Source organism: Aeromonas sp. QDB17, assembly GCF_027705305.1.
Classification (GTDB): domain Bacteria; phylum Pseudomonadota; class Gammaproteobacteria; order Enterobacterales; family Aeromonadaceae; genus Aeromonas; species Aeromonas caviae.
Genome location: NZ_JAPDBP010000008.1, coordinates 1 through 112,203 on the forward strand (window position 1 = coordinate 1; position 112,203 = coordinate 112,203).

Annotated in this window: 105 protein-coding genes, 1 pseudogene and 1 riboswitch (1 of these 107 only partly in view); of the genes and pseudogenes, 61 read left to right on the top strand and 45 right to left on the bottom strand. The window is 62.8% G+C overall.

The genetic code is table 11. The annotated features are described in order from the left end of the window. A partial coding sequence (locus OKC41_RS08510; RefSeq protein WP_257711657.1) for a hypothetical protein occupies positions 1-193 on the bottom strand: 193 nt, incomplete at its 3' end. Positions 194-203: 10 nt separating this feature from the next. Between OKC41_RS08510 and OKC41_RS08515 the strand changes: the two genes are divergently transcribed. Then, positions 204-716 carry a VC2046/SO_2500 family protein gene (locus OKC41_RS08515; protein ID WP_270671893.1) on the top strand — a complete coding sequence of 171 codons (513 nt, stop codon included), beginning with the start codon at positions 204-206 and terminating at the stop codon, positions 714-716. Positions 717-779: 63 nt separating this feature from the next. On the opposite strand, the gene raiA is transcribed toward OKC41_RS08515, so the two are convergent. Then, the gene (raiA, locus tag OKC41_RS08520; protein ID WP_010674126.1) at positions 780-1,112 is read right to left on the bottom strand and encodes a ribosome-associated translation inhibitor RaiA; all 333 of its coding nucleotides are present in this window, start codon (positions 1,110-1,112) and stop codon (positions 780-782) included. Positions 1,113-1,504: 392 nt separating this feature from the next. On the opposite strand from raiA, the gene OKC41_RS08525 reads away from it, so the two are divergent. The 5 genes from OKC41_RS08525 to yciA all read left to right on the top strand — a co-directional run bounded on the left by OKC41_RS08525 (position 1,505) and on the right by yciA (position 8,798). Then, positions 1,505-4,024, top strand: a complete 2,520-nt coding sequence (locus OKC41_RS08525) for a bifunctional diguanylate cyclase/phosphodiesterase (RefSeq protein WP_201894883.1) — start codon at positions 1,505-1,507, stop codon at positions 4,022-4,024. An 83-nt stretch (positions 4,025-4,107) separates the two neighbouring features. After that, positions 4,108-6,024, top strand: a complete 1,917-nt coding sequence (locus OKC41_RS08530; protein ID WP_201894924.1) for a transglycosylase SLT domain-containing protein — start codon at positions 4,108-4,110, stop codon at positions 6,022-6,024. A gap of 177 nt (positions 6,025-6,201) precedes the next feature. Further along, complete coding sequence (locus tag OKC41_RS08535) at positions 6,202-7,200, top strand: LacI family DNA-binding transcriptional regulator (protein WP_029314259.1); 999 nt, start codon at positions 6,202-6,204, stop codon at positions 7,198-7,200. Positions 7,201-7,447: 247 nt separating this feature from the next. Next, the gene (locus OKC41_RS08540) at positions 7,448-8,260 is read left to right on the top strand and encodes an NAD-dependent epimerase/dehydratase family protein (RefSeq protein WP_201894882.1); all 813 of its coding nucleotides are present in this window, start codon (positions 7,448-7,450) and stop codon (positions 8,258-8,260) included. A gap of 139 nt (positions 8,261-8,399) precedes the next feature. Continuing rightward, a complete protein-coding gene (yciA, locus tag OKC41_RS08545) occupies positions 8,400-8,798 on the top strand; it encodes an acyl-CoA thioester hydrolase YciA (protein ID WP_029314261.1) in 399 nt (132 codons plus the stop codon). A gap of 6 nt (positions 8,799-8,804) precedes the next feature. On the opposite strand, the gene OKC41_RS08550 is transcribed toward yciA, so the two are convergent. Further along, on the bottom strand, positions 8,805-9,029 hold the full coding sequence (locus tag OKC41_RS08550) for a hypothetical protein (protein WP_010674132.1): 225 nt from the start codon (positions 9,027-9,029) through the stop codon (positions 8,805-8,807). Positions 9,030-9,140: 111 nt separating this feature from the next. On the opposite strand from OKC41_RS08550, the gene OKC41_RS08555 reads away from it, so the two are divergent. Next, positions 9,141-9,986 (top strand): endonuclease/exonuclease/phosphatase family protein, encoded by an 846-nt coding sequence (locus OKC41_RS08555; protein WP_029314263.1) that lies wholly within the window; start codon positions 9,141-9,143, stop codon positions 9,984-9,986. Positions 9,987-10,081: 95 nt separating this feature from the next. Here the strand turns inward: OKC41_RS08555 and OKC41_RS08560 are convergent, their stop codons facing one another. Next, entirely contained in the window at positions 10,082-11,332 is a 1,251-nt protein-coding gene (locus OKC41_RS08560) for a LysM peptidoglycan-binding domain-containing protein (RefSeq protein ID WP_234922303.1), read from the bottom strand. Between OKC41_RS08560 and OKC41_RS08565 the strand changes: the two genes are divergently transcribed. Beyond that, entirely contained in the window at positions 11,333-11,605 is a 273-nt protein-coding gene (locus OKC41_RS08565; protein ID WP_010674135.1) for a hypothetical protein, read from the top strand. Between the two features lie 87 nt (positions 11,606-11,692). On the opposite strand, the gene gloB is transcribed toward OKC41_RS08565, so the two are convergent. Next, positions 11,693-12,457, bottom strand: a complete 765-nt coding sequence (gene gloB, locus OKC41_RS08570; RefSeq protein ID WP_201894880.1) for a hydroxyacylglutathione hydrolase — start codon at positions 12,455-12,457, stop codon at positions 11,693-11,695. A gap of 79 nt (positions 12,458-12,536) precedes the next feature. Between gloB and OKC41_RS08575 the strand changes: the two genes are divergently transcribed. Next, positions 12,537-13,259, top strand: a complete 723-nt coding sequence (locus OKC41_RS08575) for a class I SAM-dependent methyltransferase (RefSeq protein WP_010674137.1) — start codon at positions 12,537-12,539, stop codon at positions 13,257-13,259. Positions 13,260-13,265: 6 nt separating this feature from the next. On the opposite strand, the gene rnhA is transcribed toward OKC41_RS08575, so the two are convergent. Then, positions 13,266-13,730, bottom strand: coding sequence for a ribonuclease HI (gene rnhA / locus OKC41_RS08580; protein WP_010674138.1), 465 nt, complete (start codon positions 13,728-13,730; stop codon positions 13,266-13,268). A gap of 75 nt (positions 13,731-13,805) precedes the next feature. Between rnhA and dnaQ the strand changes: the two genes are divergently transcribed. Both dnaQ and OKC41_RS08590 read left to right on the top strand, forming a co-directional pair. Continuing rightward, positions 13,806-14,540, top strand: a complete 735-nt coding sequence (gene dnaQ, locus OKC41_RS08585) for a DNA polymerase III subunit epsilon (protein ID WP_041212726.1) — start codon at positions 13,806-13,808, stop codon at positions 14,538-14,540. Continuing rightward, the gene (locus OKC41_RS08590) at positions 14,537-15,787 is read left to right on the top strand and encodes a TIGR03503 family protein (RefSeq protein WP_042865207.1); all 1,251 of its coding nucleotides are present in this window, start codon (positions 14,537-14,539) and stop codon (positions 15,785-15,787) included. Before dnaQ ends, OKC41_RS08590 begins: the two co-directional genes overlap by 4 nt. A gap of 75 nt (positions 15,788-15,862) precedes the next feature. On the opposite strand, the gene OKC41_RS08595 is transcribed toward OKC41_RS08590, so the two are convergent. Both OKC41_RS08595 and fadE read right to left on the bottom strand, forming a co-directional pair. Continuing rightward, entirely contained in the window at positions 15,863-17,380 is a 1,518-nt protein-coding gene (locus OKC41_RS08595) for an HD domain-containing phosphohydrolase (RefSeq protein WP_039038835.1), read from the bottom strand. Between the two features lie 174 nt (positions 17,381-17,554). Continuing rightward, positions 17,555-20,011: an acyl-CoA dehydrogenase FadE gene (fadE, locus tag OKC41_RS08600; protein ID WP_270671894.1), complete on the bottom strand. Its 2,457-nt coding sequence runs from the start codon at positions 20,009-20,011 to the stop codon at positions 17,555-17,557. Positions 20,012-20,263: 252 nt separating this feature from the next. Between fadE and lpcA the strand changes: the two genes are divergently transcribed. From lpcA to OKC41_RS08615, 3 genes are all read left to right on the top strand, one after another. After that, positions 20,264-20,842, top strand: coding sequence for a D-sedoheptulose 7-phosphate isomerase (lpcA, locus tag OKC41_RS08605; protein WP_039038837.1), 579 nt, complete (start codon positions 20,264-20,266; stop codon positions 20,840-20,842). A 111-nt stretch (positions 20,843-20,953) separates the two neighbouring features. Continuing rightward, the gene (locus tag OKC41_RS08610; protein WP_010674143.1) at positions 20,954-21,751 is read left to right on the top strand and encodes a class II glutamine amidotransferase; all 798 of its coding nucleotides are present in this window, start codon (positions 20,954-20,956) and stop codon (positions 21,749-21,751) included. Between the two features lie 300 nt (positions 21,752-22,051). Then, on the top strand, positions 22,052-22,387 hold the full coding sequence (locus OKC41_RS08615; RefSeq protein WP_039038838.1) for an Hpt domain-containing protein: 336 nt from the start codon (positions 22,052-22,054) through the stop codon (positions 22,385-22,387). 12 nt (positions 22,388-22,399) lie between these two features. Here the strand turns inward: OKC41_RS08615 and yvcK are convergent, their stop codons facing one another. Continuing rightward, entirely contained in the window at positions 22,400-23,323 is a 924-nt protein-coding gene (gene yvcK / locus OKC41_RS08620) for a uridine diphosphate-N-acetylglucosamine-binding protein YvcK (RefSeq protein WP_029314269.1), read from the bottom strand. A 113-nt stretch (positions 23,324-23,436) separates the two neighbouring features. On the opposite strand from yvcK, the gene OKC41_RS08625 reads away from it, so the two are divergent. Next, positions 23,437-24,618, top strand: a complete 1,182-nt coding sequence (locus OKC41_RS08625) for an FIST signal transduction protein (RefSeq protein ID WP_201894879.1) — start codon at positions 23,437-23,439, stop codon at positions 24,616-24,618. An 18-nt stretch (positions 24,619-24,636) separates the two neighbouring features. After that, complete coding sequence (locus OKC41_RS08630; protein ID WP_270671895.1) at positions 24,637-26,712, top strand: ATP-binding protein; 2,076 nt, start codon at positions 24,637-24,639, stop codon at positions 26,710-26,712. A gap of 272 nt (positions 26,713-26,984) precedes the next feature. Here OKC41_RS08630 and OKC41_RS08635 read toward each other — a convergent pair whose 3' ends face one another. The 4 genes from OKC41_RS08635 to narQ form a co-directional block, all read right to left on the bottom strand. Beyond that, complete coding sequence (locus OKC41_RS08635) at positions 26,985-27,560, bottom strand: LON peptidase substrate-binding domain-containing protein (protein ID WP_043154220.1); 576 nt, start codon at positions 27,558-27,560, stop codon at positions 26,985-26,987. A gap of 302 nt (positions 27,561-27,862) precedes the next feature. Further along, a complete protein-coding gene (locus tag OKC41_RS08640; protein WP_039038868.1) occupies positions 27,863-28,288 on the bottom strand; it encodes a globin domain-containing protein in 426 nt (141 codons plus the stop codon). A gap of 146 nt (positions 28,289-28,434) precedes the next feature. Further along, the gene (gene narL / locus OKC41_RS08645) at positions 28,435-29,073 is read right to left on the bottom strand and encodes a two-component system response regulator NarL (protein ID WP_039038841.1); all 639 of its coding nucleotides are present in this window, start codon (positions 29,071-29,073) and stop codon (positions 28,435-28,437) included. Next, complete coding sequence (narQ, locus tag OKC41_RS08650) at positions 29,073-30,785, bottom strand: nitrate/nitrite two-component system sensor histidine kinase NarQ (protein ID WP_201894877.1); 1,713 nt, start codon at positions 30,783-30,785, stop codon at positions 29,073-29,075. Before narQ ends, narL begins: the two co-directional genes overlap by 1 nt. 78 nt (positions 30,786-30,863) lie before the next feature. Next, positions 30,864-31,003: riboswitch (molybdenum cofactor riboswitch) on the top strand. On the opposite strand from narQ, the gene moaA reads away from it, so the two are divergent. From moaA to OKC41_RS08740, 18 genes are all read left to right on the top strand, one after another. Beyond that, the gene (gene moaA / locus OKC41_RS08655) at positions 30,991-31,986 is read left to right on the top strand and encodes a GTP 3',8-cyclase MoaA (RefSeq protein ID WP_010674152.1); all 996 of its coding nucleotides are present in this window, start codon (positions 30,991-30,993) and stop codon (positions 31,984-31,986) included. (Overlaps the previous riboswitch by 13 nt.) A 251-nt stretch (positions 31,987-32,237) precedes the next feature. Beyond that, positions 32,238-32,747, top strand: coding sequence for a ferredoxin-type protein NapF (gene napF / locus OKC41_RS08660; RefSeq protein ID WP_041215513.1), 510 nt, complete (start codon positions 32,238-32,240; stop codon positions 32,745-32,747). Then, positions 32,744-33,046: a chaperone NapD gene (locus OKC41_RS08665; RefSeq protein WP_048207324.1), complete on the top strand. Its 303-nt coding sequence runs from the start codon at positions 32,744-32,746 to the stop codon at positions 33,044-33,046. The genes napF and OKC41_RS08665 overlap by 4 nt, the downstream gene beginning before the upstream one ends. A 189-nt stretch (positions 33,047-33,235) precedes the next feature. Next, on the top strand, positions 33,236-35,725 hold the full coding sequence (napA, locus tag OKC41_RS08670; protein ID WP_010674155.1) for a nitrate reductase catalytic subunit NapA: 2,490 nt from the start codon (positions 33,236-33,238) through the stop codon (positions 35,723-35,725). Positions 35,726-35,741: 16 nt separating this feature from the next. After that, positions 35,742-36,476 carry a ferredoxin-type protein NapG gene (gene napG / locus OKC41_RS08675; protein WP_139739615.1) on the top strand — a complete coding sequence of 245 codons (735 nt, stop codon included), beginning with the start codon at positions 35,742-35,744 and terminating at the stop codon, positions 36,474-36,476. Then, positions 36,473-37,348: a quinol dehydrogenase ferredoxin subunit NapH gene (napH, locus tag OKC41_RS08680; protein ID WP_201894876.1), complete on the top strand. Its 876-nt coding sequence runs from the start codon at positions 36,473-36,475 to the stop codon at positions 37,346-37,348. The genes napG and napH overlap by 4 nt, the downstream gene beginning before the upstream one ends. Continuing rightward, positions 37,348-37,803, top strand: coding sequence for a nitrate reductase cytochrome c-type subunit (locus OKC41_RS08685; RefSeq protein ID WP_029314277.1), 456 nt, complete (start codon positions 37,348-37,350; stop codon positions 37,801-37,803). Before napH ends, OKC41_RS08685 begins: the two co-directional genes overlap by 1 nt. 11 nt (positions 37,804-37,814) lie before the next feature. Continuing rightward, positions 37,815-38,405, top strand: coding sequence for a cytochrome c3 family protein (locus tag OKC41_RS08690; protein ID WP_039038845.1), 591 nt, complete (start codon positions 37,815-37,817; stop codon positions 38,403-38,405). 193 nt (positions 38,406-38,598) lie between these two features. Next, on the top strand, positions 38,599-39,105 hold the full coding sequence (gene moaB / locus OKC41_RS08695; protein ID WP_039038846.1) for a molybdenum cofactor biosynthesis protein B: 507 nt from the start codon (positions 38,599-38,601) through the stop codon (positions 39,103-39,105). 50 nt (positions 39,106-39,155) lie between these two features. Beyond that, positions 39,156-39,650, top strand: a complete 495-nt coding sequence (gene moaC / locus OKC41_RS08700; RefSeq protein WP_043154228.1) for a cyclic pyranopterin monophosphate synthase MoaC — start codon at positions 39,156-39,158, stop codon at positions 39,648-39,650. Then, complete coding sequence (gene moaD, locus OKC41_RS08705) at positions 39,647-39,892, top strand: molybdopterin synthase sulfur carrier subunit (protein ID WP_010674162.1); 246 nt, start codon at positions 39,647-39,649, stop codon at positions 39,890-39,892. Before moaC ends, moaD begins: the two co-directional genes overlap by 4 nt. A gap of 2 nt (positions 39,893-39,894) precedes the next feature. Further along, positions 39,895-40,374: a molybdopterin synthase catalytic subunit MoaE gene (moaE, locus tag OKC41_RS08710; protein ID WP_270671896.1), complete on the top strand. Its 480-nt coding sequence runs from the start codon at positions 39,895-39,897 to the stop codon at positions 40,372-40,374. Between the two features lie 54 nt (positions 40,375-40,428). Beyond that, positions 40,429-41,151: a molybdate ABC transporter substrate-binding protein gene (modA, locus tag OKC41_RS08715; RefSeq protein ID WP_194860099.1), complete on the top strand. Its 723-nt coding sequence runs from the start codon at positions 40,429-40,431 to the stop codon at positions 41,149-41,151. 124 nt (positions 41,152-41,275) lie between these two features. Beyond that, a complete protein-coding gene (modB, locus tag OKC41_RS08720) occupies positions 41,276-41,956 on the top strand; it encodes a molybdate ABC transporter permease subunit (protein WP_010674165.1) in 681 nt (226 codons plus the stop codon). Continuing rightward, a complete protein-coding gene (modC, locus tag OKC41_RS08725; RefSeq protein ID WP_270671897.1) occupies positions 41,953-43,008 on the top strand; it encodes a molybdenum ABC transporter ATP-binding protein in 1,056 nt (351 codons plus the stop codon). Before modB ends, modC begins: the two co-directional genes overlap by 4 nt. 67 nt (positions 43,009-43,075) lie before the next feature. Further along, positions 43,076-43,852: an alpha/beta fold hydrolase gene (locus OKC41_RS08730; protein WP_042017457.1), complete on the top strand. Its 777-nt coding sequence runs from the start codon at positions 43,076-43,078 to the stop codon at positions 43,850-43,852. Positions 43,853-43,965: 113 nt separating this feature from the next. Then, a complete protein-coding gene (gene parM, locus OKC41_RS08735; protein ID WP_223302530.1) occupies positions 43,966-45,009 on the top strand; it encodes a plasmid segregation protein ParM domain-containing protein in 1,044 nt (347 codons plus the stop codon). Further along, entirely contained in the window at positions 45,002-45,814 is an 813-nt protein-coding gene (locus tag OKC41_RS08740; protein ID WP_227656148.1) for a hypothetical protein, read from the top strand. Before parM ends, OKC41_RS08740 begins: the two co-directional genes overlap by 8 nt. A gap of 78 nt (positions 45,815-45,892) precedes the next feature. On the opposite strand, the gene moeB is transcribed toward OKC41_RS08740, so the two are convergent. Both moeB and moeA read right to left on the bottom strand, forming a co-directional pair. Next, positions 45,893-46,648: a molybdopterin-synthase adenylyltransferase MoeB gene (moeB, locus tag OKC41_RS08745; protein ID WP_270671898.1), complete on the bottom strand. Its 756-nt coding sequence runs from the start codon at positions 46,646-46,648 to the stop codon at positions 45,893-45,895. Beyond that, positions 46,645-47,871: a molybdopterin molybdotransferase MoeA gene (moeA, locus tag OKC41_RS08750; protein ID WP_270671918.1), complete on the bottom strand. Its 1,227-nt coding sequence runs from the start codon at positions 47,869-47,871 to the stop codon at positions 46,645-46,647. Before moeA ends, moeB begins: the two co-directional genes overlap by 4 nt. 362 nt (positions 47,872-48,233) lie before the next feature. Here moeA and folE point away from each other — a divergent pair, with 362 nt between their 5' ends. The 3 genes from folE (at position 48,234) to OKC41_RS08765 (ending at position 53,127) form a co-directional block, all read left to right on the top strand. Next, positions 48,234-48,890 (top strand): GTP cyclohydrolase I FolE, encoded by a 657-nt coding sequence (gene folE, locus OKC41_RS08755; RefSeq protein ID WP_201894871.1) that lies wholly within the window; start codon positions 48,234-48,236, stop codon positions 48,888-48,890. Positions 48,891-49,140: 250 nt separating this feature from the next. Beyond that, on the top strand, positions 49,141-50,790 hold the full coding sequence (locus tag OKC41_RS08760) for a methyl-accepting chemotaxis protein (protein ID WP_201894870.1): 1,650 nt from the start codon (positions 49,141-49,143) through the stop codon (positions 50,788-50,790). Between the two features lie 249 nt (positions 50,791-51,039). After that, on the top strand, positions 51,040-53,127 hold the full coding sequence (locus OKC41_RS08765) for a methyl-accepting chemotaxis protein (RefSeq protein WP_041215501.1): 2,088 nt from the start codon (positions 51,040-51,042) through the stop codon (positions 53,125-53,127). 267 nt (positions 53,128-53,394) lie between these two features. Here OKC41_RS08765 and OKC41_RS08770 read toward each other — a convergent pair whose 3' ends face one another. Further along, complete coding sequence (locus OKC41_RS08770; protein WP_201894869.1) at positions 53,395-55,128, bottom strand: formate--tetrahydrofolate ligase; 1,734 nt, start codon at positions 55,126-55,128, stop codon at positions 53,395-53,397. 66 nt (positions 55,129-55,194) lie between these two features. Here OKC41_RS08770 and OKC41_RS08775 point away from each other — a divergent pair, with 66 nt between their 5' ends. Further along, positions 55,195-55,596, top strand: coding sequence for a hypothetical protein (locus tag OKC41_RS08775; RefSeq protein ID WP_010674174.1), 402 nt, complete (start codon positions 55,195-55,197; stop codon positions 55,594-55,596). Positions 55,597-55,604: 8 nt separating this feature from the next. Here OKC41_RS08775 and OKC41_RS08780 read toward each other — a convergent pair whose 3' ends face one another. Further along, positions 55,605-56,507, bottom strand: coding sequence for a LysR family transcriptional regulator (locus OKC41_RS08780; protein WP_039038856.1), 903 nt, complete (start codon positions 56,505-56,507; stop codon positions 55,605-55,607). Positions 56,508-56,616: 109 nt separating this feature from the next. Here OKC41_RS08780 and OKC41_RS08785 point away from each other — a divergent pair, with 109 nt between their 5' ends. The 4 genes from OKC41_RS08785 to OKC41_RS08800 all read left to right on the top strand — a co-directional run bounded on the left by OKC41_RS08785 (position 56,617) and on the right by OKC41_RS08800 (position 59,526). Further along, a complete protein-coding gene (locus OKC41_RS08785) occupies positions 56,617-57,177 on the top strand; it encodes a YceI family protein (protein ID WP_010674176.1) in 561 nt (186 codons plus the stop codon). Next, positions 57,177-57,911, top strand: a complete 735-nt coding sequence (locus tag OKC41_RS08790) for a hypothetical protein (RefSeq protein WP_270671899.1) — start codon at positions 57,177-57,179, stop codon at positions 57,909-57,911. The genes OKC41_RS08785 and OKC41_RS08790 overlap by 1 nt, the downstream gene beginning before the upstream one ends. Positions 57,912-58,096: 185 nt before the next feature. Then, entirely contained in the window at positions 58,097-59,218 is a 1,122-nt protein-coding gene (locus OKC41_RS08795) for an adenosylhomocysteinase (protein WP_270671900.1), read from the top strand. Beyond that, the gene (locus OKC41_RS08800) at positions 59,215-59,526 is read left to right on the top strand and encodes a SelT/SelW/SelH family protein (protein ID WP_010674179.1); all 312 of its coding nucleotides are present in this window, start codon (positions 59,215-59,217) and stop codon (positions 59,524-59,526) included. The genes OKC41_RS08795 and OKC41_RS08800 overlap by 4 nt, the downstream gene beginning before the upstream one ends. A gap of 62 nt (positions 59,527-59,588) precedes the next feature. On the opposite strand, the gene OKC41_RS08805 is transcribed toward OKC41_RS08800, so the two are convergent. Beyond that, positions 59,589-61,313, bottom strand: coding sequence for a lysophospholipid acyltransferase family protein (locus OKC41_RS08805; RefSeq protein WP_270671901.1), 1,725 nt, complete (start codon positions 61,311-61,313; stop codon positions 59,589-59,591). A 105-nt stretch (positions 61,314-61,418) separates the two neighbouring features. Beyond that, the gene (gene pepT, locus OKC41_RS08810; RefSeq protein WP_270671902.1) at positions 61,419-62,645 is read right to left on the bottom strand and encodes a peptidase T; all 1,227 of its coding nucleotides are present in this window, start codon (positions 62,643-62,645) and stop codon (positions 61,419-61,421) included. A 1,025-nt stretch (positions 62,646-63,670) separates the two neighbouring features. Between pepT and speA the strand changes: the two genes are divergently transcribed. Then, the gene (speA, locus tag OKC41_RS08815; RefSeq protein WP_042882536.1) at positions 63,671-65,572 is read left to right on the top strand and encodes a biosynthetic arginine decarboxylase; all 1,902 of its coding nucleotides are present in this window, start codon (positions 63,671-63,673) and stop codon (positions 65,570-65,572) included. A gap of 256 nt (positions 65,573-65,828) precedes the next feature. Beyond that, positions 65,829-66,017, top strand: coding sequence for a hypothetical protein (locus OKC41_RS08820; RefSeq protein ID WP_010674183.1), 189 nt, complete (start codon positions 65,829-65,831; stop codon positions 66,015-66,017). A 45-nt stretch (positions 66,018-66,062) separates the two neighbouring features. On the opposite strand, the gene OKC41_RS08825 is transcribed toward OKC41_RS08820, so the two are convergent. Next, on the bottom strand, positions 66,063-66,350 hold the full coding sequence (locus tag OKC41_RS08825; protein ID WP_041212754.1) for a hypothetical protein: 288 nt from the start codon (positions 66,348-66,350) through the stop codon (positions 66,063-66,065). Positions 66,351-66,513: 163 nt separating this feature from the next. After that, positions 66,514-68,622, bottom strand: coding sequence for a bifunctional diguanylate cyclase/phosphodiesterase (locus tag OKC41_RS08830; protein ID WP_270671903.1), 2,109 nt, complete (start codon positions 68,620-68,622; stop codon positions 66,514-66,516). Between the two features lie 448 nt (positions 68,623-69,070). On the opposite strand from OKC41_RS08830, the gene OKC41_RS08835 reads away from it, so the two are divergent. After that, positions 69,071-69,658, top strand: a complete 588-nt coding sequence (locus OKC41_RS08835) for a phosphoglycerate mutase family protein (RefSeq protein ID WP_270671904.1) — start codon at positions 69,071-69,073, stop codon at positions 69,656-69,658. A gap of 48 nt (positions 69,659-69,706) precedes the next feature. Here the strand turns inward: OKC41_RS08835 and OKC41_RS08840 are convergent, their stop codons facing one another. Then, a complete protein-coding gene (locus OKC41_RS08840; RefSeq protein WP_270671905.1) occupies positions 69,707-72,850 on the bottom strand; it encodes a DUF3427 domain-containing protein in 3,144 nt (1,047 codons plus the stop codon). Between the two features lie 153 nt (positions 72,851-73,003). Here OKC41_RS08840 and OKC41_RS08845 point away from each other — a divergent pair, with 153 nt between their 5' ends. Together OKC41_RS08845 and OKC41_RS08850 are read left to right on the top strand one after the other, a co-directional pair. Further along, complete coding sequence (locus tag OKC41_RS08845; RefSeq protein ID WP_268451949.1) at positions 73,004-73,471, top strand: hypothetical protein; 468 nt, start codon at positions 73,004-73,006, stop codon at positions 73,469-73,471. A 110-nt stretch (positions 73,472-73,581) separates the two neighbouring features. Further along, positions 73,582-73,950, top strand: coding sequence for a VOC family protein (locus OKC41_RS08850; protein WP_213319519.1), 369 nt, complete (start codon positions 73,582-73,584; stop codon positions 73,948-73,950). A 12-nt stretch (positions 73,951-73,962) separates the two neighbouring features. On the opposite strand, the gene OKC41_RS08855 is transcribed toward OKC41_RS08850, so the two are convergent. Continuing rightward, positions 73,963-74,178, bottom strand: a complete 216-nt coding sequence (locus OKC41_RS08855) for a DUF3955 domain-containing protein (protein ID WP_041215489.1) — start codon at positions 74,176-74,178, stop codon at positions 73,963-73,965. Between the two features lie 184 nt (positions 74,179-74,362). Then, the gene (gdhA, locus tag OKC41_RS08860) at positions 74,363-75,706 is read right to left on the bottom strand and encodes an NADP-specific glutamate dehydrogenase (RefSeq protein WP_048207349.1); all 1,344 of its coding nucleotides are present in this window, start codon (positions 75,704-75,706) and stop codon (positions 74,363-74,365) included. A 570-nt stretch (positions 75,707-76,276) separates the two neighbouring features. Here gdhA and rluF point away from each other — a divergent pair. Then, positions 76,277-77,290: a 23S rRNA pseudouridine(2604) synthase RluF gene (gene rluF, locus OKC41_RS08865; protein WP_201894865.1), complete on the top strand. Its 1,014-nt coding sequence runs from the start codon at positions 76,277-76,279 to the stop codon at positions 77,288-77,290. A gap of 86 nt (positions 77,291-77,376) precedes the next feature. On the opposite strand, the gene OKC41_RS08870 is transcribed toward rluF, so the two are convergent. Together OKC41_RS08870 and OKC41_RS08875 are read right to left on the bottom strand one after the other, a co-directional pair. Further along, entirely contained in the window at positions 77,377-78,609 is a 1,233-nt protein-coding gene (locus OKC41_RS08870; RefSeq protein WP_270671906.1) for an MFS transporter, read from the bottom strand. Continuing rightward, on the bottom strand, positions 78,602-79,111 hold the full coding sequence (locus OKC41_RS08875; RefSeq protein ID WP_039038602.1) for a nucleoside deaminase: 510 nt from the start codon (positions 79,109-79,111) through the stop codon (positions 78,602-78,604). Before OKC41_RS08875 ends, OKC41_RS08870 begins: the two co-directional genes overlap by 8 nt. A gap of 116 nt (positions 79,112-79,227) precedes the next feature. Between OKC41_RS08875 and OKC41_RS08880 the strand changes: the two genes are divergently transcribed. After that, entirely contained in the window at positions 79,228-80,070 is an 843-nt protein-coding gene (locus OKC41_RS08880; protein WP_029314296.1) for a LysR family transcriptional regulator, read from the top strand. Between the two features lie 25 nt (positions 80,071-80,095). On the opposite strand, the gene OKC41_RS08885 is transcribed toward OKC41_RS08880, so the two are convergent. From OKC41_RS08885 to OKC41_RS08895, 3 genes are all read right to left on the bottom strand, one after another. Continuing rightward, positions 80,096-80,563, bottom strand: coding sequence for a GyrI-like domain-containing protein (locus OKC41_RS08885; RefSeq protein WP_270671907.1), 468 nt, complete (start codon positions 80,561-80,563; stop codon positions 80,096-80,098). Positions 80,564-80,583: 20 nt separating this feature from the next. After that, positions 80,584-80,739, bottom strand: coding sequence for a pleiotropic regulatory protein RsmS (rsmS, locus tag OKC41_RS08890; protein WP_010674200.1), 156 nt, complete (start codon positions 80,737-80,739; stop codon positions 80,584-80,586). Between the two features lie 79 nt (positions 80,740-80,818). Next, complete coding sequence (locus tag OKC41_RS08895; RefSeq protein WP_010674201.1) at positions 80,819-81,286, bottom strand: acyl-CoA thioesterase; 468 nt, start codon at positions 81,284-81,286, stop codon at positions 80,819-80,821. 173 nt (positions 81,287-81,459) lie between these two features. Between OKC41_RS08895 and OKC41_RS08900 the strand changes: the two genes are divergently transcribed. Both OKC41_RS08900 and OKC41_RS08905 read left to right on the top strand, forming a co-directional pair. Next, positions 81,460-82,110: a tellurite resistance TerB family protein gene (locus OKC41_RS08900; RefSeq protein WP_270671908.1), complete on the top strand. Its 651-nt coding sequence runs from the start codon at positions 81,460-81,462 to the stop codon at positions 82,108-82,110. Positions 82,111-82,269: 159 nt separating this feature from the next. After that, positions 82,270-82,728 (top strand): GNAT family N-acetyltransferase, encoded by a 459-nt coding sequence (locus OKC41_RS08905; protein WP_010674203.1) that lies wholly within the window; start codon positions 82,270-82,272, stop codon positions 82,726-82,728. 26 nt (positions 82,729-82,754) lie between these two features. On the opposite strand, the gene OKC41_RS08910 is transcribed toward OKC41_RS08905, so the two are convergent. Next, positions 82,755-84,203 (bottom strand): PLP-dependent aminotransferase family protein, encoded by a 1,449-nt coding sequence (locus OKC41_RS08910; RefSeq protein ID WP_270671909.1) that lies wholly within the window; start codon positions 84,201-84,203, stop codon positions 82,755-82,757. A gap of 120 nt (positions 84,204-84,323) precedes the next feature. Between OKC41_RS08910 and OKC41_RS08915 the strand changes: the two genes are divergently transcribed. Genes OKC41_RS08915 through OKC41_RS08925 form a run of 3 tightly spaced genes read left to right on the top strand, consistent with a single transcriptional unit; the run spans position 84,324 to position 87,164 of the window. Next, a complete protein-coding gene (locus tag OKC41_RS08915) occupies positions 84,324-85,895 on the top strand; it encodes a cytochrome ubiquinol oxidase subunit I (RefSeq protein WP_042015904.1) in 1,572 nt (523 codons plus the stop codon). Then, a complete protein-coding gene (cydB, locus tag OKC41_RS08920) occupies positions 85,895-87,022 on the top strand; it encodes a cytochrome d ubiquinol oxidase subunit II (RefSeq protein ID WP_219596791.1) in 1,128 nt (375 codons plus the stop codon). The genes OKC41_RS08915 and cydB overlap by 1 nt, the downstream gene beginning before the upstream one ends. 28 nt (positions 87,023-87,050) lie before the next feature. After that, positions 87,051-87,164, top strand: a complete 114-nt coding sequence (locus OKC41_RS08925) for a CydX/CbdX family cytochrome bd oxidase small subunit (protein ID WP_010674207.1) — start codon at positions 87,051-87,053, stop codon at positions 87,162-87,164. A gap of 63 nt (positions 87,165-87,227) precedes the next feature. On the opposite strand, the gene OKC41_RS08930 is transcribed toward OKC41_RS08925, so the two are convergent. The 5 genes from OKC41_RS08930 to OKC41_RS08950 all read right to left on the bottom strand — a co-directional run bounded on the left by OKC41_RS08930 (position 87,228) and on the right by OKC41_RS08950 (position 90,927). Then, positions 87,228-88,397 carry an MFS transporter gene (locus OKC41_RS08930; RefSeq protein WP_010674208.1) on the bottom strand — a complete coding sequence of 390 codons (1,170 nt, stop codon included), beginning with the start codon at positions 88,395-88,397 and terminating at the stop codon, positions 87,228-87,230. A gap of 435 nt (positions 88,398-88,832) precedes the next feature. Beyond that, positions 88,833-89,636: a 2,5-didehydrogluconate reductase DkgB gene (gene dkgB / locus OKC41_RS08935; RefSeq protein ID WP_041212773.1), complete on the bottom strand. Its 804-nt coding sequence runs from the start codon at positions 89,634-89,636 to the stop codon at positions 88,833-88,835. 67 nt (positions 89,637-89,703) lie between these two features. After that, entirely contained in the window at positions 89,704-89,994 is a 291-nt protein-coding gene (locus tag OKC41_RS08940) for a putative quinol monooxygenase (protein ID WP_041212774.1), read from the bottom strand. A gap of 154 nt (positions 89,995-90,148) precedes the next feature. After that, complete coding sequence (locus OKC41_RS08945) at positions 90,149-90,514, bottom strand: VOC family protein (RefSeq protein ID WP_041212775.1); 366 nt, start codon at positions 90,512-90,514, stop codon at positions 90,149-90,151. Positions 90,515-90,540: 26 nt separating this feature from the next. Further along, positions 90,541-90,927 carry a DUF6404 family protein gene (locus OKC41_RS08950; protein ID WP_069784877.1) on the bottom strand — a complete coding sequence of 129 codons (387 nt, stop codon included), beginning with the start codon at positions 90,925-90,927 and terminating at the stop codon, positions 90,541-90,543. Between the two features lie 168 nt (positions 90,928-91,095). Here OKC41_RS08950 and OKC41_RS08955 point away from each other — a divergent pair, with 168 nt between their 5' ends. After that, the gene (locus OKC41_RS08955) at positions 91,096-91,998 is read left to right on the top strand and encodes a LysR family transcriptional regulator (RefSeq protein ID WP_041212776.1); all 903 of its coding nucleotides are present in this window, start codon (positions 91,096-91,098) and stop codon (positions 91,996-91,998) included. A 181-nt stretch (positions 91,999-92,179) separates the two neighbouring features. Here the strand turns inward: OKC41_RS08955 and glpK are convergent, their stop codons facing one another. Beyond that, positions 92,180-93,682 (bottom strand): glycerol kinase GlpK, encoded by a 1,503-nt coding sequence (gene glpK / locus OKC41_RS08960; RefSeq protein ID WP_010674229.1) that lies wholly within the window; start codon positions 93,680-93,682, stop codon positions 92,180-92,182. A 54-nt stretch (positions 93,683-93,736) separates the two neighbouring features. Further along, the gene (locus OKC41_RS08965; protein ID WP_039038615.1) at positions 93,737-94,585 is read right to left on the bottom strand and encodes an MIP/aquaporin family protein; all 849 of its coding nucleotides are present in this window, start codon (positions 94,583-94,585) and stop codon (positions 93,737-93,739) included. Positions 94,586-95,075: 490 nt separating this feature from the next. Here OKC41_RS08965 and glpT point away from each other — a divergent pair, with 490 nt between their 5' ends. The 6 genes from glpT (at position 95,076) to tyrA (ending at position 103,133) form a co-directional block, all read left to right on the top strand. Beyond that, positions 95,076-96,431, top strand: a complete 1,356-nt coding sequence (gene glpT, locus OKC41_RS08970) for a glycerol-3-phosphate transporter (protein WP_010674232.1) — start codon at positions 95,076-95,078, stop codon at positions 96,429-96,431. A gap of 101 nt (positions 96,432-96,532) precedes the next feature. Then, positions 96,533-97,291 (top strand): DeoR/GlpR family transcriptional regulator, encoded by a 759-nt coding sequence (locus OKC41_RS08975; protein WP_219596793.1) that lies wholly within the window; start codon positions 96,533-96,535, stop codon positions 97,289-97,291. Between the two features lie 482 nt (positions 97,292-97,773). Further along, the gene (gene glpD, locus OKC41_RS08980; protein WP_270671910.1) at positions 97,774-99,261 is read left to right on the top strand and encodes a glycerol-3-phosphate dehydrogenase; all 1,488 of its coding nucleotides are present in this window, start codon (positions 97,774-97,776) and stop codon (positions 99,259-99,261) included. Between the two features lie 101 nt (positions 99,262-99,362). Next, positions 99,363-100,442 carry a glycerophosphodiester phosphodiesterase gene (gene glpQ, locus OKC41_RS08985; RefSeq protein ID WP_270671911.1) on the top strand — a complete coding sequence of 360 codons (1,080 nt, stop codon included), beginning with the start codon at positions 99,363-99,365 and terminating at the stop codon, positions 100,440-100,442. 359 nt (positions 100,443-100,801) lie between these two features. Further along, positions 100,802-101,875 carry a 3-deoxy-7-phosphoheptulonate synthase gene (locus OKC41_RS08990; RefSeq protein ID WP_010674236.1) on the top strand — a complete coding sequence of 358 codons (1,074 nt, stop codon included), beginning with the start codon at positions 100,802-100,804 and terminating at the stop codon, positions 101,873-101,875. A 118-nt stretch (positions 101,876-101,993) separates the two neighbouring features. Further along, positions 101,994-103,133 carry a bifunctional chorismate mutase/prephenate dehydrogenase gene (gene tyrA / locus OKC41_RS08995; RefSeq protein WP_201894853.1) on the top strand — a complete coding sequence of 380 codons (1,140 nt, stop codon included), beginning with the start codon at positions 101,994-101,996 and terminating at the stop codon, positions 103,131-103,133. Between the two features lie 114 nt (positions 103,134-103,247). Here tyrA and hdfR read toward each other — a convergent pair whose 3' ends face one another. The 8 genes and pseudogenes from hdfR to OKC41_RS09035 all read right to left on the bottom strand — a co-directional run. After that, positions 103,248-104,123, bottom strand: coding sequence for an HTH-type transcriptional regulator HdfR (gene hdfR, locus OKC41_RS09000; RefSeq protein ID WP_039038620.1), 876 nt, complete (start codon positions 104,121-104,123; stop codon positions 103,248-103,250). After that, on the bottom strand, positions 104,123-104,479 hold the full coding sequence (locus OKC41_RS09005) for a DUF413 domain-containing protein (protein ID WP_010674239.1): 357 nt from the start codon (positions 104,477-104,479) through the stop codon (positions 104,123-104,125). Before OKC41_RS09005 ends, hdfR begins: the two co-directional genes overlap by 1 nt. Positions 104,480-104,770: 291 nt before the next feature. Beyond that, positions 104,771-105,253, bottom strand: a complete 483-nt coding sequence (gene eco, locus OKC41_RS09010; protein ID WP_010674240.1) for a serine protease inhibitor ecotin — start codon at positions 105,251-105,253, stop codon at positions 104,771-104,773. Positions 105,254-105,447: 194 nt separating this feature from the next. Next, the gene (locus tag OKC41_RS09015) at positions 105,448-106,005 is read right to left on the bottom strand and encodes a DUF1566 domain-containing protein (RefSeq protein WP_201894852.1); all 558 of its coding nucleotides are present in this window, start codon (positions 106,003-106,005) and stop codon (positions 105,448-105,450) included. Continuing rightward, positions 106,002-107,360 carry a DUF1566 domain-containing protein gene (locus OKC41_RS09020; protein WP_201894851.1) on the bottom strand — a complete coding sequence of 453 codons (1,359 nt, stop codon included), beginning with the start codon at positions 107,358-107,360 and terminating at the stop codon, positions 106,002-106,004. The genes OKC41_RS09015 and OKC41_RS09020 overlap by 4 nt, the downstream gene beginning before the upstream one ends. Before the next feature lie 50 nt (positions 107,361-107,410). Next, positions 107,411-109,822 (bottom strand): proprotein convertase P-domain-containing protein, encoded by a 2,412-nt coding sequence (locus tag OKC41_RS09025; RefSeq protein ID WP_201894850.1) that lies wholly within the window; start codon positions 109,820-109,822, stop codon positions 107,411-107,413. A gap of 29 nt (positions 109,823-109,851) precedes the next feature. Then, a pseudogene (locus tag OKC41_RS09030) lies at positions 109,852-111,893 on the bottom strand (prolyl oligopeptidase family serine peptidase). Further along, positions 111,893-112,203, bottom strand: partial view of a TonB-dependent hemoglobin/transferrin/lactoferrin family receptor gene (locus tag OKC41_RS09035; RefSeq protein WP_270671912.1) — the final stretch only. The gene runs 1,858 nt beyond the window's last position; 311 of the gene's 2,169 nt are visible here — the last part of the coding sequence; the start codon falls outside the window, past its right edge; it ends in the stop codon at positions 111,893-111,895. Before OKC41_RS09035 ends, OKC41_RS09030 begins: the two are co-directional and overlap by 1 nt.

Sequence of the window (112,203 nt, forward strand, 5' to 3'; positions counted from 1 at the left end):
GGAGAAGGATTCGAACCTTCGAAGGCAGAGCCGTCAGATTTACAGTCTGATCCCTTTGGCCGCTCGGGAACCCCTCCCCAAGTGCGAGGCGCATACTAACAGATCTGTCGCGCTTGTGAACCCCTCTGCCGGGATTTTTAATGCTTAAAGGATCGGGTTGATGGCCGATAAGCAATGAAACCTTCATTTCCAAGATTTATCTCATGCTGCCCAGTGCGATTCGTGACCGCTTGCTCGTGGATGAGGCCCAGTTGGGCCAACGGCTCAACCAGGATCTCCGTGCGGGGGACCGTGCCGACTTCAGGCTGCACCTGGCGCTGCTGACCGATGCGGTGGAAGAGCAGCCCTGGTTTGATGCCCCGCCCAAGCCTGCGTCGGGTGAGCTGGATTGGCGCTCCCGTTTCGGTCTGATGCCCCGGGCGTCCCTGCAAGGCGGGGTGGAAGAGAGCGATGCCACCAGCCTCAACGAGCGTCTGCAACAGGGCGGGTGCATGACGGATGTGAGACTCTGGCTTGCGCTGCGCTCCCCGCCACTGGTGAGCCGAACGCCCGCGCTGGATCCCGCGGTGTACGACAACCTCTCGGCACTGGGTCGCGAGCGCTGGCAGGCCCGACCTATGGGCGCTGACTCCAGGGAGGAGGCTCCGCTGATGATGCTGCCGCTGCTCGATGAGCTTGCGCATGGGGTGGATGCCAGGCTGCGCTGGCTGGGGTGACGGCACGGTAGAATGCAAAAAGGCGGGATAACCCGCCTTTTGCTTTATGAGTGGTGAACCTTGTCAGGCGTCTGCTTCGTCCGGTTGGGGCACTTCCTTGCCGGCGGCACGACGGGCGATGGGTTTTTCCGTGTGACGGTTGAGCTGGCGTTCCAGCTTCTGGCCCAGGTCCGTGATGGCGGCATAGAGATCCTCGTGCTCTGCCTGCGCAAACAGTTTGCCGTTGGGAATGCCGATAGTGGCTTCGACGATATACATCAAACGCTCTTTGGAGATGATCACATGGGGTGTGATAAGAGGCACCTGAAGACGCTCGAGCTTTTCAAAACGGGATTCAATGCGCTCGCGGATGGCTGGGGTGATGTCGATGATTTTACTGGTCATTTCGATTTTCATAATGGCCCCCTTCGGGTCGTCTTGCTTGTGTCTTCACCTCCAGATTACCCATGTCGCCAAATCAAAATGTGATCTGTGTCACGAAAAACCCCCTTGGGAATCCCGCTGTCCATAAATTGTGAGCTTTTCCCGTTTCATGCCAAAAACCGCTTGAGCTCAGTGAAACAGGCAGGCAGTATCAGCAAATAGGATCGTTTCTGTCCCCCCTCGGCAGCGCCTTGTGTCGACCCGATGTTTGGTTTTTGCCGCATAGTCTCGAATTTTCTCCACCCACATCGCCTCATCGCATCGCAACATCATTGCCATGCGCCGGTGGAGATATGCGCGCAAACGGATATGCTTTTCTGCAGGAGTCGGGGTGGATAACGTGGTTGTAGTGGTTGGAGTCGTAGATGAAGCAGCAAGCCACCCAGATGATGTGGTTTTATGATCGGCAGCATGGGCAATGGAGCCTGTCTGATCATGTCTCTTGTGAACCCTGGGCAGGGGAGGGAACCCACCCCTGGGCCACCCAACTTGAGCGGGAAGATGAAGCGGGTTTCGCCGATTTTCTTGCAAGACTCCACGATTCCGGCCAGCCTGGCCAGTTCATCGGTCACCTGCGCGATGAGGACGGCAAGGTACACCACGCGCTCTGGTACGGTCAGTATGTGCCTGCACAGGGGCTCTGTTGTGGCTGGCTTGCCCCCCTCGAAATGATGCATCGCGAGATGGATCGCGCCGACTCCCCCGCAGGCGTGACACCGCCGCTTCCCATGTTGCAGGCCCCCTTGCTGGCCAAGCTGGCGCAGGCGCTCTCCGCCAAGACGGGGCTCGATTTTTGCCAGACCCTGGTCAACGAGCTGGCCCATATCCTGGGAGCCACTGCCGTCTGGCTGACGGAGCGGGTCGGTCTCGACAGGCTCAGGGTGCTGGCGAGCCACGGCATCGACGTCAAGGAGTATGCCCTCTGTGACATGCCCTGCCAGCAGCTCTATCGCCAGGGGGCCTCCAGCGCGGTCCCCGTGAGTGAACCCCTGACCGGGTATCCCGACCTGCCACCGGGCCAGCACTATTACGCCCAGCCGCTGCTCGATCGCAACGGTCAGATCCTGGGTCATCTCGCCCTGCTGTTCCCGAGCCAGACCCGGACCACGGATCTGGACTCCGTCCTGACCATCTTCTCGGTGCGCATGGTGGCCGAGCTGGAGCGCCTGCAGAGCGATGCCTTGATGCGGCTGTCTGCGGTGGCCTTTGAAACTCACGAAGGGATCATCATCACGGATCCCGAGTTCAAGATCCTGCGGGTCAATTACGCCTTCAGCCAGATCACCGGCTTTGACAACCAGGGGGTGATTGGTCTGCATCTTGGCAACGATCTCTGGTCGGGGCTGGGAGGGCTGGGTTACGAGCTCAACGCCCTGGATCGCTGGCAGGGGGAAACCCTGCGCCTGCACGCCGACGGTCACGCCTATCCCCAGTGGGAGATCGTCACGCCGGTGCAGGATGAGAAGGGGGGGATCAGCCACTATGTCATCTTCTTCGAGGATATTTCCGAGCGCAAGGCGGCGGAGCGCCGCATCCAGGATCTCGCCTTCTATGACGAGCTGACCGGCCTGCCCAATCGCCGTCAGCTGCACGAAACTCTGACCCAGGCGTTCACCGATGCAAATCGCAGTCACCTTATCGGGGCCCTGCTGTTCATCGATCTCGACCACTTCAAGACCATCAATGATTCCCTGGGTCACGCTACCGGCGACTGGCTGCTCAAGGAGGTGGCCAGCCGTCTCAAGCGGCTGGTGCGCCAGGGGGATTGTCTGGCCCGTCTCGGCGGCGACGAGTTCGTGTTGTTGCTGCCAGCGCTCTCCATCAGCCCGCCCCAGGCGGAGATGCAGGCCGACCTCATCGCGGAGCGGCTGATCGGGGAGATCGCCGCCCCCTATGATTTCAGAGGTCAGGTGCTGCACATCGGCGCCAGTGTCGGCATCACCCTCTTCCCCGGTCGGGAGCAGGAGGCGGGGGATCTGCTCAAGCAGGCTGACACCGCCATGTATCAGGCGAAATCGGCGGGCCGCAAGACCCGGCGCTTCTTCGATGCCTCCATGCAGTTGCAGGCCGACCGGCGTCTGCACATTCACAACGAGCTGCGCAGTGCCCTCGACAATGGGGAGCTGACTCTCCACTACCAGCCCCAGCATATGGTGGCGGGGGGGGAGATCATCGGTGTCGAGGCACTGATCCGCTGGCAACCCCCCGGGCGTACCCTGGTGTCGCCTGCCGAGTTCATCCCCATTGCCGAGGAGACGGATCTCATCGTCGACATCGGCAACTGGGTATTGCACGAAGCCTGTACCCAGTACGTCTCCTGGGAGGAGAACGGGATCCACGTCCCCCAGCTGTCGGTCAACGTGAGCGCCAAACAGTTCCATGCTCCCGACTTCGTCGATCGCATTCACGACGTGCTGGCTGCCACCGGCATGGATCCCGCCTGCCTCAACCTGGAGATCACCGAGTCGGTGGTGCTGGGTCATGCGGAAGACACCATCAGCAAGATGGCGGAACTCAAGACCCTGGGCATCAGCTTTGCCATCGACGACTTCGGGGCGGGGTACTCTTCCCTGAGCTACCTCAAGCGGCTGCCGGCTGACGAGCTCAAGATCGACCGCTCTTTCATCCAGGACATTCCCAAGGATGGTGACAACATGGCCATCGTCGAGGCCGTGATCGCCATGGCCCGCCACATGGGGTTCAACGTGACGGCGGAGGGGGTGGAGTCCCGCCAGCAACTGGAGTTTCTGCAGGCACAGGGCTGCCATTTCTTCCAGGGATACCTCGCCTCCAAGCCGCTTCCTGTTCCCTACCTTGAACGCTATGTCAGCCGCCAGGTACGCGGTGATCGCCCCGTCTGCACCGATAAAAATAGTGTGGCGTAGCCCCCGTGCTTAGCGGGTAGAATGAAGGTATGTCACCACCGCACTTTGGCGGTGGTTATGTCTTCAAGGGGAGAATGCCATTCGTGAAAGTCGTGCAGGGAATCATCTTGTCTGCGCTCTGGATGCCGGGGCTGTTGGCTCCTGCCTTCGCGCAGACCATGGAGCAGTCTCTCTATCGCCAGGCCCATGAGGCCGTGCGTGCCAATGATCAGGTCAAATTCAGCCAGCTTCGGGCACGCCTGATCCACTATCCGCTGTTGCCCTATCTGGATTACTACCAGCTTGCGTTCCGTCCCGGGGCGGCAGACTACAACGATGTGACCCGCTTCATCCGCCAGCACGGGGACACCCCCCAGTCCAACCGGCTCGAGCGCAGCTATCTCACCTATCTTGCCCAGAGCCAGCAGTGGTCCCAGTTCCTGCGCTTCTATCCGGCCAAGCCAAGCTCCACCGATCTGCTCTGTCAGCACTATCAGGCCCGCTACTACACGGGGCACCAGAGTGAAGCCCTGCAGGAGGCAGGCAAGCTTTGGTTGAGCGGCCAATCCAGGCCCGATGCCTGCGATCCCCTGTTCCAGCTCTGGCAGCAGGCAGGTCTGCGCACCCAGGAGAAGATCTGGGAGCGCATGAACCTGGCTTTCGAGGCCCAGAACCCCAACCTCATTCGCCACCTCGGGGCCCAGCTCGGCAGCGGCATGAAGGGGTATGGCGATCAGATGATCGCCCTGTATGACCAACCCGTGCGGGCGATGAATCCTGCCAACTTCACGGCGGCGCCCCCGTCGCGCCATCTGCTCTCCCTGGGGCTGGCCCGCTACGCCAACCAGGAGCCCGACGCGGTTCTGCGCCAACTGGGGGAGATGACCCGTCGCTTCGGCCTGAACCATGCCGAGGTGAGTCGGGTGGAGAAGGCGGCCGCCCGCCGCCTGTTGCTGGACCGCTCTTCTGACCAGCGCGCCTGGCTGGATACGGCCCTGGTGCGGCTCAAGGAGCCGGAGCTGGTGGAGCTGCGGGCCCGTCTTGCCATCTGGGAGCAGGATTGGCGCGGCCTCGAAGGCTGGGTCAAGCGGATGCCCATGGGGCTGCAAAAAGAGGATCGCTGGCGATACTGGATGGCGCGCTCGCTGGAGAAACAGGGGCGGCAGAAACCGGCGCGGGACCTCTATCTCGAGACTGCGAGCCTGCGCGGCTTCTACGGCTTCATGGCGGCCCAGCGCACCGGTGTGCCCTATCGCATGAAGAACCAGAGCGTGGCGCACAAGGTGCCGGACTGGCAAAGTGCCAGCCGCCGCTGGCCCTTCCTGCTGCGGGTGCGTGAGCTGCTGGCGATGAACGAGATCACGGCGGCCCGCTCTGAGTGGATCCACAACATGGATCGCAACAGCGTGGCCCAGCGCCTGGAGTTTGGCCACATCGCCCTCAACCAGGGCTGGCACGAGCTGGCGATCCTCTCCAGCATCCGTGCCGAGGCCTGGGATGCGCTGGACCTGCGCTTCCCGCTGCCCCTCAAGCGCACCTTCTCCCAGATGGCACAAGAGCGCACCATGAACACCAGTCTGCTCTACGCCATCTCCCGTCAGGAGAGCGCACTCTATCCCCTGGCCCAGTCACCGGTCGGGGCGAGGGGGTTGATGCAGCTGATGCCTGCCACCGCGAAAGAGACGGCCGGCAAGCTTGGGGTGCCCTATCGCAACGAGCAGCAACTGTTCGACCCGGCCATGAACATTCGTCTTGGCAGCGCCTACCTCAAGCGCCTGCTGGATGTGTATGACGGCAACCGGATCCTGGCGGCGGCGGCTTACAATGCGGGTCCTGGCCGGGTCAAGCGCTGGCGCGAGCAGAGCGACAACAAACCGATGGATGTCTGGGTGGAGAGCATCCCCTATCGGGAGACGCGCAACTATGTCCAGAACGTGCTCTCTTTCGATCTCATCTATCAACACAAGCTGCAGCAGCCCTTGCGTTTCATGTCGGAACGCGAGCTGAATCACGCCTATTGAGTTCGGGGGCAGTCGTTGTCGCGGCTGCCTCCCATTCTTGCCCCAGAATGGTTATCATCCCTTAAGCTTTGTTACAAAAGGAAACCTGCCAGGTGATCGGGCGCCGCGTCTTGGTCTGTCAGGTTCGATACAATGCCCGATCATCACTGACAGGCTTTTCCAACAAAGGAATCGAGAGTGGCAACGATCAAAGATGTGTCTCAGCTGGCGAATGTCTCCATTTCGACAGTGTCTCGAGTGATCAACAACACGGCGCAGGTGGCGCCCGAGAAGCGCGAGGCTGTCCTCGCGGCCATGAAGGAGCTCAGCTTTCGTCCAAACAGCTTCGCCCAGGCCCTGGTGAGCAAACGCTCCAACTGTATCGGTGTGCTGGTGGGGGATCTGTGTGGCGGCCCCTTCTTCGCTCAGATGATGCGCGGCATCGAAAGCATGGTCGACAAGGCGAACAAGTTCACCATCGTGGTGTCCGGCAACCACGACGCGGCCCGTGAGCGGCACGCCATCCAGGCGCTGCTGCAGCGCCAGTGCGATGCCCTGATCCTGCACAGCAAGGCGCTGCCTGACGAAGAGCTCAGCGAGCTGGCGTCGGGCACGACCCCCATCGTCTTCATCAACCGTCAGGTGCCAGGCTGCGAGGATCGCTGCGTCTGGCTGGACAACCAGGCCGGCATCACCACGGCTTGCCAGCATCTGCTGGACGCGGGACATCGCAAGATTGCCTTCGTCACCTCCGATGACGAGGAGTTTGTGGATGGTCAGCAGCGGATGGCCGGCTATCGCTTCGCCCTGCAACGGGCAGGTATCGAGCTGGATCCTGCCCTCATCGGCCGTGCCTATGCCGATGAAAAAGGTGGCTATGTGGCCATGAGCGAGCTGCTGGCGCGCGGCGTCGAGTTCAGCGCTGTGCTTGGTTTCAACGATGCCATGGTGGCGGGGGCGATCTCCTGTCTGCTGGAGCGGGGTTACAAAATACCCCAGCAGGTCTCTGTGGTCGGTTTTGATGACATCCCCTATGCCCGATACATCTATCCCAAGCTCACCACGGTACGTTACCCCATCGAGGAGATGGGAGAGCGGGCTGCTGAGCTGGCCCTGAGGCTGCTGGATCACAAGCCGGTAGAGGGATTGGCGCTCAAATTTGAAGCCGAACTGGTACGGCGGGAATCTGTGGCCTGAGTCATGAAGTTGGCCCCGTGCGGGTCGACTTTTTTGCAAAACATTGAAAGCGCTTTCAGAAATCCTTTTCAACTGTGATCCGCTTCAAAGCTTTTTGACCGCGCTGCCACTAGGATAGGCCCACGAATTAGGAGCGTGCGCTCCCGATTTTCCCGCTGTGGGAGGTAACCGGTTAATCCGGCTATTTCCTTCGTTACTTTCGACGGTCATCATTGGATGGCCGTTTTTTTTTTGTCAGGATCCGGGTATGACGAACGAATTTGAGTATCAGACGGGTATCGTGGGCGCCGGCTGGCTGGGGTTGCCCCTGGCCAGGGCATTGCAAGAGCAGGGGCAATCTGTCGCGGTGACGGTCAGTACGGCCGAAAAGGCTGAACGGCTGCGGGGGGAGGGTATTGCCGCCTGGCCGCTGTTGCTTACCCCTGACATGGGATCACTGCCTTTTCGCTGTCATGACCTGGTGATCTGCGTGCCCCCCAGCAAGACCGGGGATTACCCGGCATCCGTGGCCAGCCTGTGCCGACAGGCGAGGGAGGCGGGTGTTCAGAGGGTTCTGTTTATCAGCGCGACTTCGGTCTGGGGGGCCGGGCAGGGGGAGGAGGATACGCCCGCTCCAGCTCATGACAGAGGGACGCGGATGCGGGCGGCCGAGCTTGCCGTACTGGAAGGGCATGTTGACTGCGCCATGATCTTGCGCCCGGCCGGACTCTATGGTCCTGACCGTCACCCCGGCCGTTTTCTGGCGGGCAAGACGCTGGCCGGGGGAGGCCAGGCTGTGAACCTGGTGCATCTGGACGACGTGGTGGCCGCCTGTGAGCTGATGCTGGCCCGGGGGCAGGATAGGGATGCCTACAATCTGAGTGCCCCCGTCCACCCGCGCCGGGAGCAGCTCTACCCCTTCGCGAGCCGCCTGCTCGGGCTGGTGCCGCCGCAGTTCGTTGAGCCGGCGGGGGAGTTTGCTCCCATCGAAGGTCAGCGCATCTGCCAGCAGCTTGGTTTCGTCTATCGCTGGCCGGATCCGGCCCACTGGTTTGCGGACGGGGCGGCCTTGAAGGGTTGAACGGGTCGTCGCCATCCGGGCCCCGGAGTCGGTCATCTGGCGTGCAAACCAGATACGGCGCGCGCTCCGGGACAATTGAGGTTTGCCAAGGGGGGGATCGCCCCCTATCATGCCGCCATCCATGATAAAGAGAGCGGTAATGATGGAAGAGACCAAGCGCCACCCCGATGGGGAGCTGTTGCTGAGAACCCTGGCAATGCCAGCCGATACCAACCCCAATGGCGATATCTTCGGTGGGTGGATCATGTCCCAGATGGATATAGGTGGGGGCATCATGGCCAAGGAGCTGGCAAAAGGGCGCATCTGTACCGTCTCGGTGGAGGGGATGACCTTCCACAGCCCGGTCAAGGTGGGTGACGTGGTGTGCTGTTACGGTCGCTGCCTCAAGATTGGTCGCAGCTCCATGCGACTCAAGCTGGAGGTCTGGGTCAAGCCGGTATTGCGGGAGAACGAAGCCCAGCGGTACTGCGTGACCGAGGGCGTCTTCACCTATGTGGCCATCGACGATCAGGGCAAATCCCGCCCCGTCCCGGTCTGAGTCTGCTCAGATGAGCCGGGCATTGATGATGGATATTTCCTGCTCAAGCCCGGTTTTTTGCCGTATCATGCGCTCCAGCATCTCTTCCGACCCCACGCACTGCCGGGTGTCGAACAGACAGAGATCACATTGGGGATCCCGCCTGATTTGATAGACGGTGGAAAGCTCCACTTGATGACAGGTTCCCTGTTGATCGTAAAATGTCACGCGGTACTGGTGCTGTCTCGCCATCGTTGAATTCCTTCTGGATGAGTCGGGCCGGACACGAATAATGAGACTAGTCGGCGACCGTGGCCTGTGTGAGGGCCATGTCGTCTTGCAGAGGCAGGTGATTGTTAGCCAATGAAAAATAGTTATCGGATTCTGGGAACGTCCCTGCTGACGTTGGGGCTGGTCGGTTGCTTCGAGGTACCGGATCAAGATCATCTGGTGACTGCGGCAGGTATCATACCTGGCGCAAGCTGTGACAGACCACCTCTGGTGGCGCTCGCCTCCACGGCCTTGCCGAGGGAGTTTGGCATCACCGTCTGGAACCTCTACAAGGGACAACGCAAGAACTGGCGGGAAGGGCTGGATGAGTATGCCAAGTCCCAGGATCTGGTGCTGCTGCAAGAGTCGGCGACCCGGCCCGAGATGCTGGACTGGCTGAAGAGAGGCGATTTCCAGTGGCAGCAGTTGCAGGCCTTCACCCAGGGAGGTGTCTCCTTTGGCGTGATGACGGTGGCGAAAACGCCGCAGGCGTTTGTCTGTGGCGTCCGTTCCCCCGAACCCCTGCTGCGCATCCCCAAGTCAGGTCTGGTCAGTCTCTATCCCTTGCAAGGGGATCCTGACGGCGTGCTGGTGGTGAATCTCCATGCGGTCAATTTCGAGCTGGGCATGGCGACGTTCCGCGAGCAGCTCAACGATCTGACTGCGTTGATCCATCGCCACCAGGGGCCGGTCATCCTGGGTGGCGATTTCAACACCTGGAGCGACAAGCGCGCGTTCTGGTTGAACAAGCTGGTGGGTGAGCTTGGCCTGCAGGAGGCCATACCTGTACCTGATCTGCGTCGCACCGCCTTTGGCCGCCCGCTGGATCACCTCTACTATCGCAATCTGGATCTGGTGGAGGTGAGTTCACCGGCTACCGATGCCTCTGATCACAACCCCATTCTGGCGCGCTTTGCGGCCCAGGCCATCACTCCCTGAGTCATCCCTCAGGGGAGAGCGGCGTCGCCGCTGGTTCATGCAGACAAAAAAATACCCCGCATCAAGCGGGGTATTTTTTGGATTGCGACGAGCGATCAGCTGTTGTTCTTCACGAACAGAGTCAACTCCTGACCCGGCTTGAGATAGTCACTCTTGCCGAGCTGGTTCCAGCGCATCACATCGTTGACGGCGACCTGGAAGCGGGCTGCGATGGAGGAGAGGGAATCACCGCGGCGCACCTGATAGACCATGGACTTGTTGCTGCTCTTGCCCTGCTTGGGCCAGACCACCAGCTTCATGCCAGGCTTGAGGGCTGACTTTGCGTTCAGGCCGTTCCACTTGGCCAGGTCGGCGTGGGTGACCCCGTGTGCCTGGCTGATGCTCCACAGGTTGTCACCGGAGCGCACCTGATAGTTCACCTTGCCACCACTGCGGCTGGCGAGCTGCTGCGGCTTGCTCGGGGCAACCTGGGTTGCGCGCCCGCCATTGGGGATGATCAGGCTCTGGCCACGGCGCAGGTTGTTGCCACGCATGTTGTTGGCCAGCTTGAGCTGTTGCACGGTCACCCCGTGATTCTGGGCGATCCGTGACAGCGTATCACCACTGGTGACCTGATAGGAGCGCACGCCACGGGTACGTTCACGCTGGGGCAGATCGGCCAGGGCCAGCTCCAGGGTGTCGGCGTACTCGACGGGGACCAGCAGGTTGTAAGGGCCCTGCGGCGAGGTCATGCCACGCTTGAGCGCAGGATTGAGCGCCTTGAGCTGGGAGGCGGAAACGCCAGCCAGCTGGGCGGCCACGTTCAAATCAATCTGGCCACCGGTATTGATGGTTCTCAATTGCGGCTTGTTGGCCAGCACCGGCAGGGTGACATTGTATTTGTCCGCATTGCGGATCATGTCGGCCATGGCCAGGATCTTGGGCACATACATCCGGGTTTCGCGGGGCAGGTCCAGCGACCAGTAGTCGGTCGGACGACCAGCCCGTTCGTTGCGGGTGATGGCGTTGCGCACCCGACCTTCACCGGCATTGTAAGCGGCCAGGGTCTGCAGCCAGTCACCGTCGAAGAACCGGTTCAGGTACTCCAGGTAATCCAGTGCGGCATTGGTGGATGCCAGGACATCGCGTCGACCGTCGTACCAGTTGTCGTGGCGCAGGCCGAAATTCTTGCCGGTTGCAGGAACGAACTGCCAAAGACCGACCGCATTGCTGCGGGAGCGGGCATTGGGATCGAACATGCTCTCGATCATGGGGATGGTAATAAGCTCCATTGGCAGCTCACGCCGTTCGATTTCCTCTACCATCAGATACAGGTAGGGCTCAGCCCGGCTGGCAATGGTCGCCATATGCTTATCATTGCGCAACAACCAATCACGCTGTTGGCGAACCCGGGCATTATCGTGCGAGTCCAGCTGCATATCATCGCTGATACGCACCCACAGGTTATCAGTGTCATCCAGCTCTTCTATCTGTTCGTCGCCGAACAGCATCCGCGAAGAGTGTTTTTTGTACGTTTTCTTGCTGACTTGGGGGGATTTGATCGGCTCGATTGCCGTTACCGCCCGGTCATCCTGATGGCTCAGGTTTTGACAGCCGCTGAGAAACAGCGCTGCCAATAAGGCCGTTCGTAGCTTCATCTCGCTCAGGTCATCTGTGGAAAAACAGCTCGCATCATAAGGGGCAATGCCCCCCTGATCAAGGTTTGTTCAAAAAACGTCCTTCCAGGCCCGCAGAACAGCGAAGGTATCCTCTGGATTTTCCAAGCATTTAAGGGCGTATTTCTCAGCAGAAAATTTTACCGAGTCCTGCTCGCAGCGCAGAAAAACATTGAAATTCCGCTCATCTCCCAGCCGGGAGGGGAGACTCGGGAGGCCCTGCTGACGCAGTTTGCTGATCACGCCGATCTGCCGCTGGATCGCCAGGTTGTCGGGCTCGACCGCATGGGCGAAACGCAGGTTGGAGAGCGTGTATTCATGGGCACAATAAAGGAGGGTCTCATCAGGCAGTGTCGCGAGCCGTTGCAGGGAAGTGTGCATCTGTGCCGGGGTACCTTCGAACAGACGGCCGCAACCGGCGCTGAAGAGGGTATCGCCACAAAACAGCATGCCCTGGCCGTAATAGGCGATGTGCCCCAGGGTATGACCGGGCACATGGAGGACATCCAGACTCAGGCCATGCCAGTTGATCTGATCCCCGTCGTCGAGCCACTGGCCGTGATGGTCCGGCATGGGGTCATGCTTGGGACCATAGAGGCGAGCGTGGGGGAAGTGTTGCAGCAGCTCGGATACGCCCCCGACGTGATCGCGGTGGTGATGGGTCAGGAGGATGGCATCCAGCACCAGATCCAGCGCAGCTAGCCGTTCCAGCACGGGAGCGGCCTCGCCCGGATCGACGACTAGACAGTGATTTTCATGACGGATCAACCAGATGTAGTTGTCGCTGAAGGCGGGAACTGTGATGACGGTATACATGGGTCGAGGTCTCTTGTGTTCTCTTTAAGGAAGGGATCTTATATAACTGGATGGCATTCGCCCCCGAGTTGGTCCCATTATGCAACTGGCACGTACCGAACAACAGATCGCGCTTCCGACCAGTTGGTCCGCACTGCCCATGGGGGACTGGGTGGCCGCCGAGCTTCAGGAGCGCCTCGACAACTGGTGCCCCCACCTCTTTGGCTATCACTTGCTCAAGATAGGTGCCCTGAGCGCCGAACTCTCCTGCGGCTGCTCCACCATTCGCCATCAAATAGGTGTCGCTCCCGGCGGACGGCTGCTGGACATCCAGGGGGATCCGCTCGCCTTGCCGGTGCGATCGGGGAGCGTGGATGCCTGCCTGCTGGCTCACTGCCTCGATTTCTCGCCGGATCCTCATCAGGTGCTGCGGGAGGCAGAACGGGTGCTGACCGACGATGGCTGGCTCATTGTCAGCGGTTACAACCCGCTCAGCCTGGTGGGGCTGGGTCACTATCTGCCCTTCATGCGGCGGCATCTGCCCTGGTCTGCCCGCATGTTCACGCCCGCACGGGTGACCGACTGGCTGCAATTGCTCGGCTGCGAGGTGATGTTCGACGAGCGGTTCGGTTTCTCCTTCATGGGCAGGCAGAGCAAGATCGGCTGGTGGCGGGAGAGTCTGGGGCGGGACTATTGCCGCTCCCTGGCGTCTGTTTACGTGATTGCCGCCCGCAAGCGGCGTTTCCCCGTGACACCGGTACGTCGCCGCTGGCGGCTGCCGGAGTCGATGGCCGCGCCAGGAATGGCGCGCCAGGGCGGCTAGCGGGCATCAGGGCTGGTAACCGCTGTCTTCGGCAAGCTGCTTGCCGCTGGCGGCCTCACGGGCCAGCTCGTCACAGCGTTCGTTTTCCGGGTGGCCCGAGTGTCCCTTCACCCAGAGCCATTCGATCTGGTGACGGGCCACTTCCGCATCCAGGGCCTGCCAGAGATCGACGTTCTTGACCGGCTGACGGTTGGCGGTCATCCAGCCCTTCTTTTTCCAGCCGATGATCCATTGGGTGATCCCCTGGCGCACATACTGGCTGTCGGTGGTGAGCCGCACCTGGCAGGGTTCGTTCAGGGTCCGCAGCCCCATGATGGCAGCCATCAGCTCCATCCGGTTATTGGTGGTCAATCGAAAACCGGCGGAGATCTCCTTGCGATGCTTGCCATAGACCATGACGGCACCATAGCCGCCGGGGCCCGGGTTGCCTAAGCAGGAGCCATCCGTGAATAAATCAATCTGTTTCAACATGAGCAATCAATCTGTTTTAGCGAGAGGCTTGGGGTAAACTAGCGAGTAAAACCGAAGTTTGACATGGATTTGATCATGAGCACACCCCAACTGAATCGCCAGATCATTCTGGATACCGAAACCACCGGCATGAACACCGCGGGCGGCCCTGTCTATCTTGGGCACCGCATCATCGAGATCGGCTGTGTGGAGGTGATCAACCGCAAACTCACCGGCAACCATTTCCACGTCTACATCAAGCCGGATCGGCTGGTGGATCCCGAGGCTATCGCCGTGCACGGCATCACGGATGCCTTCCTGGCGGACAAGCCCTCTTTTAGCCAGATAGCGGACGATTTCATCGAGTTCATTCGCGGCGCCGAGCTCATCGCCCACAACGCCCCCTTTGACGTGAGCTTCATGGACTATGAGTTCAGCAAGCTCGGTCTGAACTTCAAAACGGCGGATATCTGCGGCATCACGGATACCCTGGCGATGGCGCGGGATCTCTTCCCGGGCAAGCGCAACAACCTGGACGTGTTGTGCGATCGCTACGGCATCGACAACTCTCACCGTACCCTGCACGGCGCCTTGCTCGATGCGGAGATCCTGGCGGACGTCTACCTCCTGATGACGGGTGGCCAGACCAAACTCAATCTGGCGAGTGAAACCAGCGAGAGCGAGACCAGCCAGGATACCGGCATTCGTCGTCTGGAGAGCAATCGCCCGCCGCTCAGGGTGGTGCGCGCGAGCGACGAGGTGGCGGCTGTCCATGAAGCGAGGCTGGATCTAGTACAGAAAAAAGGAGGTGCCTGCCTGTGGCGGCAATGAGATCGCTTTGGGGGCTGCTGCTGCTGGCCTCCCTCCCGGCCGCGGCCAACGAGGTGTTTGCGCCTTCCGACATTCCTCTGCTCGACAACCGCTTTCGCATCGATTACGGCGTGAAGGAGATCACCTTCATCATCAAGCGCAAGCCGGGGACGCCCTCGGTGATCCTGGTGCGACCCGATGGCAGCAAGCTCTATGTGGGCAAGGTCAAGCCGCCCGACGTGGGCTGGTTGCCCCTCAAGGATCAGGATCTCATCACCATCCGCGACCCCATGCCCGGCCCCTGGCAGGCGATCGGGGAGGTGGACCCCGACAATCGGGTGCGCCTGCTCACCGACATCCAGGTCGAGAGCGAGCCGCTGCCGGCCCGCCTCTATCAGGGTGAGCGGGTCAAACTGCAATCCCGTCTGCTGATCGATGGCGCGGCGCCTGGGGCGGGTTACTACCTCACCGATCTGGGCATGACCGTCAAGCTGCAGCAGTTCAACGATGCCAGCCAGAGCGGCGATCCCGTGTTCGAGGAGACCCTGGGACGCTACATGGATGATGGCAAGGGGGTGGACGAAGTGCCGGGGGACGGTATCTTGACCGCCGAGGCGGTACTGGACGTCCCTGCGGGAAAATACCGAGCCCTCTTCAGCACCGGCAATGAGGTCTTCTCACGAGCCCAGTCACAGCAGGTGCTGCTCTACCCCTGGCCGGTCAGCTATTCCCTGAATCCCCCCTCCGGGGAGGGGGGAGCCAAGCTCTCCCTGGTCATCGATGTGGATGAACTGGATCCCGCCTCCGTGGTCATCCAGGGCAAGGCCATTGACGGCGGGGGCAGTAGCATGACGTTCAACGAGGTGGCGACAGCGCCGCGTTTTGGCGTGGATCTCTCCGCCCTCAAGGCGGCAGGGCAGTACAAGGTGGAGGCCACCCTCTTTGGAACAACCCGGCTCGGTCGCGAGGTGCAACTGCAATTGCCGGCCAAGTCGTTCACCATAGCACCGCCTCCCCCCCCTCCCGCACCCTCTGCGGCCATGCCCGCATCCGCCGCCACCCCCGACCGGTTCGAGGAGCGGGAGAGTCCGGTCTGGCTGCCCTGGGCGCTGGGGGGAGGTGGCGTGTTGCTGCTCTTGCTGGGGGCCGGTGGTTTCATTCTGCTGCAAAAGCGCCGCACTCTGCACAAGGCGATGGCGGCGCAGAAGGCGCAACTTGAAGAGACGCCAGCAACCCCGAAACTGGATCTCAATCTGCCGGAGCAATAATTCCGCGCACATTGCAAAGAAGCCGCCCAATGGGCGGCTTCTTCATGGTGGCAAGTGGATGGGGTGAATCCGATATCAGTGAGCGCCGATATAGATGTCTTTGTACTGCTCGCGAATATCGAGGAACTTCTCCAGATTGGCCAGCATCAGATCCACCAGGAGGGGGTCGAAGTGCTCTCCTTTCTCCTCCTTGATCAGCGCCAGCACCTGATCCAGCGGCCAGGCCTGCTTGTAGCAACGATCCGAGCCCAGGGCATCGAACACATCCGCCAGGGCGACGATGCGTCCTTCCAGCGGAATGTCCTCTCCCTTCAATCCGCGGGGATAGCCGCTGCCATTCCACTTCTCGTGATGGTTGCCCGCGATGGTGGCGCCTATCTGGAACAAGGCCAGATCACTGCCGGAGAGCATGTCCTGCCCAAGCTGGGCGTGGGTTTTCATGATCTCCCACTCCTCGGGAGTGAGTTTGCCCGGTTTGTGCAAGATGGCGTCCGGGATCCCCACCTTGCCGATGTCGTGCAGGGGAGAGGCACGCTTGATGAGCTCGCACCTGTCCTCATTCATGCCGAGCAGCTTGCAGAACAATTCGGTGTAGAGGGCCACCCGCTTGACGTGCAAGCCGGACTCCTTCGAGCGGCTCTCCACCAGCTCGCCGATGCGATAGATGATCTCTCGCTGGTTGTCACCGATCACCTCGTTGAGCCGGATATTCTCCAGCGCCACTATGATGTTTTCGGTGAACAGGCTGAGCAGCCCGGTATCCATCTGGCTGAGCGGGCGAGTGGTCTCGATGTGGAACAGCAGGTGATGGCGGGCATTCTGGCAATAGAGCACCATCTGGTTGCCATCGTAGACATTGGCTCCCTTGGCCATGGCACAGCGCAGGATTTCCGGCGCATCGACGAGGCGCAGCATGGGACCATCGCTGAGCAGAGGCTCGAGCACCTGATCCCGCACCTCATACGCCAGGTGCTTCACATCGTAAATCTGGGACTCTTCCAGATTGAGCAGGGCGCTGAGCTGGGTCTGGGCTCCTTCGACGAACTGGCGCAGGGCACGCTGCTCGAAGATCCCCTTGGACGCCTCGATGACCTTCTCCAGCCCCTGTCGATTGCTCTCAAGGGTTCGGATGTCCCGGTAAGAGCGCAGGCTCGCGCGCAGCAGGGTGCGCAGTTTCTGGGAGGTGAGCTCGGTCTTGTCCTTGTAGTCGTTGATATCGTAGTTGGTCACCACGTCATCTTCCGGGGCCTGGCCGGGCTGACCGGTTCGCAGCACGATGCGCACCATCTTGTTTTGCAGTTCGTCGCGCACGAACTTGACCACCTCGAGACCGGCATGATCGACCTCCATGACGACGTCGAGCAGCAGCAGAGCGACATCCGGGGTGAGGGCGAGCAAGGCTTTGGCTTCAGCCGCAGAGTAGGCGTGCAGAAAATCGATCGGCTTGCCGTCGAATTCAAACTTGTTCAGGGTGATTTTGGTGATGCGATGCACTTCGGGTTCATCGTCCACTATCATCACCTTCCAGCCGGCGGGACGCGGTGCTGATTGGGGAAGATCTTCATCATCAATAATCAGGATTTGATCATCCATTATGCAATCCTGTGTGTGATCCTGTGCTTACCTTAACCGCTTCATTCAATATAGGAAACGGATTGATATCCAAAATATGATCCAGTCGGTTTCTCTTTCTTCGTATCGGATGCCATCCACCAGCCCTTTCATGAAAAACGCCTCCACAAGGGAGGCGTTCTGGCATCAGAGGCATCAAGCTGCCCTGTGATAGGCGGAGGCTTCAAACAGTGCCTTGTTGGCCACCAGGTCGACGGGATCGAAGTCATCGACGTTGATGGTGCGAAGGCGACTCTCCTCGGCGCGCCGCAGCAGGTCCGCTTCGGCCTGGTTGATGACACCGAGGCTCAGGCCCGCCTCTGCCACCTTGTCGAGCTGGGTGAAGGGGCGTTTGCTCCCTTCGGCTTTGCACACCTTGTCAAACAGCGGTTCTGCGGTCAGCACATCGTCCAGCGCCTGTTCCAGCAGCCCGAAGGGGTTGCCCTCCTCGCGCGTCAGATATTGACCCTCGGCCAGACGGCTGCGAGTGGCACTTGGCACCTGGAGCAGGCGGGCCACCTGGCTGTCGAGCTTGTCGGAGGGACGCTTTAGGTCGCGACCAAGGGGTAGCACGATGGCGCGCAGGGCCAGACCAATCCAGCGATTCGGGAAGTTGCGCAGCAACTCGTCGATCGCTTCCTGCGCCTTGAACAGAGCGTCTTGCAGTGCCCAGTGCAGCAGCGGCAGGTCGGCCTGCTGGCGGCCTTCATCCTGATAGCGCTTGAGGGCGCAGGAGGCCAGATAGAGCTGGCTCAGCACGTCGCCGAGGCGGGCAGAGACCCGCTCTTTGCGCTTGAGCTCGCCACCCAGGGTGCCCATCGCCATGTCTGACAGGAAGGCAAGGTTGGCGGAGAGGCGAGAGAGCTGCTGATAGTAGCCCTTGGTCTGATCCTTGTAGGGCGCGGCGGCGAAGCGGGCACCGGTCAGCCCCAGCCAGAAGCTGCGCACCAGGTTGCTGATGGCGAAGCCCACGTGGCTGAACATCGCCTTGTCGAAATCTTTCAGCGCCTGCTCTTTGTCGGGGTGACTGGCTGCCAGCATCTCCGGCAACACGTAGGGGTGGCAACGGATGGCTCCCTGACCGTAAATGATCATGCTGCGGGTCAGGATATTGGCTCCTTCGACGGTCACGGCGATGGGCGCCCCCTGATAGCCACGGGCCAGATAGTTGTTCGGCCCCATGCAGATGGCCTTGCCGCCATGGATGTCCATGGCATCGATGATGCACTTCTGGGCGCGGTCGGTGAGGTGGTACTTGACGATGGCGGAGATGACCGAGGGTTTTTCACCGAGATCGATGCCGGTGACCGTCAGTTTGGCGGCGGCGCCCATGATGTAGGCGTTGCCACCCAGGCGTGCCAGCGGCTCTTCAATCCCTTCCATCTTGCCAATCGGCAGCTTGAACTGGCGACGGATGCGGCTGTAGGCACCGGTGGCCAGGGCCAGCATCTTGACGCCGCCCGTGCTGTTGGAGGGCAGGGTGATGCCGCGACCGACGGAGAGACACTCCACCAGCATGCGCCAGCCCTGACCGGCCATGGCCGGGCCGCCGATGATGAAGTCGAGCGGTACAAACACGTCCTTGCCGCGGGTCGGGCCGTTCTGGAACGGCACGTTGAGCGGGAAGTGGCGGCGACCGATGTCGACTCCCTTGATGTGGGTCGGAATGAGGGCGCAGGTGATGCCGAGCTCTTCTTCCTCACCCAGCAGGTGGTCAGGGTCACGCAGCTTGAAGGCGAGGCCGAGTACGGTGGCGATGGGAGCCAGGGTAATGTAGCGCTTGTTCCAGGTCAGGCGCATGCCGAGCACCTCTTCCCCTTCCCACTCGCCTTTGCAGACGATGCCGAAGTCGGGAATCGAGCCCGCATCAGAACCCGCTTCCGGGCTGGTCAGGGCGAAACAGGGGATCTCCTTGCCGACAGCCAGACGGGGCAGGTAGTAATCCTTCTGCTCGTCAGTACCGTAGTGTTGCAGCAACTCACCCGGCCCTAAGGAGTTGGGCACACCGACGGTGGAGGCGAGCACGGCGCTGGCGCCGCACAGCTTTTGCAGCACGCAGGACTGGGCGTAGGCGGAGAACTCCAGCCCGCCATATTTCTTCTTGATGATCATGGCGAAGAACTTGTTGTCCTTCAGGTATTGCCACACTTCGGGAGAGAGATCGGCACGCTCGTGGGTCACTTCCCAGTCGTTGACCATGCGGCACACTTCTTCAACCGGGCCGTCCATAAAGGCCTGCTCCTCGGCGCTGAGGGTGCTCACCGGAATGGCGTGCAGCTTCTTCCAGTCCGGGTTGCCGGCAAACAGATCCGCTTCCCACCAGGTCGTCCCCGCTTCGATGGCTTCCTTCTCGGTTCGGGACATCTCCGGCATGATGGACTTGTAGATCTTGAACAGCGGCTTGGTCAGCTGGTTGCGGCGAAACTCCACCAGATTGAGGGGCAGGGCTATCACCGCGAACAGCGCCCACACCAGCAGGGGCACATGGCCATAGAAGGTGCCGGCGACCAGGGCGGCGGCCGTGGCAAGCGTGGCGGTGAACAGGGACGCACGGCGATAGGCCATGGCGCCGATCACCAGGATCACCCCGAGCAGAGTGAGGGTCGTCGTCATTGTTTGCTCCTTGCATGAATTGCCGAGGTTGGGAAATTGGCGTTAACTGATCCAGAGGTCTGACCTGTTGGATATGGCCCCTGTTGTAATTCATACGCACAAACTTATCAAGCTGTTTACAAGCCTGTTACCTTGGCTCTGTGATCGGCATAACGCGCTGCCCGCCCCATCTTGGCGGGCGGGGGGCGACGATTGGACTGGCTTGTGCGACAATGCCGCCACCCTATGTTGGACGACGAGATTTCAAGAACCATGTACCAAGAACTGATCCGCAACGAGTTGACCGAAGCTGCCAGCGTGCTTCAGGCGTTCCTGGCAGATGAGCAAAATCTGAAAAACATCGAGGCGGCGGCCAAGCTGCTCGCCGACTCCTTCAAGCAGGAAGGCAAGGTACTCTCCTGCGGCAACGGCGGCTCCCACTGCGATGCCATGCACTTTGCCGAGGAGCTGACCGGTCGTTATCGCGAGAACCGCCCAGGCTATGCCGGCATCGCCATCTCTGATCCCAGCCACCTCTCCTGCGTCTCCAACGACTTTGGCTATGACTATGTCTTCTCTCGCTATGTGGAGGCCGTCGGCCGCCGTGGTGACGTGCTGCTCGGCATCTCCACCAGCGGCAACTCCGGCAACATCCTCAAAGCCATCGAGGCGGCCCGTGCCAAAGGGATGAAGGTGATTGCCCTGACCGGCAAGGACGGCGGCAAGATGGCTGGCCTGGCCGATGTGGAGATCCGTGTGCCGCACTTCGGTTATGCCGACCGCATCCAGGAAGTGCACATCAAGGTGATCCACATCCTGATCCAGCTGGTTGAAAAAGAGATGGCCAAGTAATCAACGATCCGGGATTGAGAGGGGGGATGGGTGACCATACCGGCCCTCTCGTCCAGCCGTGACGGTTGATTGACGAAACCAGAGTCAAGACATTCAGGGAGTGGATGGAATATGTGCGAACTGCTCGGCATGAGTGCCAATGTGCCGACCGACATCTGCTTCAGCTTTACCGGGCTGATGCTGCGGGGCGGCAAGACCGGTCCCCACAAGGATGGCTGGGGGATCACCTTCTATGAGGGGCGGGGTTTTCGCACCTTCAAGGATCCCGAACCCAGTGCCCAGTCTCCCATCGCCAAGCTAGTCCAGGCACTGCCCATCAAGAGCCGTGCCGTGGTCAGCCATATCCGGCAGGCGAACCGGGGGTGTGTCTCCCTGGAAAACACCCACCCCTTTACCCGCGAACTGTGGGGCCGTTACTGGACCTTTGCCCACAATGGCCAGTTGACCGGTTACAAGAGGCTGCCCACGGGACGCCATCGCCCGGTAGGCGACACCGACAGCGAGCACGCCTTCTGCTGGCTGCTCGACAGGCTGGAGCACAAGTATCCCAAACGGCCGGCAAATTTCCCCGCCATGTTCCGCTACCTCGCGACCCTGTGCGACGAGCTGCGCGGGCTCGGGGTGTTCAACATGCTGCTGTCGGACGGAGAGTTCGTGATGACCTATTGCAGCAACAATCTTTACTGGTTGACGCGCAGGGCTCCCTTTGGCGAAGCCCGTCTGCTGGATGAGGATGTGGCCATCGACTTTCAGAGTGAAACCACGCCGAACGATGTGGTGACCCTGATCGCCACCCGGCCGCTCACCGGCAACGAGAATTGGGTGAAGATGGTGCCCGGGGAGTTCTGCCTGTTCAGGCTGGGCGAGCTGGAATATGGCAATGCGGCCAACTTGTTGAACCAGAAATAAAAAATACCAGGGTAGATATCTACCCTGGTTCTTCGCAGCAGCCATACAGGCAAAAAGGGATGAGAGAGGTGTTGCTGAGCCGCATCATTCTCATGGGTTGCATTGTTACTTTGATGTTAATTTTGTGACAACCTTTATCTCTCTCCATTCTGGCTGACATACCGATAACTTGAAGCTGCTCACATTCTGGTGTCCCAAGAGCATCCGGAGCGATACGGGCATGCCCGAAGGGCGGGTGACAGCGGGGCTGTGGGTCCGCTATATTGTGGTCTGTTTGAATACCATCATAGGGAAGAGAAGATGGAGTGGCTGGATCAGAAAGTGCTGCGACAACTGGCAGATGACATCGGTCACGAGATGATGCCGGTCGTCATCTCGGTGTTTGTCGAAGAGGTAGGCGAGCAGTTGGCCCAATTAAGACCGCTTTTTGAGCAGCGGGACTGGTCAGCCTTGGCGCGTGTTGCCCACAGCATGAAATCGTCCTGTGGCAGCTATGGCGCCAAACCCAGCTATCAGCAGGTGATGGATCTGGAGTCCGCCTGTCGCCGGGAAGATGAGCAAGAGGCCGGCAGACTGCTGGCTGAGCTGGAGCACTCCCTGCCCCAGGTCTTCACCCATCTGGCCCAGTTTCACTGATCCAGAAGGGTATCAGCCCGCCATGTCGCGCTCGCCAAGCCTGCTCAGGATCACGGTGTCGAGTGCCAGCCGCAGCTTGAGGCGGTCGTGGCGGTGGGGGAGGGCCGCTTCACCCAGCTCGGCCCGAACGAGGCAGTGCTGCAGCTCGGGTACCTGGGGGCCCTCGGGAGCCAGAATGGCATCGATCCGGCCGCTGCCTATCCGCTCTTCCAGCCAACGATGTTGACTGGACAGTGACAACTGGCCTGCCGGACCCTCTTCGTCCACCAGATTGCTGATGAACACGACGATGGCGCGGCTGCTGCGGATCGCCTCCGCAATCTCGCGCAGCAGCAGAGGAGGCATGATGGAGGTGAGGAAGCTGCCCGGCCCCAGGATGATCATGTCGGCCTGGCTCAGCGCCTCGACCGCTTCGCGCGTGGCGGGCACGACCGGTTTCAGGCTCAGGGCCCGTGGCGGTGTGGTGAGCTGATCGATGGAGACCTCTCCCAGGATCTGATCGCCACAGACGGTGTGGGCGCACAGATCGGTGGGATGCTCGGACATGGGCAGCAGATTGGGTTCAATTTCCAGCATGTCGCTGATGAGCCGGATGGCATCCAGGGGGCGCACGCAGAGGTTGTCGAGGGCCAGCAGCATCAGGTTGCCGAGGTTGTGGCCCGCCAGCTCGCCGCGGCCGGTAAAGCGGTGCTCGAACAGCTGGCTACCGATGCTGGGGGTGGTCACCAACTGGTTGAGGCAGTTGCGCAGATCCCCCCAGGCGATGCACTCCTGGCTTTTGCGCAGGCGTCCGGTGGAGCCGCCATCATCCGTGGTGGTGACGATGCCCGTCAGCCGGGATCCCAAGAACGACAGGGAAGAGAGCACCCGGCCCATACCGTGCCCGCCGCCGATGGCGACAACCCGGTCGAAGTCATTGATATTTTTCTGCCACATGCAGTGATCCCGTGGGAGGCCAGTGAGCACCATTCTAGTCTCCATGGCCAGGTAATTGTTTGATAAGGGTATGATTTTTGCTTGATACAAGCATCCCGTACCCCTAGGAGACGATGTTGAACTTCCTGACGGCTCACTCGCTTGCCGAGACGACCCCACTGGCCGCCCAACAAGTTACAGAGCGGTTGCATGCCCAGTCATCCCATATTCCATCGCTGTTGCTGGTCTATTTTACCCAAGCACACGAGGCGGCGGAACTGCGCCGTGCGCTCAAGGCACGTTTTCCCGATACCCGGCTGATCGGTTGCAGCTCCTGCGGCGGTATCCTGACCCAGGATGGCCATCATGGTCGGCATGGCTGGAGCCTGTCGGTCGCCGCCCTTTATGATGACAAGGGGGCCTATGGCGTGGCTGGCCAGATGGGGGATCAACCGGATGTGCGGGCATTGCTGCGCCGCGCCATCGCCGATGGTGGCCGACCGGGAGAGCTGCCGCAGCTCGTGTTGCTGCACACCAGCCCGGGGCTGGAGGAGGCTGTGCTCGCTGGGATCGACGCCGAGTTTGGCGCGACCGTTCCCGTCGTCGGCGGGTCGGCGGCAGATGATGGCGTGGCCGGGCAGTGGCAGCTGTGCTGGGACGAAGGGGAGGGATCACAAGGGTGCGTGTTGGCGGTGCTTTACCCCGACTGCCAACTGGCGTTCCAGTTTCATTCAGGCTATGTACCCACCGAGTGTCGCGGCATCATTACCGGGATAGACGGGCGGGAGGTGCTGACCATCGATCACGAGCCAGCGGCCCGGGTCTATGGTCGCTGGACCGAGCGTGCGACGCCCTGGCCGGTGGGCCCCATTCTCAGGGAGACGACGCTCTCGCCACTGGCCCGTCAGGTCGGCATGCTCGATGACCTGCCCTACTACAAGCTCTCCCATCCCGAGGCGGTGACGGCGCGGGAGGGGCTGCGCCTCTTTACCGAAACCCGACTGGGAGAGCGGCTGCTGCTCATGTACAGCAGCCAGGAAGGGTTGTTGCAGCGCAGCCTGAATGCGGTGAATATCGAGCCTGAATATGGCATGGCGAGCAATATGCGCCCCTTTGGCGCCCTGGTGGTGTTTTGTGCCGGTTGTCGGCTGGCTCTGGGGGACAGGCTGGGGGACATCGTCAGTCAATTCAGTCAGAGGCTGGGTGAGATCCCCTTCATCACGCCCTTTACCTTCGGTGAACAGGGACGATTACCCCATGGTGAGCTGGCACACGGCAACCTCATGGTGTCGAGCGTAATCTTCCTCGAGAGCTGACACTGTGCTGGATTCAAGATGATAGGCAATAGCGAACTCGAAACCTTGGGCGACAAACTGCAAACCACGCTGGTGGAGCTGATGCGTTGCCGGGAGCGGGAGGCCAGATATCGGGAGGAGTCCCAAGCCCTGCTGTGCGGGGTGGCGACCCTGGCACAGGCCCAGAGTCTGGAGCAGGTACTGGAGAGTCTCATTCTTGCTCTCAAGCCCTTTATCGGATTTGAGCAGGCGGACGTGGTCGCCTGGGAGGCCGTGAGGGGCAGCACCCATCTGAGCACCCAGCCGGACGAGGTGGGCCGGACCTGGTCGCTGACACCGCTCTTCTCCAGGGCCATCGAGGGAGAGACCCTGGTCATCTATGATCCCGCCCAACTGCCTGAGCTGGCGCCGCTGGCGGGGGCGCCGGGCTGGGCCAGCGTCATGATGACAGGCTTGCAGGGACCGGGGTTTTCCGGTGTGCTCATCTGCCGGCACAGCGTGGCGGGCACCTTCGATCTCAAGAGCAAGGCGGCGATGCAGCGTTGTCGCCCGCTCATCTCCCAGGCCCTGGTCAATATCGCCTATCGGGCTCGCCTGCAAGAACAGGTTGACCTCAAGACCCTGGCCCTGCAGGCCAGCGAACAGCGTTTTCGCAGTTTTGCCGCCATGGCCTCCGACTGGTTCTGGGAGACCGATCCCCAGCACAGGCTCAGCTATGTCTCTGCACCTGGCTATCAGGGGGAAGTGCTGGCCCGCCAGACGGGGAGAAGCCTCTATGATTTTGCCCACGACAAGCAGGACCCGGCCTGGAGTCACTACCGGCACCTGATCGCCCACCATCTGCCGGTGCGGGGAATGCGGGCCCAGGTGATGCTGGCGGGCGGGCCTTGCTGGATGGAGATCAATGCGGAGCCTTGCCATGATGCCGGTGGCCGCTTCCTCGGCTATCGGGGCACGGCGCGGGAGATAGGCAGCCAGATCCGCCGGGAGCAGGAGCTGGCGCGGGCGCGGGACGATGCCGAGACGGCCAACCGTGCCAAATCCCAGTTCCTCGCCATGATGACCCACGAGATCCGCTCTCCCATGAACGCCGTGCTGGGGATGCTGGATCTGCTGCAGCACGGCCGGCTCGACACTCCGCAACAGACCCTCATCGGCCATGCCACCCACTCTGCGCATCTGTTGCAGACCATCATCGATGATGTGCTTGATTTCTCGAAAATAGAGTCACATACCCTGACGCTGCACTGCGAACCCTTTCAGCCTGCCGAGCTGTGCCGTGCCCTGGTGGAGCCCTTGCAGGCACAGGCCAGTGCCAAGGGCATCACACTGCACTGGCATCTGGATGAGACGCTCCCTGAACGCCTTCAAGGGGATGCCGTCCGCCTCTCCCAGGTGATAGGCAACCTGCTTGGCAATGCCGTGAAGTTCACCTCCGTTGGCAGCGTGCGTCTGGCGTTGACCTGGGAGGAGGAAAAGCTGGGGGTCATGGTCAGCGACACGGGGATCGGCATCTCCACCGAGGATCAGGCGTTGCTGTTCGAACCCTTCTATCAGGTCGACAGTTCGGCAACCCGCCGCTTCTCCGGCTCGGGGCTCGGACTGGCCATCTGCAGGCGGCTGGTGCAGCTGATGGGGGGAGACATTTGCGTGCAGAGCACGCCTGGGCTGGGAAGCTGCTTCTGGTTCGAGCTGCCCGGGATGGCCTCTCCCTGTGCTCCGGCCGCCGTCCCCGGCAGTGAAGAGTGCGCCAGACTGGAGCTGGATGTGCTGGTGGTGGAAGACAGTCCGGTCAATCAGCTGGTGGTATCCCTGATGCTGCAGAAGCTGTTGTGCAGGGTGAGGCTGGCAGGCAATGGTCTGGAGGCCCTGGCACAGGTGGCGAAGCAGCAGCCGGACCTTGTCCTGATGGATATGCGGATGCCGCAGATGGATGGACTGGAGGCGACCCGGCGCCTGCGGGACATGGGGTGCGAGGTGCCCATTGTCGCGTTGACGGCCAATGCCATGATGGAGGACAGGGCCCGCTGCCTTGCCCAGGGCATGAACGATTTTCTGGCCAAACCCATCAGTCTTGCCAGGCTGCGAAGCTGCCTGCTCCGCCATTGCAGGTGATGCCGGCCGATTTTGGGTAAAAAAAATGGTCAACCTGGTGGTTGACCAATTCTTCAGCAAATACTGAAGAGAGCACGGGATAAATCGGGTTGTACGGTTTTATATGAAAAAGTCGTGCCAACTTTTCAAAACCTGTTATTTGCGGCCTGTAGCTGAATTGTGTGTTATTTATCGCTACCGTGATTGCAAAATGCAATTCTCATTTTTTCATTATAAGAATGCAGTGCCGAGAATTCGCGTTTTGCAAACCAACCGTTGACTCACTCTTTGACTCACTGTGCGATCAGTCGGCGCAAGAACTGACGCGCCGCTTCACTGTTCTGTTTGGCAATCAACATCTGTTTTTCATAGATCGGCATGGGCAGGATCTCGAGCCAGCGTTGGCAGAGCCAGGCTGCATCGTCGAACTGCTTGTCCGGGTAGAGCTCATCCAGTTCCGGGTATTGTGCAAAGACCTCTCTCAATCGGCTGACCAGCTGGTTGTCGCTGATATCAGAGTCCGCACTCGGCCAGTTGGGCAACGGCTCGACCTGGGCGTGCCTGAGACCAGCGTCATCCGTTTCCATCTCGTGGATGCAGAAGCGTTCAAGGCCGAGCACGGTGACCCCGAGCAAACCGTCGTTGAGGGTATAAAAATCAGTCACCTTGACGCGGGTTCCGACCGGGAGAATCCGTCCGCAGGTGCCCGTGCTGGTGGTCTCTTCCATCACGATGCCAAAACCCCGATCCTCAAGGAAGGACTCCTTGAGCATCTGCAGGTGGCGCGGCTCGAACAGGCGAAGGGGGAGCTTGCCGCCGGGCAGAATGTGGGATGGCAAGGGGAACAGTGCCAGTTGTTGAAGTTTCATGTTCCATCCTCCTAATCAGTCATTGCTGAATGTGACAATGCAGTGACCGTGCCAGAGAGAGGTGGCGTGGCGAAGGGGTGAGCCATTTCCCGTGGTTATTTTTAATATCCATTTAAAATCAATCTATTGTGATTTTGTATCACGAATGCAGGCAAGGTAGTGCAAAAGGGATTCAGGTGAGGTGTTAGGGCGCCGAACATACCCCGTGTGCAGAATGAGTCTATTTTCGCATATTGCAAATTTGATTCATGCAAAATGCCTGTTACAGACCCATTCAGCGATTGGAGACAAAGGCCAGGGGATCAGGTGGTGAATTCGGTGTGCTGTGTCATGCCGTCCAGCATCAGGGCGGCTATTTCGTCATACATCTGCGACCAGGCCTGTGCCAGTGCCGGGGTAAAACCACTGCCGAGACGTCGTGCCAGTACCTGGGTCAGCGCCTGCTTGAGCAGCGCAAACTGGTGGGGTTGAACGTTGAATCGCTGGTGACGCCTGCCGAGATCGCGAATGATGAAACCCAGTGCATCCAGCTGGGAGAGGCTGGTGATGACGGTGTTCAAGGTGTCCGACACCTTGGCAACGGGCAGCTCCTGATGTGGGGGAAAGAGGGCCCTGAGTTCGGGGGACAATCTGAACAGCTCTTCATACACCTCCTGGACATAGCTGTTGTTCAGGGCACTCACCCTGCCCCAGGCTTTCTGGACCAGCTCTATCTGCTCAAAGGTCATGTCGATGTTTCCTTCCCGTGTGATGTCATGAAAATAATAATCCATCTACTCAATAGAGCACCGGGTTCCGCGCCATTTGGGGAAAAGGAGAGGGGGCCAGCAAGGAGGCACGGATGGTGACCCCTTGCTGGCAGGAGGTCGGGACCTCAGTTGCGCTGTTCCAGGTACATGACGGCTGCTTCGACGCGGCTTTGGGCCTCGAGCTTTTTCAGCAGGCTCTTGACGTGGACCTTGACGGTTCCCTCGGAGATATGGAGCACGGAGGCGACCTGCTTGTTGGACAACCCCTTGGCGATTTCACGCATGATCTGCATCTCGCGTCGGGTCAGGCTCTCCAGCTTCTGCTGCAGGTGGTCCAGTTCGTAGATGTTCTCGAGATAGGGACGTAGCGGCTCGCTCAGGATCTGCTTGCCGGTCATCACGTCAGCCAGCTGGGCCAGCAGCATGTCAGGCTCGGTGTCCTTGAGCAGATAGCCGTCCGCACCTGCCTTGAGCAGGGCAACCACATCCTGGCGGGCGTCAGAGACGGTCAGGATCACCACGCGGGAAGTCACCTCTTCGGCCCGCAGCGCCTTGAGGGTATCGAGACCTGACAACCCCTTCATGTTGAGGTCGAGCAGGATAAGGTCCGGTTCGGACTCCTTGGCCATGGCCACGGCGTCGGTGCCGTTGGAGGCCTCGCCAACCACGTCGATGTTATCTTCCAACTCCAGCAGTTGCACAATTCCCTTGCGCATCAGGGGGTGGTCATCCACGACCAGAACACTGTATTTCATCTCGTCCATCAGGCATCTCTTGTTAGGCTGGTGGGAAAGGTCAGGTGTATGCGGGTGCCCCCGGAGGGCGGTTCACTGATGGTCAACTGGCCGCGCAATTTGCTGGCGCGTTCATTCATGATGCTGAGACCGTAGTGATTCACCGCCGAGCTTGCGCCCCTTATTCCAACACCATCGTCTGCAATCTGAACCTGGATGTTACCATCAGCCAGGGTCTCACAGCTAACGTCAATGTGCCGCGCGCTGGCATGCTTGATGGCATTGAGCACTGCCTCACGGATCAGCTGCAGGATGTGGATGTGCTGCCCCGCTTCAAGGTCGGTGTCCGTCAGTCCGTACTGGAGCCTGATGTCGGCGTGCGTCTGGGGTTTGAGCTGCTCGAGCATGACCGCGATGGCTTCACCCAGGTTGGCATCGCCGATGCTGAGGCGGAAGGTGCCGAGCAGTTCGCGCAACTGGGTATAAGCATTGCTGAGTCCCTCGTCGATCTGCTCCATGGCTGCCTCGGTCTTGGCCCTGTCCCCCTTGGCGAAGGAGCGCTTGAGCAGAGTGGCCTGGATCTTCAGGTAAGAGAGGGCCTGGGCGAGGGAGTCGTGCAGTTCACGGGCGATGACGGCGCGCTCTTCCATCAGCAGCAGGCGCTGGTGCTGCAGCAGGGTCTGATCCTTGTGCAGCACCTGGGCCAGCAACATGGAGAAGTTCTTCATCAGCCGCTCGTCGATGGGGTGGTCGCTTATCATGTCGAGCCGGCCGTACTCCTCCTCATCCATCTGCAGGTAGAAGCTCACCACGGCGTCCAGATCCCCCGGCCACCCCTTGCGCCCGGTGATGTAGACCGGCATCGCATTGTGTTCGAAGCGGGTGAGGCGGATGTACTCGATGTGCTGGTGGGCGGCGGCCCGCTCCAGCAGCTTTTGCAGGGTGCGGCGGCTGAGGGGCGCCGCGTGCAGTTTCTGGGCGGTGGAATAGAGGAAGGAGAGGGTGTCGTTTGCCTGTTGCAGCTTGGCCGTTTTCTCCTCCACCTTGCTCTCCAGCTCCCGGTAGAGTTTGCCAAGCTCGTCGGCCATGGTCGCGAACGCCCCCGACAGCTCTCCCAGCTCGTTCTCACAGTGGGGGGGCAGGGTGAGATCGAACTCCTGACGCTGGATCTGGCGTGCGCAATAGACCAGCTGATTGAGGGGCGCCACCACCTGCTGGCGGGTGAAGCGCACCGTGCACCAGGCGATGGTGATGATGGCGAGCAGACCCAACCCCTCTGCCAAGGCCAGCATGCGCACCTTGAACTCCACGTGGTACTGCATCTGGTTGACGAAGTCATCGATGGCGGCGACGAACTGTTCCGTATTGTCGGTATAACGGCTGGGGGTGGCATTCTCGATGTGTTCGCGCATCACTTGCCATTGCAGCAGGACTTCACCATAGGTGCGGCGCAGTGAGGCGGGCGTGATCCAGCGCTGGGTCTCCTGCAGCTCGGGGGCATGAAGGGTCTGTTCAAACTGGGCGAGCCGACCGAGGACGACCTGATCCTTCTCGATTTCATAGGCCATGCGGTAGGCCTGCATGCGCAGAGATCCCGACAGATTGATGGCCTTGGCATCGGGAACCGAATAGAAGAGGGTGACCATGGCCACCACGGCGATCAGGCTGGCCATGAACAGGATCAGCACCATGGAGCGACCGATGGCGCTGCTGACCGACTGCACTCTGAACCATTTTCCCATGCCGACCGGCTCCCTTTTCACCCACAAAGACCCCACAAAGTAGCATGGGAGTGTACTCCAAGTTGTGCTAGCATCGAAAAACTAGATGAACTCCGAGCGATTTTGCCTAAGTCATTGAGATAGGGGGAGATCGCCGTCAGCCGATGTTCGAGCTGAAAGGGTCAGGAAAGAAATGCCCTGGCCTCCCGTATTTGGAAAGGTGTTTATGTTGCCACTTGAAGATGGTTTTTCCCGTCGTTTTTACTATTTGCGTCTGTCGGTCACCGACGTCTGCAATTTCCGCTGTACCTACTGTCTGCCGGACGGCTATCACCCGCCGAAAGGAGATGGTGAGGGGCGCCAATCCTTCCTCTCCCTGGAGGAGATCCGTCGCGTCGTCTCCGGGTTTGCGGCCATGGGGACGCGCAAGGTGCGTCTGACCGGAGGCGAGCCCTCCCTGCGTCGCGACTTCACGGCCATCATCGAGACGGTGGCCAATACTCCCGGCATCGAGAAGGTGGCCATGACCACCAACGGGTATCGCCTCAAGGAGCGTGCCCGCGAGTGGTTCGATGCGGGGCTGACGGCCCTGAACGTCAGCGTCGACAGCCTGGATCCCCGCCAGTTCCACCAGATCACCGGCGAGAACAAGCTGGCGGAGGTGATGGCGGGGATAGACGCCGCCCTGAGTGCAGGTTTCCGGTCGGTCAAGATCAACGCCGTGCTGCTCAAGGGACTCAATGATCATCAGCTCGAGACATTCCTCGCCTGGATCCGGGACAAACCCATCGAGCTTCGTTTCATCGAACTGATGCAGACCGGCGAGATGGACGCCCTGTTTCGCGATCACCATACCAGCGGTGAACTCATCAAGCAGCGCCTGCAAGAGAGCGGCTGGGTGCAGCAGCTGCGCGGCCTGGATGATGGCCCTGCCCAGGTGTTCACGCACCCGGACTCGAGGGGCGGGGTGGGGCTCATCATGCCCTACAGCAAGGATTTTTGCGCCGGTTGCAACCGGCTGCGGGTCTCCTCCAAGGGCAAGCTGCACCTGTGTCTCTTTGGCGACAACGGGGTGGAACTGCGGGATCTGCTCACCGATGACAGCCAGCAGGAGGCGCTGCAGTGGCGTATTCGCCAGGCGCTGACCGGCAAGGCCGCCACCCATCGCCTCCATGAAGGCAATGCAGGCATGACCCCCCACCTGGCCTCCATCGGCGGCTGACAGCCGCCGTGCACCTCAAATAACCTTCGATTAATTATCAATCCTCACATAGGGGTAATTTACCTTGCCCCTGCTGTGTCTAATTGCGCCAAGGGTTTGATCCAGCGCAAGAATCCCCCCTGTTTATCTCCCTGGTGGTATATCCCCTGACTTGTCAGGGCCGCAATATACACCCACGCTTATAATTGGTATTGAAAATGCCAGTCACGGGATCCGCGCGGGGGCATCCGTCCCCGAAAAGAGGAGTCGATATGACCGACGGGGTCAACTTGTCACGCAGAGGCCTGTTTCGGGGACACCTGAGCGCCCCCAAGGCCGGGATCCAGTTGCCCTGGTCCGTCTCCTGGGACGAGTTCGTGGCCGGCTGCACCCGCTGCGGCGACTGTCTGGCGGCCTGCCCGGAGCAGATCCTGATCAAGGGAGACGGGGGCTTCCCCACGGTGGATTTTCACCGCGGCGAGTGCACCTTCTGCACCGAGTGCGTCAGCGCCTGCCAGGCGCCTGTGTTCAGGCCGACAACCCAGACACCCTGGGAGTATGTGGCCCATATCGAGGCGGGCTGTCTGGCCACTGCCCAGGTGTTCTGCCAGCGCTGTCAGGACAGCTGCGAGCAGCAGGCCATCCGCTTTTCCCCCCGGCTAGGGCGCGTACCCACCCCCAGCATCCATGCCGAGTCGTGCAACGGCTGCGGGGCCTGCGTGGCGGATTGCCCGGTGGGCAGCATCAGCATCGGTCTGTCTCGTGGCGAAGCTTCGCGATGACCCAAGAAACGAACAAGTTGGAAAACGGTGATATGACGCGAGAAGAGTTCCATGTATCCAGCCTGGTGGTGCTGACCCAGCCCGATCTGCGCCACGCCCTGGCAGAGCGGATTGCGACCCTGGACGGGGCCGAGATCCACGCCGTCAGCGAGGAGGGCAAGCTGGTGGTGACCCTGGAGGGGCCGAGCCAGCGCCCCATCATGGCGGCCATCGACACCATTCAGGGGTTGCCCGGGGTGCTCTCTGCGGCCCTGATCTACCACCAATTCGATGAAGTGGACGCCGAAGATGGGGAATAAGGCGTCATGTGGCAGAAGCGCAAGAGTCGTTCGCTGACCGCCACGGGTAATACACGGGATGCCGGGTCTGTTGTCTGCGTTCGATGAACGAAAAGCCCAGAGCAAAGGAATAAAGCGCCATGGAGCTGAGCCAGCGCGGCTCGTCACAATGGCTGTCATTGATGTGATTAAGCAATGCGAGGATATGTCATGAAGCTGAGTCGACGCGACTTTATGAAGGCCAATGCGGTGGCGGCAGCCGCTGCCGTGGCCGGTGTCAGTGCCCCCACTCTGGCGGCGAATCTGATCACCAGTACCGACAAGACCGCCATCACCTGGGACAAGGCGCCGTGCCGCTTCTGCGGGACCGGCTGCTCCGTGCTGGTGGGCTCCCAGGCTGGCCGCGTCGTGGCGACCCAGGGGGATCCCGATGCACCGGTCAACCGTGGCCTGAACTGCATCAAGGGCTACTTCCTCTCCAAGATCATGTACGGGGAGGATCGCCTGACCCAGCCCATGCTGCGCATGACCAACGGCAAGTTCGACAAGAACGGCAACTTCGCCCCCATCAGTTGGGATCAGGCCTTCGACATCATGGCCGAGAAGTTCAAGGCGACCCTGAAAGAGAAGGGCCCGACCGCCGTCGGCATGTTCGGCTCCGGCCAGTGGACCGTCTGGGAAGGCTATGCCGCCGCCAAGCTGATGAAGGCAGGCCTGCGCTCCAACAACCTGGATCCCAATGCCCGTCACTGCATGGCCTCCGCGGTGGTGGGCTTCATGCGTACCTTCGGCATGGATGAACCCATGGGCTGCTACGACGACATCGAGCAGGCCGACGCCTTCGTGCTGTGGGGCTCCAACATGGCCGAGATGCACCCCATCCTCTGGTCGCGCATCTCCGATCGCCGTCTGTCCCACCAGGATGTGCAGGTGCACGTGCTCTCCACCTTCGAGCACCGCAGCTTCGAGCTGGCGGACAACGGACTGGTGTTCACCCCCCAGACCGATCTGGCGATCCTCAACTACATCGCCAACTACATCATCCAGAACGACAAGGTGAACTGGGAGTTCGTCAACAAGCACACCCAGTTCCGCAAAGGGGTGACCGACATCGGCTACGGCCTGCGTCCCACCAACCCGCTCCAGCAAAAGGCCAAGAACCCGGACAGCGGCGACTCCACCCCCATGAGCTTCGAGGACTTCGCCAAGTTCGTGGCGGATTACGATCTGGAGTCCGTCTCCAAGCTCTCCGGCGTGCCCAAGGACAAGCTCGAGAAGCTGGCCCAGATCTATGCGGATCCGGACAAGAAGGTGGTCTCCTACTGGACCATGGGCTTCAACCAGCACACCCGGGGCGTCTGGGCCAACAACCTCTGCTACAACATCCACCTGCTGACCGGCAAGATCTCCCAGCCGGGCTCCGGCCCCTTCTCCCTGACCGGCCAGCCCTCCGCCTGTGGTACCGCCCGTGAAGTGGGTACCTTCGCCCACCGTCTGCCGGCGGACATGGTGGTGACGGATCCCAAGCACCGCGCCATCGCCGAGAAGATCTGGAAGCTGCCGGAAGGCACCATTCCCGAGCAGGTGGGCTACCACGCCGTGCTGCAAAACCGCATGCTGAAAGACGGCAAGCTCAACGCCTACTGGGTGATGTGCAACAACAACATGCAGGCCGGCCCGAACATGAATGAAGAGGCGCTGCCCGGTTATCGCAACCCGGCCAACTTCATCGTGGTCTCCGACCCTTATCCGACCGTGACCGCCCAGGCGGCCGACCTCATCCTGCCCACCGCCATGTGGGTGGAGAAAGAGGGGGCCTACGGCAACGCCGAACGTCGCACCCAGTTCTGGCACCAGCAGGTGAAGGCACCGGAAGGGGCCAAGTCCGACCTGTGGCAGCTGATGGAATTCTCCAAACGCTTCACCGTGGAAGAGGTGTGGCCGGCTGAGTTGATTGCCAAGATGCCGGAAGTGAAGGGCAAGACCCTGTTCGACGTGCTCTATGCCAACGGCCAGGTGAACCAGTTCCCGAAAGAGCAGAGCAAGGGGGCCCTGAACGACGAGGCCGAGCACTTTGGTTTCTACGTCCAGAAGGGGCTGTTCGAGGAGTACGCCTCCTTCGGTCGCGGCCATGGCCACGACCTGGCGCCGTTCGATCAGTATCACGAAGCCCGTGGCCTGCGCTGGCCTGTGGTGGACGGCAAGGAGACCCTGTGGCGCTATCGCGAAGGGTTCGACCCTTACGTGAAAGCGGGCGAAGGGGTGCGCTTCTACGGCAAGCCCGATGGCAAGGCGGTGATCTTCGCGCTGCCCTATGAGCCGGCTGCCGAAGCTCCGGACAAAGAGTACGACATGTGGCTCTCTACCGGCCGCGTGCTGGAACACTGGCACACCGGTACCATGACCCGCCGTGTCCCCGAGCTCTATCGCGCCTTCCCGGATGCGGTGCTCTTCATGCACCCGGAAGATGCCAAGGCCCGTGGCGTGCGCCGTGGCGAAGAGGTAATCGTCTCCTCCCGCCGGGGCGAGGTGAAGACCCGGGTCGAGACCCGCGGCCGCAACCGTCCGCCCAAGGGATTGGTGTTCATGCCCTTCTTCGATGCGAGCCAGCTGGTCAACAAGCTGACCCTGGACGCCACCGATCCGCTCTCCAAGGAGACGGATTACAAGAAGTGCGCCGTCAAGGTCATGAAGGCCTGAGGCGGGGGAGCGCGAGATGAGTCGTAGTCGGCGCCAGTTTCTGGCCGACCTCGCCAAGGGGGCCTGCGGTGTGGGCCTGCTTGGTGTGGGGCTTGGCGGCGTGGCGCGCCAGCAGGTGCAGGCTTTGCCTGCCCAGGCGCTGCGCCCGCCGGCGGCCCTCGACGAGGCAGAGTTTCTCGGCGCCTGCGTGCGCTGCGGGCTCTGCGCCCTGGCCTGCCCCTACGACACCCTCAAGCTCGCCCGGCTGTTTGAACCCGTGACCACCGGCACCCCCTACTTCAAGGCGCGCGCCGTCCCGTGCGAGATGTGTGATGACATCCCCTGCGTGGTGGCCTGCCCGAGCGGGGCGCTGGATCAGACCATGACCGACATCGATCAGGCACGGATGGGGGTGGCGGTGCTCATCGATCACGAGACCTGCCTCAACTACCTGGGGCTGCGCTGCGACGTCTGCTACCGGGTCTGCCCCCTCATCGACAAGGCCATTACCCTGGAGCTGCAGCACAACCCGCGCACCGGCAAGCACGCCATGTTCCTGCCCACGGTGCACAGCGATCTCTGTACCGGCTGCGGCAAGTGCGAGCACGCCTGCGTGCTGGAGGAGGCGGCCATCAAGGTGGTGCCTCGCGGGCTTGCCAAGGGGGAGCTGGGTCACCACTACCGGCTCGGCTGGGAAGAGAAGGAGAAGGCGGGCAAGTCCCTCATCGGTGAGCGACTGACCCTGCCGACCCGCAAACCGGAGGGGCTATGAGTCGGTATCCGGGGGCCGAGGCTACGGTCAGGCTGGGCTGGTGGCGTGCCCACCGCTTCCTGCTGCTGCGCCGGCTCTGCCAGTTCGGGGTGCTGGGGCTGTTCCTGCTGGGGCCGCTCGCGGGCATCTGGATCCTCAAGGGCAACCTCTCCAGCTCGCTGTTGCTGGAGACGGTGCCCCTCACGGATCCCCTGACCCTGTTGCAGTCGGTGGCGGCGGGCCAGTGGCCCATTCCCACCCTGTGGCTCGGGGCCGGGCTGGTGCTCGCGGGTTACTGGCTGGTCGGGGGGCGGGTGTTCTGCTCCTGGGTCTGTCCGGTCAACCTGGTCACCGATGCCGCCGCCTGGCTCAGGGGGCGGCTCGGGCTCAAGGGCAATGGTCAGTTCAACCGCGCTACCCGCTACTGGCTGCTGGCCATGGTGCTGGTGGCACCGGCCATCACAGGCGTGGTGGTGTGGGAGCTGGTCAATCCGGTGCCCCTCACCCTGCGGGGCCTGCTGTTCGGCATGGGGGCGGGCTGGGGCCTGCTGGCGGTGCTGTTCCTGTTCGACCTGTTCGTGGTGGAGCGGGGCTGGTGCGGCCACCTCTGTCCGGTGGGGGCCTTCTATGCCCTGGTCAACCGGGTCGGGTTCATCAAGATTGCAGCCTCGGGGCGCGAGCGGTGCAGCAACTGCATGGATTGCTATGCGGTCTGCCCGGAGCGTCCCATCCTGCGCGGCCCCGTTCACGGTGCCAGGCGTGGTCACGGGCCCTTGATTGCGGCTCAGGAGTGTACCAACTGCGGCCGTTGCATCGATGTCTGCGCGGAGCAAGTTTTTGAAATCACTGTAGGTTTTGCCGTCAAGGCAGAGAAAACGTCGGAGAACACATAATGAAGAAGCTGATTGGAGCAATGCTGGCCTGCCTGATGGCGGGTTCCTTGATGGCGGCCGTCCCCGAGATCACCAACAGCACGGGGGGCATCAAGTCGGAGCGGGGAAGCACGGATCTGGTGACGGATGCCGACGCGGCCCCCATGAAGAACTTTCGCAAGGATGGCGACCTCTACGATCGCCAGTACATGCACCAGCCCCCGCTGATCCCCCACGACACCCGCAACTATGAAGTGGACAACAAGGTCAACAAGTGCCTGGCCTGTCACAGCTTCAAGAACGCCAGTGCCATGAAGGCCCCCAAGATAAGCCCCACCCACTTCGAGACCCGCGACGGCATGACCCTGGGCGAAGTCTCGCCGCGTCGCTACTTCTGTCTGCAGTGCCACGTGCCGCAAGCGGATGCCAAGCCGCTGGTGAACAATACCTTCAAACCGGTTGAAGCGCTGAACTGAGGAACCCATAGATGAAATTACCCGGCTTTGTGAAGCGTCTGTGGACCACCTTCAAGTCACCGTCGAAGGCGGCCCTCTGGGTCATCCTGCTGATGGGCTTCTTCGGTGGCGTCATCTTCTGGGGCGGGTTCAACACCGCCATGGAAGCGTCCAACACCGAGGCCTTCTGCACCAGCTGCCACGAGATGAAGGACAACGTGTTCGTGGAGTACCGCGACACCATCCACTACGCCAACCGCTCCGGCGTGCGGGCCAGCTGCCCGGATTGCCACGTACCCCACGAATGGACCTACAAGATCATCCGCAAGGTGCAGGCCTCCAAGGAGCTGTGGGGCATGATCACCGGCAAGGTGGATACCCGCGAGAAGTTTGAATCCCACCGGCGGGAGATGGCCGAGCGGGAGTGGCAGCGGATGAAGGAGACGGATTCGCGCGAGTGCCGCAACTGCCACAACTTCGAGTACATGGACTTCTCCCTGCAAGGGCGTCGGGCCGCCCAGATGCACTCCACCAACCTGGCAAGCGGGGCCAACACCTGCATCGACTGCCACAAGGGGATTGCGCACCAACTGCCTGACATGAAAGGGGTGCCAGGCTTCTGATGGGAAGGCCGCCGGATCCCCGGGATCCGGCGGCCTTCGAGATTAATGGGCAATGACGCCCCCCAGCCAGACATCTTTTGATAGAATCCCTTCCCGGCAACGCGGCGCCCACCGGCACCTTTCATGGCTGGCACCACGGTGCGGCGCGTTCACCTCATCCTCTCGTGGTCAATGATTGACAGGAATGGTCCCAATGGCACCCAAACACAGCGAATTCATCCCTCTCAAGATCGCCGTCCTGACGGTTTCCGACAGTCGCACCGCCGCCGATGACAGCTCGGGGGACTATCTGGTCGAGGCCCTGACCCAGACTGGCCACGTGCTGGCCGACCGGGCGCTCTGCCCAGACAACCTGTTTCGCATCCGCGCCCAGGTGAGCGACTGGATTGCCGACGAGGGAGTCCAGGTGGTGCTCATCAACGGCGGCACCGGCTTCAACGAGCAGAACCGGGTGCCCGAGGCGGTCGGCGTGCTGTTCGAGCGCACGGTGCAGGGCTTTGGCGAGATGTTCCGCCAGCTCTCGTTTGCCGAGATAAAAGGCTCCGCCATGCAGAGCCGTGCCCTGGCAGGGCTCGCCAACCGCACCCTGATCTGCTGCCTGCCCGGCTCCACCGGCGCCTGCCGTCTGGGTTGGGAACAGCTTATCCGGGATCAGCTCGACGCCCGTACCCGGCCGTGCAACTTCGTGACCCATCTGTGATCCCGGGAGTAAACCCGGATCATCCATCTTATTTTTCGATAGGGGCATAGATGAACCTGACCCATCTCAACCAGAGCGGCGAGGCCCACATGGTGGATGTCACCGACAAGCAGGTGACCGAACGCGAGGCCCGCGCCGAGGCTTTCGTGACCATGGCCCCAGAGACCCTGGCGTTGATCCTGAGCGGTCAGCACCACAAGGGGGACGTCTTCGCCACCGCCCGCATCGCCGGCATCATGGCGGCCAAGAAGACCTCGGATCTCATTCCCCTGTGCCATCCCCTGGCCCTGACCCGGGTGGAGGTCGAGATAGCCCCTCAGGCGGCGCACAATCGGGTCCATATCCGTACCCTGTGCAAGCTCTCGGGCAAGACCGGGGTGGAGATGGAGGCGCTCACCGCCGCCTCGGTGGCGGCCCTGACCATCTACGACATGTGCAAGGCGGTGCAAAAGGACATGGTGATCGAGCAGGTGCGTCTGGTGGAGAAAAAGGGCGGCAAGTCCGGTCATTTCCAACTGGGTGCGACCAAAGGAGAGCAGGCATGATCAAGGTTCTGTTTTTTGCGCAGGTGCGTGAGCTGGTCGGCTGCGACGAGCTCAGCCTGCCTTGCGACTACGCCAGTGCCGATGCCCTTCGCGCCGCCTTGAGCGAGCGGGGTGACAAGTGGGCGCTGGCGCTCGAATCCGGCAAGCTCCTGGTGGCGGTCAACCAGACCCTGGTGCCGCTGGATACCCCCCTCCATGACGGGGATGAGGTCGCCTTTTTCCCACCGGTGACTGGAGGTTAAGGATGAGCAACGCAACCATGACCGATCGCATTCTGGTGCAGCGGGATGACTTCTCGCTGGCGGACGAATATGCCCGCCTCGCCGCCCGGCAGGACACAGGCGCGATTGTCAGCTTTGTCGGCAAGGTGCGCGACTTCAATCAGGGGGAGCATGTGAAGGGGCTGGCCCTCGAACACTACCCCGGCATGACCGAGAAGGCGCTGGCGAACATAGTGGCCGAGGCCCGCGGGCGCTGGCCCCTGCAGGAGTGCACCCTCATTCACCGCATCGGCGAGCTGCTGCTCGGGGATCAGATCGTGCTGGTGGTGGTGAGCAGCGCCCACCGCGAGGCGGCTTTCGAGGCCTGCCACTTCATCATGGATTTCTTGAAGACCCGGGCGCCGTTCTGGAAAAAAGAGCTGACCGCCGACGGGGTGCAACGCTGGGTCGAGGCCAGGGCGAGCGATGACGCCGCCCTGGCCCGCTGGCAACAAGGGGAGTGAGCCTCGAGCTCGCGTCAATCGATCCGGCCGTGCCGGAACATAAGGAGCAAAGGAATGAAGAGATGGGTATCCGTGTTGGTGCTGGGCGCCGGCGCCATGTACAGCGGTGCTGTGCTGGCTGACGAGGTCAAGGTGGCGGTGGCGGCCAACTTCAAGGGCACCATAGAGCGCATCGGCAAGGAGTTCACCGCCAAGACCGGCCACAGCGTCGTCATCAGTTCGGCGGCCACCGGCGTGCTCTATACCCAGATCACCCACGGTGCGCCCTTCGATCTCTTCCTCTCGGCCGACGTGGCGACCCCTCAAAAGCTGGAGTCGGAAGGCAAGGGGAGCGAGCGCTTCACCTATGCCATCGGTCAGCTCGGCCTCTGGCAGAAGGGGGGGCCTGCTCCCGACGAGGCCACCTTGCGCCACTGGCAGGGGGAGCTGGCCATCGCCAACCCCAAGACAGCGCCCTATGGCGCTGCCGCCATGGCGACCCTGGCTCATCTCAAGATCGATCCCAAGCAGTATCGGGTGCTGACCGGCGCCAACATCAGCCAGACCTGGCAGTTCGTCGACACCGGCAATGCGAAGCTGGGCTTCGTCGCCTGGGCCAATCTGGTGGAGGCGGGCAAGACCGGCGAAGCCTGGGCGGTGCCGGCCAGCTTCTATCCCCCCATCGAGCAGCAGGCCCTGGTGCTGAAGAAAGGGGCGGCGGTGGATGCCCTGGTCGCCTGGCTCAAGGGGCCGGGACAGGCGCAGATCAAGGCGGCGGGTTACGCCCTGCCGCAGTAAGCGCCCGGCGTCTGCCGGGGGCCGGCCAGCCCCGTGCTGGCCAGATCCGGTGCCTGACGTGTCCCAAGGCGGCGCCCGTCATGATGGCGCCCTGTTTTTTTATCGACACCCGAGAGGGGACCCTATGAGTGAAGGGGATCTGCTGGCGGTCTGGCTGACCCTGAAACTGGCGGCCAGCACCACTGCCATCCTGCTGCTGCTGTCGCCGCCGCTCGCCTGGTGGCTGTCTCGCAGCCAGCACCGGCTGCGCCCCCTGGTGGAGGCCATGGTGGCCCTGCCGCTGGTGCTGCCGCCCACCGTGCTCGGTTTCTATCTGCTGCTGGCCTTCTCCCCGGAGTACGGCCTCGGTGGCTGGTGGCGGGAGACCTTCGGGGCCCCGCTCGCCTTCAGCTTTCTCGGCCTGCTCATCGCCTCCGTCATCTATTCGCTCCCCTTCGTGGTACAGCCCCTCACCTCCGCCTTCGTCAACATGGGCAACAAGGAGCTGGAGGCTGCCGCCACCCTGGGGATGGGCCCGTTTGAGCGCTTCTTTCGCATCATCCTGCCCATGACGCTGCCCAGCTTCGTGATGGCGGCAGCGCTGGGCTTTGCCCACACCCTGGGGGAGTTCGGGGTGGTGCTGATGATCGGCGGCAACATTCCCGGGGAGACCCAGGTGCTCTCCATCGCCCTGTTTGATCACGTGGAGGCGATGGATTACCAGAATGCCCATATTCTGGCAGGCGGCCTGATGGGCTTCTCCCTGGTGATGCTGGTGCTGGTCTACGGGGTGCTGCAACGCCGGCAACGGAGGCTGTTCGGATGAACCTCTACCTCAAGGCCAGACGTGATTTCGGACCCTTCACCCTGGCGTGCGATCTGGCGCTGCCCCCCAGCCGCATCCTCGGCCTGTTCGGTCCTTCGGGCTGTGGCAAGAGCACCCTGCTGCGCATCATCGCCGGGCTCGACAAGGCCCCGGGCGATGCCCTGCGCTGGCAGGGGCGCGAGCTTGCAGCCCTGCCCCCCGAGGTGCGGCGCATCGGGCTGGTGTTTCAGGATGCCCGTCTCTTCCCCCACCTGAGCGTGCTCGGCAACCTGCAACTGGCGGCTCGCAAGGGGAGGGGGCGCTGGCAGCCAGAGGATCTGGCTGCGCGCCTCGGTTTTGCCGAGCTGCTGGGGCAACCGGCCCACGGCCTCTCCGGCGGTCAGCGTCAGCGGGTGGCATTGGCCAGGGCCTTGCTGGCCGAGCCCGACTTGCTGCTGCTGGATGAACCCTTCTCGGCGCTGGACAGGCGCAGCCGCATCCATCAGGCCCACGTGCTCAAGGGCTTGCAGCAGGAGAGCGGCATCCCCATGATCTTCGTGAGCCACGCCATGGAGGAGGTGAGCCTGCTCTGCGATGGACTGGTGCTGCTGGCAGAGGGGCGGGTGGAGGCCCAGGGCACCCCCGAGGAGATCTTCGCCCGCACCGACCTGTCGCTGGCCAGTCGCGACGACGTCGGGGTCATGCTCTCGGCGACCCTGGCCCACTACGACGAGCACGAGCAGATGGCGACCCTGCGACTCGGGGAGCAGACCCTGATGGTGACCATGGAGCATGCCCCCGATGAAGCTGGCCCCTTGCAGATCAAGGTGGCGGCGCGGGATCTGGTGATCGCCACCGAGCCCATCGTGCACTCCAGCCTCTCCAACTGCCTCGAGACCCGGCTGCTGGAGGTGCGGGAGGTGCGACCGGGGCAGACCCTGTTGCAGTTGGCGCTGGGGCAGCAGATACTGCTGGCCCGGATCACCAGCCGCTCCGCGCAGCGGCTCGCCCTGACGCCGGCCATGCGCCTCTACGCCTACATCAAGGCGGTGAGCCTGGTAGGAGAGGGGTAGACGGGGGATCGGAGTACGGATTGGCTGGCCATGAGTGGCCGGCATGGCGTCGAGAAAGGGGGGACGGGTGCGTCGCAATCAGGTAATGAAATCCCATGGCTTGGCCCTGCGCAGTGCGGGGGAGGGGCCCTTGCTGCTCTTGCTGCACGGGCTGGGCTCTTCCAGCCTCGACTGGCAGGCGCAGATCGAGCGTTTTTCCGAGCGCTACCGGGTGGTGGCCATCGACTTGCGCGGCCACGGCCAGAGCATGCAGGAGGGGCCCTTTGACGTGCCCACCCTGGCGGCGGACGTGGCCCGCTGGCTCGACGAGCAGCCCGAGCCTGCCTGGGTAGTGGGGTTGTCGCTCGGTGCCATGGTGGCGCTGGAGCTGGCGCTGCAACTGCCCCACAAGGTGCAGGGGCTGGTGCTGGTCAACGGCTTCAGCGAATTTCTGCTGGAGACGCCAAAGGAGCAGGAGCGCTATGCCATGCGCCTCAAGTGGCTGCGCTGGTTCGGCATGCGGCCGCTGGCGTGGTGGCTCGGTCGCGAGCTCTTTCCCGGCCCCGATCTCGCCCAGGTGCGCCACACCTTCCGGGGGCGCTTCGTGCGCAACAAAAAGAAGACCTACAAGGCGCTGCTGGAGGCGCTGCCCGGCTGGTCGGTGCGGGCTCGTCTCGGCACCCTCTGGCAGCCGGTGGCCATCATCTCCACCAGTCACGACTATCTGCCCCTGGCGCGGCGGGTGGAGCAGTTCGCCTCCCTGCCCAATGCCACCATCCACACCCCGGATGGTCACCACGCCTGGCCGGCGGAAGATCCCGCCGGGTTCAATCATTTGCTTCACCGGATTTTAGAAACCCATTAGACTTGTCGCCTTTTGACCTTGATCCCCCGTGTATGTATTGGTCCGATCGCCTTGCCAGTGGCAGATGGCAAGGCAATCGGACCCATCTTGCCCTATTGAACAGGTATTTCCTCATGTCTGAAGTAATGAAAATGGCCATCGACGATGGTTCAACCAACGTCAAGGTGAGCTGGATTGAGAACAAGGTGCTCAAGACCATCATCTCCCCCAACTCCTTTCGCAAGGATTGGAAGAGTGCCGCCTTGCGCAAGGACAAGAAGATCTACAACTACGAGATAGGTAACACCAAGTACACCTACGACGCCACCTCCGACAAGTCCCTGGCCACCACCCACGTGGAGTACCAGTACGACGATCTCAACCTGCTCTCCGTGCACCATGCCCTGTTGCAGACCGGCGTGACCCCCTGCGATGTGGCCATCACCGTGACCCTGCCCATCACCGAGTTCTACAACCCGGATGACTGCCAGCGCAATGAAGAGAAGATCGAGAAGAAGCGCCGCAACCTGATGCGGGCCATCAGCCTCAACAAGGGTGAGCTGTTCAACATCGTCAGCGTGGAGGTGATGCCGGAAAGCCTGCCGGCGGCGCTCTCCCGCCTGATTGGCTCGGGCTGCAACGAGTTCACCAAGACCCTGGTGATCGACTGCGGTGGCACCACCCTGGACATGGGGATCATCGTCGGCGAGTTTGACGACGTTTCCGATGTGTATGGCAACAACGAGATCGGCGTCTCCATGGTAACCGACGCGACCCGCAAGGCGCTGGCGGCGGCAGACAGCGATTCGAGCTATCTGGTGGCCAACGAGTTCATCAAACGCCGCCACGACATGAGCTTCGTGCGGGACGTAGTCAACGACGAGAGCCAGATCCCCAAGATCCTCGAGAAGATGCAGAACAAGATCGACGAGCTGGGATCCCAGGTGGCTCACGAGGCCAAGAAGTTCGCCAAGAACCCGAACCGTATCTATCTGGTCGGTGGCGGCGCGTCCCTGATCGTCGATGCCATCAAGGCTGCCTATCCGACCCTGGGGGAGCGGGTGGAGCTGCTGGACGATGCCCAGTCCGCCCTGGCGCGGGAGATCTGCCTCTACACCACGGAAGAGGAAGAGGTGTACCGTGAGGCGCCCGTGATGGCCGAGGTCGGCGATGAGTAGTCAACTCAAGCGCATGACCTTCTCCATCTTCATGGATCCGGGTGCGCTGGAGTCTGATCGCTATGCGGCCGGGATCTTGCAAAGCTGGTATCAGCGGGCGCGCAAGATCCAGGACGATGTGGAGGAGTTCGACTTCTCCAAGAGCCGTTTTCACAAGGACATCTACCTGAGCGGCATGTTCCTGTATGTGCTGGCACCGAGCCTGTGCAAGGGGATGGCCAATGCCTTCGGCCCGGAGCAGGTGAACCTCTCGACCCTGCGCCATGTCTTCGCCAGTTGCGGCTTCGAGCTGGGGGAAGGGAGTGCGCCCGTGGCGACCGATACCCTGATCGATGAAATCGTGGCCAGGCTGGCTCCCCAGCTGGGGCAGGGAGACAACCGGGGGCTGGCGGATGAAATCGTTCAGCGTCTGGGTCAGCAGGCGGCGGCGCCACTTCCGGACAGCCTGGTGGACGAGATTGTAAGCCGCATCGGCGAGCAGCAGCCCACCGGGCTCTGGGACGAGCTGAAGCAGGGGTTGCCGGCCCCGCTCGATCACGATTTGCTGGCAGAGGCCATCGCGGGCAAGCTGCCGACAGCGGGGGGAGAGGCGGATCTGGCCCCCCTTGCGGGCAGCATCCAGCTGCTCTCCCGCCAGCTGGAGGAGCAGTCCCGGCTCATTCGCGAGCAGCACCGCCTGATCCAGCGCCTGGCCAGCCAGCCCGCCCGGGCGGCTGGCTCGTCCGAGCTGGCCGAGCCCCTCATCGAGGATCTCTCGAACCAGGTGGCGAGCATGAAGAAGGTCAAGGCGAAGGGGATCTTCTAGGCCCTTTGTGACGACCCGCAGCCCAATGAAAAAAGCCGAACCCCGGGGTTCGGCTTTTTTGTGGGCGCGCTCTGCCGCTCAGGACCTTGAGCAGACCGGGCAGTCGGGGCGTTTGGGAAGCTTCAGCTCGCGAAAGCTGCCACCCAGACCGTCGATCACCAGCAGGCGGCCGCTGTAGCTTTTGCCCATGCCCGCCAGCAGCTTGATGGCTTCGAGCGCCTGCAGGCTGCCCACCAGTCCCACCACGGGGGCCAGTACCCCCGCCTCGACACAGGTGAGGGCCTGATCGCCAAAGAGGGCGCTGAGACAGGCGTAGCAGGGTTCATCGTCCTGCCAGGTGAAGCTGCAGAGCTGCCCTTCCAGCCGGATGGCGGCGCCGCTGACCAGGGGCACTTTGTGCTGGCGGGCACGCTGGTTCAGGAGGTTGCGGATGGCGACGTTGTCGGTGCAGTCGAGCACCAGCTGATGGCATGGCAGCAGGGCATCGAGCAGCGCCTCATCGGCGAGGGCTGCGTGGGTCTCCACCTCGAGCCAGGGGGTGAGGGCGCGCAGGGACGTCGCCGCCGACTCCACCTTGAGTTGGCCGATGCGCTCGTCGCTGTGCAGCACCTGGCGCTGCAAATTGGAGAGCTCCACCCGATCGAAATCCACCAGGGTGAGGTGGCCGACCCCGGCCACCGCCAGATACTGGCTGGCGGCGCAGCCGAGGCCCCCGGCGCCGATGACCAGCACGCGGGATTGCTTGAGCGCCTCCTGCCCCTCGAAGTCGAAGGATTTGAGCACGATCTGGCGGTTGTAGCGAAGGAGTTCTGCGTCGCTCAGGATCTCGCTCACAGCAGCAGCCCCGAGAAGGGCTCGACGGTGACCGTCTCACCGGCGGCCACCTTGCCGCGCTCCTGCTCGAGCACGATGTAGCAGTTGGCCCGGGACAGGGAGCTGAACACCCCGGAGTCCTGGGAGCCGGTGCTGCGTACCTCGAGACCATTGGGGCCCACGCTCAGGATGCCGCGCTGGAAGTCCTGGCGCCCCGGGCTCTTCTTGAGCGGCGCTGTCGCCAGGGCCTGGAGGGGGTGCGGGCGTGCAAACTGCTGACCGGCGAGTCTGGCCAGGGCCGGTTGCACCAGCTGATCGAAGGTGACCATGGCGGAGACCGGGTTGCCCGGCAGACCGAAGAACCAGGCGTTTGGCAATCGGCCAAAGGCGAAGGGTTTGCCCGGCTTGATGGCGAGCTTCCAGAAGCCAATTTCCCCGAGCTCTTCGAGCAGTTGCTTGGTGAAGTCCGCTTCTCCCACCGAGACCCCCCCGGTGGTGATCAGGGCATCGGCCTCGCGGTCGGCCTGCAAGAAGGCGGCGCGCAGGGCCGCCGGATCGTCGGGGATGATGCCAAGGTCCAGGCACTCACAGCCCATGCGGCTCAGCATCGCCTTGACCCCGTAGCGGTTGGAGTCGTAGATGTCCCCGTGCTGGAGCGGGGTGCCCAGAGGCTTGAGCTCGTCCCCTGTGCTGAAGATGGCGACCTTGAGGGGACGGCGCACCGTGACGTTCGCGATGCCAAGGGAGGCGAGCAGCGGCAGCTCCCTGGGGCTCAGGCGAAGGCCGCTTTCGAGCACCTGGGCACCCTGCGCCAGGTCCTCGCCGCGGCGACGGATGTTCTGGCCAGCAACGGGGCGGGTCAGGAAAGTGATCCCGTTGTCGCCGGCTTGCGTTTCTTCCTGCATCACCACTGCGTCAGCACCCGGGGGCACAGGGGCCCCGGTCATGATGCGGATGCAGTGGCCGGCGGGCCACTCCCCCTCATAGGGCTGGCCCGCAAAGGCCTTGCCCGCCACGGGGAGCGGCACCCCGGCGGCGAGATCCGCCAGGCGTACGGCATAGCCGTCCATGGCGGCGTTGTCGAAGGGGGGGACGAAGAGGGGGGAGCTTATCTCCTCGGCCAGGATCCGATCCAGCGCCTGGGGCAGGGGCAACCGCTCCGTCTCGCAGCAGCAGGTGAGTTGTTCCAGCATCCCTTGCAGGGCCTTGTCCAAGGGGAGGAGTGCACCGGTATCGAATCCCATCATCATGACCTCTCTGGTGTGTAGGGGGCGGATTATCCCAAAAATCCGCTCCGATGGGCAGGCCGAAGGTGCTGTAATGGGGGGCAGATGCCCCGGAGTGATCGGATTCTGGGGCGCTATCCCGTTGAATTACCTCCTGATGGGTAACCAATGCGTGGCTTGTGCGAGATGGTGCTGGGGAAGAGGCGGCACGGCCTTGCCCCCGAATGGGCAGGCCGGTGCGGACAAAACGGGGTGGTTTGGCATAAAGTCGGGCACCGGGCTTGAGTTAGACAGAATTATGACAATAATCGCCCTGTAAGATTGCGCCGCGGCACCATGCCGCAGGCCAGCACAGTCCCTGAGCGTGGGAGAGAAACACGATGACGAGCTTAAGCCAGGAAGCCCTGTTGGTCAGGGCGGCGCTCGAGGCCGAGGGCCTTGAGACACCTCTGGTGGCCAATGAATTGAGCGGCCAGCAGAAAAAGGAAAAAATCGAAGGTCATATGCGCGCCATCATGGAGACGCTGGGACTGGATCTGGCCGACGACAGTCTGGCCGAGACCCCGCACCGCATTGCCAAGATGTACGTGAACGAGATCTTCTCCGGCCTCGACTATGCCACCTTCCCCAAGGTGACGGTGATCGAGAACAAGATGAAGGTGGACGAGATGATCATGGTGCGGGACATCAGCCTCACCAGCACCTGCGAGCACCACTTCGTCACCATAGACGGCTTTGCCCACGTGGCCTACATTCCCCGCGGCAAGGTGATTGGCCTGTCGAAGATCAACCGCATCGTGCAGTTCTTCGCCCGCCGTCCCCAGGTACAGGAGCGGCTGACCCAGCAGATCCTGCTGGCGTTGCAGACCCTGCTTGGCACCAGGGACGTGGCCATCAGCATCAAGGCGACCCACTTCTGCGTGAAGGCCCGTGGCGTGATGGACTCCACCTCCTACACCACCACCACCTCTCTGGGCGGCGTCTTCAAGACCCAGCCCGACACCCGCACCGAGTTCCTCGGTGGTCTGAAAGGGTAGTGCTCCCGGGGCCTGTCGCCGACAGGCCCCGTCTCCTTTCCCTCACTTTTTTTGAAAAATACCTAAAGTTGTGACCGTGCCGGTCGCTATGGCTCTCCGTGTTGTCGGACGGTCTGGTTGACGCCGACACCCCGGGCCCGCCCTTGTGCGCGCCAACAGGGACGAGATGTGCTGCCAAGGAGGGTAGTGAAGGCGCAGGCCAGGCCTGCGCCCAGCAATGCCACTTGTTTTCCCCCATGCAGGACATGCCATGAACACCATGACGATAGGCAAAAAACTTACCGCCGGCTTTGCCGTACTCGGCCTGATGATGGCCTTTATCGGCGGCTTCTCGCTGTTTGAATTCAGCAAGATGAACCGCGCCGCCATCGGCTTTACCGACAGCATCCTGCCCGCCGTCGTGCGCACCAGCACCCTCGGCGAGACCATCAATGCCCTGCGCCGCTACGAACTGGATGTCTTCCTGGTGGCGGACGATGCCCAGCAGAGGGCCCGCTATCGCAACGAGAGCGAGAAGAGCCTGCAAGAGGCTGCGCGCCAGATAGTGGCCCACGATGGCACCATCTGGGCGGAGGATCGGGAGGAGCGCCGCGCCTTTGACATCGTCAAGGCGGACTGGGAGCGATATGTCGCCCTGCACCAGCGCATCCGGCAGATGCAGGACTCGGGACAGATGGCCGAAGCCCGGCACCTCTTCATGGGGGAGGGGGTCACCCTCTATACCAATCTGACCAAGTCGGTGGGTGAGCTTATCCGCATCAACCACGGCTACTCCGTGGGCTCCCGCGCCGAGGTGGTGGACGCCTTTGACAGCGCCAAGCTGAGCGTGACCCTGGCCCTGGTGATCGGCCTGGCCCTGGTTGTCGCCCTCTCGGTGGTGCTGACCCGCCAGATCCGCGACCCGCTCATCATGCTGGCCCGTCAGGCCCAGCGCATCGCGAGCGGCGATCTCGGCCGGGGCGAGCTGCAGGAGTGGGTCCGCGGCAACCGCTTCAACCGCGACGAGCTGGGTCAGCTGGGGTCGGCCATCGACCGGATGCAGGGGGCACTGGCAGAGCTGGTGAGCGAAATCTCCGGCTCGGTGAGCCAGCTCAGCAGCGCGGTAGAGGAGGTGAGCGCCATCTCCGAGCAGTCCGCCAAAGGCATGGCAAGCCAGCAGGGAGAGGTCTCTCAGGTCGCCACCGCCATGAACGAGATGCAGTCCACCGTCAATGAGGTGGCTCGCAACACCACGGACGCCATGGGGGCGGCCAAGCAGGCTTCCCGCACCTCCACCCAGGGCAACCAGGTGGTGCGCAGCGCCATCGGCAGCATAGAGCAGGTCTCCCGCCAGATAGAGCAGGCCGGGAGCGTGGTGCAGCAACTGGAGACCGACAGCGCCAGCATCAGCATGGTGCTGGACGTGATTCGCGGCATCGCCGAGCAGACCAACCTGCTGGCACTGAATGCGGCCATCGAAGCGGCCCGTGCCGGCGAGCAGGGCCGTGGCTTTGCGGTGGTGGCGGACGAGGTGCGCAGTCTGGCCCAGCGCACCCAGGCGTCCACCGCCGAGATCAGCAAGATGATCGAGGTGCTTCAGGAGCGCACCGCCGAGGCGGGCAGCGCCATGCAGCTGAGCCGTCAGCAGATGCAGGAGAGCGTGGAGCTGGCGCGGGAGGCGGGGAGCAGCATCGACAGCATCAACGGTGCCGTCACCCAGATCACCGACATGAACACCCTGATCGCCACCGCCACCGAGCAGCAGAACGCGGTCACCGAGGAGCTCAATCGCAGCATCGTCAAGATCCACACCGCCGCCGACGAGAATGCCCAGGGGGCGCAGCAGACCGCCCAGGCCTGTGTCGAGCTGAGCAAGCTGGCCAATACCCTGCACCATATGACCCAGCGTTTCACCCTCTGAGTCTTGCTGCCACCCGGCACAGCGCAGAAGGCCCCGCCAATCGGCGGGGCCTTGTTGTTTGTCATCGCCCCCCCTGTGCCCGTTTCAACCGGCCCGTCTGCCCCGTCACCTACCGGATGGGGGGATGACAGGCTGGATGTTCGAATTCGCTCACAAATCGGCGATTAATTTCATGCAGGGCCGTTTGCGACCTGTTTGCGAGCCCGTATGATGCCCCCCCTTTTTGGCTCAAGAGACCCACCATCCGTCATGTTCCGTTCCATCAAGTATCAAGTCATGTTCTTTGCGGGTTGCATCCTGCTGACCACCGTCCTCAGCGTGGTGGGTTACAGCTATGTTTCCCTGGCCAGCATGCAGGAGAAGATCCAGCAGGAGAGCCACGATGCGGCCCGCCAGCAGGCCAGGCAGTGGCTGCTGACCCTGGCGGATGGTCAGGCGAGCGAGGTGGCACGCTCCTTCGAACTGGCGCTGGATGCGGCCGAAACCCTGGCGGCACTGCTGGCGGGCAATGTCCATCAGTCCGAGCCTCTCGATCGGGACGAGGTCACGGCCCTGCTCAAGGACATCGGGGATCGCAACCCGGATTTCCTCAGCATCTACAGTGGCTGGGAGGCGGATCGTTTCGACGGTCAGGATGCGCTCCATACCGGTGATGGCCGGCATAGCCAGGCATCGGGCAACTTCGCCCCCTACTGGAGCCGCGGCCCGGCCGGTTTTGACCTCAAACCCCTGGGGGATTTCTACAGCAAGACGCCGAGCGCGACCGGGATCCGGGCCTCCGAGTGGTATCTCTGCCCGCAGGAGAGCAAGGCAAGCTGCGCCGTCGACCCCTCCGTCTACCAGGTCAACGGTCAGCCCACCCTGCTCACCTCCTTCGTGGTGCCTGTGCTGAACGGGGATCAATACCTCGGCATGGTGGGCATCGACTACTCCCTCAACTACCTGCAACGGCTGGCCGCTGACATCAGCCGACGGGTATTCGACGGGCAGGGCAGGGTGCGCATCATCAGCCCCATGGGCATCATCGCCGCCGACTCCCGCGATGGCGACGGGGTAGGGCAGCGCTTGCAGGATCCATCCTTGCTGGCCCAGTTGCAACGTGGCGAGAGGGGCAGCGACGAGCACGCCGATGGCTTGAGGGTCTTCGCACCCATCAGCCTCAACAAGGTCACACAGGCCTGGGGGATCGCCATCGAGGTGCCGGGCAGCGCCCTCTATGCCGAGTACGAGCGGATGGCGCAGGCCCGTGCCGAGGCCTTTGGCAAGGGGGTCTGGACCCAGTTGATGGTGGGCATCCTGGTGGCGGGTATCGGTCTGGTCGGGCTCGCTTTCGCGGCAGGGTCCATCTCCCGGCCGGTGCAGGAGACGGCTCGCATGGTGGCGCGTCTCTCCAGCGCCGGAGGGGATCTGACCCAGCGGCTGACCCAGCACCGGCGCGATGAAACCGGGGTGCTGGCGGAGGGGATCAACCAGTTCGTCGCGACCGTGCAGGGCATAGTGACCGACACCGCCACCAGCGTGCACGAGTTGCAGCAGGCGGCGGTGAACTCGGCCAGGCAGGCCCAGCAGGGGCTGGCGAACAGCCATCACCAGCTGGAGCAGGTCGAGCTGGTGGCCACGGCCATCCATGAAATGTCATCGACCGCAGACTCCGTCTCCAGCAGCGCCCAGATCACGGCCCAGGCGGTGGATGAGACCCGTCATGCGGTGCACAAGGGTCAGCAGGTGGTGAGCGCCTCTGCCAACGGCATCCGCCAGTTGAGTGCCCAGGTCAGCGAGGTGTCGGACAGGATCACCGCCTTGCAGCAGCAGGGGGTGCAGATTGGCAGCATCCTGGATGTGATCCGGACCATCTCTGAGCAGACCAACCTGCTGGCGCTGAATGCAGCCATCGAGGCGGCACGGGCCGGTGAACATGGTCGCGGTTTCGCCGTGGTGGCCGACGAGGTGCGTACCCTGGCCTCCAAGACACGGGCCTCGACCCAGGAGATCCAACAGATGATAGACAGGCTGCGGGACACCACGCGCGCCGCGGTCGACACCATGACAGAGGGGCGCCAGTTGAGCAGCCTGGCGCTGCGTGATGCCGAGCAGGCGGTAAGCGAGTTGGCGACCATAGTGCAGGCCGCCGACCGTATCCAGGACATGGCGACCCAGATTGCGAGCGCCGCCGAGCAGCAATCCAAGGTGAGCGAGGAGATTAACCAGAACGTCAGCAACATCCACGAGCTGGCGAGCGCCTCCACCCGGGTGGCGCGGGAGCAGGATGCCCAGAGCCGGCAGATGCACGGGTTGACCGAGACGGTCATGAGCAAGCTGGGACGCTTCCACTACTGATGGCGTTCTGATACGCACAACAAGGCCCCGCCAATCGGCGGGGCCTTGTTGTTTATGGCGGGTCTGTTGATGTCAGGGTCGATTAGCGCCGCGTAACCGGTCGGCGCCAGACTGCTTGCCCGATCATGTGGCGCAATCGGGCTATCTCGCCGTCAGGCGCTCAGGGAGGGCAGGCTGCCAGCCTGCACGTCAGCTCAGGCCGACAATCTCCCCGTCATCGTCGATGTCGATATGGTGTTCAGGGACGGTAGACTGCCAGCCTGCGCGTCAGCTCAGGCCGACAATCTCCCCGTCATCGTTGATGTCGATATGGCGATAGGCCGGCAGGCTACCCAGGCCCGGCATGGTCATGATGGGGCCCGCCAGGGCATAGACGAAGCCTGCCCCCGCGCAGAGTTTCACCTCCTCGATGGGGACCTCGAAGTCCGTCGGCACGCCCTTCCTGGCCGGGTCATGGCTGATGGAGAGCGGCGTCTTGGCCATGCAGACGGGCAGGTGATCCTGGCCCTCTGCCGAGAGTCTGGCCAGTTGCTGGCGCGCCTTGTCCGAGAGGGTGACGCCCCGGCCACCATAGCCGCACTCCACCAGGGTGGCGAGCTTGGCGGCAAGGCTCATCTCATCGGGGTAGAGCAGCCTGACCTCACTGGGCTGCTTGCAGGCCGCCACCACGGCGTGAGCCAGATCCGCCGCGCCCGCGCCACCGTCAGTGAAGGCCTGGGAGAGGGCGACCCCACAGGCACCGGCCTGGCGCGCCGCCTCCGCCAGCAGGGCCAGCTCGGCGTCGCTGTCGGTGGGGAAGCGGTTGATGGCGACCACCACGGGCACCCCGTAACGGCGGGCGTTGTGAATATGCCAGGCGAGGTTGGCGCACCCCGCTGTCAGGGTGGGGAGATCTTCCCCTTGCAGGCTGGCCGGCAGCGGCTGGCCCGGCCGGATGTCAAGCAGGCCGCTGTTGGCCTTGAGGCCGCGCACCGTGGCCACCAGCACCACGCAGGCGGGGGCGAGGCCGGATTGGCGATACTTGATGTTGAAGAACTTCTCCAGCCCCATGTCGGAGCCAAAACCCGCCTCGGTCACCACGTAGTCGGCAAGACCCAGCGCCATGCGATCGGCGATGACGGAAGAGTTGCCGTGGGCGATGTTGGCAAAGGGGCCGGCGTGGACCAGCACAGGGGTCTGCTCCGTGGTCTGCATCAGGGTGGGCTTGAGGGCGTCTTTGAGCAGCACCGTCATGGCCCCCGCCACTTCCAGCTGCTCGGCGGTGATGGGCTTGCCGCGCAGGTCGAGGGCGAGCTGGATGCGGCCGATACGCGCGCGCAAGTCCTTGAGATCCCTGGCCAGCGCCAGAATGGCCATCAGCTCGGAGGCGGCGGTGATGACGAAGCGATCGGGGCGCTCGACACCATCGGCAGCGCCGCCCTGGCCGAGGGTGAGGTGGCGAAGCGCCCGGTCGTTCATGTCCAGGGTGCGGGGCCAGAGGATGTTGGCCGGGTCGATATCGAGCCGCGCCAGACCGGTTCTGGCGCTGAACTGGTCACCGAGTTTGCGTTCATGAAACAGGCGGGCATCGAGGGCGGCAGAGGCCAGGTTGTGGGCGGCGGTGAGGGCGTGAAAATCCCCGGTGAGGTGCAGGTTCATCTCCTCCATCGGCACCACCTGGGCCATGCCGCCCCCGGCGGCGCCCCCCTTGACCCCGAAGACGGGGCCGAGGCTCGGCTGGCGAATGGTGGCGATGCTGGGCTGGCCGATGTGGTTGAGCCCCATGGAGAGGCCGATCGTGGTGACCGTCTTGCCCTCCCCAAGGGGGGTCGGCGTGATGGCGCTCACCAGCACCAGCTTGCCGGGCTCGCGGGTGGGGGCGTGATGGAGCAGCGCGAGGTCGAGTTTGCCCTTGTAATGGCCGTGGGGGTGGAGATGGGCGGCCGCTATGCCGAGCTGTGCTGCCACCTCGGCGATGGGCAGGCGGGGGGACTGGCGGGAGATCTCGATATCGCTTAGCATCAGCACCTCGTTGGCATGTCAGGTCAAATATGCGGCGAAGTCTAGAGGAATCAACAGGGTAATCCAATGAGCAATACTATTTTATCCGGCAGTCGTGAGCCCCATCAAAGCCCCATCCTGCTGGATCTCAATGCCCTCTATCACCCGCCCAAACGGCCCCTCACCGCCCTTGGCATCGTCAGCGCCTTCATCCCGCTCTTTGGCTATGGCTGGCAGGCGATGACCCAGGATCCCGAGACCCACTTTCGCCACGAGCTCGGCAAGCGCATCAACAAGCACAAGAGCGACGAGGCAAACCTCGCCCTGATGATGCAGTTGGCGGCCATGCTGGATTGCCACTGCCTGCACGTCACCCTGCCCTATGCGCTGGGGGAGGCCGAGCTCGCCGCCTTGCGCCAGCGCCTGCCACGCTGGCAGATGAGCCAGCAGGATCACCTGCTGGTGGCCGAGCTGATGCCCACCCCCTGAGCCCGGGCTCAGGTCTCCCTGTCCCAGTAGTGGGGCGCCAGATAGCGCTCCTGCACGAATTCGATGAAGCAGCGCACCTTGGCCGACACGAAACGGCGGTGCGGATAGAGGGCATAGAGCCCCACCTGCCCCTTCTCCCACTCCAGCAACAAGGGGACCAGCGCCCCCGAGCGCAGCGCATCCCCCACGATGAAGGTGGGCTGCAAGATGATGCCCTGGTGGTCGCAGGCGGCCCGGGTCAGGGCCACCCCGTTGTTGGCGCGAAGGGGTCCCTGGGGGCGGATGCTGTGCTCCTCCCCATCCCGTTTGAAGACCCAGTCCGGCTGGGTCAGGGTGTAGATGAGGCAGTCGTGCTGCTTGAGATCCTCCGGGGTCTTCGGCCTGCCCCGGCGGGCCAGGTAGTCGGGGCTGGCGCACACCACCATCTTCATCATGGCGAGCGGCTTGGCCACCAGGGAGGAGTCCGGCAGGTTGCCGATGCGCAGCGCCAGATCGAACCCCTCCTCCACCAGGGCCACCCGCCGGTCGCTGTACTCAATCTCGAGCTTCAAGTCCGGGTAGCGCTCGCGAAACAGGGGCAGGGCGGGGGAGAGGTGCAGGTAGCCGAAATCCATGGGCACCGAGAGCTTGAGGGTGCCCTGGGGCTGCTGGTTGTTGTGGGTGAGCTGGCTGTGGGTCTCTTCCAGCTCCGCCAGCAGGGCCAGGGAGCGCTGGTAGTAGAACTGGCCCGCCTCGGTGGGGTTGACCTGGCGGGTGGTGCGCGACAGCAGCCGGGTGGAGAGGGACTCCTCGAGCTGCTGCATCAGCTTGGAGGTCATGGCGACCGAGATCCCGAGCTGATGGGCGGCCTTGGTGAAGCTCTGGCACTCCACCACCTTGATGAAGGTGCGCATGGCGGCTATCTGATCCATATTCCACTCTCGGTTGATAATTATTTTAATAAATCGATGATTATCTATTCTCGATAGGAGGTTAGCATTTTGGACACCGTTGTGAACCCCCAATGAAGGAACGATCGGAATGAAAATGACCAAGGCCCTGCTGGCCTCCTGCCTGTTTATGGCGGCTCCCCTGATGGCTGCCGATTACGATGTCGATGCAGCGCACACCACAGTCCAGTTCAAGGTGGGCCACCTCGGCTTCTCCGAACTGGTCGGCCGGTTCAACACCTTCAGTGGCACCTTCAGCATGGACGACGCCAACCCGGCGGCGGCCAAGGCGAGCTTCGAAATCGATGCCGCCAGCGTGGATTCCAACCACGAGGCCCGCGACAAGCACCTGCGCAGCCCCGACTTCCTGGACGTGAAGCAGTACCCCAAGATGACCTTCGTCAGCACCGGCTATGAAGGCACCAAGGACAAAGGCGTGCTCAAGGGCACCCTGACCCTGCACGGCGTCTCCAAGGACGTGGCCTTCGACCTGGTCCACATCGGCGAAGGCAAGGATCCCTGGGGCGGCTACCGCAGCGGCTTCAACGCCACCACCACCATCAAGCGCAGCGAGTTCGGCGTGAACTACATGGTGCCGAACATCCCTGACGAGATGACCATCAACCTGTTCGTTGAAGGCGTGCGCAAGTAATGGGCGCAGCACTCCTGCTTCAAACCCTGGCGGCTCCTTTAGGGGCCGCTTTGCTGTCGTGGCGCTGGCCGCGGCTGGGCTATCTGTGGGGCGCCCTGGGGATCTGGCTGGTGGGCTGCCTGCTGGGCGGTGCCTATGGCCTGCCGGTCAAGGCGTGGCAGTGGCTGCCGCTGACCCTGCTGGTGCCCGCCCTGACCCAGGGTTCCAACAAGGGGATCGCCCTCGCGCTGTTCGGGGGGCTGGGCGCCCTGGTGTGGTGGCAGGGGCTGGCCTCCGTGCTGGCGAGCGAGCCCGGGATCTGGCTGGCCCTGCTGCCCGCCATCCTCTGGTCTGGCTGGACGAGCTGGCGCGGTGACAGCGAGGAGGGGCTCGGCTTCGCCCTGGCCTTCATCTGGCTGGCGCTGGTCATCGGCATCGATGGCAGCCTGCTCATCGCCCAGCTGACGGGTGCCCTGGCCGCGTTTGCCGGATTCCGTGTCCTGCTCGGCGCCTTTGCAGGGGTCAAGGTGACCCCGGCCGCCCTGGGGCTGGCACTCGCCTTCGTGCAGATGCTCGCCTGGCAGTACGTGGAAGTGCCCCTGCTGGTGCTGCTGCCGGTCTGGCTGTTGCCGCTGCTGGAACGTGCCCTGCACGGGCGCCCGGGACTCTCTCGCTGGGGGGTCTTGATCCTGATGGCGGCCGTCGGTGCCGGAGTGAGTCTGTGGTGGGTATGGCCAGAGGCGTCACTTTACTGATTTCTGCATGAAAAACAGGCTATTACCTTAGAAATTGATGGGCTTGTCAAAGTCTGGACAGATAAAGATTGAGACCCATGGTGCTTTCGGATAAAAAGGATTTTCAATTATCTGGATACACACAGAACCCGGCTATGCCGGGTTCTGTTTGCCTGCTTTCCCGCGGCACGCTAAGGAGGCCACAGTTGCACAGTCAGGGATCTGAGCATCTGTTTTTTCGCCATTTCACCGAACAGGGATGTCTTGGGGATCTCTGCATCCTGCTGGTGACCCACCTGCTTCCCGACAGACCCGACTTCATCCAGGTGCTCGATCGGGTGGGCCGGGTCGGTGCCATCCTGCCCAAACCCAAGTCCGTGCACGGGTCGACGCTGGCCTGGGCTCAGCAGCACTACCCCGTGCTGCCCCTCAATCGCCACTGGACCTCGGATCCCGGTGAGGTGATCGCCCAGATTGCCCCCCTGGTGATGTCTCACGAGCGGCTCATCATCCTCGACATCGGCGGCTACTTCGCCAAGAGCCAGGCGGTACTGGCCGAGCACTTTGGCGCCCGCTTCATCGGGGTGGTGGAGATGACCGAGAACGGCCATCAGCGCTACGAACAGGAGTCCCTGGCGACCCCCGTCATCTCGGTGGCCCGCAGCCCCCTCAAGCAGGCGGAAGATATCCAGATCGGCCTGAGCGTGGTCTACTCCGCGGAGTCCCTCGCACGTACCCTGAGGCGTACCTTCAATGTCTGCCAGGCCGCCCTGTTCGGCTATGGCAAGGTGGGGCGCAGCATCGCTCGGGAACTGCGCTGTCGCAACCTGCATCTGGAGCTGGTGGAGACGGATGCCCTGCGCCAGGTGGAGGCGCTCTCCCACGGCTTCAAGCTGGTGAACAAGGCCGAGGCCCTGGGCCGCGCCGAGCTGGTGATCTGCTCCACCGGCAACGGCTCCCTCGATATATCCGATCTGCAGGCCCTGCGCCCCGGCGCCATGCTGGCCTCGGTCACCTCCGCCGACGACGAATTCGCCTTCAGCCTCGCCCAGCTGCCCTGGCCGAGCGAGGAGGTGTGTCCCCATGTGCTGGCCCTGACCCGGCCGGACGGCAGCACCATCTTTTTGCTCAACCGGGGGGAGGCGGTCAACTTCGTCCACGGTGCCGTCATCGGCGAATATGTCTACCTGGTGCTGGCGGAGATCATCGAAGGGGTGCACCAACTGGCCCATCAGGCATCCACCCCGGGCCTTCACGAATTGCCCCAGGCCACCATGCAGCGCATCGCTCGCCACTGGTTGACCGATTTTCACGGAGTCACCCCATGACAGACACCCATTTGCCCCTCGCGAAACCGCGCATCGAAATCCGTTACTGCACCCTCTGCCGCTGGATGCTGCGGGCCGCCTGGCTCGCCCAGGAGCTGCTCTCCACCTTCGACGGCGAACTGGGAGAGGTGGCCCTGGTGCCCGCCAGCAAGGGGGAGTTTCGCATCCTGGTGGACGGGGTGCTGGTGTGGGACAGGGTGGCCGACGAGGGCTTCCCCGAGGCCAAGGAGATCAAGCAGCGGGTGCGGGATGTCATCGCCCCGGAGCGGGATCTCGGCCATGCGGATCGCAAACCCGCAGCCGAGTAGGCGGCATCACCCATGATGTGAAAGAGGGAGGCGCAGGCCTCCCTCTTTCGTTGCAGCGCCGGTCAACGGTCGCCAGATGTGGCCAGCCCTTCCCCGGCGGGGAGGCCGATATAGCGGGCCCGCTTGTGGGGCTTGATGCGGCTCACGTCCACCCACACCAGGCCGTCGATGCAGTGGTTGAAGTCCGGGTCGATGCCAAAGTCCATGAACTGCACGCCCCCCGGCTCGCACAGCTCGGCGTACTGCTTGTAGAGGGTGGGAATGGCGCAGCCCAGGTTGTCGAGCCCGGCCTTGAGTACCTTGAGGTCGTCCCCGTAATCGCGCCCCTCGAACAGCGTCGGCGTGGCGGGATAGGGGCGGCGGGAAGGGGCGAGGGCAAGGGCGGGGGCGAAGTGCTGGCGATAGAAGCTCACCAGCAGATCCTTGGCCGCCGGCGGCAGGCTGCCGGAGAGGGTGACGGGCCCGAACAGGTAGCGGTATTGGGGATAGCGGGCCAGATAGGCCCCGATGCCGAACCAGAGGTAATCGAGCCCCCGCTTGCCCCAATAGGCGGGCTGGATGAAGCTGCGGCCAAGCTCGATGGCCTGTTCCAGCCGGGGCAGCAGCTTCTCTTCGAAGCCGAACAGGGTGTGGCTGTAGAGGCCATCCAGCCCCTTGCTGGCCAGCCGTTCGGCCACCGGGGCAAAACGATAGGCGCCGATGATGTCGAGGCGGGCGGGATCCCAGAGGATGAGGTGGTGATAGTCATCGTCGAAGGCATCGAGATCCCGCCGCTTGCCCGAGCCTTCCCCCACCGCCCGAAAGGCGATCTCCCGCAGGCGCCCCAGCTCACGCAGGATCACCGAGTGGCTCTGCTCGTGGCGACGATAGAGCAGGATGCGCTGGCCGTCCGGGGTCTGGCCGAGCAGCTCGCACCCGTCGATGGCCTGTTTCAGCAGGCGGCGATCCTCCGGCAGGGCGATGGGGGCCTCGGTCTGCAACCGTCCCGCCTTGCCCCGAGCGATTCGGTAGAGGTGGCCACGCACCAGCCGGGCCGCCGTCTTGGCCGGCAGCTCCTGAAAACTGGCGAGGGGAATGCGCGCCCCTATGGTCACCGGCAGCGTCTGCCCCTGCTGGCGAAACAGCTGGCGCACCAGCAGCAGGGCGGAGGCGGGCTTGTTGAGCCAGGAGGCGAGATAGAACCAGAGGCTGTTGCGCCCTCCCAGGTGAATGGGCACCAGGGGCGTTCGGCTGCGCTGGGCCAGCTTGATGAAGCCGGCCTGCCAGGGGCCATCCTTCACCCCCTTGGGGCCGAGGCGGGAGACCTCGCCTGCGGGGAAGATAACCAGGGCCCCGTCGGCGGCGAGGTGTTCATTCATGGCGAGGATGGCCTGCCTGTCGGTCTTGCCCCCCAGGTTGTCCACCGGCAATAGCAATGGGCGCAGCGGCGCGAGCTGGGCCAACACCTGGTTGGCCACTATCTTGACGTCGGGGCGAATGCGCCCGATGAGGCGCAGCAGGGCCAGCCCGTCCAGGGAGCCGATGGGGTGGTTGGCGACAAGAATGACCCGGCCGCTGGCGGGAATGTGCTCGAGCTCGGCCTCGCTCACCCGGTAGTCGAAGTGGAGCTCGGTGAGGGCCTGCTCGACGAAGTCCAGACCGCGCAGGTGGGGATGGCGCGCGGCAAAGCGGGTGAAGGCCTCCTCATGCAGCAACCAGCGCAGCCCCTGCCTCATCAGGGGACGGAGGAGGGGCTGGCTGGCGAGGTGGGGCAGGTGCTGCCCCAACAGGGTATCGACGTCGAACATGGGCAAGGCTCCGCTGAACTTTGCCCCAGCTTGACGCCCCTGCGTGCCTTTCGTGTGTCGGTTGGGTGACGGTTTGATGACGGGGCGAGCCCCGTCCTTGCCCCCTTACTCTGCCCGCCAGGCAGAGGTGAGGCGCACCAGCGCCACCAGGGTGGCGACCGCTTTTTCCATGGATTGCAGGGGGATGAACTCGTGCTTGCCGTGGAAGTTGTGGCCGCCGGTGAACAGGTTCGGGCAGGGCAGCCCCATGAAGGAGAGCCGGGCGCCGTCGGTGCCGCCGCGAATGGGTTTGATCTTGGGCACCACGTCGGCGGCCTCCATGGCGGCTTTGGCCAGCTCGACGATGTGGGGATGGGGCGCTATCTGGCTGCGCATGTTGCGGTAGTTGTCCACTATTTCCAGGGTGATGCGCGCCTTGGGGGCGTCCAGTTGCAGGGAGGCGACCCGCTCCTTGAGCTGGGCCTTGCGGGCGGCGAAGCAGTCATCGTCGAAGTCGCGGATGAGGTAGTGCAGGGTGGTCTCCTCCACCGTGCCCTCCATCCGGGCCAGGTGGAAGAAGCCCTCATACCCCTGGGTGCACTCCGGGGTCTGCTCGGCGGGCATGGCGGCATGGAAGCGGGCGGCCAGGGTCTGGCTGTTGATCATGCTGCCCTTGGCGGTGCCGGGGTGGACGTTGTTGCCTGTGATGCGCACCGTGGCGCTGGCGGCGTTGAAGTTCTCGCATTCGAGCTCGCCGAGCTCGCCGCCATCCACCGTGTAGGCCCACTTGGCCGGGAAGCGGTCCAGCGGGAAGCGGTCGGCACCGCGCCCTATCTCCTCGTCCGGGGTAAAGCCGACCCAGACATCGCCACGGGGGATCTCGGGGTGAGCCTGCAGGTATTCCACGGCGGTGAGGATCTCGGCGATGCCCGCCTTGTCGTCGGCCCCCAGCAGGGTGGTGCCGTCGGTGGTGATGAGATCCTGCCCCAGGTAGTTTTTCAGGAAGCGGTACTGGCGGATGGCCAGCACCTCGTCCCCCTTGCCAAGGCAGATATCGCCCCCCTGATAGTTCTCGACTATCTGGGGGACGACGCACTCGGCCTCGTAATCGGCGGTGTCCATGTGGGCGATGAGCCCGATGGCGGGGGCATCCGGCTGGTTGCCCGGCAGGCAGGCGGTGAGGTAACCATGCTCGTCCAGGGTGACCTGGCTCAGCCCCATCTGCGTCATTTCGTCGCACAGGGCCCGGGCGAAGAGGCGCTGTCCCTCGCTGCTGGGGCAGTCAGGATTGGTCGCATCGGAACGGGTATGAAAGGTGAGGTAGTGGAGAAAGCGCGAAAGCAGGGTGTTCATGGGCAAGCCTCGGGTCACGAAAGAGGAGTCATTGTGGCCAAGACGGCGGCGCCGCTTATTGCGTCAGCGCAGTTTTTGATGACTTTGTGGGGGAGAGGAGGGCCATCGAAGGGGAGGGGCGGGGATCATTGCTCGGCAGTTTGCATAAAAATTCCAAAATGAAAACTGGTTAAGCAATTGCGAAAAAGCTGAATTTCCCCTCGGCCCAGCGCTGGCAAGGGGTGACCCAAAAAGCGTGACGTGTTGGTTATTTTCATCGCCTCGCCCACGCACTCTCATCCCCCGCCATCCCAGAGCCCGCCTTGCTGGCAGCGAGATTTTGCCCCCCGATGAAAACCCGTTTTTTAACACGATTTTTTATTGTCACTGGCTGCGGTAAGTGTGTACACTCCGCGCCGATCCAAGGGCAACCCTGCGCAGGCCGTGTCCGCCAGACCCGCAGGATCATGACGCCTATAGGGCGAGGCACGCAGAAACGACAGACACTGCTGGGGAATGGTTTCTTTAATACCGGTTAGGCTCCGGTATCAGGGAGAACAACGGACTCTCATCTTTCAGCTGACCGAGTGGGCTTCGGGCTCATCATCTCCCTTGTCATGGGCGGTCACTGGCGTTGAGCGGGTCGTAGTGGTTGTCGTCCATCAACACGATGCGTGCTGACGTCTTCCCTTCTCTTCCTTGAAACCCTCTCCTGTCCGTCGGGATGGCTGCCGAATGATGAACAAACGGCGTGGCTGATGCCGATTGTCATCAAAGTACCGCGGTACGCCGGCAAGGTGTTACCGCATACCGTTGAGCTTGATGTAAAGCCACCAGCCCCACATCAAGACTCGTTACTTCCCAAGATCCACCAGGCAGCCTTGGCTTGCCGCGATGTGCAATGAACAGGATGTGGCGGAGCATGCTCCGTTGCGGGTCCAACGTCAGCAGGCCGCTCTGGCTTGCCGCATTTTGCAATCAATGGTCTGGATGTGATTGAGGGTAACGAAGGCGGCCCACGGCCGCTCATTTGCGAGGCATAGCCCATGACTAACTGGTCCAGCAAGGACTCCTTGAAGGTCTACAACGTTCCCTACTGGGGTGCGGGTTTTTTCAATATCAATGACGCCGGTCATGTGACCGTCTCTCCCGACAAGTCTCGCCCCGAGGCTCAGATCGTGCTGTCCGAGGCCATCGAGCAACTGCGCCAGTCCGGGCTGACCACGCCGGTGTTGTTGCGTTTCCCCGACATCCTCAAGAGCCGGGTCGATGCGCTGTTCAACGCCTTCGGTCAGGCCATCGAAAAGTCAGGCTATGAAGGGGATTACCTGTGCGTTTACCCCATCAAGGTAAACCAGCAGCGCCGCGTCATCGAGACCATCAGTCAGTCCTACAGCGACAAGCCCCGGCTTGGGCTGGAGGCGGGCTCCAAGCCCGAGTTGCTGGCCGTGCTGTCCCATCATCATGAGCAAGGGTCCGTGATCGTCTGCAACGGTTACAAGGACCGCGAATACATCCGCCACGCCCTCCTGGGCAACCTGATGGGCCACAAGGTCTACATCGTGGTGGAGAAGCCCTCCGAGCTGGAAATGGTGCTCGACGAGTCAGCTCGTCTCAACATCAAGCCCAACATCGGGGTGCGCGCCCGTCTGGCGTCCACCGGCTCCGGCATGTGGGAATCGAGCGGCGGTTCCATGTCCAAGTTCGGTCTGTCCGCCTCCCAGATCCTGGCGCTGGTGGAGCGTCTGCGCAGCCTCGGCAAGCTGGACTGCCTGCAACTGCTGCACTTCCACCTGGGCTCCCAGATCGCCAACATCCGCGACATCCAGGGCGGCATCCGCGAGTGCGGCCGCTTCTACGCCGAGCTGTGCCGTCTTGGCGCCAAGGTCGAGGTGGTGGACGTGGGCGGCGGCCTGGGTGTGGACTACGAGGGCACCCGTTCCCAGAGCCACTGCTCCGCGAACTACAGCCTCTCCGAGTACGCCAACAACGTGGTCTGGGGCATCGGCGATGTGTGCCGCGAGTTCGACCTGCCGCACCCGACCATCATCAGCGAGTCCGGCCGTGCCCTGACTGCACACCACGCCGTGCTGGTCACCAATATCATTGGTGCCGAAGGGGTGGAGGTGAACGACATCAGCGCCCCGGACGAAGACGCGCCCACCATCTTGCAGAACATGTGGAAAGGCTGGCTGGACCTGCGCGGGGAAGATCCCTCCCTGCTGGAGATTTTCCACGACTCCGTGGCGGATCTCGGTGACGTCAACGCCCAGTACACCATGGGCCTCTTGAACCTGGAGCAACGCGCCTGGGCCGAGATGCTGCACCAGAACACCTGTCTGGCGCTCAAGGAGCTGCTCAACCCGGTCAATCGCAACCACCGCGCCCTGGCCGACGAGCTCTCCGAGAAACTGGCTGACAAGTGCTTTGCCAACTTCTCCCTGTTCCAGTCCCTGCCGGATGCCTGGGGTATCGGTCAGGTGTTCCCGGTGATGCCGCTGGCCGGCCTCGAGCGTCCGCTCACCCGCCGCGGTATCCTGATGGACATCACCTGTGACTCCGATGGTCAGGTGGAGCACTACGTCGACGGTCTGGGGGTGGAAAGCACCCTGCCGATGCCGGTCTACGGTGAGCACGAAGAGTGCCACGTCGGCTTCTTCCTGGTGGGTGCTTATCAGGAGATCCTGGGGGATCTGCACAACCTGTTCGGTGACACCCACTGCGCGGAAGTGTGGCTGGATGAAGAAGGCAAGATGGACATCCGCAACGTGGTGCGTGGCGACACCGTCGACCAGCTGCTGCGTTACGTCAACATCGACCCGTCCGTGATCCGCGAGAACTACCAGCGTATCGTCTCCCACCCGGCGCTGGACGACGAGACCCGCAAGGCCCTGCTCGACGAGCTGGAGCTGGGTCTGCAAGGCTACGCCTACCTGGAAGACGAATAAGCCAGCGGCTTGTTCCCCGTCGGTCAAATGACGGACATGAAAAACGGCGCCTTCGGGCGCCGTTTTTGTTGCGCTGTTGCCTGGCTGGGGCCGGTTGGCGGGCTAGGTCACCCGGGCTGGGGGCATCCGGCCCCGGCCAGATCCGGCCACTGCCCGCTTCTGCCCGCCACCTCCCTTGATCCAGGTCAAGGGGGACTTAGGTCCCTTATTTTACGGTCAAGGGTGATGTTGGTGAATGACACATAAGGATGTGCGTATGGAACTCAAGAGGGACCCGAGATGCTATACCGACGTCTGTATCGACGGTAAGTGGTATCACTACGATCACTGCAGCACTCACGTTTATATGCTGATGGGGGGCGCCGCCCCCAGCCTGCAGCTTGCCCATGAACCCGGCAGTGAAGAGGAGCTGGTGGAGATGCTCCGCCAGCACCCTCAACGCTGACTGCCTGCGGGCCATCGGGGGTATCGCCCCGGCGGCCCGCCTTGTTCAGCCCGCCTTGCGGCCCAGGATCTTCTTGCCCATCTCCAGCAAGGCCGTTGCCGCCGCATAGGCCTCGTCTGACTTGCCTATCTCGTCCGCCACGTAGAGAAAGCCGGATCTGTACTTCTCCACCGCCTCGCGGGGAGTGGCCGCGTCGATGAAATCCTCTTCCACCTCGAACCCTTGCGTCAGCAGCGCCTCCTTCTCCGTGAGGAAGGTGGGGGAGGCCATGTCGACATAGGTATATTGCTGACGGCGGGAGGCGGGGACGCTGAAGAACTGGTATCTGGCCATGGATGTGGCTCCTCTGAACGGGTGATCTGCCATGGGGGCGCTCTATGCGCCCGGCAAAATAAAGGAGCATTCGAGTCTTGCAGCAGACTACCTTGAGTCGTGAAGGGACGCAATCGGGCTGGTGATGACCCTGGCGACACGGGCGCAGCGCCCCACCAGCTTGTCAGGCAAGCACACCTTCCAGCACCTGTTGGGGAGTCTCCGGAGCGCAGTGGACAAGCAGTTGCTCCCCGGTCATGGGGCGCCCGAGCAGGTAGCCCTGCAAGGTGTCGCAGCCCAGCTCGGTCAGCAGGTCGCGCTGCTCCGGGGTTTCCACTCCCTCTGCCACGATGCGCATCTCCAGGGCCTGACCCAGGGCGATGATGGCGGCGATGATGGTGGCATCATCGCCCCCCCGTTCCAGGGTAGTGACAAAGCCCCGGTCAATCTTGAGCTCGTTGGCGGGGAAGCGCTTGAGGTAGAGCAGGCTGGAGTAGCCGGTGCCGAAGTCGTCGATGGAGATGCCAAGGCCGAGCTCGGCCAGACGGTTGAGGATGGCGAGGCTCTCCTCGGCCTTCTGCATGGCGGTGGATTCGGTGATCTCCAGGGTCAGGTGACGGGCCTCGAGCCGATGGCGGGCCAGAGCGCCCTGCACCTCCTCCAGCAACCCGGGGCTGGCGAGCTGAATGGTGGATAGATTGACCGCCACGCTCCAGTCGTGATGACCCGCCGCCCGCCAGGCGCTCATCTGGCGGCACGCCTCGTCGATGACCCAGTTGCCGATGGGGATGATGAGCCTGCTCTTCTCCGCCAGCGGCAGGAAGCTGGCCGGCGAGACGGCACCATGCATCGGGTGCTGCCAGCGCAGCAGGGCCTCGGCGCCGACCACCTGGCCGCTGCGGGCACAGTATTTGGGCTGGTAGTGCAGGGCCAGCTCCCCCCGCTCCAGGGCGTGTTGCAGCTCCTTGTGCAGCAGGAACTGCTGGTGGGCGTTGGCGTTCATGGCGCTGTCGAAGTAGTAGTAGTCGTTGCGCCCCTGCTCCTTGGCGTAATACATGGCGGCATCGGCGTTGAGGGTCAGCTCGTGCAGGCTGGTGCCATCCTGGGGATAGACGGCAATGCCGATGCTGGCGGTGATGTGCAGGCTGTGGTGCTCCCACTCATAGGGCTGGGCCAGGGTGGCCAGCAGCCGCTCGGCAAAGGCCGTGGTCTGGCTCACATCCCCCGGCGCCAGGGCCAGCACGAACTCGTCCCCGCCAAAGCGCGAGGCGGTGTCGCTGGCACCGAGCAGGCCGGTGATGCGCTGGGCCACCTCGGCCAGCAGCAGATCCCCGGTGTGGTGGCCGTGGGCATCGTTGATGATCTTGAAGCCGTCGAGATCGAGAAACAGCAGGGAGAAGCTGCGCTGGCTGTGCTGACACTCCTGGATGCGCTGCTCCAGCCGGTCGGCAAACAGCAGCCGGTTGGGCAGCCGGGTCAGGCTGTCATGGAGCGCCAGCTTGAGCAGCTCGTCGTGGGCCTGGTGCAGGGAGGTGGAGAGCCTGGCGGCGTGGGCATCCAGCATGGAGAGCACGAAGGCGATGGCGAACACCGCCAGGGTCACTATGATGACCACGGTTGCCAGCCACTGGGTATTGAGACCGGTGTAGAGGGCCCCGCACAGGCTCTCTGCGGGGAACTGGGCCGCCGCCATGCCGGTGTAGTGCATGCCGATGATGGCTGCCCCCATCACCAGGGAGGCGAAGGCCTTGCTGAAGAAGGCGCGGGGCGAGCTGTTGCGCAGGCGAAACGCTATCCAGAGTGCGGCACCCGAGGCGAATACCGCGATGAGGATGGAGAGGATGAAAAGCCCAGGCAGGTAGTGGATGCCGGGTGCTATCTTCATGGCCGCCATGCCGATGTAGTGCATGGTGGCAATGCCGGCCCCCATCAGCACGGCCCCGAACAGGATCTGGTGCCAGGGGAGCTGGGGACGACTCACCAGCCAGAGCGCAAAGGCCGAGGAGCCGATGGCCGCCACCAGGGAGAGACCGGTGAGGGTCAGATCGTATCCCAGCGCGATGGGCAGGTTGAAGGCGAGCATGCCGATAAAATGCATGGACCAGATGCCGAGCCCCATGGCGAAGGCTCCCCCCGCGAGCCAGAGCACGGCGGCCCGTCCCCGGCTCTGGCTCACCCGGCTGGTCATGGTCAGCGCCGTGTAGGAGGCGAGCACCGCCACCAGGATGGAGAAGAACACCAGATCCTGGCTGTAATAACTGTCGAGCATGGGGTGGGTTGGGGTCACGTTCATTTACTCTGGGGTACATCATGGCCTGAGCCTGGGCCGGGTCAGGGGAAATCGGGTGGCAGATTGTACACCAGGCGTCCCTGTCATGAGCCAGAGATACGTACCAAAATGGCCCCCGGATCAGAGCAAAAACTCTGTCTTTTCTGGCATTGGCCGCCATCCTGTGACCGATAAACCGGCACATCCCCATTTTATCCCGTCTGAACAACAAGATAGGGGGAATGGGGCGCTTGCCACGGCGCTGGCGGGCCCGTGGCGAAGGCGTGTGGTATGCGCACAAGGCGCCTGTGCGATAAAGGCGCGCAGCCCCTGTTGCCCTTTCACGTATAGCCGCAGGCCATGCGCTCAAGGAGTCAGCACAAGCCTGCATCCTCCGGGTCTTGGTTGACCCGGTACATCTGTTATCATCTTCCCCCTGTTTTCTTATCTCGTTGACTCTGCTGGAGAAACCATGTCTCGAACCCTTTATTTGCTGCGCCACGGCCAGACCCGTTACAACGCCGAATTGCGGTTGCAGGGGCGGTGCAACTCCGAGCTGACCCCCAGGGGCGAAGCCCAGGCCCTCGCCATGGGGGCCCGTCTGGCCAAGCTCCTTACCGAGCCCACCGACTGGACGATCTACGCCAGCCCCCTCGGCCGGGCACGGCAGACGGCGGAGCGGGTGTGTCAGCAGCTTGGCTTGGACCAGGAGCGCATCATCTGGGACGAGCGGCTGGTGGAGCTAGGGATGGGGGAGTGGGAGAGTCGCCGGGTGCCCGAGCTGCTGGCGGCCCACCCCGAGCTGGATCTGGAGGAGCCGGACTGGTATCTGCGGGCCCCCCATGGCGAGAGTTTTGAAGGCATTCAGCGCCGGGCCCGGCAATGGCTTGAGGACGAGCAGATTGCCGAGCAGGCCATCGTGGTTTCTCACGGTCTCTTTGGGGCCATGCTGCGCGGCGCCTATGTGGATCTGGACTACACCACCACCTGGCTGCAGGAGCTGCCGCAGGATGCCTTCTTCAAACTCAGTGGCGGTCGCATAGAACGGATTGCCTGCTGACCACACGAAGGTGGCCCGCCGTGGGTGGGCCTTGTTGTGATGGGTCGCTCAGCCAACTGCCAATTTGGCCGCTTCTTTCCACATAAAAGGCGGCATCGGAGTAGTGAGACGCCATTTAATGTTCATCGGTTGGCTACCGCTGTGGGAGATGTACTCCACCTCACCGAAGTTCACAAAGCCAAGGGTGCGGCCAAATTCATCTTTGCTCTGCTCACGAACGAACAGAAACACGCGCTTACCCTCTGCCCTGTGGTTTATGTAACTCAGCCCCTTACCTCGCTCTGGGCGAGCGCTGTTTTGGCTCTGCCAATGGAACAGTGACTCATTAATGGCGTAGTCGTGATAACGGGTGGTGGGGGAGAAGTGCTGCTCCGTTTTGTTCAAGGTCACGAACAGCAACTCGATATTTTGCTCTGCGATGACATAGACCCCTTCGCGAGCCGTGGGTTGCTGCGCGAAGGTGGTCGCGCCAAAGCCAACCAGTACCTGCTCTCTGGCATAACGGGCATGCAGTTGCAGTGGATTGCCGGGAAGGTCAGGCATGGCCAGTTGCTCGTGTTGCACCCGGTTGATCAGCATGGCCAACAGATCTGCAAGCTCGGCCCTCAACTCTGGTTGATTGAGTTGTTTCAGGCTGTGCGCCAAGGAGCTAAAGCCTGCGTTGGGGCCGCTTTGTTGCCAGAAGTCGTAATGGCACATCAAGGCCATCCGCTCATCGTGCTCAGCCGTTAAGGTAAAGGCGCTTTCCACCAAGGTTTGTAAGAAGTTCAAGTAATGGAGCGCATCGCAGCCCAATAGCCGGGTTTTGATGGCCCGGGTGTAGAGGGTCGACAGCTTCTCATCACTCATTTCAGAAATGGTATGGTTGTGGGCCTGTTTGACCAAGGCGCTCCAATTGCCGCGCTTGTAGATCTCCTCAAGGCTGATATGAGGGTAGAACTTCAGAAAATTCGCCAGTGTCAGCGGTAAATCGCAATCCTGTGAGAAACGGCGGATCAGGCCCATGAGGCGCGAGGTATTGAGAGTCGCCTTTTTGATATTGCTCAGAATTAACTCTTGGGTCTGTTTTGAGAGCTCGATGCGGCAGCCCAAGGGGGCGTGAGGGAAGCCCTGTTTGATCTCGTGGCTGATCGCCTTATTGGTTTTACCCACCAGTGCCCGGAATTTCTGGGCAAAGTCATACTCCGCACGGGCATTCCCAACAAAGTCCAATACGGTGCAGCACTCTTTATCGCTCGCCAGCCGCAGGCCACGTCCCAATTGCTGCAAGAAGATGGTGAGGCTTTCCGTTGGTCGTAAAAACAGCAAGGTATCGACTTCCGGGATATCAACCCCTTCGTTGAAGATGTCCACCACGCAGAGAATATTGATAACGCCGGTACGCAAATCTTGTTGCTTACTATGTCGCTCGTCTCGGTTATCGCTAGTGAGGATGTCAGCCTTGATGCCCTTCAATAAAAATGCCTTGCACATAAAGTCGGCATGTTCACGGCTCACACAAAATGCCAGTGCTTTGATCTTGGTAATATCGGTGACGATCTCATTGAGGCTCTGGACTATCTTCTGTACCCGCTGCTGATTGTGGGTATAGATATTGGTGAGCTCAGTGATGTCATAACGGCCATTTTTCCAAGTCACTTGGCGCAAGTCAGTATCATCATCGATACCAAAATATTGGAACGGACAGAGATGGCGACGATTGATGGCCTCGGGCAAGCGGATCTCTGCTGCGATGACACCACAAAAGTCGGCAAGAATATCACCGCCATCATGGCGCTCTGGCGTTGCGGTTAATCCCAACAGAATCTGAGGTTCAAAGGTGGCGAGCAGACCGCGATAACTGGCCGCCGCAATATGGTGAACCTCATCAATGACGATGTAATCGAAATAGTCTTGACTAAGACGTAAATTAGCCAGCTGGTTATTCAAGGATTGCACCGAGGCAAACAGCTGACGGTAGTGGGTTGGCACGGCGCCGCCGACCAAGAGTTCGCCAAAATTTGATTGCTTGAGCACTCCGCGGTACGAGGCTAATGCTTGGCGCAAGATCTCCTCTTTGTGGGCGACAAACAGAAACTTGGCATCGGGTTTGGTTTTCAAAAAACGCGCAAAATCAAAGGCGGAGATCAGAGTTTTCCCTGTACCGGTAGCCGCTACCACCAAGTTACGAAAGCGCTGGTGTAAAGCGCGCTCCATCGCCAATTGTTCAAGGATCTCCAGTTGATGGGGAAACGGCGTGATATCAAAGAAATAGGCAGGGTTATTTCTGTCCCCATCCCCACGGGCCTCTTGCAGTGCATGCTGCAATTTTGTACGGCTTTCGAGCTTGCCATCAAACAGCTCAAAATCATCGGATTCCCAATAGGTTTCAAAGGTACTCAGGGATTTCTCGATAATATGAGGGATCTCTTGCGAGGTGATTTTTAGGTTCCACTCCAAGCCGCTGGTGAGGGCAGAGTGAGAGAGATTGGAGGAACCTATATAGCCGGTATGAAAACCGGTATTTCGGCAAAAGAGATAGCTCTTGGCATGCAACCGCTCGCGCTGGGTGTTATAGCTGAGTTTGATTTCGGTATTTGGGAGGCTGGCTAAAAATTCAACTGCCTTGGCGTCGGTCGCCCCCATATATGAGGTAGTAATTACTTTTAATTGGCGGCCGCTGCGAGTGAACTCTTCCAGCTCATGACGGAAAATACGGATACCTGCCCACTTGATAAATGAGACCAGCCAGCAGATGCTATCTGCCGATAATATCTCCCGTTTAATCTCTGACTCCATCGACAAACCCGCATTGCTGCCGCAGAACAGCTCACTTTGCGTTAGACCGGTCAGAGGGGAAATATCGTCAACATATTGTTTTAAATTGGCAGAGATGGGGTTATCCAACTGGTAGAGCGCGGTCAGAATTTTTCCCTGACTGTCGATAAGGTTCTCGCCAATAAAGTCTGGGTCTTGTATGCGATCTTTTAGCCAAAGCAATAACTGGTTAGCCAGCTCAATCTGCCGTTGTAATGGGTCATCGCCAGTGACCGAGCCTACAGCATATTCCAACACACGAGTTAGGAATCGTGATAACCAGACTGCGGCCTCCGCAGACTCCAGTTGTCGTTCCCCGATGTAGAAATGCGATCGATCTAGTCTTGATGCCAACAGTTGTGTGATGAGTTGTTCATAAATACCACATTGCTGCATGGTGACTGACCTTGAATCTTGTGCATAGGGGGAGTAGGCAGGGTATCATTTTTTTTAGCTAAATCAGTAAGGTGTTATCTAATTTTGCCCATTTGAAGATCTATCTAGCCATGGGCGGCGAAGATAGAGAAGGCGAACCACAGGGAGGTGGTGATGGATCCAATATCTTATCTTTTTTCGGCTTATCTCAATCTGGTGCAGCAACAGGTGACGGATATCTATGGCACCGAGCTAAAAACGCTGGTAGTGCCCTATGAGGGAGAGCAGGTTCCCTTCTCTTTCCAGCTCTGGCAGATAAAACAGCAAAGTGTCTGCCGTCCCTACGAGCAAGATGTGCGGCGCTTCAGTCAGTGCACGGTCAAGGCGCAGGCACTGTTTGGCAAACTGTGCGATGACCTGACACGACAAGACGACAGCAGTTGGCAGCTTCCCAAGTACCGCACCATGTACTGCTCAGCGGCTGTCGGTTATCGCCCCATGATCGCGGAGATCGCCGACGCCCAGCAGAGCCCGGGGAAGCTCGCGGAGCGGGCCTGTAATCAGGCCATTCTGGCGGCCATGGGCAGTGATGACGAAACCCTGCTGGCCCAGCGTGACAAGGCGTGTGCTGCCGTGCGTTAAGGTATTTCCCTAGTCAAAATAAGTGGTTAGCCCTCCTGTGCACCATGCCACAGTTTCTATTGAGGCGGGTGGGTATGATGGTGCGGCAATCACCATGACAGGGAGCAAGCATGATCAGCCATATCGACCATCTGGTATTGACGGTCAGCGACATTGAGCGAGCGGTGGCATTTTACAGCGGCGCCTTCAAGATGGAGCCCATCACCTTCGGGGCGGGGCGCCGGGCGCTGCGCTTTGGCAACCAGAAGATCAATTTGCAGTTGCTGGGGGAGGAGGTGCGCAACCGGGCGCAGGTGGGGTCGGGGGATCTCTGCCTCATCACCCGCTGGCCCCTGGATCAGGTGATGGCCCAACTGGCGAGCCAAGGAGTCGAGATAGTGGAGGGGCCTGTGATGAAAAGCGGTGCCTGTGGTCCCATCGAATCGGTCTATTGCCTGGACCCGGATCAGAACCTCATCGAGATCAGCCGTTATTGCTGAGCCCCTGGCGCATCAGGGCCGGTTCTCTTCCCCTTTGGCGAGGGCCCTGCGCAGTAGAGGGCGCAAGCTGAGTACCATGCCGATGAAGAGCAGCAGATAGCCCAGGGGCAGCAGGGCGAAGGGCTCGTGCAGGAATCCCTGTGTATCCACTGTGGTGCCCAGCAGGTTGAAGGCCACAAAGCAGCCGAGCCCGGCCAGGATCAGCAGGGCGCCTATGGTCGTTGTCATCTCGTTCTCCTCGTTCGCGTATGGAAGAGGGGGGAGGGTGTCATGGCTGGGTGAAGCGAGCGTGAAGTGGTATCGGGCATGCAACCTGCGTCGCCCAGGTTAAAGCAACAGCTATGCAGATAACACAACAGGGCAGCCATGGGCTGCCCTGTTGCTTTGGGGGATGTCACGGGAAATGGCGTGACTAGCAGACCCCTTGCGCCAGCATGGCGTCGGCCACCTTGACGAAGCCGGCGATATTGGCGCCGCTTTCGTAGTTCACATGGTCATCATCCTGACCGTAACGGACACAGGTGGCGTGGATGCTGGTCATGATCCCCTTGAGGCGGGCGTCCACCTCCTCCCGGGTCCAGGAGAGGCGCTGGGCATTCTGGCTCATCTCGAGGCCCGAGGTGGCAACCCCGCCGGCGTTGGCCGCCTTGCCCGGGGCGAACAGCACCTTTGCTTCGTGGAAGAGACGGATGGCGGCGGCGCTGGAGGGCATGTTGGCCCCCTCGGCCACCAACTGCACGCCGTTGGCAATAAGCTGCACCGCATCTTCGGCATCCAGCTCGTTCTGGGTGGCGCAGGGGAGGGCGACGTCGGTCGCCAGGTGCCAGGGGGTACGGCCGCTGAAGAACTCGAGCCCGAGCTCATGGGCGTAATCGGCGACCCGCTTGCGCTGCTCGTTTTTAAGCGCCATCAGGCGGGCCAGCTTCTCGGGGGTGAAGCCGTCCGGATCATAGACGGTGCCGCCGGAGTCGGAGGCGGTGATGACCCGGGCGCCGAGGGCCATCGCCTTCTCGATGGCGTATTGGGCCACGTTGCCCGAGCCCGACACCGAGACCCGCAGGCCATCGAGGGACTGGCCGCGATGGGCCAGCATGGCGTCGACAAAGTAGAGCAGGCCGTAGCCGGTGGCTTCCGGACGAATGAGGCTGCCGCCAAAGGAGAGTCCCTTGCCGGTGAAGACGCACTCGGCGCTGTTGGTGAGCTTCTTCATCATGCCCGCCATGTAGCTCACCTCGCGCCCGCCCACCCCGATGTCGCCCGCCGGCACGTCGGTGTTGGCCCCCAAGTGGCGATAGAGCTCCAGCATCAGGGCCTGGCAGAAGCGCATCACTTCTCCTTCGCTCTTGCCCTTGGGATCGAAATCGCTGCCCCCCTTGCCGCCGCCCATGGGCAGGGTGGTGAGGGCGTTCTTGAAGGTCTGCTCGAAGGCGAGGAATTTCAGCACCGAGAGATCCACCGAGGGGTGGAAGCGCATGCCGCCCTTGAAGGGACCGATGGCGGAGCTGTGCTGCACCCGGTAGCCGCGGTTCACCTGCACCTGGCCCTGGTCATCCACCCAGCTTACCCGAAACTGCACCAGGCGCTCGGGTTCCACCAATCGCTCCAGCAGGCCGTGTTGCAGGTAGCGGGGGTGGCGCTCCACATAGGGCCAGATGGAGGCGATCACCTCGCTCACGGCCTGGATAAACTCGGGCTGGTGAGGGTTGCGGCTGGCGACCTGGGCCAGGAAGGCCTCCTGGGAGAGGGAATGACTCATCTTTAACTCCTGTCGTGAATGATGAAAGTGGCGTCCTGCCAGAGAGGGGATCATGCCCGTCTTCAGGGGTCGCGGGGCTCAAGGGGCCCGTTGTTGCGCCCCGATGGGGGTGTCATTTCCCGTCGTCGGCGGGTCAGAGCAGATAATTCGCGATGACCAAAATCTTTTTATGCATTTTTGCTGGATAAATATCAAGCGTTAGATCATCTGGCTATCTGCCGAAGGCCGCACCCTATCTTCGGCGGCGGGGCCCGGCCCATGAAGTGAGCACCATGAAGTGAAAAGAGGCGGGGAGTGCGCGGTGCAGCCCAATCAGGGCCGCGGCGTCACCGCACGCTGGATAATGGGGGGCCTGCTGCTGCATCAGGGGCAGCACCCCCTGTGAGCCAGCGGCCAGGGTGCGACGGGGCCGGGCGCGGGCGCGTGCAATGTGCTACTGTAGCGGCGTTTTTTGCCGAACATGCAGGGCGCAGGCCCTTATTTCATGGAGTTGTATGCAGACGAACCCGACCACAGCGCGGCTGATCCAGCCAGCCATTCTCAAGGCCCATCCGACCCGGGAGGTGACCCATGCTGGCCGATGAATCCATGCGCCTGAACAAATACATCAGCGAGAGCGGCATCTGCTCCCGTCGTGAGGCCGATCGTTTCATCGAGCAGGGCAACGTCTTCATCAACGGCAAGCGGGCCGGGGTGGGGGATCAGGTGTTTGCCGGGGATCTGGTCAAGGTCAACGGCCAGGTGATCGAGCCGCGCGAGGCCGACAGCCTGGTCTTCATCGCCCTCAACAAGCCGGTGGGCATCGTCAGCACCACGGAGGCGGGGGAGAAGGACAACATCGTTGACTTCGTCAACCACAGCACCCGCATCTTCCCCATAGGGCGCCTGGACAAGGACTCCCAGGGGCTCATCTTCCTTACCAACCACGGGGATCTGGTGAACAAGATCCTGCGGGCGGGCAACGATCACGAGAAAGAGTACCTGGTGACCGTGGACAAGCCGGTGACCGACGAGTTCGTCCGGGGCATGGCGGCCGGAGTGCCCATCCTCGGCACCGTCACCAAGAAGTGCAAGGTGAAGCGAGAGGCGCCCTTCGTGTTTCGCATCACCCTGGTGCAGGGGCTCAACCGCCAGATCCGCCGCATGTGCGAGCACTTCGGCTTCGAGGTGACCAAGCTCGAGCGCATTCGCATCATGAACGTCAGCCTCAAGGGGCTGCCGGTGGGGGAGTGGCGCGATCTTACCGACGACGAGCTGATCGAGCTGTTCAAGCTCATTGAGGACTCCTCCTCCGAGGCGAAACCGGCCAAGGGGGCTCAGGTTGCCAAGCCCAAGGCGGCTGCGGCCGGCTCCCCGGCCCAGGGCAAGAAGCCGCGGCGCAGCGACGATCACGAGATTGGCGGGCGGCCCAATGTGCCGGGTCCCGAGGCCTTCGAGAAGAAGAGCCCCGCAGGCAAGGGCGGGACGGGCAAAGGGGCTGCCAGCAAAGGGGGGGCAGGTAAAAGCGCGCCCGGCAAGGGGGGCAAACCCGCCCCGGGCAAACCGCGGCCAGGGCAGGGCGGGCGCCAGAAGAAGGGGCGCTGAGCGCCAGGCCTTCCCGCACCCTGATGAACAACACCGGCCAAGGCCGGTGTTGTACTTTCTGGCCCCCAAGGCCGGTGCTCGCCGGATCAGGCGGGCTTGTGGCCTGCCGTCTGCACAGCCATGGCCTGCTCCGGGGGCAGGCCCATGGCCCTTGGGTAGTGGCGCGGGTTGAGACGCACCACCAGCAGGCTCATCAGGATCAGGGCGCCGAGCTGCCACTGCCAGGCGGCGGCGAAGTCACCGCTTGCATGGTGCAGGCGGGCCGCCACCCAGGGGCCGGTAGCCGCCACCATGAAGCCAACCCCCTGCATCAGGGCGCAGAGGGCGCCCGCCCGGCGCGGGTCGGGCAGGTGATCCAGCGCAATCACCATGATGAGGGAGAAGCTTCCCCCAAGCCCGGCGCCGCACAGCAAACACCAGAGCAGGGGGGCGGTCTGGGGAGCGAGCCAGAGGCCGCCAAAGCCCGCCAGCTGCATGGCGATGGCCAGCGCCATCCAGGGGCGGCGGTCCAGCCGACCGGCTGCCAGCAGGGGCAGGCCAAGGCCGCTCGCGGTCTGGGCCAGGGCGAGCCAGGCCACCAGCTCGCCCCCTTGCTGGGCGCTCCAGCCCGCCGCCATGTAGGCCGGGGCCAGCCAGGCCACGACGATGCCGTAGCCGCTGTTGATGATGCCAAAACAGGCGATGAGCAGCCAGGTGCGGGGCAGGGGGAGCAGCCGCTGCTCCCCGGTGGGGGCGGGCGTGCTGGCCGGGGCGGGCAGGGGCACCCGCCAGGCCAGCCAGCCGAGGGCCAGCAGCACCGGCAGGCCCCAGAGCGCCAGCGCCCGAGACCAGTCCAGATACTCGGCAAGGCGCGGGGTGATCACGGCCCCGAGCGCCCCGCCCCCCATCATGCAGGCGGAGAAGATCCCCATCACCAGGGGCACCTTTTGGGCGAACCCCTCCTTGATGAGGCCGGGCAGCACCCCCTGCACCAGGGCCGAGCCCAGCCCGCACAGGGCGGCGCTGGCGATGAGCAGGGCGCCGCTCGCGAGATCGACGCGCAGGGCGCTGCCAAGGGCGAGCAACAGCAGGGCCGTCCCGAGCAGGGGGCGCGGGCCCGTGCGACCCAGGAGCGCCGGGGTGAGCAGCACGCCGACCCCGATAAGCCAGAGGGGCAGCAGGGTGACCCAGGCCAGGGTATCTACCCCGAGGGCCAGCCTCGCGTCGATGCGAGGGGCCAGGGGGCCGATGGCGGTGAGGAAGGGGCGCAGGTTGAGGGCGATGAGGATCACCAGCACCAGCAAGGTGCCGCTGCCCGGGGGGAGAAGGCGCTTATGCATGGGGCAGGGGACCGTAGAGGGTTTCAGCCGCGATGGGGCTCGCCAGCTTGATGAGGGGTAGGGGCGGCGGACTCAGCGGCAGTCGCAGCGCCGCGTAGGCCGCGCGGCTGTCAAAGCCGAAGGGGGCGGCATCGTCGTTGTCAAAGGCGTAGTAGACCGCCTGGATGCCGTTCATCACCAGGGCCGACAGGCACATGGGGCAGGGGTGCCCGCTGGCATAGACGATGGCTCCGGCCAGCGGCCCCTGGCGACTGCCTTCCCGCAGCGCTTCCAGCTCCGCGTGACGGGTGGGGTCCCCCGCCTCCAGCATGCGGTTGACGGCGCTCGCCACCAGCCGGTTCTCCCTCACCAGCAGGGCGGCGAAGGGGCGCCCCCCTTGCTGGCGATGGGTCAGGGCCAGGTGCAGGGCCTGCTCCAGCCACTCCTGATGGCTGGGGGCCGAGGCGGCGGTGAGGGAGTTGAGGAGGCGGGCACCGGACTGGGAAGGGGGTGGCATGGTCATATCCTGGCAAAGAAGGGGGAGGACAGCAGCCTAGAGGGTCGCCGCATCATTTGGAAATTAAATGATAAAATGACTTCCAGTGGTTTTATAAATGGAGATTGTCCATGGAGCGCCCCCTGCTGGACCCCCAATTGCTGCAGAGCTTCGTCGCCATCGTCGAAACCGGCAGCTTTACCCGCGCCGCCGAGCGTATCCACCTCACCCAGTCCACCCTGAGCCAGCAGATGCGCCGCCTGGAGCAGCAGCTGGGCTGCACCCTGCTCGACCGATCCGGCCGCCAGGTGGTGACCACGGCCCAGGGGGAGACCCTGCTCGGGCTGGCGCGCCGCATCCTGGGGCTGCTGGCCCGGGCGGGGGAGCGGGTGAGCGAGGCGAGCCACCCCCTGCGCCTCGGGGTGCCGGAGGATTTTGCCGCGGGGGCCATGACCCCGGTGCTGGCCGCCTTCGCCCGCGCGCACCCGCAGGTGCGGCTGGAGGTGCAAAGCGATCTCAGCCATGCCCTGTGGCAGGCGTTCGAAGGGGGAGAGCTGGATCTGGCCCTCATCAAGCAGGGGCGCGGCCAGGGGGAGCCCATCGCCCGCTGGCGCGAGCCCCTGGCCTGGGTTGACAGCCGGGAGTGGCCCGCCGCCGGGCGCGACCCCCTGCCTCTGGTGGTGTTTCCAAGCGAGGGGCTCTACCGGCGCCAGATGACCGACGCCCTGGATGCCGAGGGGATCCCCTGGCGCATCGCCTACGTGAGCGGCAGTCTCGCCAGCCTGCAAGGGGCGGTGAGCGCGGGGATCGGGGTCAGCCTGCTGCCAGCGCGCCTGCTGCAACCGGATCAGGTGGTGCTGGCTCACTGGCCTGCGGTGCGCTCGGTGGAGCTGGCCCTGCACCAGGGGCCGGGCACGAGCGAGCCCCTCGCCCGGCTGGGGGAGGCGCTGATCGCGCTCTGTGACGAGGTGATGGGGCCGAGGTAGCCCGGGGGGGGGCAGGGGGCAGGGGTCAGGCCAGGGCCTGTTTCGGCACCACGGCGAGCCAGATTTCCACTTCGCCGCTGCCGGTGGCGGCGTCAAAGCGGGGGCCGTAGCGCTCGAAATCCGGCTGCTGGGCAGATTGATAGTCCGATTGCGCGAGCCACGCCAGGGCCTGGCGCCAGGTGTGCGGCAGGGTCGCGACATGCCCCTGATGCAAGAAGATGGCGTAGGTCTGGGGGGCGATGCGCATGCGGCCAAGCCCGGGAGGCAGCACCTCCAGGGCGGCGACCTCCACCCCGCAGAGGTATTCGCAGTGGGTGTCGGTGGCGGCGCAGATGACGCCGTAGGCGTGCTCCCCGAGCTGCCCCGGCAGGGGAAGCAGGGCGCTGAGGTCGCGCCACTGGCCGGCGAAGTCCCCCTGCTCGAAGGGGTGGTGACGGCGCAGCCCCCCGAGGAGCATGGCGCGGCCTTGTTCGATGCGAATGGGGGCTGACATGGTGCCTCCTGCGGGGGCGCTCAGGCCTCCCGACCTTCCTCGAGCTTGCGCTCATAATCCCGGCGAACGATGGCGAGTGCCGCCAGGGCCAGCGCGGGGGCGATGTGGTTGGTTTCCAGCAGTTCGATCAGATCCACCGCGAGCTGGACCTCGGGGGGGGCATTTTCCAGAGACATCTTGGGTTCTCAAGGGCAAGGGTGGTCGCCATTATAGCGCCCGGCGGCGCGAAGACACGCCCCGGCTGCCCGGGACGGGTCACATGTGCTGGCGCATCTCCTTGTCCAGCTCCTCGCGCAGGGCCATCAGCTTTTTGGCGTACTGCTGCAACTGCAGATCGCTCTCGCTCACCGGCTGCCACTGGGGCACCGGAGTGGGTTTGCCATGCTCGTCCATGGCCACGAAGATGATGATGCAGTGGGTGGTCTTGCGCCGCTCCGGGTCGGTGGGGTGGCGGCTGTAGACATCCACCGCCAGGTGCATGCTGGTGGTGCCGGTGTGGATCACCTTGGCGTGTACCTCCACCAGTTGGCCTATCTGGATGGGGCGCAAGAAGCGGATGCCCCCCACATAGACGGTGACGGCATAGCCGCCACACCAGCCGGCGGCGCAGGCGTAGCCGGCCTGGTCAATCCACTTCATCACCATGCCGCCATGGACTTTGCCGCCAAAGTTGACGTCGGCGGGTTCGGCGAGAAATTGCAGGGTCAGTTCACGGGCGCTCATGGTACTTCCTTATGTCGAGGCAAGGGGGGACTCCTTGGCTGTCCCCCGGGGACAATAGCAGCGGACGGGGCCGACACTGATCCAACCAGCGCCTCCTCTTGCCTGCGCCGTCATTCACCTTGAGTTCAGCGCAGGCGGCCCAGCATGACTCATCACGCGAGGGAGGAGGCCCCATGAAACAGATGCTGGAGCAATTGATGGGAGCTGGCAAGGGCTGGCTCAACGACGGTGGTGACACGCGCAAGGCCCAGATGAAGGGCATGGCGCAGGGGGGATTGGCCGCCGGGGCCATGGCGCTGCTGCTTGGCAACAAGAAGATGCGCAAATATGGCACCAAGGTGGCGGCGGTGGGGGGGGCGGCAGCCCTCGGGGGGCTGGCCTACAAGCTCTATCAGGACTGGCAGACCCAGCAGTCCACCCCGGCCCAGCCGACCCAGCCCCTGGACACCCTGGAGGGCAAGGCCCTGGATATCCGCGCCAATCTGCTGGTGCGCGCCATGGTGGCGGCGGCCCGGGCCGACGGCCACATCGATGCCGCCGAGCGCCAGAAGATCCAGGAGTACCTGACCGAACAGGGGGAGCGGGATGCGGCCCGCTGGATTGACGCCGAGCTCTCCCGCCCCCTCGACCCCCATGTCCTGGCGCGAGAAGTGACGGACATGGAGCTGGCGACCGAGGTCTACCTCGCCTCCCTGCTCACCATCGAGGTGGATCACTTCATGGAGCGCGGTTATCTGGACGAGCTGGCGCGTGCCTTGAAGCTGGATGACAACCTCAAGGGGAGCATAGAGCGCCAGGTGGCCCAGCTGGGGGCGCCGGGCTGAGCCCGCATTGCCATCAGGATTGTCCACAAGGCCCCGTCATGGGGCCTTGTCGTTGCCGGGGGCTGTTGATTGCCGTGACGAGCCGACAAGATGCGGGTTCCAAAGGGTGACCGCCGAGCCTCTTTCCTCGCTGGCGACCCTCACTGCAAGGAGCATCAGGTGGACATTCGCAAGGCAACTGAACAGGATATCGACGCCATTCTGGCCCTGAACCGGCAGATAGGTCAGCTCCACTTCGAGCAGGTGCCCGAGGTGTTCTGCCCCCCGTCCCCGGAGGACAGGGCCTTCTTGCTCGGCGCCATTGCCGACGAGGCGCGTCTTTTCTGCGTGGCGGTGGTGGCGGGAGAGGTGGCGGGCTTTCTCACCGCCCGCATCGACCTCAACGAGAGCGTCCCCTTTCTCAGCAAGCTGCCCGTCTGCCGCATCACGACCGTGGTGGTGGATGAGGGGCTGCGCTCCCGGGGCATCGGCCGGGCGCTGATCGCCCACGGGGACCAGTGGGGCAAGGCACGGGGTGCAAGCCAGTTGCGCCTGGAGGTGATGGCTTTCAACGAGCGGGCCAGGGCCCTCTACGAGCGACTGGGTTTCAAGGCCCAGTCACAGACCATGGCCAGATAAGGCGCATTCTCTTGCAAAAGGGCCCGTTACGGGCCCTTGTCGTGTGAGGCGTCAGGGGGGTTCTGCCAGGTTTCCCGTTGCCGGGCGATGAGGCCCGCAAGCCGGTTGAGCGCCGCGTCCAGCTGCGGGCTCCAGGGATGGGAACTGTTGAGGCGCAGGCAGTGGTTGTGCTGGCCCTGGCTGGAGAAGAGGGCCCCGGGGGCGATGGAGACCCCCTGTTCGATGGCGCTGGCATAGAGCGCCCGGCCATCGAGGCGGGCGTCAAATTCGAGCCAGAGAAAGTAGCCCCCGTCGGGGGAGGAGATACGCGCCTCGGGGAAGAGGCGCATCAGGGCTGCCCGCATCTGCTGCTGGCGCTGGGCCAGGGTGTGGCGCAGGCGGCGAAAGTGGGCGTCCACCCCGCCCTGGCGCAGCATGTCGGCCAGCGCCAGCTGACTGGGCACATTGGTCGAGAGCGTCGACATCAGTTGCAGCCGCTGGATGCGCTCGGCGTGGCGCTTGGCCACCACCCAGCCGACCCGAAAGCCGGGTGCCAGACACTTGGTCCAGGAGCCGCACAGCAGGCTCTCTCCCCGCGCATCCCAATGGGTGATGGGCCTTGGCCGCTCGCGCCCGACATAGAGCTCCGCATAGACGTCATCCTCCACCAGGGGGACCTGATGGCGGTTGAGCAGCCCCATCAGCGCCTGCTTGTGCTCATCCGGCATGGTGTGGCCGAGGGGGTGCTGGACATTGCCCATCAGCCAGCACGCCTTGACGGGGCGCTGGGCGAGGGCCTCCTCCAGCAGGGCGAGATCGATGCCCACCCCGGGGATCACCGGGATCTCCACCACCTTGAGCTTGAGCCGCTCGATGGCCTGCAGGGCGCCGTAGAAGGTGGGGGACTCCACCACCACCCAGTCGCCGGGCTCGGTCAGCACCTGAAGACTGAGGGAGAGCGCCTCCATGGCCCCCGTGGTGATGATGATCTGCTGGGGATCCACCGCCATCCCCTCGCCGGCGTAGCGCCGGGCGATGGCGCGGCGCAGTGCCTCGTTGCCGGGGGGCAGATCTGCCACCGTGCTGAAGGGATCGAGGCGGCGCATGCAACTGCCGAGGGCCCGGCCTAGCTGGGGGTGGGGGAAGAGGGTGGGGTCCGCCACCGCCATGCCAAGGGGCACCAGCTCCCGTGACTTGCTCGCCTGCAGCACCTCGAACACCAGATCGTTGATGTCCACCGAGCCGCTGTAGCGGGCCTGCTGGGACTGGCTCTCCCGCCGGGCCGTGCTCGCGGCCTTGACGTAGTAGCCGGACTGGGGCCGCGCCAGGATGAGGCCCCGGCTTTCGAGCAACTGATAGGCCTGGAGCACCGTCATGGGGCTGAGGCCATGGGTCTTGCAGCTCTGACGGATGGAGGGGATGCGCTCCCCCGGCTGCCAGAGGCCGCTCGTGATCTGCTGTTGCAGCTGGTCTGCCAACTGGCCGTAGCGGGACATGGTGGGCCCAAACTGTTATAGGTGTTTTTCACTATAACTGCATCTGTTATAGGTGTCATGGACCATGGTGTACTTGGCGGGCGAAAACCTGTCCGTTAAATGCAACATAGAGAGTCATGCATGATAAGCCTGGATGATGTGGTCAGCCTCTCCCGAATACAGTTCGGGGCGACGGCGATGTTCCACTTTCTGTTTGTGCCCCTCACCCTGGGGCTGTCTTGGATCCTGGTGATCGCCGAGTCGGCCTACGTGATGACCGGCAAGGTGATTTACAAGGACATCACCCGCTTCTGGGGCAAGCTGTTTGGCATCAACTTCGTGATGGGGGTGACCACCGGGATCACCCTGGAGTTCCAGTTCGGGACCAACTGGGCCTATTACTCCCACTATGTCGGCGATATCTTCGGCACGCCGCTGGCGGTGGAGGGGCTGATGGCCTTCTTCCTCGAGTCCACATTGGTGGGCCTCTTCTTCTTCGGCTGGGACAAGCTCTCCCGCGGTCAGCACCTGCTGGTGACCATGCTGGTGGCGCTCGGCTCCAACCTCTCCGCCCTCTGGATCCTCATCGCCAACGGCTGGATGCAAAACCCGGTCGGCGCCGAGTTCAACCCCATGACCATGCGCATGGAGCTGGTGGACGTGGCTGCGGTCATCTTCAACCCGGTGGCCCAGGTCAAGTTCGTCCACACGGTGGCGGCGGGCTATGTGGCGGCCTCCCTGTTCGTGATGGGGGTGAGCAGCTGGTATCTGCTGCGCGGCATGGAGGTGCGCTTCGCCCTGCGATCCTTTGCCATCGCCTCGGGCTTTGGCCTCGCGGCCATCCTCTCTGTCATCGTGCTCGGGGACGAGTCGGGCTATCGCTCGGGGGAGGTGCAGAAGGTCAAGCTCGCCGCCATCGAGGCGGAGTGGGAGACGGAGCCCGCCCCGGCTTCTTTCACCCTGTTCGGCCTGCCGGATCAGCGTGCCGAGACCACCCACGCGGCCATCAAGATACCCTATCTGATGGGCATCATCGCCACCCGCTCCCTGGATGAGCAGGTGACGGGCCTCAAAGATCTGAAAGCGCAGCACGAGGCGCGCATTCGCAGCGGCATGCTGGCCCACGAGGCGCTCGAAGCGATGCGGGCAGATGGCAGCAACCAGGCGGCCCGCGCCACCTTCGAGCGCCACCGCGGCGATCTGGGCTACGGCCTCTTGCTCACCCCCTATGCCAAGGAGATTGGCAAGGCGGACGAGGGGGCCATCGCCAAGGCGGTGGAGGACTCCATCCCCCAGGTGGCGCCGCTGTTCTGGAGCTTTCGCCTGATGGTGGGCATCGGCGTGGCGCTGCTGGCGCTCTTTGCCGCCGCCTTCCTGCAGCTGTGCCGGGGCAGGCTGGTGCAATCCCCGCGGCTGCTCAGGGCCCTGCTCTGGTCTATTCCGCTGCCCTGGATTGCCATCGAGGCGGGCTGGTTCGTGGCGGAGTTCGGTCGCCAGCCCTGGACCATCAGCGACGTGCTGCCGGTGTCGGCCTCCGTCTCCCTGCTGCAACCGGGGCAGCTCTGGTTCAGCCTCATCGCCATCTTCTTCATTTACAGCAGCCTGCTGGTGGTGGAGCTGTTCTTGTTGCGTCATGTGATCCGCAAAGGGCCTGCCAGCCTGCAGACGGGTCGTTATCAAGGTGAAGTGTTGCAAAACGGGAGTCCTGCCTGATGGATTACGAAACCCTGAAAGTGATCTGGTGGGGGCTGGTGCTCTTCCTGCTGGTCGGCTTCGTGGTGATGGATGGCTTCGATCTCGGGGTCGGCATGCTGCTGCCCGTGGTCGGCAAGACGGATGACGAGCGGCGGGTGCTGCTCAACAGCGTGGGGCCGGTGTGGGAGGGCAACCAGGTGTGGCTCATCGCCGGTGCCGGCACCCTGTTTGCCGCCTGGCCCCTGGTCTATGCCGCCGCCTTCTCGGCGCTTTACGTGCCCTTCATGTTCCTGCTGTTCGGCCTCTTTTTGCGACCGGTGGGCTTTGACTATCGCAGCAAGCTGCCGGACCCGGTCTGGCGCCGCTGGTGGGACCGCGCCCTGGTGGTGGGTGGTCTGCTGCCGACCCTGGTGTTTGGTGGCACCCTTGGCCTGGTGCTGCAAGGGCTGCCGTTTCGCTTCGATGCGGCCCTTCGCATCCACTATGGCGCCTTTGCGTTCCACTGGCCGCTGCTGTTGACCGCCATGGGGACGGCGCTGACGCTGCTCTTGCTGCACGGTGCCAGCTTCCTGCAGTGCAAGACCCAGGGGGCCATAGCAGCGCGCAGCGCCTGCCTCGCCCTCTGGCTCGGCCCCCTGGCGAGCGCCCTCTTTGCCCTTGGCGGCGTCTGGCTTGGGGAGATGGCGGGGTATCGCATCACGGCCATCGGCGATCTCAACGGCGCCCTCACTCCGCTGATGAAAGAGGTGGTGGCGGTGCCGGCAGGCTGGCTTGGCAACTTTGTCGCCCATCCGGTGCTCTGGGCCGTGCCTGTGTTCGGGCTCCTGCTGCCCCTGGTGTGCGCGCTGGCAAGCCGCCTCGGCAAGTCCGGGCTGGCGCTCGTGGCCAGCGGCGGTGCCTGCGCCGCCATGATGCTGACCGTGGCCATCGCGCTCTTCCCCTTCGTGCTGCCCTCGTCCCTGGATCCGGCCAGCAGCCTGACCCTGTGGGACAGCACCTCCAGCGAGCGCACCCTGCTTATCATGCTGGGGATCGTCGGGGTACTGATGCCGGTCAACATCGGCTACACCCTCTGGGTCTACCGGGTGGTGCGCGGCAGGGTCAGCGCCGAGCAGGTGCGCCAGCACGGCCACAGCCTCTACTAATCCGCTTCAACACAAGGATCAATGCGATATGTGGTATTTCACCTGGTTGCTGGGGCTGGGGTTCGCCTTGCTCTGTGGGCTGGTCAACCTGCTCTGGCTGGAGGCGCGCTGGGCCGCCGATGAGGATCTCAAGGAGCCCTGAGTCTCGCATCTTGCCCATGAAAAAAGGCCGACACAGGGTGTCGGCCTTTTGCTTGCCCGGGGGTCAGGCAAGGGCGGCGCGGCGCTCGCCCGCTTCGCTGACATGGGTGAGGCCGTAGGCCAGCAGCACGATGAGGGCGCCAATCCAGGGGGTGTGCATCAGGCCGAGGTGCTCCACCACGAAACCGCCGACCACGGAGCCCAGCGCAATGCCGACGTTGAAGGCGGCGATGTTGAGGCCGGAGGCCACATCCACGGCATTGGGGGTGTGGCGCTCGGCCTGTTTCACCACCAGTACCTGCAGACCCGGCACGTTGCCAAAGGCGAAGGCGCCCCACACCAGCACGGTCAGTACCGCCAGCACCGGGTGCGGTGCGGTGAAGGTGAGCACAAGCAGCACCACGGCGAGCCCGGCGAACAGCAGCTTGAGAGCGGGCAATGGGCCCATCCGGTCGGCGAGCTTGCCGCCCCAGATATTGCCGACGGCGACCGATACCCCGTACACCAGCAGAATGAGGCTGACCGCGCCGGCGCTAAAGCCGCTCACCTGTTGCAGGATGGGGGCGAGGAAGGTAAACGCCGTGAAGGCACCGCCGTAACCGAGCGCCGTCTTGGCGTAGACCAGCAGCAAGGGTTTCCTGGTAAGCACCGAGAGCTGCTCGCGAACGCTGGAGGCGGCCCCCTTCGGCAGGTTCCCCGGTACCAGCAGCAGGCTGCCCACCATGGCGACGAGGCCGAGCAGGCTCACCACCAGGAAGGTTTCGCGCCAGCCAAAGACCTGACCAATCCAGGTGCCAAGCGGGACGCCGGTCACCAGGGCGACCGTGAGGCCGCTGAACATGATGGCGATGGCGCTGGCCGCCTTCTCTTTGGCCACGAGACCCGTGGCGATGGTGCTGCCCACCGAGAAGAAGACCCCGTGGGCCAGCCCGGTGAGGATGCGGGCGACAATCAGGCTCTCGTACCCGGGGGCCTGCCAGGCCAGCAGGTTGCCGACGGTGAAGAGGGCCATCAGCCCCACCAGCAGCCACTTGCGCGGCAGCTTGCCGGTGAGTGCCGTGAGCACGGGGGCGCCGATGGCCACCCCAAGGGCATAGAGGCTGACCAGGAGGCCCGCCGAGGGGAGCGAGACATTGAGCTGCTCGGCGATGGTGGGGATGAGCCCCACGATCACGAATTCGGTGGTGCCTATGGCAAAGGCACTTAAAGTGAGGGCAAATAACGCCAGTGGCATAACAACTCCTTGGATTGGGACTCCCGACGGGAGAATGGCGCCAGTATGCCGAGGGTGTTTGTTGGTAAAAATGACGGCAACGTCAAATTACTTTTGCCAAATCAGCAGCAATGGGGCCGTGAAATGGGGTATTGGGAGTGGTCGAGGCAACTGCGGCAAGAGCGGCCGTAGCGCGCGAGGTGGGTGCAGAGACAACGCGCACGGCGGCAACCCGTGCAGAGCGAGCCGGGACAGAGAGAAAAGAGGAAATAGAAATGAGGTAAGAGGTAAAGGATTGAGGGAAGGTGTTGGAGGAGGACTCGGGCGGCGGTGACGCGCGGTATTGGGGACAAAAAAAGCGGGAGGCATTGTGCCTCCCGCTGGTGCTGAAGAATGTCATTGAGCCTTATTTGCTCCCTTCTCCCCTGGCGGGAGAAGGGCTGGGGATGAGGGGGATCAATCCCAATCCGGCGCAAAGTCCGGGTTGGCGCAGCGCTCACCCCGATCCAGGGTGGCAATCTGCGCCATCTCGTCGCTGCTGAGCCGTACCTTGAGTGCGGCCAGGTTGGCGGCCAGATTCTCCCGTTTGGTAGAGCTCGGGATCACCGTCATACCCTGGGCCAGCAGCCAGGCCAGCGACACCTGGGCCGCCGAGACGCCGCGGCGCTTGCCGATCTCCATCAGCAGCGGCTCGGCGAGCACCTTGCCATAGGCGAGCGGCATATAGGCGGTGATGGCGATACCCTGCTCCTGGCAGAACTCGACCACCTTGCGGTTTTGCAGCAGGGGGTGGATCTCCACCTGCTGGTGGGCGATGGCGCCCGGCCCCAGGATCTCGACCGCCTGTTTAAGCTGGGCCACGGTGAAGTTGGAGACCCCGATCTCCCGGGTCAGGCCCCGGGCTTTGGCCTCGGCGAGTTGCTCCAGATAGACCGCCATCGGCACCTCATCCTGGGGGGAGGGCCAGTGAATGAGCGCCAGATCCAGATAGTCGGTGCCGAGTTTTTCCAGGCTCACTTCCAGGCTCGGGATCACCTTGCCCGGACCGAACTCGCTGGTCCACACCTTGGTGGTCAGGTAAATATCCTGGCGGGGCACGCCACTCTCGCTCATCAACTGGCCGACTTCGGCCTCGTTGTCATAGATCTGGGCGGTATCGATATGACGGTAGCCAAGTTCCAGCCCCTGGAGCAGGGAGTCGCGAAGGGGCTGATCTTTCAGGCGGAAGGTTCCAAGACCCAGGTTGGGCATCTTCATCATCAAATTCCTCAAGTTATTGTTTCTACGCTCAAATGATGGGCTTTGCCTGCGCCGAGGGCGGAGGCAGTCAGGCGCGCCGGTAGCGGCTCACGACCCGGTTGGCAAACCAGGGGGAGGCGAGGCTGGCAAAGGCGATGTAGTGGGGCTGCTGCTGGTGGGCGAGCAGGGCGGCTTCACTCTCCCACTCCTCGTACAGCATCCAGCTATGGGGGCTCTCCAGGCTCTGATGCAACTGGTAGCGAAGGCACCCCGGCTCTTGCAGGGTCGCGGCGATCAGCGGCTCGAGGGCAGCGCGAAACTGGGCGGCGAATTCGGGTTTGGCGTCAAGCTGGGCAATCACAATCAGGGGGGATGGCATTTGAACCTCCTCGTTAAGACGGGAGTCAGTATGCCCGCCCCAGACTGGGGGATACAGGGCAGCAGTCGCAAAACACTATTGAGGTGAGTGCAGCAATGTGGCCTCCCCATGGCTGGTCGTGGTGCAGGTGGGCCAGGGGGAGGGCGGAGTATTATCAAGCGCTGGCCGGTTCGGACCAGACCGCAAATTCATTGCCGCTGGGCTCGACAAAGTGGAAACGGCGGCCACCGGGAAAATCGAACAGGGGGCGCACTATGGTGCCCCCTGCACCGGCTACCTTGCTCTGGGTCGCCTCGATATCGGCGCTGTAGAACACCAGGAGCGCCCCGCCCTGAGCACTCTGGCTGCACAGTTCGGCGCGGTAGAAGCCGCCATCCAGCCCTTCTCCCTCGAAGGCGCAATAATCGGGGCCGTAGTCGGCAAACTGCCAGCCAAAGGCGGCGATGAAGAAGGCTTTGGTGGCGGCAAGATCCCTGGCCGCAAACTCCACATAGTTCAGTTTTTCATGGGCCCTGGTCATAAGGCGCTCCTTGTCGATATCGGTGGTTATTTCGGTTGCCAGCGCTTTTGCGTGCGGATCGTGGAGTGGGGCAAGGCGTCCCAGGGGGTCAGCTTGAGCTGCTTGCGCCGAAACCAGAACCAGGTCCCCATCAGCAGACCGAGCCCGATGCCAAACAGCAGGCTCTGGCGCAGGGCAAACCCCGGGCTCACCTCATCCTGCCAGCCGAGGCACCACATCAACACCCCCCAGATAGCGCCGATGGGGAGTCCCAGGGCAAGAACGTTGATCAGAAAGCGTTCGTAGTGGGGCGGCCTGATGGTGAACCCCGCCTTTCGCAGCAGCCAGATGATCGGCGGGTTGTAGTTGAGCGTTTGCACGCCCTTCTCGGCCAGCTCCCGATGGGCGGCGGCCAGCCTGTTGTCGAATGTCATGGATCGTCCCTGTCATAGTGTGGCGCCATACGGTGCCGGTTGGCGGCATTGTACTGGCAAGGGCGCAGATAAAACAGGTGGTGCGTCACGATACGCAGCGACGCCTGTCTTGCCAACTCCCGGCCATTGCACCTATAAAGACCCATTACTCTTGCTAGGATGACAACAATGAAGACCCATTCCGATGAATTGACCCTGTTTGTGGCGGTGGTGGAGGCGGGCAGCTTTCGCCAGGCGGCGGAGAATCTCGGCATGGACAATTCCGTGGTGAGCCGCGGCATCAAGCGCCTCGAAGAGAAGCTCGCCACCGTGCTCCTCAACCGCACCACGAGGCGGGTCAGCCTGACCGAGGAGGGGAGCTGGTTCTATCAGCGGGCGGTGAAGATCCTGACCGAGATGAGCGAGGCGGAAGGGTTGCTGCTGATGCGCCGGGAGCAGCCGGAGGGCATATTGCGGGTGGACGCCGCCACCCCCTTCATCCTGCATAGATTGGTGCCCATCATCGGCGAGTTTCGCCGCCGCTACCCCGCCATCGAGCTGCAACTGCACAGCTCCGAGGGCTTCATCAACCTGATGGAGCGGCGGGTGGACATGGCCATTCGCATCGGCGAGCTGACCGACTCCTCCCTGCGGGCCCTGCCGCTGGGCCGCTCGCGGCTGCGGCTGCTGGCCTCCCCCGACTATCTGAAGGCACGCGGTACCCCGCGCCAGCCGGCTGACTTGCTGGCTGGCCACGAGTTGCTCGGTTTTTTGCACCCCGATCACCTCAATCATTGGCCCCTATTGAGCGAGGAGCAGGGGGACCGATTCGCCATCACCCCGACCCTGCGGGCCAGCAGCGGGGAAACCTTGCGTCAGCTGGCGCTGGCGGGGCAGGGGATCGTCTGCCTGTCGGACTTCATGACGGGGGATGACAGGGCGAGCGGGGCGCTGGTGGAGGTGCTGGCCCGCAGCAACAGCGGCGCCTCGCGCCCCATCCATGCGGTCTTCTACTCCGATGCCCAGCGGGACATCCGGCTGCGGGTCTGGCTCGATTTCCTGAAAGAGCAGCTCGGTGCTGAGGCGTTGTAGAGGGCATGTCGACAGTTCCAACCCCCTCCACGAGGGGGAGGGGTCATTTTCTCCCACCCTTTGGCAAGGGGAGGGTTGGGGTCGGGGGCGGTCAGAACAGTCGTGCTCGCCAATAAAAAGAGGCCGACATCGCTGTCGGCCTCTTTGCTTTTTTCATCTCAAGGACGCGTCGGTTACCCCATCACTCCTCTTCGGCCCAGCGGCGTGAACGTTCCACCGCCTTCTTCCAGCCGCTGTAGCGCTTGGCGCGATCGTCACGGTCCATCTGCGGAATGAACTCGCGGTCCACGCTGAACTTGTCTTCCAGCTCTTCAGAGCTCTTCCAGAAGCCCACGGCGAGGCCGGCCAGGAAGGCGGCGCCCATGGCGGTGGTCTCGATGCGGGTCGGACGCACCACAGGGGTGTGCATCATGTCAGCCTGGAACTGCATCAGGAAGTCGTTGGCCACGGCGCCGCCATCCACCTTCAGGGCTGCCAGCTTGATGCCGGAGTCCTGCTGCATGGCATCCAGCACGTCGCGGCTCTGGTAGGCGATGGATTCCAGCGCGGCACGGATGATGTGGTTGCGGTTGGCGCCACGGGTCAGGCCGACCATGGTGCCGCGAGCATACGGATCCCAGTAGGGGGCGCCCAGACCGACGAAGGCCGGTACCAGGTAGACGCCGTTGGTGTCGCCAACCTTGGAGGCGAAGTAGTCGGTGTCGCGGGCATCGTGGATGATCTTGAGCTCATCGCGCAGCCACTGGATGGTGGCGCCACCCATAAATACCGCACCTTCCAGCGCGTAGTTCACTTCCCCTTTCGGGCCGATGGCGACCGTGGTCAGCAGGCCGTTGCTGGAGCGAACCGGCTCGGTGCCGGTGTTCATCAGCATGAAGCAGCCGGTACCGTAGGTGTTCTTGGCCATCCCTTTTTCGAAGCAGAGCTGGCCGAACAGGGCGGACTGCTGGTCACCGGCGATACCGGCGATGGGGATGCGGGCGCCGCCGCCACGGGTGGTGTAGCCATAGACCTCGGAGGAGGGTTTGACTTGCGGCAGCATGGAGGCGGGGATGCCCAGCTCGTCCAGCATGCGCTCATCCCACTTCAGGTCGCGGATGTTGTAGAGCATGGTGCGCGAGGCGTTGGTCGGGTCGGTGACGTGCACCTCGCCGTTGGTCATCTTCCACACCAGCCAGGTGTCGATGGTGCCGAACAGCAGCTCGCCGTTCATTGCCTTCTCGCGGGCCCCTTCCACGTTGTCCAGGATCCACTTCACCTTGGTACCGGAGAAGTAGGCATCCAGCACCAGGCCGGTGTTTTCGCGAACGTACTCTTCCAGGCCCCGGGCCTTGAGCTCTTCGCAGATGGCAGCGGTACGGCGACACTGCCAGACGATGGCGTTGTAGATGGGCTTGCCGGTGGCCTTTTCCCAGACGACGGTGGTTTCACGCTGGTTGGTGATGCCGATGGCGGCGATCTGCTCGCTGTGCAGGCCGCTCTTGGCCAGCACTTCGGTGAAGACGGAGGACTGGGTCGCCCAGATCTCCATGGGGTCGTGCTCGACCCAGCCCGCTTTCGGGTAGTGCTGGGTGAATTCGCGCTGGGAGGTCGCGACGATGTTGGCGTCCTGATCGAAGACAATGGCACGGGAGGAGGTGGTGCCCTGGTCCAGCGCAACGACAAATTTCTTTTCAGCAGACATGATGTTCTCCACGTTTTTATTTTCCACGTTGTTACACGTTGGGGAGGGCCGCTCTCAGGCGGCGGCCTCTTCTTTGTTAGACAGCTTGGCGGCTTCTTCGGTGGCGACGCGGTTGCCCGGGACGCAGGGAGCCAGCACTTTCACATACAGGGCGGTACCGATCTGGGCGCCGACGATGGGGCCAAGGATGGGGACCCAGAAGTAGGGGTTGTCACGACCACCGGTCAGGGCCACGTCACCCCAGCCAGCCACGAAGGCGAACAGTTTGGGGCCGAAATCACGGGCCGGGTTCATGGCAAAGCCGGTCAAGGGGCCGAGGGAGGCGCCGATCACCGCGATCAGGATACCGATGAGCAGGGCGGCGGCGAAGCCTTTGGGGGCGCCGTTGTTGTTGTCACCCAGTGCCATGATGCCCAGCATCAGGACGGCGGTGATCACCATCTCGACCGCGAAAGCCTGCATGTTGGAGAGCAGGGCATTGGGGTAGGTGGAGAAGATGCCTGCGGTGCCGAGGCTCTCGACGCTGCCGCGCACCACGTTGTGGGTCAGCTCCCACTGGGTGAACAGGTTGCTGTAGAGGGCGTAGACCAGGGCGGCAGAGGCGAATGCCCCGGCTATCTGGGCGATGATGAAGGGCACCACCTTGCGCTTGTCAAAGCCGCAGAAGGTCATCAGGGCCAGGGTCACGGCAGGGTTGAGGTGGGCACCGGAGATGCCACCGGTGACATAGATGGCGATGGCGACACCCAGGCCCCAGGTAATGGAGATTTCCCATTGCCCGAAGTTGGCGCCAGCCAGCACCAGGGCGGCCACACAGCCGACGCCGAAGAAGATTAGCAGGCCGGTGCCGATAAACTCGGCGAGGCACTCGCCAAGCAGGGTATTGGGTCTTTGTATGCTCATAGTTGTTATTCCTTATATCCACCCACAGTAGGTTTGATGTTCCGTTTTGTTATCTTTCATTCCCATTCATTGCGCCCGAAAACGTTTCTTCTTGTTTTTTGAGCTTGCGCAAACGTTATGCTCGTTTGCGCTCGTTCTTGGACGAGAGAGAAAATAAACCTTCTGCGTCAATTCACCATACCCCCGCCACCGGAAATGTGGGCAAGATCACATTCATTGCTAAGAAAATGTGACGAAAAGCAACAGTTGTCGGCCATATTACTCCTTAGTGAGTAGCCAAAAGCCACGCCATGCGTGGGCTGACCCTGGATGCGCGTTCACTCACTGCGTCACAATTTTTGTAATAAAACTGCAATAATTTAGCACTCATCACAGATTAAATGTTCACAAATGAGCACAATAGGCTCGCTTGCGAATCAAGACGCGTCTGATCGCCGGCATGAGCGGGGCGTCCTCAACCGCCCAGAACAACAATAAAAGGAAGCAGAACATGCTTAGTCTCTTCAGGCCTGCACCCCATATCGACCGGCTGCCGGCCGACAAGGTGGATCCCTTCTACAAACGCATGCGTTGGCAGGTGTTCTTCGGGATCTTCTTCGGGTATGCGGGTTACTACCTGGTACGGAAAAACTTCAGTCTGGCGATGCCCTACCTCATCGAGCAGGGCTTCTCCCGCGGGGATCTGGGTCTGGCCCTCTCCGGCGTCTCCATCGCCTACGGTCTCTCCAAATTCCTGATGGGGAACGTGTCGGACAGATCCAACGCGCGCTACTTCCTCTCCGCCGGTCTGCTGCTCTCGGCAGGCATCATGTTCATGATGGGGACCATGCACTGGGCTACCTCCAGCATTGGCATCATGTTCGTGCTCCTGTTCCTGAACGGCTGGGCACAGGGCATGGGCTGGCCCCCCTGCGGCCGTACCATGGTGCACTGGTGGTCGCAGAAGGAGCGGGGTGAGATCGTCTCGGTCTGGAACGTGGCCCACAACGTGGGCGGCGGCATGATAGGCCCTCTGTTCATCCTCGGCATGGGCTGGTTCAACGACTGGCGCAGCGCCTTCTATGTGCCTGCGGCGGCGGCGGCGGCCATCGCGGTGATCGCCTTCTTCGTGATGCGCGATACCCCGCAATCGGTCGGTCTGCCCCCCATCGAGGAGTACAAGAACGACTACCCGAAGGATTACAACGAAAGCCACGAGCAGGAGTTCTCCGCCAAGGAGATCTTCATGAAGTACGTGCTGCACAACAAGCTGCTCTGGTACATCGCCATCGCCAACGCCTTCGTCTACCTCATCCGTTACGGCGTGCTGGACTGGGCGCCCACCTATCTGAAAGAGGCCAAGGACTTCAGCGTGGATCACTCCTCCTGGGCCTACTTCCTCTATGAGTGGGCGGGGATCCCGGGCACCCTGCTGTGCGGCTGGATCTCCGACAAGATGTTCAACGGCCGCCGTGCCCCGGCAGGCATCCTGTTCATGGTGCTGGTGACCCTCTCCGTGCTGGTCTACTGGTTCAACCCGGCGGGCAACCCGACCATCGACATGATGGCCCTGGTCGCCATCGGCTTCCTTATCTATGGCCCCGTCATGCTGATCGGCCTCTACGCCCTGGAGCTGGCGCCCAAGAAGGCGGCCGGTACCGCGGCGGGCTTCACCGGCCTGTTCGGTTATCTGGGTGGCGCGGTCGCGGCCAACGCCATGCTGGGCTACACCGTTGACCACTTCGGCTGGGACGGCGGCTTCATGGTGCTCACCGTCTCTTGCGTGCTCTCCATCATCCTGCTGGCCATGACCCTCAAGCACGAGAACGAGTCGATTGCCGCCAAGGCGGCTGCCCATAAGGCATAAAACGTGATCCTGCCCTTATCGATTGGAAAAGGGATCAGGTACACTGCCAAAGGCCCCGCACCTGCCGGGGCCTTTTTTCGTCTCATCTGCGGAGTGCAAGCGTGAATCAAACCCAACGACATCTGGAGATCCTGGACGTCCTGACCCGGCAGGGTTTCGTCTCGACCGACGATCTGGTGACCCATTTTGACGTCAGCCCCCAGACCATTCGCCGGGATCTCAACGATCTCGCCGAACAGAACAAGATCCGGCGCCATCACGGCGGGGCCTCACTGCATTCGAGCACCGTCAACACCGCCTACAGTGCCCGCAAGGTGATGCAGCTCAAGGAGAAGGAGCGCATCGCCCGGGAAGTGGCCGCCAACATCCCCGACGGCTCGTCGCTCTTTATCGACATCGGCACCACCACCGAGGCCATCGCCCGGGCCCTGCTCGACCACCGGGAGCTGCGCGTGGTCACCAACAACCTGAACGTCGCCAGCATCCTGACCGCCAAGGATGACTTCACCGTCATCATCGCCGGCGGCGAAATTCGCAACCGGGATGGCGGCATCGTCGGGGAGGCGACCCGCGACTTCATCGGCCAGTTTCGCATGGACTACGGCGTCATTGGCATCTCGGGCATCGACAGCGACGGCTCCCTGCTCGATTTCGACTATCACGAGGTGAAAATCGCCCAGGCCATCATCGCCCACTCCCGCCAGGTGTTCCTGGCCGCCGATCACACCAAGTTCGGCCGCAACGCCATGGTCAACCTCGGCAACCTCAGCCAGATCCACGCCCTGTTCACGGATCAGGAGCCGCCGGAGAAGCTGATGCGACTGATGTCTCAGCATCAGATCGCCTGCCATATCTGCTGATATTTCCACTGCTCTAGCATCAGGCCGCCCTGTGGCGGCCGCTTTTCTTTCTGCACACCCCCGGTCTGCGGCGTCTCCCTTGCGGCGCCAAAAAGGCCAGTTCCAGGCGCTGAATTCCATACCTTGAGCCCCTGGCTCTGCACCAGTACATCAGGAGTCAGTTCCCCCGACACCAGGCGCTTGCCCCAGACGCCCGGCGGCATGCCCCATGAGGGCTTTCACGCCATCGCGTCCATCGCCTCGTCTCGTGCACGTTCCCTCCCATCCGGGGCCCTTTGCCCGCCTCTCTGCCCGGGACTGGTGTTTCCGGCAGGCCGTAGCCTTGCCTGGCCGTCACCGACTGGCAGCATTTTTAGCATTGTGAAAACAATCGCGATCACATTTCTCTCACGAAATGTTCGTTTATTGTTTTTTCATGTTCTAATATGAGCGAAATCAAACATTGCTGTCATGGCAAACACAAAATAAGAAAGTAGGTGAACATGAGCGAACATTATGATCTGGTCGTCGTCGGCGGCGGCATCAACGGGGTCGGCATCGCGGCAGATGCGGCGGGGCGGGGGCTGAAGGTGGCGCTGTTCGAGGCGAGCGATCTCGCCTCTGCCACCTCGTCCAACTCCAGCAAGCTGATCCACGGCGGCCTGCGCTATCTCGAACATTACGAATTCCGGCTGGTGAAAGAGGCGCTGGCGGAGCGGGAGGTGCTGCTCGGCATGGCGCCCCACATCGCCCGTCCCATGCGTTTTCGCCTGCCGCACCGACCGCACCTGCGCCCGGCTTGGATGATCCGTGCCGGCCTCTTTCTCTATGACAACCTGGCCAAGCGCGACAAGCTCAAGGGGAGCTGCGGTCTGCGCTTCCTGCCGCAGGACGGTCTCAAGAGCGGCATTAACAAGGGCTTTGAATACTCGGACGCCTGGGTCGACGACGCCCGCCTGGTGGTGCTCAATGCCATGCTGGCGCGGGACAAGGGTGCCGATGTGCAGACCCGCACCCGCTGCGTCAAGGCGGTGCGCGGCTCCAAGCACTGGACCCTGACGCTCGAGCGGGAAGGGGGTGAGCAGTTCACCGTCAGCTGCCGCGGTCTGGTCAATGCGGCGGGCCCCTGGGTCAAGACCTTCTATGACGAGAGCCTGCACGAGAAGTCCCCCCGCGGCATTCGCCTCATCAAGGGGAGCCACATGATAGTGCCGCGCATCCACGAGCGCGAAGAGGCCTATATCCTGCAAAACGAGGACAACCGCATCGTCTTCGTCATCCCCTATCAGCAGGATTACTCCCTCATCGGCACCACGGACGTGGAGCACAAGGGGAGCCCGCGGGAGGCGAAGATCAGCAGCGCCGAGATCGACTACCTGTGCAAGGTGGTCAACGCCCACTTCACCAGGCAGATAAGCCCGGCGGACGTGGTCTGGACCTACGCCGGGGTGCGCCCCCTGTGTGACGACGAATCCGATTCGCCCCAGGCGGTGACCCGGGACTACACCCTCGAGCTCAGTGGCGAGTCCGACGGGGCGCCGCTCCTGTCGGTGTTTGGCGGCAAGCTCACCACCTACCGCAAGCTGGCCCAGGCCGCCTGCAACAAGCTCAAGCCCTGGTTCAGCCAGATGGGAGAGGACTGGACCGCCTCCTGCCGGTTGCCCGGTGGCGAGTTCGACTGCTCGGTGCGCGAACTGGCGCGCGCCTTTGCGCTGGAGTTCAACTGGCTCGATGATCGCAGCGCCCTGCGCATCGCCGAGGCCTATGGCGCCCATGCCCGCCTCTGGCTGAAGGAGGAGCGCGGTCAGCACTTTGGCGCCGGGCTGTATGAGGCGGAAGTGCGCTACCTTATCGAGCGGGAGTGGGCCTGCAGCCTGGAAGACATCCTGTGGCGCCGCAGCAAGCTGGGGCTGCTCCTGTCCGAATCCGAACAGCAGCAGCTCGGCGCCTGGCTGCTCGAACACCACCACGCCCTGCCCAAGGCCAGCTGATGACAACGGCGGGCGGCCTTTGCCGTCCGCCGTCAAACTGCAATAAACCTCTGCTATAACAATCACCTACACCAAATAAACAATAACAAAGAGAACCCTTGATGAAACAACCTCACCGTACCCTGGTGGCCCTTGGCCTCGGGGCCGCCTTGGCGCTGCCCGCGCTGGCCTCTGACGAAGGCAAAATCGTCATCGCCCACCGTGGCGCCTCCGGCTACCTGCCGGAACACACCCTGGAATCCAAGGCCCTGGCCTATGGCATGGGCGCCGACTATCTGGAGCAGGATCTGGTGATGACCAAGGATGACCAGCTGGTGGTGATGCACGATCACTTCCTCGACGGCATCACGGATGTGGCCGAGCGCTTCCCCGGTCGGGCCCGCCCGGACGGTCGCTACTATGTGGTGGATTTCACCCTGGACGAGGTGCGCACCCTGCGCATGACCGAGCCGTTCCAGCTGGTGGACGGCAAGCAGGTGCCGGTCTATCCGGCCCGCTTCCCGCTGTGGAAGTCGAGCTTCAAGATCCACACCTTCCAGGAAGAGATCGAGATGATCCAGGGGCTCAACAAGAGCACTGGCAAGAACATCGGTATCTATCCGGAGATAAAGGCCCCCTGGCTGTTTCGCCACGAAGGCAAGGACATCTCCAGGGCGGTGCTCACTGTGCTCAAGGAGTACGGCTACACCAGCAAGAGCGACAAGGTCTATCTGCAGTGCTTCGATGCCAACGAGCTCAAGCGCATCAACGGCGAGCTGATGCCCGCCATGGGCATGGACTTGAAGTTGGTGCAGCTGATGGCCGAGACCGACTGGAACGAGACCATGGTCTACGACGCCAAGGGCAAGGCGACCCCCTATGACTACGACTGGATGTTCAAGCCGGGGGCCATGAAGACCATCGCCACCTATGCCGAGGGGATAGGTCCCTGGAAACCCATGGTGGTGACCGAGCCGGGTACTCCTGGCAAGCCGGTCTTCACCGGCATGGTGAAAGAGGCCCATGCGGCCGGCCTCAAGGTGCATCCTTATACCTTCCGTCAGGATGAGGGGCAGATCCCGGCCTATGCGAAAGACTTCACCGACCTGCTCAACATCTTCCTCTACCAGGCCGATGTGGACGGGGTATTCAGCGACTTCCCCGACAAGGCGGTCGAGGCTATCAAGGCCCACGGCAAATAATAAAAGAAGAGCAACACGGGAATGCAAGCGGGGCCAGGTGCCCCGCTTTTTTGTGCCCGGTGTCGTCGCCGGGATAAGGGGCCATGAGAGGGGGCAGAGAGATGATATTGAAATGGATGGGTGTAATCTAAAGTTTACGATTCGTGGCTGATCTGGCCTCGCGAGTCGCTACTTTTGAGTTGTTTCACTCTGCTTTCTTGGTCATTTATCCATCTACCAGCGTGCGAAGACGCTAGTTTCACTTGATTGTTTGTTTTTCCTTGGTAAGGTGGTGGCGGTTGCGTAACAAAGAGCTGACTTGTGTAAACAAAAATGAACAGTCGGCACCCTTGACTTGAAACAGTAGAGAGAATGAGAAGATGCAAAGAGATCCCCTGAACAACATCCATATCCAGTCCGAACAAGTGATGATCACGCCTGCCCAGCTCAAGGAGAAACTGCCCATCTCCGATCGCGCGCTGGCATTCGTGCAAGGGGCCCGCAATACCATCGCCGACATCATCCACCGTCGCGATCACCGCTTGCTGGTGATCTGTGGTCCCTGCTCCATCCACGACATGGACGCTGCCAAAGAGTACGCAACCAGACTCAAAGCGCTGCATGACGCCTATCAGGACTCTCTCTACATTGTCATGCGGGTCTACTTTGAGAAGCCACGCACCACGGTCGGCTGGAAGGGCTTTATCAACGATCCGAACCTGGACGGCACCTTTGACGTGGAGCTGGGTCTGCACCGCGCCCGCGAGCTGCTCTGCTGGCTGGCCGAGCTGGAGCTGCCCCTGGCGACCGAGGCGCTCGACCCCATCAGCCCGCAATACCTGGCGGAGCTCTTCTCCTGGTCTGCCATCGGTGCCCGCACCACCGAATCCCAGACCCACAGGGAGATGGCCTCCGGTCTCTCCATGCCGGTCGGCTTCAAGAACGGCACCGACGGCAACCTGGGCACCGCCATCAATGCGCTGCAGGCGGCCTCCAGCCCCCACGCCTTCATGGGGATCAACCAGCAGGGCCAGGTCGCGTTGCTGCAGACCCAGGGCAACCCGGATGGTCATGTGATCCTGCGCGGCGGCAAGCACCCGAACTACGACTCGGTCAATGTGTCGCTGGCGGAAGAGGCGCTGGAGAAGGCGGGTCTGCTGCCTGGCCTGGTGGTGGATTGCAGCCACGGCAATTCCAGCAAGGATCACCGCTTGCAGCCCAAGGTGGCGGACAACGTGATCCACCAGATCCAGGAGGGTAACCGCTCCATCATCGGGGTGATGCTCGAATCCAACCTGTTCGAAGGCAATCAGTCCAGCGAGCAGCCCAAGTGCGAGATGCGCTACGGCGTCTCCATCACCGATGCCTGCATCGATTGGGAGACCACGGACGCGCTGCTGGCCCGCTGCCACAGCCAGCTGGCGGCACCACTTTTGGCCAGAACATCGGCATAAGCCGTGGTATCTTGTCAGCACTGATTGAACAATCGAGGTGTCACCGGCCGAGGCGGTGGCACCTCGTTGCCTCTTGAATCACAGGGCGTCGCTGCGGGCGGCGCCGCAGGGACCGGATATGGCTGAAGAGTTGAATGCCCTCAGGGACAAAATCGATGCGGTGGACAAGCAGCTGATTGATCTGCTGGCTGCCCGTCTCGCCCTGGTAGGGGAAGTGGGGGAAGTGAAGAGCCGGCACGGCCTGCCCATTTATGCACCGGATCGGGAGGCGAGCATGCTGGCCCGCCGCCGCGCCGAGGCCGAGGCACTGGGGGTGCCGGGAGATCTTATCGAAGACGTGCTGCGCCGGGTGATGCGCGAATCCTATATTCTGGAGTCCGCCAGCGACAAGGAGCACCACTTCAAGTGCATGAAGCCTGAGCTCGGCAAGGTGGTGATCATCGGTGGCCAGGGGCAGCTTGGCCGCCTGTTCGGCAACCTGTTCAGCCTCTCGGGCTACCGGGTCGAAACCCTGGGTCAGGCCGACTGGCCGCGCGCCGACGAGATCCTGCACGGCGCCGGGCTGGTGATGGTGGCGGTGCCCATCGACGTCACCTGTGAGGTGATCGACCGGCTTGGCAACCTGCCGGCGGACTGCCTGCTGGTGGACGTGACCAGCGTCAAGAGTGAACCGCTTGCCCATATGCTGGCGGTACACCAGGGACCGGTGCTGGGGCTGCACCCCATGTTCGGGCCGGACGTGGCGAGCCTCGCCAAGCAGGTGATCGTCTGCTGTCAGGGACGCGATCCCGCCGCCAGCCAGTGGCTGCTGGAGCAGATGACCATCTGGGGGGCACGTTTGCAACAGGTGGAGGCCAGGGCCCACGACGAGGCGATGACCTTCATTCAGGCGCTGCGCCACTTTGCTACCTTCGCATACGGCTGGCACCTCTCCCGGGAGCAGGCCAACATCGACCGCCTGCTTGCCTTAAGCTCTCCCATCTACCGGCTGGAGCTGGCCATGGTGGGACGGCTGTTTGCCCAGGATCCCCATCTCTACGCCGACATCATATTGTCGTCGCCCCAGAACCTCGCGATGATCCGCCGCTACTACCAGAACTTCGGCGAGGCGCTGGGCCTGCTGGAGCGGGGCGACAGGGAGGGCTTCATCGAGGCCTTCAGCCAGGTCTCCGGCTTCTTCGGCGAGCGGGCGGAGGAGTTCCTGCGCGAGAGTCGCACCCTGCTGGCCCAGGCCAACGACCGTCGTCATCACGGCTGATGCACAAAGATATCCATACAAAAGGGGCCTGATGGCCCCTTTTTCATGTTGTTTGTGTTGCACCGATAACCAGGGTAGATGAAAACACAGGTCTGGGCGTGAAATCGCCCTGCTTCATTCGGCAGGCGGTTGACGCAAGTCGGCGTCATGCCAGCCCAGCGGCAGGGTGAGCAGCTGATCGATCAGCTCCCGGCGGTCGGATTTCTCCAGATAGGCGAGGTAGAGCGGGCGGCTAAGGGATTGGCCCCCTTCCACCAGATGAAGCTGCCCCTGCTCCAGGAAGGGGCTCACCATGCGCCTTGGCAGGTAGGCGGCGCCGCCGTTGGCCAGCACGAATTGCAGGGCCATGCTGGCGGAGCTTGAATGCAGAACTGGGGTCTTCTGCAGGCTCTGCAACCGGCTCGATGGCGGTTCGAAGCTGGTGCCCCAGTCGAGATGAATGTGGGGCATCTGCATCAGGCTGTCGGCGTTTGCGGCCGGCTCCCGGCTCACCAGTTCGAACACCAGCTCGCCGATGGGGTGCAGGGCAATCTCGTCGATCTTGGTCGGCTCGGAGAGCAGGGCGAGATCGAGGGAGCGTTCCAGCAACTGGCGGCACAGGTGCTCGCGGGAGGCGGTTTCGAGGCGCACCGCGAGGCCGGGGGCAAGGGCATAGACATGGTTGAGCCAGTCGTTGAAGTCGAGCTCCCAGAAGACGGCGGGGGCGCCGATGGCAAGCTGCTGGCTGAAACCGGGGGAGAGGGCCACGTCCTGCTTGGCGCGCCCCAAAGTATGCAGAATGGCGTCTGCGTAGGGCAGCAGACGCTCACCGGAGGCAGTCAGGCGGATGTTGTTGCGATGACGGGCAAACAGGCTGACCCCGAGTTGCTGCTCGAGCTGGCGGATCCGGAAGCTCACCGCCGACTGGGTCAGGTAGAGATTTTCAGCCGCCCGGCCAAAGTGCCGGGTCTTGCTGACCTCGATGAAGGTCCGAAGCAGCTCGGTATCCATTAATCGAGGGACTCGTCGCTGCCGCCACCGCCGCCTTCAAAGCTGCCACCCGCATCTTCATTGGCGCCGCCAGCGACGGTGCACAGACGGTGCACGCGCTTGGGGCCGATGACTTTGAGATACTTGAACCACACCTTGGCGTGGGGGTTGTTGCCGGCTGCGCCGGATTTGACCTGTTCGATAAAGGCACTTTCTACGTCATCGCGCGGGGCTAGGTTGCCCTGATAGAGCGCCAGCATCACGGTGCCATATTTTTCCAGACTGTCCGCTTCGGCCACGGTGAATTCGCCACTGCGACGCAGGCCACGGGGAAAATGTTTGAAGTCGTTGAAACGCTTGTCTGATTCGAAGCTCATAGTGCTCTTGTTCTGGTTAGTTTGACCTTTGCGGGCAAGTATCATCAGGCCGTCGCAGAGTGCAAAATCAATTTTCTTACTATGTTAATAAATATCTTTTATCGAACAGGGTTTGTCGCATCCCGAGGGGGCATTTTGCGGTGCGCTGCACAAAAAAGCCTGAAAAATAGTGGAGTTATGTCAGATTTTGTACAGGAAAAACCGCTCAAAAACGGGCTCGGAAGCTAAAAATAAGGCGCCGTATGGCGCCTTATTGTCATCATGACTGAGCTGAACCCGAGTGCGCGGCACTCACTCAATCATGGCTGGCTGTGCCAGGTTGTCGGCACGCCACAGACGATAGCGCACCTCATACTCCTGGGGCACATAGATGACGAAGGGCAGCTTGGAGTTGTAGTTCACGAAGAAGCCCTGACCGTAGATCTGGACGAAACTCTCCTTCTTCTGGCCGTCCGGGCAGGCCATCAGGGTGCTGACGGGGCCGGTGACCTGGCCCAGAGTCAGGTAGTTGTAACCCCAGCCCTTGACGCTGTGCTGTTCCAGATTGCCCGCGAAGCGGGGCAGGTTGCAGTCGACCAGCATCTTCTTGCCGACTTGCAGCTCGACCATCATGTCGGCTTCGTTCTCGACTTCCGGCAGACGGATCACGACACGTTCCTGGTTCACTTCGGCGGCGGGGAACATGCTGATATCAAATTTTTTCGGTTCGGCGGCGAAGGCATGGCCACCCAATAACAAGGCGCCCAGCAGGCTAAAACGCAACACGGTTTTCATCTGTACCTCTTGGGATTGGTTCAACGCCGCTAGACTAACCGCTCTGCCGGTTTCATGCCAGCGCTGCGGCGTGCAAAACCGCCCTGAACAGGCATCACATGACGCAATTTGATGCTTTTTTGACGGCCAGGGTCACCCTGGCGCTTCTTGCCTCGTGTCAAACAGGGGGCCGGGTGGCCCCCATGGTCAGGCTGTCACCTCACCAGCAGGACCTGTTTCGCCCAGGCGCGGGGGGCGCGCTGGGCGACGGAGCCGCTGGTGATGTCCAGGTAGGCGACGCCCTGAAGGGCCGGCACCGGGGTGGAAGACCAGAGATAGACATAGCCGTCGTTCACCTCCTTGCCATCCCCGGCCATGGCGCGGGGGAAGATGGTTTCGTTCAATGCCGGTTTGTAACAGGCGGACTCCAGAATGCTGGCGAGCTCCTTGATGGTGGGCAGGCGCCAGTCGTGATGACCACCAAAGCCATACAGGGCATGGCTCGGTTCGGTGCGGATCCGTTCCGCCGTCTGCAGTGCCTGTTGCCAGTAGAGGTGGGTGGGTTCCCCCTCGCAGCTCTGGTTGCGCCAGGTCTGGCCGAGCTGGCAGCGCATCCAGGTCAGACCGGTGCCCCTGTCAGTGACGGTGCCGTTGCCGTGATCCTGGAAACGGGCGGTGGGGCTGGTACGGGGCAGGGCGTCGTCGCAGATGGCGATGGCCAGTGCCAGGGGGCTGCACAGGGTGAGCAGCAGGGTCAGAAGATACTTGTTCATCGGGTTACCTCGGCCACCAGGCGCAGTTGCAGACCGTTGGCGTCATTGCTGTTTTGAACTGGGGTGGGATAGTCGGCACCGGCGTCCTCGCCGAGGAAGATGTGGGCGATGGCGCTCAGAGGCGCGCTCTCCAGCCGGCGGGACGGGGTCAGGGTCTGGCTCCAGTAGTAGCCGCTGAAGTCTGTGGTGGTGGTACCGACATCGGGGAAGTAGCGCACATCCAGGGTGACGAGCTGGCCATCCTGGCGGGCGAGGGATCCGTAGTGCTGCAAACTCATCAGCTCACGGGCGTGGGGCAGGCGCCAGTGGGTGATGCCGCACAGTTGCTGTGCATTGAGCCACTGACGGTACTGCTCCGTGGTGCAGATGGCCTCCCCTTCGGGGCAGGCGTAATCCCGCTCCTCCTGGGTCGGGTGATAGTTGTCGAACTCCCAGGCGAAGGTGCGGTGCAGATCCCGCGGACTGTCCGGATCCGCCAGCTTCTTCTCCCAGACGAGGCCGGTATTGAGATCCTCCACGCACTCCCACTCGTCGGCATTGTCCGCCAGGGGTTGCCCCTTGCCATCCAGCTTGCGATAGCGCAGGGGCGCCTGGTCCAGGCTCGCCTCCTGGCCCGGGTGATCCGCAGGCTCCTGGGTGAGCAGATAATCCACCCCGTCCGTGTAGGTGGTGACGCCGCTGGCGGTCACCAACGCCCGGGGTTGCTGCTGCATCAGCACGGCGGCGAGTCTGGCCTGCTGGCTCAGTAGCTCGGGGCTGGCGGCAAAGTGCCGGGCGAGCTCGGGCAGCAGGGTGACAAGGCCTTGCCAGATCTGCTGACGGCGTTCGCTGGCGGGCAGGGTGGCCTCGTCATCGAAGGCGGCGAGGGCCAGCTCGGCGAGGGCGCGGTTGAAGTCGCCCAGCTGCGCTAGGGCCGCCAGATCTGGGCCGGGGTGAAGGGGCGCCAGGGCGAACAGCACGTCCGTCAGGGCCTGAGCCGGTGGCAGCCCGTCCGAGATACGCGTTTGCAGCAGGGTGCTGAGGGGGCTGGGGGTGAGGTGCTGGTTGTCCTGGCGAGCCGCCGGGTGGGCCAGGGGCAGGGCGGCGGGATCCGCCGGAATGAACAGCAGGGGAGTGGTGAGCAGATCAGGGTGGCGCCGGGTCAGGGAGTGGGCACCGGCCTCGCCGCTGACGGCGGGCTCATTGGCTTCGCAGCCGTCGTTCTGGTTCAGGTTGATGCACAGGGTGCCCGCAGCGGGCAGGCTGACCGTCAGGCGGTAGTCCGGCGCGGTCAGGGGAGCCTCGTCCGAACCGCCGCCACAGGCGCTGAGCAGGGGGGCCAGCAGGCAGACGATCGGGGTCATTCTCATGGTCATGGTGTGTCCTTGGAGGGGCCTTGGCCCCTCTCTTCTTTATGTAGGGAGAGTCAGAGGCGACGCAGACGGCGCCACAGGGCCAGCGGCAGCAGCCAGAGCAGGGGGAAGGCCCCACCGCCACTGCTGTCCGAGGTATCGAAGCGGATGATGCCGTCATCCGGCACGGGCACGGTGTTGCCGCACTGGGCGCCGGTACGCTGGCTGATGCTCCACCCGTTCAGGAGACCCTGATTGCCCGGTTTGCTGTCCACCACCTCCAGGGTCCAGCGACCGGCCAGGGGTTCTCCTTCGAAGGCGCTGAAGGGTTGCAGGGACTGCAACTCGGTGGGGAAGACCCCTTTCAGGCTCGGCAGGGGGCTGTAACCCTTGTCCCAGATCTGGACCCGGGTGCCGGCGGGGGAGCTGAGCCAGATCTCCAGCTCATCCAGCGCCTCGTGCTGCAGATCCAGGCTCAGTTGCAGCCTGTCGCTCACACGGGCATCGCTCTTCTCCAGCAGCAGGCTGGTTTCGCTCAGGCCGCGCACCTCCTCGCTCTGGGCATCGTTCAGTCGCTGCGACCGACCACTGGCCCGGCTGATGACGGGGGTGCCGATGGGCAGGGTCAGGGATTGCTGCCACTGGCGCTCGGTGGGGCTGGTACCGCTCATGGCGAGATTCACCGAGAGGCTCGCCTCGTCGCCGCAGGCGAGCGGGCTCTGGGCCAGCAGGCGCAGGGTGGTGGTCATGCTGGCACCGGCGGCCAGGGTCGCTGGTTGCCAGTTGTCAGGATCGGCCTGCAACCCGGTTGGTAGGGTGAGGGCCAGCTCGTTGAGGGTCACTTCCTCTTTGCCCGGGTTGCTGAGGGTCAGCTGCACCGACTGGCGCTGCCCCAGCGGGATGGCGCTCCCCTCGGCGAGGGCGATATTGACGGGAGCTTGCAGCAGCCCGTGCTGGCGAAATGCCTGCTCCAGCAGACGGGCATAGGCTCGCGTCGGGTAGAGACGGGCGGCAGTATCCACGGTGATCCGGGCCAGTTGCGGCATGCTAATGGCCGGCCCCAGGCCGAAGTGGGATTCGATGATGACGCGATCAAACTCGTCCCTGGCCGCCTCACCGTGCTCGGCCACCGCCGTCAGCAGGGCCTGGAACAGCGGGGTGCCCCAGAGCTGATCCCCGTTGCTGCCGTTGATGGTGCGGTGGGCCGGGTAGCGGTAGTCCGGATGGTAGCGGGCGCGCAGATCGTCGAGCTGGCGCGGGGTGCGGTCGGTGAAGCGGGCATCCCAGTTGAACACCATGGCGGGTTCGAACTGGCGACCGGCTTCGCTGCGCTGGCGATGACTGGCGGCCAGGTAGTCGCCAAAGCCCTCGCCGATGGCCCCCCAGTCACCCTCTTCCCCGAGATCCGGCAGGATGTGGTGCTGCACCCCGTGGCCGAACTCGTGCCAGATGACCATGGGATCCTCGGCATCGGGCACGCCGCTGCGACCCAGCTCCAGCCTGCGTTCGAACGGATCGTAGAGGGAGTTGTCCTGATAGCCCGCGTCCGTGTCGATGTCGAGCGCCCCGGGGATGAGATCGGTGAAGCCGAGCGCCTTGAGGTGGCGCTGGGCGAGATCCAGATGGTAGTAGGCGTTGATGTCCGCAAAGCCGCGATCGTCCCGGGTCAGGCGAAAACCCTGCACGTCACTGCTGCTGTAGGGGGCCGATTCGGGGGCCATGACATCCACCACCCTGGCATGGGGGCCGCTCAGGCGATACTGCCCGGCTTGCAGGCTCACCGGCAGGGGAACCGGATCCTGGTAGGCGGCCTGTGCCAGCACCAGCGTGTCGTGCCAGACCAGGCTGGCGTCCTGCAGGCGGGTGCGGGGATCGGGGTCGAACACCCGGGCCTGAACCTGCTGATCGCCTGCGTCGGCGACATGCAGAGGGCGGGTAGTTGCCTGATCCCCGAGACGGCCAAGCTCCTGCTCCCCGTCGCAACGGGCAAACAGCTGCACCTGGCTGGCCTTGGCATTGCCTGCCTTGTGCTCGCGCACCCGCTGGCGCAGGGCAGGCACCAGGGTATCGCCGTCTCGCCAGTACCAGGCTTCGACCGGTCCCAGTGTCTCTATCTGGTTGCCGTCGGTGCGCAGGGTGGCGAGCAGGGGATCCAGGGTGCCGCTGGCATCGCAGCCGGGCGCTGTGCTCTGCAAGGGGCGCAGGTTGTGATAGAGGCGCCAGGGGCGGCCGTCCCCGTCGACACTGACGGCGGCCTGGGTGGCGGCCACCGGCAGGCCGTTCACCCGCTGGCGAAAGCTGTAATGGTGGCCGAGCAGGCTGGCCCTGTCGTAATCGGGGGCGAGGAGCACACCGAGGCGCTGCTCGAGCCAGCGCTTCGGCGTCGTGGTGAGGGGTGGTTCATCGACAAACTGCAGATCGGCCGCCAGCAGCGGCGATGAGATCAGGGTTGCCGCCAGCCAGAGGGCCAGGGAAGAGGGTTTCATGGTTCACTCCAGAAAAAGAGGACAAGGGGTCAGTGGTTGACGCCCGCCAGGGTGAGCAGGAAGGCAAACTCCTGCGCCGCACGCAGCGCCGCCGTTCGGGGGGCGCCCAGGTGGCCGCCGTCGAGTTCGGTGCGCAGCAGATAGGGGCCTGTTCCCGTGCTATGGGAGCGCAGGCGGGCTATCCACTTGAGGGGTTCCCAGTAGGGCACCTGACTGTCGTGCAGGCCACCCGTCACATAGACGGGGGGATAAGGGGCCTTGTGCAGGTTGTCGTAGGGGCTCAGGCGGCGCATCGCGGCATAGTCACCCGGGATGGCCGGATTGCCCCACTCGGCGTACTCCTGCCGGGTGAGGGGTAGCTCGGGATCCTGCATGGTGCCCAGCAGGTCGACGAAGGGAACTTGCAGCACGGCCCCGGCGAAACGGGTGGGCGCCTGGTTGAGTGCCGCAGCCACCAGCAGGCCGCCGGCGCTGCCACCCATGGCAAACAGCCGGGCGGGATCGATGGCGGGATCCCGTGCCAGGGCATCGGCCACGGCGAGAAAATCATCCACGCTGTGCTGTTTGTCACGGCCACGACCCTCCCGGTACCAGGATTCGCCGAGCAGACCGCCCCCGCGCACATGGGCGATGGCGTAGACGAAGCCGCGATCCAGCAGGCTCAGCACCCGGGGCTGGTAGTAGGGGCGCATGGGGGTGCCGTAGGCCCCATAGCCGTAGAGCAGCAGTGCCCTGGAGTGGGTAATGCCCTTGCGCCAGACCAGGGAGACAGGCACCTTGACCCCGTCCTTGCCCGCGATCCAGCGCCGCTCGCTCTGATAGGGGGAGGTGTCCCTGCTCTCGGGTGTCCCCTCCCAGGCGCCGGAGGCGAGATCCAGCCAGCGCTGGTGAGGTGGCTCGGCCATCCCCTGGCGGCGAATGAGCACCTTGTCGCTGGCCGGTTCCTGGCTGCCCTGGATCCAGGCTGTGCCTGCGCCATCGGTGAGCGGCAGGCTGTGAGTCAACGCACCCTTGGCATCCAGCACATCGAGCCAGTCATCCCCTTCCTTGCGGTATTGCAGCACGGTGTGCCGGGCAAAGAGGCGCCACTTCTCGAGTTCCCGGCCCTCGCCGGACCAGAGCCGTTGCCACTCTCCCTTTGCCACCAGGCTCAAGTCGGCCACCTGATAGAGGCCGAGGGCGCCGTCCCGGTTGCTCTTGAGCAGCACCCTGTCCCCCTGGGTATCCAGGTAGTATTCGAGGCCGCGCTCGCGCCCCTTGAGCAGGTCGGCCCGACCCGCGTCCAGCAGGTATTGCTCCGAGCTGTCGTGGTTGTTGCTTTGCAGCACCAGGTGGCGGCGATCCGTGGTGCGATAGAGGCCGAGCAGCCAGGCGGGATCGCGCTCCTCATACACCGGGTCTCCTTGCCATCCTGCCAGGCCAGCAGTTGCCAGGGGCGCAGGGTCTGGCGCTCGTTGGCGAGGGTGTAGAGGGTCTTGCCATCCAGACTCCAGAGCAGATCGCCGGCGCGGTGAGGCAAAGAGGCGAGTGTCTCGCCACTCGCCAGATCCAGCAGGGTGATGCGGTAGTCCCGATCTCCCCTGCGGTCTTCGGCCAGGGCAAGTACGTGCCCGTCCGGGTGAAGGGCCCAGGCGGCGAGCTCGTAATACCCCTCGGCCGGCTGGCGGGGAGCCAGCCGCTTTCGGGGGGCGGCATTGGCGTCGCTGCGTTGCCACAGGCTGCCGTCCGCCTCCATGCGCCACTGGCTGCCAGCCTGGCTCAGCCAGTCGTCAGGCACGGGTTCGCCCCGCTCCCGGCCCTGCCACTCCGTCTGCAGGCGCTGCACCAGTGGCACCTGGTCGGCGAGCTGCCGCTCGGTCCAGCGGTTCTGCTCGCGCAGCAGCGTCAGGAGGGCGGGATCCTGGCGGCTGTCGTCACGCCAGCCACCATAGGGATCGAGACGGGCTATCTCCCCCTTCATCAGTTGCGGGCGCTCGGGAATGAGGGGCGCGGCCTCCAGGGTTGCCTCAGGCAGGGGAGAGGCGGGGGCCGGCGTGGCCAGCAGGCTGGCCAGGATCAATAGGCTGTGCATCAGATCCCCACGAAGGTGTAGCGCAGGCTGGCACTCAGGGTGCGGCCGCTCTGGGTGAAGAGGGAAGCATCGGTCCCGGCTTCCAGCCCGGCCACATCCTGATAGCGGGTGTAGCGGGTGTCGAACAGGTTGTCGAGCTTGAGGTTGACCTTGAGGGCGTCGGTGACCAGCCAGTCGGCCGTCAGGGCGAAACTGAGCCAGCCGGCACTTTCGAGGCAGTCCCCCTGGCGGCCGGTCAGGCTGTTGCCGCAGGTGGGCACCCGGCTCATGGCGGCGGCATAGTCCGCCTGAATGCCCAGACTCCACTCAT

What these genes read in the sequence shown, in the direction of transcription:
- OKC41_RS08515 (WP_270671893.1), top strand. Translation starts at nt 204, where the DNA reads ATGCTGCCCAGTGCGATTCGTGACCGCTTGCTCGTGGATGAGGCCCAG.
- raiA (WP_010674126.1), bottom strand. Translation starts at nt 1,112, where the DNA reads ATGAAAATCGAAATGACCAGTAAAATCATCGACATCACCCCAGCCATC.
- OKC41_RS08525 (WP_201894883.1), top strand. Translation starts at nt 1,505, where the DNA reads ATGAAGCAGCAAGCCACCCAGATGATGTGGTTTTATGATCGGCAGCAT.
- OKC41_RS08540 (WP_201894882.1), top strand. Translation starts at nt 7,448, where the DNA reads ATGACGAACGAATTTGAGTATCAGACGGGTATCGTGGGCGCCGGCTGG.
- yciA (WP_029314261.1), top strand. Translation starts at nt 8,400, where the DNA reads ATGATGGAAGAGACCAAGCGCCACCCCGATGGGGAGCTGTTGCTGAGA.
- OKC41_RS08550 (WP_010674132.1), bottom strand. Translation starts at nt 9,029, where the DNA reads ATGGCGAGACAGCACCAGTACCGCGTGACATTTTACGATCAACAGGGA.
- OKC41_RS08555 (WP_029314263.1), top strand. Translation starts at nt 9,141, where the DNA reads ATGAAAAATAGTTATCGGATTCTGGGAACGTCCCTGCTGACGTTGGGG.
- OKC41_RS08560 (WP_234922303.1), bottom strand. Translation starts at nt 11,332, where the DNA reads ATGGCGACCATTGCCAGCCGGGCTGAGCCCTACCTGTATCTGATGGTA.
- OKC41_RS08565 (WP_010674135.1), top strand. Translation starts at nt 11,333, where the DNA reads ATGCTTATCATTGCGCAACAACCAATCACGCTGTTGGCGAACCCGGGC.
- gloB (WP_201894880.1), bottom strand. Translation starts at nt 12,457, where the DNA reads ATGTATACCGTCATCACAGTTCCCGCCTTCAGCGACAACTACATCTGG.
- OKC41_RS08575 (WP_010674137.1), top strand. Translation starts at nt 12,537, where the DNA reads ATGCAACTGGCACGTACCGAACAACAGATCGCGCTTCCGACCAGTTGG.
- rnhA (WP_010674138.1), bottom strand. Translation starts at nt 13,730, where the DNA reads ATGTTGAAACAGATTGATTTATTCACGGATGGCTCCTGCTTAGGCAAC.
- dnaQ (WP_041212726.1), top strand. Translation starts at nt 13,806, where the DNA reads ATGAGCACACCCCAACTGAATCGCCAGATCATTCTGGATACCGAAACC.
- OKC41_RS08590 (WP_042865207.1), top strand. Translation starts at nt 14,537, where the DNA reads ATGAGATCGCTTTGGGGGCTGCTGCTGCTGGCCTCCCTCCCGGCCGCG.
- OKC41_RS08595 (WP_039038835.1), bottom strand. Translation starts at nt 17,380, where the DNA reads ATGGATGATCAAATCCTGATTATTGATGATGAAGATCTTCCCCAATCA.
- fadE (WP_270671894.1), bottom strand. Translation starts at nt 20,011, where the DNA reads ATGACGACGACCCTCACTCTGCTCGGGGTGATCCTGGTGATCGGCGCC.
- lpcA (WP_039038837.1), top strand. Translation starts at nt 20,264, where the DNA reads ATGTACCAAGAACTGATCCGCAACGAGTTGACCGAAGCTGCCAGCGTG.
- OKC41_RS08610 (WP_010674143.1), top strand. Translation starts at nt 20,954, where the DNA reads ATGTGCGAACTGCTCGGCATGAGTGCCAATGTGCCGACCGACATCTGC.
- OKC41_RS08615 (WP_039038838.1), top strand. Translation starts at nt 22,052, where the DNA reads ATGGAGTGGCTGGATCAGAAAGTGCTGCGACAACTGGCAGATGACATC.
- yvcK (WP_029314269.1), bottom strand. Translation starts at nt 23,323, where the DNA reads ATGTGGCAGAAAAATATCAATGACTTCGACCGGGTTGTCGCCATCGGC.
- OKC41_RS08625 (WP_201894879.1), top strand. Translation starts at nt 23,437, where the DNA reads ATGTTGAACTTCCTGACGGCTCACTCGCTTGCCGAGACGACCCCACTG.
- OKC41_RS08630 (WP_270671895.1), top strand. Translation starts at nt 24,637, where the DNA reads ATGATAGGCAATAGCGAACTCGAAACCTTGGGCGACAAACTGCAAACC.
- OKC41_RS08635 (WP_043154220.1), bottom strand. Translation starts at nt 27,560, where the DNA reads ATGAAACTTCAACAACTGGCACTGTTCCCCTTGCCATCCCACATTCTG.
- OKC41_RS08640 (WP_039038868.1), bottom strand. Translation starts at nt 28,288, where the DNA reads ATGACCTTTGAGCAGATAGAGCTGGTCCAGAAAGCCTGGGGCAGGGTG.
- narL (WP_039038841.1), bottom strand. Translation starts at nt 29,073, where the DNA reads ATGGACGAGATGAAATACAGTGTTCTGGTCGTGGATGACCACCCCCTG.
- narQ (WP_201894877.1), bottom strand. Translation starts at nt 30,785, where the DNA reads ATGGGAAAATGGTTCAGAGTGCAGTCGGTCAGCAGCGCCATCGGTCGC.
- moaA (WP_010674152.1), top strand. Translation starts at nt 30,991, where the DNA reads ATGTTGCCACTTGAAGATGGTTTTTCCCGTCGTTTTTACTATTTGCGT.
- napF (WP_041215513.1), top strand. Translation starts at nt 32,238, where the DNA reads ATGACCGACGGGGTCAACTTGTCACGCAGAGGCCTGTTTCGGGGACAC.
- OKC41_RS08665 (WP_048207324.1), top strand. Translation starts at nt 32,744, where the DNA reads ATGACCCAAGAAACGAACAAGTTGGAAAACGGTGATATGACGCGAGAA.
- napA (WP_010674155.1), top strand. Translation starts at nt 33,236, where the DNA reads ATGAAGCTGAGTCGACGCGACTTTATGAAGGCCAATGCGGTGGCGGCA.
- napG (WP_139739615.1), top strand. Translation starts at nt 35,742, where the DNA reads ATGAGTCGTAGTCGGCGCCAGTTTCTGGCCGACCTCGCCAAGGGGGCC.
- napH (WP_201894876.1), top strand. Translation starts at nt 36,473, where the DNA reads ATGAGTCGGTATCCGGGGGCCGAGGCTACGGTCAGGCTGGGCTGGTGG.
- OKC41_RS08685 (WP_029314277.1), top strand. Translation starts at nt 37,348, where the DNA reads ATGAAGAAGCTGATTGGAGCAATGCTGGCCTGCCTGATGGCGGGTTCC.
- OKC41_RS08690 (WP_039038845.1), top strand. Translation starts at nt 37,815, where the DNA reads ATGAAATTACCCGGCTTTGTGAAGCGTCTGTGGACCACCTTCAAGTCA.
- moaB (WP_039038846.1), top strand. Translation starts at nt 38,599, where the DNA reads ATGGCACCCAAACACAGCGAATTCATCCCTCTCAAGATCGCCGTCCTG.
- moaC (WP_043154228.1), top strand. Translation starts at nt 39,156, where the DNA reads ATGAACCTGACCCATCTCAACCAGAGCGGCGAGGCCCACATGGTGGAT.
- moaD (WP_010674162.1), top strand. Translation starts at nt 39,647, where the DNA reads ATGATCAAGGTTCTGTTTTTTGCGCAGGTGCGTGAGCTGGTCGGCTGC.
- moaE (WP_270671896.1), top strand. Translation starts at nt 39,895, where the DNA reads ATGAGCAACGCAACCATGACCGATCGCATTCTGGTGCAGCGGGATGAC.
- modA (WP_194860099.1), top strand. Translation starts at nt 40,429, where the DNA reads ATGAAGAGATGGGTATCCGTGTTGGTGCTGGGCGCCGGCGCCATGTAC.
- modB (WP_010674165.1), top strand. Translation starts at nt 41,276, where the DNA reads ATGAGTGAAGGGGATCTGCTGGCGGTCTGGCTGACCCTGAAACTGGCG.
- modC (WP_270671897.1), top strand. Translation starts at nt 41,953, where the DNA reads ATGAACCTCTACCTCAAGGCCAGACGTGATTTCGGACCCTTCACCCTG.
- parM (WP_223302530.1), top strand. Translation starts at nt 43,966, where the DNA reads ATGTCTGAAGTAATGAAAATGGCCATCGACGATGGTTCAACCAACGTC.
- OKC41_RS08740 (WP_227656148.1), top strand. Translation starts at nt 45,002, where the DNA reads ATGAGTAGTCAACTCAAGCGCATGACCTTCTCCATCTTCATGGATCCG.
- moeA (WP_270671918.1), bottom strand. Translation starts at nt 47,871, where the DNA reads ATGGGATTCGATACCGGTGCACTCCTCCCCTTGGACAAGGCCCTGCAA.
- folE (WP_201894871.1), top strand. Translation starts at nt 48,234, where the DNA reads ATGACGAGCTTAAGCCAGGAAGCCCTGTTGGTCAGGGCGGCGCTCGAG.
- OKC41_RS08760 (WP_201894870.1), top strand. Translation starts at nt 49,141, where the DNA reads ATGAACACCATGACGATAGGCAAAAAACTTACCGCCGGCTTTGCCGTA.
- OKC41_RS08765 (WP_041215501.1), top strand. Translation starts at nt 51,040, where the DNA reads ATGTTCCGTTCCATCAAGTATCAAGTCATGTTCTTTGCGGGTTGCATC.
- OKC41_RS08770 (WP_201894869.1), bottom strand. Translation starts at nt 55,128, where the DNA reads ATGCTAAGCGATATCGAGATCTCCCGCCAGTCCCCCCGCCTGCCCATC.
- OKC41_RS08775 (WP_010674174.1), top strand. Translation starts at nt 55,195, where the DNA reads ATGAGCAATACTATTTTATCCGGCAGTCGTGAGCCCCATCAAAGCCCC.
- OKC41_RS08780 (WP_039038856.1), bottom strand. Translation starts at nt 56,507, where the DNA reads ATGGATCAGATAGCCGCCATGCGCACCTTCATCAAGGTGGTGGAGTGC.
- OKC41_RS08785 (WP_010674176.1), top strand. Translation starts at nt 56,617, where the DNA reads ATGAAAATGACCAAGGCCCTGCTGGCCTCCTGCCTGTTTATGGCGGCT.
- OKC41_RS08790 (WP_270671899.1), top strand. Translation starts at nt 57,177, where the DNA reads ATGGGCGCAGCACTCCTGCTTCAAACCCTGGCGGCTCCTTTAGGGGCC.
- OKC41_RS08800 (WP_010674179.1), top strand. Translation starts at nt 59,215, where the DNA reads ATGACAGACACCCATTTGCCCCTCGCGAAACCGCGCATCGAAATCCGT.
- OKC41_RS08805 (WP_270671901.1), bottom strand. Translation starts at nt 61,313, where the DNA reads ATGTTCGACGTCGATACCCTGTTGGGGCAGCACCTGCCCCACCTCGCC.
- pepT (WP_270671902.1), bottom strand. Translation starts at nt 62,645, where the DNA reads ATGAACACCCTGCTTTCGCGCTTTCTCCACTACCTCACCTTTCATACC.
- speA (WP_042882536.1), top strand. Translation starts at nt 63,671, where the DNA reads ATGACTAACTGGTCCAGCAAGGACTCCTTGAAGGTCTACAACGTTCCC.
- OKC41_RS08820 (WP_010674183.1), top strand. Translation starts at nt 65,829, where the DNA reads ATGGAACTCAAGAGGGACCCGAGATGCTATACCGACGTCTGTATCGAC.
- OKC41_RS08825 (WP_041212754.1), bottom strand. Translation starts at nt 66,350, where the DNA reads ATGGCCAGATACCAGTTCTTCAGCGTCCCCGCCTCCCGCCGTCAGCAA.
- OKC41_RS08830 (WP_270671903.1), bottom strand. Translation starts at nt 68,622, where the DNA reads ATGAACGTGACCCCAACCCACCCCATGCTCGACAGTTATTACAGCCAG.
- OKC41_RS08835 (WP_270671904.1), top strand. Translation starts at nt 69,071, where the DNA reads ATGTCTCGAACCCTTTATTTGCTGCGCCACGGCCAGACCCGTTACAAC.
- OKC41_RS08840 (WP_270671905.1), bottom strand. Translation starts at nt 72,850, where the DNA reads ATGCAGCAATGTGGTATTTATGAACAACTCATCACACAACTGTTGGCA.
- OKC41_RS08845 (WP_268451949.1), top strand. Translation starts at nt 73,004, where the DNA reads ATGGATCCAATATCTTATCTTTTTTCGGCTTATCTCAATCTGGTGCAG.
- OKC41_RS08850 (WP_213319519.1), top strand. Translation starts at nt 73,582, where the DNA reads ATGATCAGCCATATCGACCATCTGGTATTGACGGTCAGCGACATTGAG.
- OKC41_RS08855 (WP_041215489.1), bottom strand. Translation starts at nt 74,178, where the DNA reads ATGACAACGACCATAGGCGCCCTGCTGATCCTGGCCGGGCTCGGCTGC.
- gdhA (WP_048207349.1), bottom strand. Translation starts at nt 75,706, where the DNA reads ATGAGTCATTCCCTCTCCCAGGAGGCCTTCCTGGCCCAGGTCGCCAGC.
- rluF (WP_201894865.1), top strand. Translation starts at nt 76,277, where the DNA reads ATGCTGGCCGATGAATCCATGCGCCTGAACAAATACATCAGCGAGAGC.
- OKC41_RS08870 (WP_270671906.1), bottom strand. Translation starts at nt 78,609, where the DNA reads ATGCATAAGCGCCTTCTCCCCCCGGGCAGCGGCACCTTGCTGGTGCTG.
- OKC41_RS08875 (WP_039038602.1), bottom strand. Translation starts at nt 79,111, where the DNA reads ATGACCATGCCACCCCCTTCCCAGTCCGGTGCCCGCCTCCTCAACTCC.
- OKC41_RS08885 (WP_270671907.1), bottom strand. Translation starts at nt 80,563, where the DNA reads ATGTCAGCCCCCATTCGCATCGAACAAGGCCGCGCCATGCTCCTCGGG.
- rsmS (WP_010674200.1), bottom strand. Translation starts at nt 80,739, where the DNA reads ATGTCTCTGGAAAATGCCCCCCCCGAGGTCCAGCTCGCGGTGGATCTG.
- OKC41_RS08895 (WP_010674201.1), bottom strand. Translation starts at nt 81,286, where the DNA reads ATGAGCGCCCGTGAACTGACCCTGCAATTTCTCGCCGAACCCGCCGAC.
- OKC41_RS08900 (WP_270671908.1), top strand. Translation starts at nt 81,460, where the DNA reads ATGAAACAGATGCTGGAGCAATTGATGGGAGCTGGCAAGGGCTGGCTC.
- OKC41_RS08910 (WP_270671909.1), bottom strand. Translation starts at nt 84,203, where the DNA reads ATGTCCCGCTACGGCCAGTTGGCAGACCAGCTGCAACAGCAGATCACG.
- OKC41_RS08915 (WP_042015904.1), top strand. Translation starts at nt 84,324, where the DNA reads ATGATAAGCCTGGATGATGTGGTCAGCCTCTCCCGAATACAGTTCGGG.
- cydB (WP_219596791.1), top strand. Translation starts at nt 85,895, where the DNA reads ATGGATTACGAAACCCTGAAAGTGATCTGGTGGGGGCTGGTGCTCTTC.
- OKC41_RS08925 (WP_010674207.1), top strand. Translation starts at nt 87,051, where the DNA reads ATGTGGTATTTCACCTGGTTGCTGGGGCTGGGGTTCGCCTTGCTCTGT.
- OKC41_RS08930 (WP_010674208.1), bottom strand. Translation starts at nt 88,397, where the DNA reads ATGCCACTGGCGTTATTTGCCCTCACTTTAAGTGCCTTTGCCATAGGC.
- dkgB (WP_041212773.1), bottom strand. Translation starts at nt 89,636, where the DNA reads ATGATGAAGATGCCCAACCTGGGTCTTGGAACCTTCCGCCTGAAAGAT.
- OKC41_RS08940 (WP_041212774.1), bottom strand. Translation starts at nt 89,994, where the DNA reads ATGCCATCCCCCCTGATTGTGATTGCCCAGCTTGACGCCAAACCCGAA.
- OKC41_RS08945 (WP_041212775.1), bottom strand. Translation starts at nt 90,514, where the DNA reads ATGACCAGGGCCCATGAAAAACTGAACTATGTGGAGTTTGCGGCCAGG.
- OKC41_RS08950 (WP_069784877.1), bottom strand. Translation starts at nt 90,927, where the DNA reads ATGACATTCGACAACAGGCTGGCCGCCGCCCATCGGGAGCTGGCCGAG.
- OKC41_RS08955 (WP_041212776.1), top strand. Translation starts at nt 91,096, where the DNA reads ATGAAGACCCATTCCGATGAATTGACCCTGTTTGTGGCGGTGGTGGAG.
- glpK (WP_010674229.1), bottom strand. Translation starts at nt 93,682, where the DNA reads ATGTCTGCTGAAAAGAAATTTGTCGTTGCGCTGGACCAGGGCACCACC.
- OKC41_RS08965 (WP_039038615.1), bottom strand. Translation starts at nt 94,585, where the DNA reads ATGAGCATACAAAGACCCAATACCCTGCTTGGCGAGTGCCTCGCCGAG.
- glpT (WP_010674232.1), top strand. Translation starts at nt 95,076, where the DNA reads ATGCTTAGTCTCTTCAGGCCTGCACCCCATATCGACCGGCTGCCGGCC.
- glpD (WP_270671910.1), top strand. Translation starts at nt 97,774, where the DNA reads ATGAGCGAACATTATGATCTGGTCGTCGTCGGCGGCGGCATCAACGGG.
- glpQ (WP_270671911.1), top strand. Translation starts at nt 99,363, where the DNA reads ATGAAACAACCTCACCGTACCCTGGTGGCCCTTGGCCTCGGGGCCGCC.
- OKC41_RS08990 (WP_010674236.1), top strand. Translation starts at nt 100,802, where the DNA reads ATGCAAAGAGATCCCCTGAACAACATCCATATCCAGTCCGAACAAGTG.
- tyrA (WP_201894853.1), top strand. Translation starts at nt 101,994, where the DNA reads ATGGCTGAAGAGTTGAATGCCCTCAGGGACAAAATCGATGCGGTGGAC.
- hdfR (WP_039038620.1), bottom strand. Translation starts at nt 104,123, where the DNA reads ATGGATACCGAGCTGCTTCGGACCTTCATCGAGGTCAGCAAGACCCGG.
- OKC41_RS09005 (WP_010674239.1), bottom strand. Translation starts at nt 104,479, where the DNA reads ATGAGCTTCGAATCAGACAAGCGTTTCAACGACTTCAAACATTTTCCC.
- eco (WP_010674240.1), bottom strand. Translation starts at nt 105,253, where the DNA reads ATGAAAACCGTGTTGCGTTTTAGCCTGCTGGGCGCCTTGTTATTGGGT.
- OKC41_RS09015 (WP_201894852.1), bottom strand. Translation starts at nt 106,005, where the DNA reads ATGAACAAGTATCTTCTGACCCTGCTGCTCACCCTGTGCAGCCCCCTG.
- OKC41_RS09020 (WP_201894851.1), bottom strand. Translation starts at nt 107,360, where the DNA reads ATGACCATGAGAATGACCCCGATCGTCTGCCTGCTGGCCCCCCTGCTC.
- OKC41_RS09025 (WP_201894850.1), bottom strand. Translation starts at nt 109,822, where the DNA reads ATGAAACCCTCTTCCCTGGCCCTCTGGCTGGCGGCAACCCTGATCTCA.